The sequence below is a fragment of the Streptomyces sp. NPDC091412 genome, assembly GCF_044756885.1.
In the GTDB taxonomy this organism is placed as follows: Bacteria; Actinomycetota; Actinomycetes; order Streptomycetales; family Streptomycetaceae; genus Streptomyces.
In genome coordinates, this window is the sequence record NZ_JBIVTV010000005.1 from 281441 (window position 1) to 396783 (window position 115343).

General features: G+C 72.4%; 84 protein-coding genes (2 of these 84 running past the window's edge). 35 read left to right on the top strand and 49 right to left on the bottom strand.

Features of this window, described 5'->3' with window-relative positions; translation table 11 throughout:
- The 5 genes from ACIQMV_RS16000 to ACIQMV_RS16020 all read left to right on the top strand — a co-directional run.
- A protein-coding gene (locus tag ACIQMV_RS16000; protein WP_402593228.1) for an amino acid adenylation domain-containing protein crosses the window boundary here: on the top strand, positions 1-2955 show its end. 11301 nt of this gene lie to the left of the window's left edge; 2955 of the gene's 14256 nt are visible here — the last part of the coding sequence; the start codon falls outside the window, past its left edge; the stop codon is at positions 2953-2955.
- Positions 2952-17126, top strand: coding sequence for an amino acid adenylation domain-containing protein (locus ACIQMV_RS16005; RefSeq protein ID WP_402593230.1), 14175 nt, complete (start codon positions 2952-2954; stop codon positions 17124-17126). The genes ACIQMV_RS16000 and ACIQMV_RS16005 overlap by 4 nt, the downstream gene beginning before the upstream one ends.
- Positions 17120-28849: an amino acid adenylation domain-containing protein gene (locus tag ACIQMV_RS16010; protein WP_402593232.1), complete on the top strand. Its 11730-nt coding sequence runs from the start codon at positions 17120-17122 to the stop codon at positions 28847-28849. Before ACIQMV_RS16005 ends, ACIQMV_RS16010 begins: the two co-directional genes overlap by 7 nt.
- 153 nt (positions 28850-29002) lie before the next feature.
- Positions 29003-30274 carry a cytochrome P450 gene (locus ACIQMV_RS16015; RefSeq protein ID WP_402593234.1) on the top strand — a complete coding sequence of 424 codons (1272 nt, stop codon included), beginning with the start codon at positions 29003-29005 and terminating at the stop codon, positions 30272-30274.
- Complete coding sequence (locus ACIQMV_RS16020; RefSeq protein ID WP_376504507.1) at positions 30271-31059, top strand: thioesterase II family protein; 789 nt, start codon at positions 30271-30273, stop codon at positions 31057-31059. The genes ACIQMV_RS16015 and ACIQMV_RS16020 overlap by 4 nt, the downstream gene beginning before the upstream one ends.
- 19 nt (positions 31060-31078) lie before the next feature.
- Here the strand turns inward: ACIQMV_RS16020 and ACIQMV_RS16025 are convergent, their stop codons facing one another.
- On the bottom strand, positions 31079-31612 hold the full coding sequence (locus ACIQMV_RS16025) for a DUF3995 domain-containing protein (RefSeq protein ID WP_402593236.1): 534 nt from the start codon (positions 31610-31612) through the stop codon (positions 31079-31081).
- A 310-nt stretch (positions 31613-31922) separates the two neighbouring features.
- Between ACIQMV_RS16025 and ACIQMV_RS16030 the strand changes: the two genes are divergently transcribed.
- The 6 genes from ACIQMV_RS16030 to ACIQMV_RS16055 all read left to right on the top strand — a co-directional run bounded on the left by ACIQMV_RS16030 (position 31923) and on the right by ACIQMV_RS16055 (position 37493).
- Positions 31923-32897, top strand: coding sequence for an ATP-binding cassette domain-containing protein (locus ACIQMV_RS16030; protein ID WP_402593238.1), 975 nt, complete (start codon positions 31923-31925; stop codon positions 32895-32897).
- Positions 32894-33682: an ABC transporter permease gene (locus tag ACIQMV_RS16035; RefSeq protein WP_141356239.1), complete on the top strand. Its 789-nt coding sequence runs from the start codon at positions 32894-32896 to the stop codon at positions 33680-33682. Before ACIQMV_RS16030 ends, ACIQMV_RS16035 begins: the two co-directional genes overlap by 4 nt.
- Positions 33683-33729: 47 nt before the next feature.
- On the top strand, positions 33730-34881 hold the full coding sequence (locus ACIQMV_RS16040) for a class I SAM-dependent methyltransferase (RefSeq protein WP_141356241.1): 1152 nt from the start codon (positions 33730-33732) through the stop codon (positions 34879-34881).
- 15 nt (positions 34882-34896) lie between these two features.
- The gene (locus tag ACIQMV_RS16045; protein ID WP_141356243.1) at positions 34897-35691 is read left to right on the top strand and encodes an ABC transporter permease; all 795 of its coding nucleotides are present in this window, start codon (positions 34897-34899) and stop codon (positions 35689-35691) included.
- A 177-nt stretch (positions 35692-35868) separates the two neighbouring features.
- On the top strand, positions 35869-36939 hold the full coding sequence (locus tag ACIQMV_RS16050; protein WP_141356245.1) for a MupA/Atu3671 family FMN-dependent luciferase-like monooxygenase: 1071 nt from the start codon (positions 35869-35871) through the stop codon (positions 36937-36939).
- Between the two features lie 86 nt (positions 36940-37025).
- Positions 37026-37493, top strand: a complete 468-nt coding sequence (locus ACIQMV_RS16055; protein WP_141356246.1) for a flavin reductase family protein — start codon at positions 37026-37028, stop codon at positions 37491-37493.
- Positions 37494-38181: 688 nt separating this feature from the next.
- Here ACIQMV_RS16055 and ACIQMV_RS16060 read toward each other — a convergent pair.
- The 4 genes from ACIQMV_RS16060 to ACIQMV_RS16075 form a co-directional block, all read right to left on the bottom strand.
- Complete coding sequence (locus ACIQMV_RS16060; protein WP_402593242.1) at positions 38182-39504, bottom strand: methylaspartate mutase; 1323 nt, start codon at positions 39502-39504, stop codon at positions 38182-38184.
- Positions 39501-40001 (bottom strand): cobalamin B12-binding domain-containing protein, encoded by a 501-nt coding sequence (locus tag ACIQMV_RS16065; protein ID WP_402593244.1) that lies wholly within the window; start codon positions 39999-40001, stop codon positions 39501-39503. Before ACIQMV_RS16065 ends, ACIQMV_RS16060 begins: the two co-directional genes overlap by 4 nt.
- Positions 40002-40116: 115 nt before the next feature.
- Entirely contained in the window at positions 40117-40410 is a 294-nt protein-coding gene (locus ACIQMV_RS16070; protein WP_141356250.1) for a LysR family transcriptional regulator, read from the bottom strand.
- Between the two features lie 302 nt (positions 40411-40712).
- On the bottom strand, positions 40713-41921 hold the full coding sequence (locus ACIQMV_RS16075) for an MBL fold metallo-hydrolase (RefSeq protein ID WP_402593246.1): 1209 nt from the start codon (positions 41919-41921) through the stop codon (positions 40713-40715).
- A 126-nt stretch (positions 41922-42047) separates the two neighbouring features.
- Here ACIQMV_RS16075 and ACIQMV_RS16080 point away from each other — a divergent pair, with 126 nt between their 5' ends.
- Positions 42048-42692 carry a carboxymuconolactone decarboxylase family protein gene (locus ACIQMV_RS16080; protein WP_401782676.1) on the top strand — a complete coding sequence of 215 codons (645 nt, stop codon included), beginning with the start codon at positions 42048-42050 and terminating at the stop codon, positions 42690-42692.
- A 1069-nt stretch (positions 42693-43761) separates the two neighbouring features.
- Here ACIQMV_RS16080 and ACIQMV_RS16085 read toward each other — a convergent pair.
- Both ACIQMV_RS16085 and ACIQMV_RS16090 read right to left on the bottom strand, forming a co-directional pair.
- Complete coding sequence (locus ACIQMV_RS16085) at positions 43762-44547, bottom strand: SGNH/GDSL hydrolase family protein (protein WP_402593521.1); 786 nt, start codon at positions 44545-44547, stop codon at positions 43762-43764.
- Positions 44548-44701: 154 nt separating this feature from the next.
- Positions 44702-46774, bottom strand: coding sequence for an alpha-galactosidase (locus tag ACIQMV_RS16090; RefSeq protein WP_402593249.1), 2073 nt, complete (start codon positions 46772-46774; stop codon positions 44702-44704).
- Between the two features lie 174 nt (positions 46775-46948).
- Between ACIQMV_RS16090 and ACIQMV_RS16095 the strand changes: the two genes are divergently transcribed.
- The gene (locus ACIQMV_RS16095; RefSeq protein WP_402593250.1) at positions 46949-47746 is read left to right on the top strand and encodes a tyrosine-protein phosphatase; all 798 of its coding nucleotides are present in this window, start codon (positions 46949-46951) and stop codon (positions 47744-47746) included.
- A 19-nt stretch (positions 47747-47765) separates the two neighbouring features.
- Here ACIQMV_RS16095 and ACIQMV_RS16100 read toward each other — a convergent pair whose 3' ends face one another.
- The 20 genes from ACIQMV_RS16100 to ACIQMV_RS16195 all read right to left on the bottom strand — a co-directional run bounded on the left by ACIQMV_RS16100 (position 47766) and on the right by ACIQMV_RS16195 (position 68941).
- Positions 47766-47888 (bottom strand): DUF6126 family protein, encoded by a 123-nt coding sequence (locus ACIQMV_RS16100; RefSeq protein ID WP_141356258.1) that lies wholly within the window; start codon positions 47886-47888, stop codon positions 47766-47768.
- A complete protein-coding gene (locus ACIQMV_RS16105; RefSeq protein WP_402593252.1) occupies positions 47885-48508 on the bottom strand; it encodes a helix-turn-helix domain-containing protein in 624 nt (207 codons plus the stop codon). The genes ACIQMV_RS16100 and ACIQMV_RS16105 overlap by 4 nt, the downstream gene beginning before the upstream one ends.
- A 74-nt stretch (positions 48509-48582) precedes the next feature.
- Positions 48583-49965, bottom strand: a complete 1383-nt coding sequence (locus ACIQMV_RS16110; protein ID WP_402593254.1) for an aspartate aminotransferase family protein — start codon at positions 49963-49965, stop codon at positions 48583-48585.
- Entirely contained in the window at positions 49962-51899 is a 1938-nt protein-coding gene (dxs, locus tag ACIQMV_RS16115) for a 1-deoxy-D-xylulose-5-phosphate synthase (RefSeq protein ID WP_398225270.1), read from the bottom strand. Before dxs ends, ACIQMV_RS16110 begins: the two co-directional genes overlap by 4 nt.
- A gap of 30 nt (positions 51900-51929) precedes the next feature.
- Positions 51930-53105, bottom strand: a complete 1176-nt coding sequence (gene ispG / locus ACIQMV_RS16120) for a flavodoxin-dependent (E)-4-hydroxy-3-methylbut-2-enyl-diphosphate synthase (protein WP_402593255.1) — start codon at positions 53103-53105, stop codon at positions 51930-51932.
- 4 nt (positions 53106-53109) lie between these two features.
- The gene (gene hpnH / locus ACIQMV_RS16125) at positions 53110-54132 is read right to left on the bottom strand and encodes an adenosyl-hopene transferase HpnH (RefSeq protein WP_141356268.1); all 1023 of its coding nucleotides are present in this window, start codon (positions 54130-54132) and stop codon (positions 53110-53112) included.
- A 5-nt stretch (positions 54133-54137) separates the two neighbouring features.
- Complete coding sequence (locus tag ACIQMV_RS16130) at positions 54138-54779, bottom strand: 1-hydroxy-2-methyl-2-butenyl 4-diphosphate reductase (RefSeq protein ID WP_402593257.1); 642 nt, start codon at positions 54777-54779, stop codon at positions 54138-54140.
- Complete coding sequence (gene shc, locus ACIQMV_RS16135; RefSeq protein ID WP_402593259.1) at positions 54779-56818, bottom strand: squalene--hopene cyclase; 2040 nt, start codon at positions 56816-56818, stop codon at positions 54779-54781. The genes ACIQMV_RS16130 and shc overlap by 1 nt, the downstream gene beginning before the upstream one ends.
- 119 nt (positions 56819-56937) lie before the next feature.
- Positions 56938-58002 (bottom strand): polyprenyl synthetase family protein, encoded by a 1065-nt coding sequence (locus ACIQMV_RS16140; RefSeq protein ID WP_402593523.1) that lies wholly within the window; start codon positions 58000-58002, stop codon positions 56938-56940.
- 71 nt (positions 58003-58073) lie between these two features.
- Complete coding sequence (gene hpnE / locus ACIQMV_RS16145; RefSeq protein WP_402593260.1) at positions 58074-59504, bottom strand: hydroxysqualene dehydroxylase HpnE; 1431 nt, start codon at positions 59502-59504, stop codon at positions 58074-58076.
- Positions 59501-59641, bottom strand: a complete 141-nt coding sequence (locus ACIQMV_RS16150; RefSeq protein ID WP_373996144.1) for a DUF6380 family protein — start codon at positions 59639-59641, stop codon at positions 59501-59503. Before ACIQMV_RS16150 ends, hpnE begins: the two co-directional genes overlap by 4 nt.
- The gene (hpnD, locus tag ACIQMV_RS16155) at positions 59641-60591 is read right to left on the bottom strand and encodes a presqualene diphosphate synthase HpnD (protein WP_401770272.1); all 951 of its coding nucleotides are present in this window, start codon (positions 60589-60591) and stop codon (positions 59641-59643) included. The genes ACIQMV_RS16150 and hpnD overlap by 1 nt, the downstream gene beginning before the upstream one ends.
- The gene (gene hpnC, locus ACIQMV_RS16160; protein ID WP_402593263.1) at positions 60588-61484 is read right to left on the bottom strand and encodes a squalene synthase HpnC; all 897 of its coding nucleotides are present in this window, start codon (positions 61482-61484) and stop codon (positions 60588-60590) included. The genes hpnD and hpnC overlap by 4 nt, the downstream gene beginning before the upstream one ends.
- 361 nt (positions 61485-61845) lie before the next feature.
- A complete protein-coding gene (locus ACIQMV_RS16165) occupies positions 61846-62628 on the bottom strand; it encodes an ABC transporter ATP-binding protein (RefSeq protein WP_402593525.1) in 783 nt (260 codons plus the stop codon).
- 19 nt (positions 62629-62647) lie between these two features.
- The gene (locus tag ACIQMV_RS16170; protein WP_402593265.1) at positions 62648-63577 is read right to left on the bottom strand and encodes an ABC transporter permease; all 930 of its coding nucleotides are present in this window, start codon (positions 63575-63577) and stop codon (positions 62648-62650) included.
- Positions 63578-63678: 101 nt separating this feature from the next.
- Positions 63679-64524, bottom strand: a complete 846-nt coding sequence (locus ACIQMV_RS16175) for a glycosyltransferase family 2 protein (RefSeq protein ID WP_402593527.1) — start codon at positions 64522-64524, stop codon at positions 63679-63681.
- 53 nt (positions 64525-64577) lie between these two features.
- A complete protein-coding gene (locus tag ACIQMV_RS16180; RefSeq protein ID WP_402593267.1) occupies positions 64578-65357 on the bottom strand; it encodes a CDP-alcohol phosphatidyltransferase family protein in 780 nt (259 codons plus the stop codon).
- Positions 65335-66396 (bottom strand): iron-containing alcohol dehydrogenase family protein, encoded by a 1062-nt coding sequence (locus ACIQMV_RS16185; protein WP_401770277.1) that lies wholly within the window; start codon positions 66394-66396, stop codon positions 65335-65337. The genes ACIQMV_RS16180 and ACIQMV_RS16185 overlap by 23 nt, the downstream gene beginning before the upstream one ends.
- On the bottom strand, positions 66384-67136 hold the full coding sequence (locus ACIQMV_RS16190) for a sugar phosphate nucleotidyltransferase (protein WP_141356289.1): 753 nt from the start codon (positions 67134-67136) through the stop codon (positions 66384-66386). Before ACIQMV_RS16190 ends, ACIQMV_RS16185 begins: the two co-directional genes overlap by 13 nt.
- Positions 67133-68941: a DUF5941 domain-containing protein gene (locus ACIQMV_RS16195; protein WP_402593270.1), complete on the bottom strand. Its 1809-nt coding sequence runs from the start codon at positions 68939-68941 to the stop codon at positions 67133-67135. The genes ACIQMV_RS16190 and ACIQMV_RS16195 overlap by 4 nt, the downstream gene beginning before the upstream one ends.
- A 469-nt stretch (positions 68942-69410) precedes the next feature.
- Between ACIQMV_RS16195 and ACIQMV_RS16200 the strand changes: the two genes are divergently transcribed.
- On the top strand, positions 69411-70349 hold the full coding sequence (locus tag ACIQMV_RS16200) for a cation diffusion facilitator family transporter (RefSeq protein ID WP_141356293.1): 939 nt from the start codon (positions 69411-69413) through the stop codon (positions 70347-70349).
- A gap of 273 nt (positions 70350-70622) precedes the next feature.
- Positions 70623-71213, top strand: a complete 591-nt coding sequence (gene idi, locus ACIQMV_RS16205; protein WP_402593272.1) for an isopentenyl-diphosphate Delta-isomerase — start codon at positions 70623-70625, stop codon at positions 71211-71213.
- An 8-nt stretch (positions 71214-71221) separates the two neighbouring features.
- Here the strand turns inward: idi and ACIQMV_RS16210 are convergent, their stop codons facing one another.
- Entirely contained in the window at positions 71222-71755 is a 534-nt protein-coding gene (locus tag ACIQMV_RS16210; protein WP_402593529.1) for an ATP-binding protein, read from the bottom strand.
- A gap of 451 nt (positions 71756-72206) precedes the next feature.
- Positions 72207-72785: an HdeD family acid-resistance protein gene (locus ACIQMV_RS16215; RefSeq protein ID WP_402593274.1), complete on the bottom strand. Its 579-nt coding sequence runs from the start codon at positions 72783-72785 to the stop codon at positions 72207-72209.
- A 124-nt stretch (positions 72786-72909) separates the two neighbouring features.
- On the opposite strand from ACIQMV_RS16215, the gene ACIQMV_RS16220 reads away from it, so the two are divergent.
- A complete protein-coding gene (locus ACIQMV_RS16220) occupies positions 72910-73656 on the top strand; it encodes an enoyl-CoA hydratase/isomerase family protein (protein ID WP_402593276.1) in 747 nt (248 codons plus the stop codon).
- A gap of 8 nt (positions 73657-73664) precedes the next feature.
- Here ACIQMV_RS16220 and ACIQMV_RS16225 read toward each other — a convergent pair whose 3' ends face one another.
- Positions 73665-74300: a DJ-1/PfpI family protein gene (locus ACIQMV_RS16225; RefSeq protein ID WP_141356301.1), complete on the bottom strand. Its 636-nt coding sequence runs from the start codon at positions 74298-74300 to the stop codon at positions 73665-73667.
- A gap of 20 nt (positions 74301-74320) precedes the next feature.
- On the bottom strand, positions 74321-75283 hold the full coding sequence (locus ACIQMV_RS16230) for a GlxA family transcriptional regulator (protein WP_402593279.1): 963 nt from the start codon (positions 75281-75283) through the stop codon (positions 74321-74323).
- 183 nt (positions 75284-75466) lie between these two features.
- Here ACIQMV_RS16230 and ACIQMV_RS16235 point away from each other — a divergent pair, with 183 nt between their 5' ends.
- Complete coding sequence (locus tag ACIQMV_RS16235; protein WP_402593281.1) at positions 75467-77851, top strand: Tex family protein; 2385 nt, start codon at positions 75467-75469, stop codon at positions 77849-77851.
- A 662-nt stretch (positions 77852-78513) separates the two neighbouring features.
- Here the strand turns inward: ACIQMV_RS16235 and ACIQMV_RS16240 are convergent.
- Complete coding sequence (locus ACIQMV_RS16240) at positions 78514-80154, bottom strand: ABC-F family ATP-binding cassette domain-containing protein (protein ID WP_402593283.1); 1641 nt, start codon at positions 80152-80154, stop codon at positions 78514-78516.
- 36 nt (positions 80155-80190) lie between these two features.
- Complete coding sequence (locus ACIQMV_RS16245; RefSeq protein ID WP_402593285.1) at positions 80191-81222, bottom strand: oxidoreductase; 1032 nt, start codon at positions 81220-81222, stop codon at positions 80191-80193.
- A 90-nt stretch (positions 81223-81312) separates the two neighbouring features.
- Between ACIQMV_RS16245 and ACIQMV_RS16250 the strand changes: the two genes are divergently transcribed.
- Positions 81313-82248: an FAD-dependent oxidoreductase gene (locus ACIQMV_RS16250; RefSeq protein WP_402593531.1), complete on the top strand. Its 936-nt coding sequence runs from the start codon at positions 81313-81315 to the stop codon at positions 82246-82248.
- 150 nt (positions 82249-82398) lie between these two features.
- A complete protein-coding gene (locus tag ACIQMV_RS16255; protein ID WP_402593287.1) occupies positions 82399-83892 on the top strand; it encodes a M1 family metallopeptidase in 1494 nt (497 codons plus the stop codon).
- 42 nt (positions 83893-83934) lie between these two features.
- Here ACIQMV_RS16255 and ACIQMV_RS16260 read toward each other — a convergent pair whose 3' ends face one another.
- Both ACIQMV_RS16260 and ACIQMV_RS16265 read right to left on the bottom strand, forming a co-directional pair.
- On the bottom strand, positions 83935-84417 hold the full coding sequence (locus tag ACIQMV_RS16260; protein WP_402593289.1) for a macro domain-containing protein: 483 nt from the start codon (positions 84415-84417) through the stop codon (positions 83935-83937).
- Between the two features lie 43 nt (positions 84418-84460).
- A complete protein-coding gene (locus tag ACIQMV_RS16265) occupies positions 84461-85924 on the bottom strand; it encodes an amino acid permease (protein WP_402593292.1) in 1464 nt (487 codons plus the stop codon).
- A 239-nt stretch (positions 85925-86163) separates the two neighbouring features.
- Between ACIQMV_RS16265 and ACIQMV_RS16270 the strand changes: the two genes are divergently transcribed.
- The gene (locus tag ACIQMV_RS16270; protein WP_402593294.1) at positions 86164-86916 is read left to right on the top strand and encodes a MerR family transcriptional regulator; all 753 of its coding nucleotides are present in this window, start codon (positions 86164-86166) and stop codon (positions 86914-86916) included.
- 8 nt (positions 86917-86924) lie between these two features.
- Here ACIQMV_RS16270 and ACIQMV_RS16275 read toward each other — a convergent pair whose 3' ends face one another.
- The 3 genes from ACIQMV_RS16275 to ACIQMV_RS16285 all read right to left on the bottom strand — a co-directional run bounded on the left by ACIQMV_RS16275 (position 86925) and on the right by ACIQMV_RS16285 (position 91701).
- Positions 86925-89120: a 3-hydroxyacyl-CoA dehydrogenase NAD-binding domain-containing protein gene (locus ACIQMV_RS16275; protein WP_402593296.1), complete on the bottom strand. Its 2196-nt coding sequence runs from the start codon at positions 89118-89120 to the stop codon at positions 86925-86927.
- 50 nt (positions 89121-89170) lie between these two features.
- Entirely contained in the window at positions 89171-90385 is a 1215-nt protein-coding gene (locus ACIQMV_RS16280; protein WP_141356331.1) for an acetyl-CoA C-acetyltransferase, read from the bottom strand.
- An 89-nt stretch (positions 90386-90474) separates the two neighbouring features.
- The gene (locus ACIQMV_RS16285; RefSeq protein WP_402593297.1) at positions 90475-91701 is read right to left on the bottom strand and encodes a CaiB/BaiF CoA transferase family protein; all 1227 of its coding nucleotides are present in this window, start codon (positions 91699-91701) and stop codon (positions 90475-90477) included.
- Between the two features lie 232 nt (positions 91702-91933).
- On the opposite strand from ACIQMV_RS16285, the gene ACIQMV_RS16290 reads away from it, so the two are divergent.
- Positions 91934-93112 (top strand): trans-acting enoyl reductase family protein, encoded by a 1179-nt coding sequence (locus ACIQMV_RS16290; RefSeq protein WP_141356335.1) that lies wholly within the window; start codon positions 91934-91936, stop codon positions 93110-93112.
- A 29-nt stretch (positions 93113-93141) separates the two neighbouring features.
- On the opposite strand, the gene mmpA is transcribed toward ACIQMV_RS16290, so the two are convergent.
- The 3 genes from mmpA to ACIQMV_RS16305 form a co-directional block, all read right to left on the bottom strand.
- Positions 93142-93288, bottom strand: coding sequence for a morphogenic membrane protein MmpA (gene mmpA / locus ACIQMV_RS16295; protein ID WP_172632784.1), 147 nt, complete (start codon positions 93286-93288; stop codon positions 93142-93144).
- 120 nt (positions 93289-93408) lie between these two features.
- Positions 93409-94110, bottom strand: coding sequence for an endonuclease V (locus ACIQMV_RS16300; RefSeq protein WP_402593300.1), 702 nt, complete (start codon positions 94108-94110; stop codon positions 93409-93411).
- Between the two features lie 91 nt (positions 94111-94201).
- Positions 94202-94528 carry a plasmid stabilization protein gene (locus ACIQMV_RS16305; RefSeq protein ID WP_141356341.1) on the bottom strand — a complete coding sequence of 109 codons (327 nt, stop codon included), beginning with the start codon at positions 94526-94528 and terminating at the stop codon, positions 94202-94204.
- A 240-nt stretch (positions 94529-94768) separates the two neighbouring features.
- Here ACIQMV_RS16305 and ACIQMV_RS16310 point away from each other — a divergent pair, with 240 nt between their 5' ends.
- Positions 94769-95185: an SsgA family sporulation/cell division regulator gene (locus tag ACIQMV_RS16310; protein ID WP_402593302.1), complete on the top strand. Its 417-nt coding sequence runs from the start codon at positions 94769-94771 to the stop codon at positions 95183-95185.
- A 78-nt stretch (positions 95186-95263) separates the two neighbouring features.
- Here ACIQMV_RS16310 and ACIQMV_RS16315 read toward each other — a convergent pair whose 3' ends face one another.
- Positions 95264-95938 carry a GPP34 family phosphoprotein gene (locus ACIQMV_RS16315; protein WP_402593304.1) on the bottom strand — a complete coding sequence of 225 codons (675 nt, stop codon included), beginning with the start codon at positions 95936-95938 and terminating at the stop codon, positions 95264-95266.
- A 310-nt stretch (positions 95939-96248) separates the two neighbouring features.
- On the opposite strand from ACIQMV_RS16315, the gene ACIQMV_RS16320 reads away from it, so the two are divergent.
- The 3 genes from ACIQMV_RS16320 (at position 96249) to ACIQMV_RS16330 (ending at position 99970) form a co-directional block, all read left to right on the top strand.
- Positions 96249-97874, top strand: a complete 1626-nt coding sequence (locus tag ACIQMV_RS16320) for an ABC-F family ATP-binding cassette domain-containing protein (protein WP_402593306.1) — start codon at positions 96249-96251, stop codon at positions 97872-97874.
- Positions 97875-97979: 105 nt separating this feature from the next.
- A complete protein-coding gene (ddaH, locus tag ACIQMV_RS16325) occupies positions 97980-98756 on the top strand; it encodes a dimethylargininase (protein WP_141356349.1) in 777 nt (258 codons plus the stop codon).
- 239 nt (positions 98757-98995) lie between these two features.
- Positions 98996-99970, top strand: coding sequence for an acyl-ACP desaturase (locus tag ACIQMV_RS16330; RefSeq protein WP_402593308.1), 975 nt, complete (start codon positions 98996-98998; stop codon positions 99968-99970).
- Here ACIQMV_RS16330 and ACIQMV_RS16335 read toward each other — a convergent pair whose 3' ends face one another.
- Positions 99971-100237, bottom strand: coding sequence for a WhiB family transcriptional regulator (locus ACIQMV_RS16335; protein WP_402593309.1), 267 nt, complete (start codon positions 100235-100237; stop codon positions 99971-99973).
- 309 nt (positions 100238-100546) lie between these two features.
- A complete protein-coding gene (locus ACIQMV_RS16340) occupies positions 100547-100804 on the bottom strand; it encodes a hypothetical protein (RefSeq protein WP_402593311.1) in 258 nt (85 codons plus the stop codon).
- Positions 100805-100830: 26 nt separating this feature from the next.
- On the opposite strand from ACIQMV_RS16340, the gene ACIQMV_RS16345 reads away from it, so the two are divergent.
- Positions 100831-101622: a VOC family protein gene (locus ACIQMV_RS16345; RefSeq protein WP_141356353.1), complete on the top strand. Its 792-nt coding sequence runs from the start codon at positions 100831-100833 to the stop codon at positions 101620-101622.
- Positions 101623-101646: 24 nt separating this feature from the next.
- Here the strand turns inward: ACIQMV_RS16345 and ACIQMV_RS16350 are convergent, their stop codons facing one another.
- Together ACIQMV_RS16350 and ligD are read right to left on the bottom strand one after the other, a co-directional pair.
- Positions 101647-102723 carry a LacI family DNA-binding transcriptional regulator gene (locus tag ACIQMV_RS16350; RefSeq protein WP_402593313.1) on the bottom strand — a complete coding sequence of 359 codons (1077 nt, stop codon included), beginning with the start codon at positions 102721-102723 and terminating at the stop codon, positions 101647-101649.
- 237 nt (positions 102724-102960) lie between these two features.
- Positions 102961-103986, bottom strand: a complete 1026-nt coding sequence (ligD, locus tag ACIQMV_RS16355) for a non-homologous end-joining DNA ligase (protein ID WP_402593314.1) — start codon at positions 103984-103986, stop codon at positions 102961-102963.
- A gap of 86 nt (positions 103987-104072) precedes the next feature.
- On the opposite strand from ligD, the gene ACIQMV_RS16360 reads away from it, so the two are divergent.
- The gene (locus ACIQMV_RS16360; protein WP_402593316.1) at positions 104073-105143 is read left to right on the top strand and encodes an ATP-dependent DNA ligase; all 1071 of its coding nucleotides are present in this window, start codon (positions 104073-104075) and stop codon (positions 105141-105143) included.
- A 136-nt stretch (positions 105144-105279) separates the two neighbouring features.
- On the opposite strand, the gene ACIQMV_RS16365 is transcribed toward ACIQMV_RS16360, so the two are convergent.
- Positions 105280-106470 (bottom strand): zinc-dependent alcohol dehydrogenase, encoded by a 1191-nt coding sequence (locus tag ACIQMV_RS16365; RefSeq protein WP_402593318.1) that lies wholly within the window; start codon positions 106468-106470, stop codon positions 105280-105282.
- Positions 106471-106686: 216 nt separating this feature from the next.
- Here ACIQMV_RS16365 and ACIQMV_RS16370 point away from each other — a divergent pair, with 216 nt between their 5' ends.
- A complete protein-coding gene (locus tag ACIQMV_RS16370; RefSeq protein WP_402593319.1) occupies positions 106687-107679 on the top strand; it encodes a DUF3048 domain-containing protein in 993 nt (330 codons plus the stop codon).
- 36 nt (positions 107680-107715) lie between these two features.
- On the opposite strand, the gene ACIQMV_RS16375 is transcribed toward ACIQMV_RS16370, so the two are convergent.
- Positions 107716-108180, bottom strand: coding sequence for a MarR family winged helix-turn-helix transcriptional regulator (locus ACIQMV_RS16375; RefSeq protein WP_402593321.1), 465 nt, complete (start codon positions 108178-108180; stop codon positions 107716-107718).
- A gap of 241 nt (positions 108181-108421) precedes the next feature.
- Here ACIQMV_RS16375 and ACIQMV_RS16380 point away from each other — a divergent pair, with 241 nt between their 5' ends.
- From ACIQMV_RS16380 to pcaD, 7 genes are read left to right on the top strand one after another with little or no spacing between them, the layout of a single operon-like run.
- A complete protein-coding gene (locus ACIQMV_RS16380; RefSeq protein WP_402593533.1) occupies positions 108422-109204 on the top strand; it encodes a CoA transferase subunit A in 783 nt (260 codons plus the stop codon).
- Entirely contained in the window at positions 109204-109848 is a 645-nt protein-coding gene (locus ACIQMV_RS16385; protein ID WP_402593323.1) for a CoA transferase subunit B, read from the top strand. The genes ACIQMV_RS16380 and ACIQMV_RS16385 overlap by 1 nt, the downstream gene beginning before the upstream one ends.
- Positions 109845-111047 (top strand): thiolase family protein, encoded by a 1203-nt coding sequence (locus ACIQMV_RS16390; RefSeq protein ID WP_402593325.1) that lies wholly within the window; start codon positions 109845-109847, stop codon positions 111045-111047. The genes ACIQMV_RS16385 and ACIQMV_RS16390 overlap by 4 nt, the downstream gene beginning before the upstream one ends.
- Positions 111048-111055: 8 nt before the next feature.
- On the top strand, positions 111056-111829 hold the full coding sequence (pcaH, locus tag ACIQMV_RS16395) for a protocatechuate 3,4-dioxygenase subunit beta (protein WP_225077764.1): 774 nt from the start codon (positions 111056-111058) through the stop codon (positions 111827-111829).
- Between the two features lie 6 nt (positions 111830-111835).
- Positions 111836-112441, top strand: a complete 606-nt coding sequence (pcaG, locus tag ACIQMV_RS16400) for a protocatechuate 3,4-dioxygenase subunit alpha (RefSeq protein ID WP_402593327.1) — start codon at positions 111836-111838, stop codon at positions 112439-112441.
- On the top strand, positions 112438-113790 hold the full coding sequence (pcaB, locus tag ACIQMV_RS16405; protein WP_402593328.1) for a 3-carboxy-cis,cis-muconate cycloisomerase: 1353 nt from the start codon (positions 112438-112440) through the stop codon (positions 113788-113790). The genes pcaG and pcaB overlap by 4 nt, the downstream gene beginning before the upstream one ends.
- On the top strand, positions 113787-114902 hold the full coding sequence (gene pcaD / locus ACIQMV_RS16410; RefSeq protein ID WP_402593329.1) for a 3-oxoadipate enol-lactonase: 1116 nt from the start codon (positions 113787-113789) through the stop codon (positions 114900-114902). Before pcaB ends, pcaD begins: the two co-directional genes overlap by 4 nt.
- Positions 114903-115160: 258 nt before the next feature.
- Here the strand turns inward: pcaD and ACIQMV_RS16415 are convergent, their stop codons facing one another.
- A protein-coding gene (locus ACIQMV_RS16415; protein WP_402593331.1) for an ATP-binding protein crosses the window boundary here: on the bottom strand, positions 115161-115343 show its end. It continues 2505 nt past the right edge of the window; the window shows 183 of its 2688 coding nt (coding positions 2506-2688); the start codon falls outside the window, past its right edge — the gene reads right to left on this strand; its stop codon occupies positions 115161-115163.

Here is a 115343-nt window from a genome sequence, read left to right on the forward strand (position 1 = left end):
ACGACCTCCGAGCTCGCCCGCGAACTGCCCGTACCGGCAGGGGCGGAGACGGTCGCGGTGGACGACCCGGCGCTCGGGGCACGGATCGCCGCCCTGCCGGACACCGACCTGCCGGGCACGGCGCACGGCGACCACCCGGCCTACGTGATCTACACCTCCGGTTCCACCGGCCGCCCCAAGGGCGTGGTGGTCACCCGCGCGAACATCGCCAACTTCGTGCGGGACATGCGCGAGCGGCTGCCGGTCACCGAGGCGGATGTCCTGGTGGCCGTCACCACCGTCGCCTTCGACATCGCCGGTCTGGAGCTGTACGTGCCCCTGGTCGCCGGGGCCCGGCTCGTGCTCGCCGCCACCGGGCAGGTGCGGGACGTCGACGAACTCGCCAAGCTGATCACCGGCGTGGGCGCCACCGTGGTCCAGGCGACGCCGACGCTGTGGCAGGAGCTGGTGTCCGGGCACCCGGACGCCCTCACCGGACTGCGGGTCCTGGTCGGCGGCGAGGCACTGCCCACCGGACTGGCCGCCCGGCTGCGCGCACTGTCCGCCGGGGTGCGGAACATGTACGGCCCCACCGAGACCACGGTGTGGTCCACCACCGCCGCACTGGACGACCGGCCCGGCGCGCCGGTGATCGGCCGGCCGATCGCGAACACCCGGGTGTACGTGCTGGACGCCCGGCTCGCACCGGTGCCGGCCGGCGTCGCGGGTGACCTGTACCTCGCCGGTGACGGAGTGGCCCGCGGCTACCTGGGCCGTCCCGGGCTGACCGGCGAACGCTTCGTGGCGGACCCGTTCGGCCCGGCCGGTACCCGGATGTACCGCACCGGCGACATCGCCCGGTGGAACACCGCGGGCGAGCTGGAATTCGTCGGACGGGCCGACGACCAGGTCAAGGTGCGCGGCTTCCGCATCGAGCCGGGCGAGATCGAGACCGTCCTCGCCGCTCACCCGGCGCTGGCCCACGCCACCGTGGTGGCCCGGGAGGACGGCGAGGGAGACAAGCGCCTGGTGGCCTACCTGGTCGCGGCTCCCGGCCGGGAGGTGCCGGCCGCGGCCGGGCTGCGGGAGCACGCGGCGCGCGTCCTGCCGGACCACATGGTCCCGGCCGCGTTCGTCGCCCTCGACGCCCTGCCGCTCACCCCGAACGGCAAGGTGGACCGCAAGCTGCTGCCCGCCCCGGACTTCGCCGTGCTGGTCGGCGACGAGCAGCCGCGCACACCGCGCGAGGAAGCGCTGTGCGAGGTGTTCGCCGAGGTACTCGGCCTGCCCTCGGTGGGCATCCGCGACAGCTTCTTCGACCTCGGCGGCGACAGCATCGTCTCGATCCGCCTGGTCGGCCGGGCGCGGGCGAGAGGGCTGCGGATCAAACCCGAGGACGTGTTCGTCCACCGGACCGTCGAAGGACTCGCGTCCGTGGCGGCCGACGTGCCCGACCTCGTCGTCGAGTCACCCGAGGCCGGTATCGGCGGCGTCCCGCTGCCACCGGCCGTGCACGCGCTGCGGGAGCGGGGCGGCCCGGTCCGGGCGTACCACCAGTCGCTGCTGCTGGACGCCCCCGCCGATCTCGGTCTCGACCGGCTGCGCGAGCTGGTGGGCATGCTCACCGACCGGCACGACGCGCTCCGGCTGCTGCTGGGCCGCCATGAAAGCGGCGAGGACGGCGCCCGGTGGAGCCTTCAGGTGCGGCCCCCCGGCACGGTGGACGCCGCCGGCCGGGTGGCCCGCGTGGCGGTCGCCGGACTGGACGCGGACGGGCTGGCCGCCGTGGTGCGCGACCGCACCGGGCCAGCGGCCGGACGTCTCGACCCGGAGACCGGGGACGTCGCCCGGTTCGTCTGGTTCGACGCCGGACCCGGACGGCAGGGCCGGCTGCTGGTGGTGCTGCACCGGCTGGTCGTGGACGCGGTGTCCTGGCACGTCCTGCGCACCGATCTGGCCGCCTGCCGGCGGGTCCTGACCGGAGAGAGCCAGGACGCCCCGCGGCCGGCCGGCACCTCCTACCGCCGTTGGGCGCAGCAACTGGTGGCCGCGGCGCAGGACCCGGAACGCGAGCGCGAACTGGACTGGTGGAGGACGACGCTCAGCACCGCCGAACCCCGGCTCACCGACCGGCCGTCGGCTCCCGGGCCGGACGAGCCCGGTGCCACGGGCACGCTGCACCGCACGCTGCCGGCGCGACGGACCGAACCGCTGCTCGGCCGGGTGCCCGCCGCGTTCCACTGCGATGTGGACGACGTGCTGCTCACCGCGCTGGCGCTGGCCGTCCCGCAGTGGCGGCGCCGGCACCTGCGGGACCACCTCGGCGGCACGAGCGTCCTGGTGGACCTGGAGCGGGACGGGCGCGAACCGTTCGCCGAGGGCCAGGACCTCTCCCGCACCCTGGGCCGGTTCACCACGGCGCACCCGGTACGCCTGGACGCCGGCGCCGTCGACCGGTCCGAGCTGACCGCGGGCGGCGAGGCCGTGGGCAACGCCGTCAAGGCGGTCAAGGAGCAGCTGCGCGCGGTGCCGGACGGCGGTGTCGGCTACGGCATGCTGCGGTATCTCAACCCGCGCACCGCCCCCGTGCTGACCGGACTGCCCCGGCCGGACATCCGCTTCACCCACCTCGGCAGGCTCGACGACGACGCCCCCTCCGAGTGGCCGGTCTCCGCCGGACCCACCGAGCAGGCGCCGGCGCCGGAAGCGGGGCACGCGCTGGAGCTGACCACCTCGGCCGTCGACGGTCCCGAGGGCCCCTGCCTGACCGTGACCTGCTCCTGGCCGAGCGAGCTGTTCGGCGAGGCGGCCGTACGCGAACTGGTCGACGACTGGTTCCGCGCGCTGGAAGCCATCACCACCCGTTCCGAGGCCTCCGGCGCCGGCGGACACACCCCGTCGGACCTCTCCCTGACCGGTCTCGACCAAGGCGACATCGACGTACTGGAAGCTGACGGAAGGTACTTCTCCTCATGACGAAGCCGGGGTTCCAGGACGTCCTTCCGCTCTCGCCCCTCCAGGAAGGCCTGCTCTTCCACACCGTCTACCACGAGCGCTCGCTGGACATCTACACGGCGAGACTCTGCCTCGACCTCGAAGGCGAGCTGGACGCAGGGGCGTTGCGGGAGTCGGTGGCGGGCCTGCTGCGCCGGCACCCCAACCTGCGGGCCGCCTTCCGCTACGAGCGGCTCAGCCGCCCGGTGCAGCTCATCCCGCGCGAAGTTCCCCTGCCCTGGCAGGAGTTCGACCTGCGCGACCTGCCCGAGGAGCAGCAGGCGGCGCGGCTGCGGGAGCTGACCGCGGCCGCGTCGGAGCGCGCCTTCGACCTGGCACGGCCCCCGCTGCTGCACTTCACGCTGATCCACCACGGCGAGCGCGCCCACCGGCTCGTCATGGCGCACCACCACATCCTGCTGGACGGCTGGTCGGTGGGCCGGCTGATGACGGACCTGTTCACGCTCTACGCGGCGGGCGGCGACGAGTCGGCGCTGCCGCCGGTGACGCCGTACCGCGACTACCTCGCCTGGCTGGCCGGGCAGGACCGGCCCGCGGCGGAGGAGGCGTGGCGGACGGTGCTGAGCGGTGTCGAGGGGCCGACGCGTCTGGTGTCCGACGACCGGCTGCGCACCCCGGTCGCGCCCGAGCGCCTGCTGGTGGAGGTTCCTGCCGGGCTGAGCCGCGAGCTGACCGCGACGGCCCGCAGGCACGACCTGACCGTCAACACGGTCTTCCAGGGCGCCTGGGCGCTGGTTCTGAGCCGGCTGACCGGCCGCACCGACGTGGTGTTCGGCGGCACCGTCTCCGGACGTCCGGCGGACATCCCCGGTGTGGAGAGCATCGTCGGCCTGTTCATCAACACCTTGCCGGTGCGGGTGCGGCTCGACCCGTCGGAGCCGGTGGGCGAGATGCTGGCCCGCTTCCAGCGGCAGCAGGCCGGGCTGATGTCCCACCAGCATCTGAACCTGCCCGATGTGCACGCCCTGGCCGGCGCGTCCGGCGAACTGTTCGACACCATCACCGTCACCGAGAACTACCCCTTCGACGAGAAGGGTTTCCGTGAGCTGGCCGGACTGACGATCGTCGGCGCGCACGGCGCGGACGCCAACCACTACCCCCTGAGCGTGGCCGCCCTGCCCGGCGAGACGCTGCGGATCCGTTTCGGCTACCGGCCGGACGTCTTCCGCCCGGCGGACGTGGAGGCGATCGGAGCCCGGCTGGTGCGGGTGCTGGAAGCGGTGGTGCGCGACCCGGACTGCCCCGTCGGCCGACTGGACGTGCTCGCCCCGGAGGAGCGCGAAGAGGTCCTGCTGCGGCGCAACGACACGGGAGGCGAGCGTCCGAGAACCCTGCCGGAGCTGTTCGCGGAGCGGGTCGCCCTGGCGCCGGAGGACCCGGCCGTCGTCTTCGAGAACACCACGCTGTCCTACGCCGAGCTGGACCGCCGCGCCAACCGGCTGGCCCATCACCTCGTCTCCGCCGGAGTCGGGCCCGAGCAGTACGTGGCCCTGGCACTTCCGCGATCCGCGGACCTCGCGGTCGCCGTACTCGCCGTACACAAGGCCGGGGCGGCGTATCTGCCGGTGGACCCCGACTATCCGGCCGAGCGCATCGCCCACATGCTCGACGACGCGCGGCCCGGAGTCGTCCTCACCACCACTGCCGTCGCCGCCGGCCTGCCGGCCGGCGACCGCTCCCTCCTCGCGCTGGACGACCCCGCCACCGCCGCTCGCATCGCCGCCGCCCCCGACGACCGGTCCCCCGCCTCGCGTCTGACGGCCGATCACCCCGCCTATCTCATCTACACCTCCGGATCCACCGGCAGGCCCAAGGGCGTCGTCGTCACCCACCGCGGCATCGCCTCCCTCGTCGCCGCCCAGACCGAACGCTTCGAGGTCGGCCCCGGCAGCCGGGTCCTCCAGTTCGCCTCCCTCAGCTTCGACGCCGCCTTCTGGGAGCTGGTCATGGGCCTGCTCACCGGCGCGACGCTCGTCCTGGCCCCCGCCGAGCGGCTCCGCCCCGGGCAGCCGCTGGCCGACCTCGTCGCCGAGCAGCGCGTCACGCACGCCACCATCCCCCCGGCCGCCCTCGCCGTCCTCGACCGGGGCTCCCTCCCCGAAGGCATCACCCTGGTGGTCGCCGGCGAGGCCACCGCACCCGAACTCGTCGGCCGCTGGTCCGCCGGCCGCCGCATGATCAACGCCTACGGTCCCTCCGAGACCACCGTGTGCGCCACCATGAGCACCCCGCTCGCCGGAGAGGTCGTACCGCCCATCGGCGGCCCGATCACGGGCGCCCGCGTCTACCTCCTCGACTCCGCGCTGCGGCCGGTGCTGCCCGGTGTCCCCGGCGAGCTCTACCTCTCCGGAGCCGGCCTCGCCCGCGGCTACCTCGACCGTCCCGCACTCACCGCCGAACGGTTCGTCGCCAACCCCTTCGAGGGGCCCGGCGCCCGGATGTACCGCACGGGAGACGTCGCCACCTGGGACCAGGACGGCCGGCTCGTCTTCCGGGGACGCGCCGACAGCCAGGTGAAACTGCACGGCTTCCGCATCGAGCCCGGCGAGATCGAGTCGGTGCTGCTGGCCCAGGACGGCATCGCCCAGGCCAGCGTGATCGTCCGCGAGGACCGGCCGGGCGACCACCGGCTGGTCGCCTATCTGGTGCCGGAGGCCGGCACCGCCGCTCCGGGCGTGGCCGACGTGCGCACCGCCGTCTCGAACGCGCTGCCGTCCCACATGGTGCCCGCGGCGTTCATGATGCTCGACGAACTCCCGGTGACGCCCAACGGGAAGCTGGACAAGCGGGCGCTGCCGGCCCCGGACTTCTCCGGGGTGGCCTCCGGCCGCACCCCCCGGACCCCCCAGGAGGAGATCCTGTGCGGGCTGTTCGCGGAGATCCTCGGCGCGTCCGTCGTGGGCATCGACGACAGCTTCTTCGAGCTCGGCGGCCACTCGCTGCTGGCGACCCGGCTGGTCACCCGGATCCGCTCGGTGTTCGGCGTGCGGATCTCGTTGCGCAGCCTGTTCGAGTCGCCGACGGTGGCCGCGCTCGCCCACCTGCTCACCCCCGACGGGCCGGTGGCCCGGAGGATCGAGCCGGTGCCGCGCCCGGACGACGTGCCGCTGTCGCTGCAGCAGACCAGGCTGTGGTTCATCAACCGGTTCGAGGGCCCGAGCCCGGCCTACAACGTGCCGATGGCGGCCCGGCTGACCGGCCCACTGGACGTGGCGGCGCTGCGCGCGGCGCTGGCCGACGTGGCCCGGCGGCACGAGTGCCTGCGCACGGTCTTCCCGGACCGTGACGGCACGCCCTGCCAGGTCGTGGTGGACACCGTCCCCGGACTGCGGGTGACCGACGTCGACCCGGCCGGTCTGGCGGCGGCGCTGGCCGGGGCCGCGAGCGAGGGCTTCGACCTGACCGCCGAGCCGCCGGTACGGGCGCGGCTGCTGCGGCTGGGCGACGAGGAGCACGTGCTGCTGGTGGTGATGCACCACATCGTGATGGACGAGTGGTCGGCCGTGCCCTTCGGCCGCGATCTGTCCGCCGCCTACGGCGCGCGGCGCGACGGCGGTGAGCCGTCGTTCGCACCGCTGCCCGTGCAGTACGCGGACTTCGCCCTGTGGCAGCGCGAGGTGCTCGGCAGCGAGGACGACCCGGACAGCGCGGTCTCGCGGCAACTGGCCTCCTGGCGCGAGACGCTGGCCGGACTGCCGGACGAGCTGAACCTGCCGGTCGACCGGCCGCGTCCCGCGACCCCCTCCTACCGGGGCGGCACGGTCGGCTTCCGGATCAACCGGGAGGTCCACCAGCGCCTGGTCGCGCTCTCCCGCAGCTGCCAGGCCAGCGTGTTCATGACGTTGCAGGCGGGCCTCTCGGTGCTGCTGCACCGCCTGGGCGCCGGAACGGACATCCCGCTCGGCACCCCGATCGCCGGGCGCGGCGACGAGTCGCTGGACGACCTGGTCGGCTTCTTCATCAACACCCTGGTGCTGCGCACCGACCTCTCCGGGGACCCCGACTTCCGTGAGCTGCTCGGCCGGGTGCGGGAGGCCGACCTGGCCGCCTACGCGCACCAGGAGGTGCCGTTCGAGCGGCTGGTCGAGGTGTTGAACCCCGGCCGGTCGATGTCCCGGCACCCGCTGTTCCAGGTGATGCTCACCCTGCACAACAACCCGACCGCGCCGTTCCGGCTGCCGGGAGTGCGGGTCGGCACGCAACGCGTCGACACCGGGGTGTCCAAGTTCGACCTGCTGTTCAGCCTGCGCGAGAGCTACACGGCCGACGGGCGTCCCGGCGGCGTCGAGGGCTTCGTGGAGTACAGCGGAGACCTGTTCGACGAGCCGACCGCCGAGCGGATCGCGGCGTCCTTCGTGCGGGTGCTGGAGGGCGTCGTCGCCGAACCGGCCCGCCCGGTGAGCAAGGTCGACGTACTGGACCCGGTCGCCCGCCACGAACTGCTGGTCACCCGCAACGCCACCGAGCACCAGGTGCCCGCCGCCTCGCTGCCCGCGCTGTTCCAGGCCAAGGTCGCGGAACGCCCGGACGCCCCCGCGCTGGTGTGCGGCGACGAGGAGCTGACCTACGCCGAGCTGAACGCGCGGGCCAACCGGCTCGCCCGGCTGCTGATCGGCCGTGGCATCGGTCCCGAGCACATCGTGGCTCTTGCCCTGCCCCGCTCGGTGGAGCTGATCGTCGGTCTGCTCGCCGTGCTCAAGTCCGGCGCGGGCTATCTGCCGGTCGACCCGGAGTACCCGGCCGAGCGGATCGCCTTCATGCTGGCCGACGCCGCTCCCCGACTGCTGCTGTCCACCACCGGGGTCGCCGGCCGGCTGCCCGCCGGGCCGACACTGGCACTGGACGACCCGGATGTACGGGCCGAACTGGCCGCGCCGGCGGACACCGACCCCGGCGACGACGAACGGACCGGGCCGCTGCTGCCGCAGCACCCCGCCTACCTGATCTACACCTCCGGCTCGACCGGCCGCCCCAAGGGCGTGGTGATGCCCGGCGGCGCGCTGGTCAACCTGATGTCCTGGCACGCCGCGGCCGTCCCCGCCGAACCGGACGCCCGGACCGCCCAGTTCACCGCGATCAGCTTCGACGTCTCGGCCCAGGAGATCCTCTCGGCCCTGCTCGACGGCAGGACACTGGTGGTGCCGGACGAGGAGACCCGGCGCGACCCGGCCAGGTTCGCGGCCTGGCTGCGGGAGCGGCGCATCACCGAGCTGTACGCGCCCACCATGATGCTGGACGCCCTCGGCGAGGCCGTCGCGGAGCACGGCACCGGCCTGCCGGACCTGCGGCACGTCGCGCAGGCCGGGGAGGCGCTGGTGCTGGGCGACCGGGTGCGCGAGCTGTGCGGCGTTTCCCCGGACCGCGTGCTGCACAACCACTACGGCCCGTCCGAGACGCACGTGGTCACCGCGCACACCCTGCCCGCGGACCGGTCGGCCTGGCCCCGGACCGGCGCGCCGATCGGGCGTCCGGTGTGGAACACCCAGGTGTACGTGCTGGACGCGGCCCTGCGGCCGGTGCCGGACGGCGTCGGCGGCGAACTGTACATCGCGGGTGCCCAGTTGGCCCGCGGCTACCACGACCGTCCGGGCCTGACCGCGGAGCGGTTCACGGCCGACCCGTTCGGGCCGCCCGGCGCCCGGATGTACCGCACCGGCGACCTGGTGCGCTGGAACCTCGACGGTGAGCTGGAGTACGCCGGCCGCGCGGACCACCAGGTGAAGATCCGCGGCTTCCGGATCGAGCCGGGCGAGATCGAGGCCGTGCTGCGCACCCACCCCGAGGTGGCGCAGGCCGCCGTGGTGGCCCGGGACGACGGGCGCGGCGGCCGCCGTCTGGTCGGCTACGTGGTGCCGGTGGCCGGCCCGATCGGGCGGGACGCTCTGCGCGCGCATGTCGCGGCCGCGCTGCCGGACCACATGGTGCCCGGGGCGTTCATGCTCATGGACGCGTTCCCGCTGACGCCCAGCGGCAAGCTGGACCGGGTCGCGCTGCCGGTGCCCGAGGCCGAGGCGCCCGAAGGGCGCGCCCCGCGCGGCCCGCGGGAGGAGATCCTCTGCGGCCTGTTCGCCGAGGTGCTCGGTGTCGGCTCGGTCGGCGTCGACGACGACTTCTTCGCCCTCGGCGGCCACTCGCTGCTGGCGACCAGACTGGTCAGCAGGATCCGCGGCACGCTGGGCGTGGAAGTGGCCGTACGGGACGTCTTCGAGTCCCCGACCGTGGCGGGCCTGGCCGGCAGGGCGGCCGGCGCGGCGGGCGCGCGCGCCGCGGTCCGCGCGATGCCCCGCACGGACCTGGTCCCGCTGTCGTTCGCGCAGCGCCGGCTGTGGTTCCTCAACCGTCTCGAGGGCCCGAGCTCCACGTACAACCTGCCGCTGGCCGCCCGGCTGACCGGCCCGCTCGACGTCGAGGCGCTGCGGGCCGCGATCGGTGACGTGGTGGCCCGGCACGAGAGCCTGCGCACCACGTTCCCCGAGACCGACGGCACCCCCCGCCAGTCCATCGCCCCGGTCGGGCAGGCCGCTCCGGCCTTCGTCGTCTCCGAGACCGACGAGGCCGGTCTGGACGCCGCCCTGGAGGAGGCCGCCTTCCGCGGATTCGACCTGGCCGGTGAACTGCCCTTGCGGGCACACCTGTTCCGGCTCGGCCCGGACCGCCATGTGCTGCTGATCGTGATGCACCACATCGCGGGCGACGGTCTGTCCATGGCGCCGATGGCGCGCGACCTGGCCGAGGCGTACGGCGCCCGGCTGGCGGGCCGCGCCCCCGGCTGGGCGCCGCTGCCGGTCCAGTACGCGGACTACACGCTGTGGCAGCGCGAGGTGCTGGGCAGCGAGACCGAGCCGGACAGCGGGATCGCCCGGCAACTGGAGTTCTGGCGGGACACTTTGACCGGGCTGCCGGACGAGCTGCGGCTGCCCGCCGACCGGCCGAGGCCCGCGGTGGCCGGCCACAAGGGCTCCACGGTGCCCTTCGCGGTCCCGGCCGAACTGCACGAGCGGATGGCGCGGTTGGCCCGGCGGACCAGGACCAGCCTGTTCATGGTCGGCCAGGCCGCGCTCACCGCGCTGCTGACCCGGCTGGGCGCGGGCACCGACATCCCGCTGGGCACCCCGGTCGCCGGCCGCGACGACGAGGCGCTGGACGAACTGGTCGGCTTCTTCGTCAACACCCTGGTGCTGCGCACCGACACCGGCGGCGACCCGAGCTTCGCCGCACTCCTCGACCGGGTCCGCGAGAACGACCTCGCCGCCTACGCCCACCAGGAGGTGCCGTTCGAACGGCTGGTGGAGGTGCTCAACCCCGAACGCTCCCTGGGCCGCCATCCGCTCTTCCAGGTGTGGCTGAACCTCCAGAACACCGCCGACGTCGAGATCGGCCTGCCCGGTCTGGAGATCGGCGCGCAGGGCGTCGGCATCGGCGCCGCCAAGTTCGACCTGGCCTTCAGCCTGCGCGAACGCTACGACGAGCAGGGCGGACCGCTGGGCATGACCGGCCTGGTCGAGTACAGCGACGACCTGTTCGACCCGGAGACCGTCTCGCGGATGGCCGACCGGCTGCTGCGCCTGCTGGACGCCGCCTGCGCCGATCCGGACCTGCCGATCAGCCGTCTGGAGGTGCTCTCCCCGGCGGAGCGGCAGCAGGTGCTGTACGACTTCAACGCGACCGCGCACGACGTGCCCCGCGGCACCATCGCGGAGCTGTTCGGCCGTCAGGCCGCCGCCACCCCGGACTCGGTGGCGATCAGCTTCGACGGCACGGAGCTGGGGTACGCGCGACTGGACGCCGAGGCCAACCGCCTCGCGCACCTGCTGGCCGGCAGGGGCGTCGGCCCCGAGGACGTGGTGGCCGTCGCGCTGCCGCGCACGCCGCGGTCGGTGGTCGCACTGCTGGCGGTGCTCAAGGCCGGTGCCGTCCACCTGCCGGTGGACCCGGCCTATCCGGCCGAGCGGATCGCCTTCATGCTCGCCGACGCCGGGCCGGCCGTGCTGCTGACCGAAGGACCGGCCGCCGCCGGGCTGCCCGGCTCCGACGTCCCGCGGGTGCTGCTCGACGACGCCGGTGTGCGCGCCGAACTGGCCGCGCTGCCGGACACCGCGCCGGACAGGGGCCGCACGGCCTCCCCCGCCAACGCCGCCTACATGATCTACACCTCCGGCTCCACCGGCACGCCCAAGGGCGTGGTGGTCCCGCACGAGGGCATCGGCGGCTTCGGTGCGATCCGCGAGCAGTTCGGCCTCGACGCGAGCAGCCGGATGCTCCGGTTCGCCTCCTCCAGCTTCGACGCCGCCATCTGGGAGGTGCTCGCGCCGCTGCTGGTCGGCGGCGTCCTGGTGATGGCCCCCGCCGAGGACCTGGCGGTCGGCGAGCCGCTGGCCGCGCTGCTGGCCCGGGAACGGGTCACGCACGCCAACATTCCGCCGGCCGCGCTCGCGGTGCTGCCACCGGGCGCGCTCCCGGACGGCATGAACGTGATCGTCGCGGGTGAGGCGTCCTCGCCCGACCTGATCGCCCGCTGGGCGGACGGCCGTCGGCTGCTCAACGCCTACGGCCCGACCGAGGCGACCGTGTGCGCCACCGTCAGCGCACCGCTCACCGCGGGCGTCAACCCGCCGATCGGCCGCCCGCTGTGGAACGTGCGGGTGCTGGTCCTCGACGAGGCGCTGCAACCGGTTCCGGTCGGCACGCCCGGCGAGGCGTATCTGGCCGGGGCCGGCCTGGCCCGCGGCTACGCGGGCCGGCCCGGACTGACCGCCGAGCGGTTCACGGCCGACCCGTACGGACCCGCCGGCTCACGGATGTACCGAACCGGCGACCTCGTCCGCCGGCTGCCGGACGGCGACCTGGAGTTCGTCGGCCGCGCCGACGACCAGGTCAAGATCCGCGGTTTCCGGATCGAGCCGGGCGAGATCGAGTCGCTGCTCGCCGCCCACCCCGACGTGGCGCAGGCCGCCGTACTCGCCCGGGAGGACGAGCCGGGCGAGCGGCGCCTGGTCGCCTATGTGGTCGCCGGGGAGGGCCGTACGACGCCCTCGGCGACGGCGCTGCGGGAGCATGTCGCCGCGCGGCTGCCCGAGTACATGGTGCCGTCGGCCTTCGTGGTGCTCCCGGCGCTGCCGTTGACCCCCAACGGGAAGATCGACCGCAGGGCGCTGCCCGCGCCGGAGTCCACCGGTCCGTCCGGTGGCCGTGCCCCGCGCAACGCGACCGAGGCCGGGCTGCGGCGGATCTTCGCCGAGGTGCTCGGCGACGAGGACGTCGACGTCGAGGCGAACTTCTTCGAACTCGGCGGGCACTCCTTGCAGGCGACCAAGCTGGTCAGCCGGATCCGCAGCGAGTTCGCCGCCGAACTGCCGCTGCGCGACTTCTTCGAGAACCCGACCGTGGCCGGACTGGCCGTGCTGGTCGGCGGGGCCGGGGAAGCCCGGCGGACCGTGGTGCCGCGGCAGCGGCCGGAGCACGTCCCGCTGTCGTTCGCACAGCGCCGGCTGTGGTTCCTCAACCGCCTGGAGGGACCCAGCCCGACGTACAACATCCCGCTGTCCATGCGGCTCACCGGCGCCCTCGACGTGGAGGCGTTGCAGGCCGCGATCGGTGACGTGGTGGCCCGGCACGAGAGCCTGCGCACCACGTTCCCCGAGACCGGCGGCACCCCCCGCCAGGAGATCCTGGACCCGGAGGCGGCGACACCCCGGCTGCGGATCGCCGACGTCGCACCGGACGAACTGGACGCCGCGGTCGCCGGGGCCGTCGGCCACGGCTTCGACCTGGCCGCCGAACTGCCGGTGCGGGTGCACCTGTTCACCGTGGGCCGGCGCGACCACGTGCTGGTGTTCCTGGTCCACCACATCTGCTGCGACGGCTGGTCGCTGGGCCCGCTGCTGCGCGACCTGTCCGACGCCTACCGGGCCCGGGCGGCCGGACGGACCCCGCAGTGGACGCCGCTCGCCGTACAGTACGCCGACTACGCCCTCTGGCAGCGCGACGTGCTCGGCAGCGAGGACGACCAGGACTCCCGGCTGGCGGCGGAGTTGGGCTACTGGCGCGAGCAGTTGGCCGGCATGCCGGAGGAACTGGCGCTGCCGACCGACCTGCCGCGCCCGGCCCGGCCCAGCCACCGAGGCGGACTGGTCCGGCTGCGGTTCGAGCCTCCGGCGCACCGTGCGCTGGTCGAGCTGGCGAAGACCGCGGGGGCCAGCCCCTTCATGGTGGTGCAGGCCGCGCTCGCGGCGCTGTTCGACCGGATCGGCGCGGGCAGCGACATCCCGCTGGGGACCACGGTCGCCGGACGCACCGACGACGCCCTGGACGAACTGGTCGGCTTCTTCGTCAACACCCTGGTACTGCGCACCGACACCAGCGGCGACCCGACCTTCCGGGCGCTGGTGGAGCGGGTGCGACAGACCGACGTCGCCGCCTTCGAGAACCAGAACGTGCCCTTCGAACGGCTCGTCGAGGTGTTCTCCCCCAGCCGCTCGATGTCCCGGCACCCGCTGCTCCAGGTGATGCTCAACCTGCTGAACACCCCGCCCGCCGAGCTGAGCCTCGGCGACGACCTGACCATCGCCCAGCAGCCCCACGGCCTGCGAGTGGCCAAGTTCGACCTGGCGTTCAACCTGGCCGAGACGGTGGACGCGGACGGGCGCCCGGACGGCATCGTCGGTGTGGTCGAGTACAGCACCGACCTGTTCACCGAGGGCACCGTCCAGTCGCTGGCGGACCGGCTGGTCGCGCTCCTTGAGCGGCTGCTGGCCGAGCCGGACCGGCCGATCGGGGAGCACGACCTGCTGACCGCCGGCGAGCGGGAGCTGCTGCTCGGCGCCTGGCGCGGCACCGAGCCGGGGGTGCCGGCCGGCACCCTGGCCGAGTTGTTCGAGGCGCAGGCGGCACGCACCCCGCGGGCGACCGCCCTGTGGTGCGAGGGCGAAGCGACCAGCTACGCCGAGCTGAACGAGCGGGCCAACCGGCTGGCCCATGAACTGATCGCCCGCGGGGTCGCCCCGGGCCGGATCGTCGCGGTCGCCGTCCCGCGCTCCCCCCAGCAGGTCACCGCGTTCCTGGCCGTGGCCAAGGCGGGCGCCGTCCACCTGCCGGTCGATCCGGAGTACCCGGCCGAGCGCGTGGCCTTCATGCTCGCGGACGCCGCACCGGCCGCCCTGCTGGCCACCGAGGCCTCACGCGGCCTGCTGCCCTCCGCACCGGCCGTGCCGACCTGGGTCCTGGACGAACCGGGATGCGCCGCCTCGGTGGCCGCGCGTCCGGCGACCGACCCGCCAGGGGCGAGGACCGTGAACAGCCCCGCCTACGTCGTCTACACCTCCGGGTCGACCGGCCGGCCCAAGGGCGTGCTCGTCGGGCACACCGGTCTGGCGTCGTTCGTGCACAGCCACGCCGAACGGCTGGGCCTGGACAGCGACAGCCGGGTGCTCCAGGTGGTGTCGACCAACTTCGACGTGTCGGTCGGCGACCTGGCGATGACCCTGCTGTCCGGGGCCACGCTCGCCCTGCCGGGCCCGGGCCGCGAACTGGTCGGTGAGGGCCTCGCCGACGCCATCGAGGCCGCCGGTGCCACCCATGTGATGCTGCCGGCCCCGGTCCTCGGCACCCTCCCGGAGCGGGACCTGCCCAGCCTGCGCTGCGTCGTCTCCGGCGGCGAGGCGCTCTCACCGGGCCTGCTGGCCCGCTGGTCGGCCGGACGCACCGTCGTCAACGCCTACGGGCCGACCGAGACCACCATCGCCGCCACGCTCAGCGGCCCGCTGTCCGGCGACACGACGCCGCCGATCGGCCGCCCGGTCGCAGGCACCCGTGTGGCGGTGCTCGACGAGCGGCTGCGACCGGTACCGGTGGGCGTCGCGGGCGAGCTCTGCGTCTCCGGTCCCGGAGTGGCGCTGGGCTACCTGGGCCGCTCGGCACTGACCGCGGAGAGATTCGTGGCCGACCCGTTCGGGCCGCCCGGCACCCGGATGTACCGGACCGGCGACCTCGTGCGCTGGAACCGCGACGGTGAGCTGGAGTTCGTCGGACGCTCCGACCAGCAGGTCAAGATCCGCGGCTTCCGGGTCGAACCCGGCGAGATCGAGACCGCCCTGCTCGCCCGGCCCGGACTCGCCCAGGCCGCGGTGGTCGTACGCGAGGACCGGCCCGGCCTCAGACAGCTCGTGGCCTACGTCGTCCCGGAAGCGGGTGCCGAACCGCCGGAGCAGGCCGTGCTGCGCAAGGACGTCGCGGCCGCGCTGCCGGACCACATGGTCCCCGCCGCCTTCGTCGTGCTGGACGCGCTGCCGCTCACCGTGAACGGCAAGCTGGACCGCGCCGCGCTGCCGGCTCCCGAGTTCGGCACCGACGAGCCCGGCCGCGGTCCGGCCACCGAGCGGGAGGCCGCCCTGTGCCGGATCTTCGCCGAACTGCTCGGCCGGGAGACGGTCGGGGCCGACGACGGCTTCTTCGACCTCGGCGGCGACAGCATCGTCTCCATCCAACTGGTCAGCCGGGCCCGGGCGGCTGGGATCGAACTCACGGTGGCGGACGTGTTCGAGCACCGCACCCCCGCGGCGCTCGCCGGGATCGCCGAGGCCGCGACCGAGTCCTTCACCGAGGACGCGGACGCGGGCATCGGAGAGCTGCCGCTGACCCCGATCATGCACTGGTGGCGGGAGCACGGAGGCCCGGTCGACGGCTTCCACCAGGCGATGACGGTCCGGACGCCCGCCGCGCTCGACCTCGCCGGACTGACCGCCGCCGTACAGGCCGTGCTCGACCGGCACGACGCGCTGCGGCTGCGGCTGACCAGGGCCGGCGAGGAGGACTGGCGGATCGAGGTACGCCCCCGTGGCGAGGTGCGCGCCGAACAGCTGGTGCACCGGGTGGACTTCGCGGACGTCGCCGTCTCCGGGGACGCCGAGGCGCAGCGCGCCGTGCTCGTGGAGCACGGCCGGGCGGCCGCGCGGCGGCTGACCCCGGAGTCCGGCTCGCTGGTGCGGGCGGTCTGGTTCGACGCCGGTCCAGGCCGGCCCGGCCTGCTGCTGCTGGCCGTGCACCACCTGGTGGTGGACGGCGTGTCCTGGCGGATCCTGCTGCCGGACCTGGCCACCGCCTGGTCCCAGGTGGCGGCCGGTGAGGAACCGCGCCTCGAAGTGGTGCCCACCTCGCTGCGCACCTGGGCCGGACGGCTGGCGGAGGAGGCCGGGAGCGGGCGCCGGATCGAGGAACTGCCGCTGTGGCGCGCCGCCCTGAGCGGCCCCGACCCGCAACTGGGTGCCCGGCCGCTGGACCGGGAGCGGGACGTGTTCGGCACGGCGCGGAGCGTGCGCCTCACGCTGCCCGCGGACGTGACCGAGCCGCTGCTGACGAGCGTGCCGGCCGCCTTCGACGCCGGGATCAAGGACGTACTCCTGGCCGCCTACACGGTGGCCGTCGCCTCCTGGCGGGCCCGGCGCCGGCCGACCCGGGGCAACGCGGTGCTGGTCGAGATGGAGGGCCACGGCCGCGAGCCGGTGGTCAGAGGCGCCGATCTGGGCCGGACCGTCGGCTGGTTCACCAGTTCCTTCCCGGTGCGCCTCAACCCCGGGCAGGTGGACTGGAACGACTTCTGGGGCGGCGGCGAGGCGGTGGACACCGTGCTCGCCAAGGTGCGCGCCCAGCTCGGCGAACTGCCGGACGGCGGCATCGGCTACGGCCTGCTGCGCTACCTCAACGAGCGCACGGGGCCGCAACTGGCCGCCCTGCGGACGCCGCAGCTCGGGTTCAACTATCTGGGCCGGTTCGCCGCCGGCGGTGGTGACGCCCCGGCCCGGGACTGGAGCCCGCCACCCGGCATGGCCGGGCTGACCGGCGGCGGCGACGCCGCCATGCCCATGGCGCACAGCCTGGACGTCAACGCGCAGACCGAGGACCGTCCGGACGGCCCGCGGCTGGTCGCCGCATGGGCGTGGCCCGACGGGATGTTCGACGAGGCGGACGTACGGGACCTGGCCGAGTCCTGGTTCCGGGCGCTGACGTCCATGGCCGACCGCGCCCGCGCCCTCACGGCGGCACCCGCCCGGTCGGGCACGCCCACCTTGGTCCGGGTGGACCAGCAGGAACTGGACGAGTTCGAGAACGAACTGGACGACGAGGGGTTGTCATGGTGAACCAGTCGCGCATCGAGGATCTCCTGCCCTTGTCGCCCTTGCAGGAAGGGCTGCTGTTCCACTCCCAGTACGCGCAGGACGACGAGACGGCTCTCGACGTCTACACGGTGCAGATCGCGGTGGACCTGGACGGGACACCGGACACCGACCGGCTCCGTGACGCGGCCGCCTGGCTGCTGCGCCGGCACGCCAACCTCCGGGTCGGCTTCCGCCGCCGCAAGAACGGTGATCCGGTGCAGGTGGTGTACCGCAGCGTCGAGCTGCCCTGGTCCGAGGTCGACCTCACCGACGGTCCGGCCGACCGGCTGGATGACCGGCTCGCCGAGCTGATGGCCGCCGACCGGGTGCGCGGATTCGACCTGAGACGTGCGCCGCTGCTGCGCTTCACCCTGATCCGGCTGGGCGAGGACCGCTGCCGGTTCCTGATGACCAACCACCACATCCTGCTCGACGGCTGGTCCGGCCCGCTGCTGATGCGCGAGCTGTTCGCGCTCTACTCCGGCGGCGAGCTGCCGCCGGTGACGCCCTACCGCGACTACCTGTCCTGGCTGGGACGGCAGGACCGGCGGGCCGCCCTCGCCGCCTGGCGCGACGCGCTGGGCGACGTCCGCGAACCCACCCTGGTCGCGCCGGACGCCGACCGCGGCGCGGTGGTGCCGCAGGACCTGCTGGTCACGCTGCCGGAGAAGCTGAGCAGCGGGCTGGCCGAGACGGCCAGGCGCTGCGGCGTCACGCTGAACACCGTGGTGCAGGCGGCCTGGGGCGTTCTGCTGGGCCGGCTGACCGGACGCGACGACGTCGTGTTCGGCGGCACCGTCTCGGGCCGGCCCTCGGCGGTCCCCGGTGTGGAGAACATGGTCGGCTCGTTCATCAACACCCTGCCGGTACGGGTCTCCGCACGGCCGGCCGAGTCCTGGGCGCGGCTGCTGGAACGGCAGCAGCGCCGACAGGTCGACCTGCTCGACCACCACCACCTCACGCTCGCCGACGCCCAGGCGCAGTCCGGGGTGACCGGCGAACTGTTCGACACCCTGGTCGTGTTCGAGAACTATCCGGTGGAGGCCGACGGGCTCGGTGAACTCGCCGAGGGCCTGCGGATCACCGGCGCGGTCGGCCAGGACGCGACCCACTACCCGCTGAGCCTGTTCCCGGCGCCCGGCCGGCGCATGCGGATCCGGCTCGGCTACCGACCGGACCTGTTCGACCGGGAGCGCGCGCAGGGCATCCTGGACGCGCTGGTCGGCATCCTGACCCTGATCCACGCCGACCCCGAGGCACCCGTCGGCCGGGTCCAGGCCCTGTCCCCGGCCGAGCGCCACCGGCTGCTGACGGAGTGGAACGACACCGCGCAGCCCGTGGCCGCCGAGTCCCTGGTCGACGCCTTCCAGCGGAACGCGGCACTCACCCCGGACGCCGTCGCCGTGATCGACGCGGACGGCGAGGTGTCCTACCGGGAGCTCGACGAGCGCGCCAACCGCCTCGCCCGCCATCTCGCGGGCGCGGGCGTCGGACCGGAGTCGTGGGTCGCCGTGGCCCTGCCGCGCGGGAGGGCGCTCCTGACGGCGCTGCTCGCCGTCCTCAAGGCGGGCGGCGCCTACGTCCCATTGGACCCGGAGTACCCGGCCGACCGGATCGGCTACATCCTCGACGACGCACGCCCCTGCGCGCTGCTGACCGACTCCTCGGTGACCGGCCTGCCCGAGGCTCCCGGGGTGCGGCGCGTCGTGCTGGACGGAACCGCCGCCGAAGCCCTGGCCCAACTGCCCGGCACGCCTCTGACCGATGCCGACCTGGCCTCGCCGGTCCATCCGGCCAACCCGGCCTACGCGATCTACACCTCCGGCTCCACCGGCCGTCCCAAGGGCGTCGTGGTCTCCCGCGCCAACATCGCCAACCTGGTCGCCGACATGCGCGGCCGCACGGGGATCAAGGCCGCCGACCGGCTGGTCGCGGTGACCACCGTCGCGTTCGACATCGCCGCGCTGGAGCTGTTCGTGCCGCTGAGCGCGGGCGCCACCGTGGTCATGGCCTCCCGCGACCAGGTGCTGGACCCGCCGGCACTCGGCCGGCTGATCACCGGCACCGGCGCCACGGTCATGCAGGCGACCCCCACACTGTGGCAGGCCCTGGTCTCGGAGCGGCCGAAGGCCGTGACCGGACTGCGGGTCCTGGTCGGCGGCGAACCGGTACCGGCGGCCCTCGCCACCCGGCTGTGCGAGATGGCCGCCGAGGTCACCAACGTCTACGGCCCGACCGAGACCACGGTCTGGTCCACCTCGGCCCGGCTGGGCGGCCGGCCGGGCCTTCCGGCGATCGGCCGGCCCATCGCCAACACCCGGGTCTACGTGCTGGATTCCGCGCTCTCCCCCACCCCGGTCGGTGTCGCGGGCGACCTGTACCTGGCGGGCGACGGCGTGGCCCGCGGTTACGCGGGCCGGGCCGGCCTGACCGCCGAGCGATTCGCGGCCGACCCGTTCGGCGCGCCGGGCTCCCGCATGTACCGCACCGGCGACGTGGCGCGCTGGGCGGACGACGGCCAGCTGGAGTTCGTCGGCCGGGTGGACGACCAGGTGAAGATCCGCGGCTTCCGGGTCGAACCCGGCGAGATCGAGGCGGTGCTGACCGAGCACGAGAACGTCTCCCAGGCCACCGTGGTCGCCCGGCCCGACGAGTCGGGCGAGAACCGCCTCGTCGCCTACCTGGTGCCGGTCTCCGGCCGGACGGTTCCGGCCGGAGACGCGCTGCGCTCCCACGCGGCCGCCCGGCTTCCCGACTACATGCTGCCTGCCGCCTTCGTCCCGCTGGACGCACTCCCGCTGACCCCCAACGGCAAGGTGGACCGCAAGGCGCTGCCTGCCCCCGACTTCGCCGCGCTGGTCACCCGCCAGGGCCCGCGCACCCCTCAGGAGGAGATCCTGTGCGGGCTGTTCGCGGAGATGCTCAACCTGACCTCGGTCGGCGTCCACGACAACTTCTTCGAACTGGGTGGCCACTCGCTGCACGCGACCCGTGTGGTCAGCCGGATCAGATCCGTCTTCGATGTCGAACTGCCGCTGCGGGAGCTGTGGGAGGCACCCACCGTCGCGGAACTGGTCGGCCGCATCGGCGGCGCGGCCGGCGCCCGGGCCACCCTGCGGCCGTGGGAACGGCCGGTGGAGATCCCCCTGTCCTACGCGCAGCGCCGGCTGTGGTTCATGAACCGCTTCGAGCGGACCAGCACCGCCCACAACATCGTCCTCGCGGTGCAGATCAGCGGGCCGCTGGACGTCGACGCGCTGCGCGCCGCCGTACGGGACGTGGTCGCCCGGCACGAGAGCCTGCGCACCGTCTTCCCGGACCGGGACGGCGAGCCGCGTCAGGAGATCCTCTCCCCGGACCACGGCTGCGAGCCGGTTCTGGTCCGCACCACCGCGGCAGACCTGGACACCGCCATCGCGGCGGCGTCCGCGCAGAGCTTCGACCTGGCCGTCGAGACCCCGCTGCGGGTCACCCTGTTCGAGACCGGCCCGGAGTCGCACGTCCTGCTGACCGTGCTGCACCACATCGCCGGCGACGGCTGGTCCCTCGACCCGTTCTCCGCCGACCTGGCCCGCGCCTACACCTCACGGGCCGCCGGCGGGGCGCCCGACTGGCAGCCGCTGCCGGTGCAGTACGCCGACTACACCATGTGGAACTACGAAATCCTGGGCTCCGAGGACGACCAGGACAGCCTGATCCACCAGCAACTCGCCTTCTGGAAGGAGACATTGGCCGGGCTGCCGGACGAGCTGCGCCTGCCCACCGACCGGCCGCGGCCGGCCGAGGCCGACTACCGGGCCGACTCCGTGCTGGTGCACCTCCCGGCCGAGCTGCACCGCGAACTGGCCGCGCTGGCCCGGCAGACCGGCACCACGCTGTTCATGGTGCTCCAGGCGGGCCTGGCCTCGCTGCTGTCGGTGCTGGGCTCGACGTCCGACGTGGTGCTGGGCAGCCCGATCGCCGGCCGTACGGACGACGCGCTGGAGCGGGTCGTCGGCTTCTTCATCAACACGCTGGTGCTGCGCACCGACCTGTCCGGCGACCCGACCTTCACGGAGCTGCTGGGCCGGGTGCGTGAGGCGGATCTCGCGGCCTACGCCCACCAGGACGTGCCGTTCGAGCGGCTGGTCGAGGTGCTCAACCCGGAGCGCTCGCTGGCCCGCCACCCGCTCTTCCAGGTCTCGCTGGCACTGCAGAACACGCCGGAGAGCAGCATGGGCCTCACCGGCCTGGACTGCACCGTACGTCAAGTTCCGGTCAAATCAACCCAGTTCGATCTCTCCCTCAGCTTCAACGAGAGCATCGACCGCGAGGGCGAACTCCAGGGCATCAGCGGCCTCGTGGAGTTCCGCCTCGACCTCTTCGACCGCTCGACCGTCGAGGAGCTGGGTGAGCGGCTGGTGCGCTTCCTGGAAGCCGTGGTCGCCGAACCGGAACTTCCGGTGCGGGCCGTCGACGTGCTCTCGGCGCCCGAGCGGCGGCGGGTGCTGGTGGAGTGGAACGACACGGCGCGTGGTGACGTGGTGCCGGTGACGTTCCCGGAGCTGTTCGGCGCGTCCGTGGAACGGGACCCGGACTCGGTCGCGGTGGTGTGCGGCGAAGAGGCGCTGTCGTACCGGGAGACGGACGAACGGGCCAACCGGCTCGCCCGGATCCTGATCGACGCCGGTGTGGGCCCCGAGCGCCTGGTCGCACTCGTCCTGCCCCGCTCGGTCGAGATGACCGTGTCCCAACTCGCGGTACTCAAGGCCGGCGGCGCCTACCTGCCCATCGACCCCGACTACCCCGCCGAGCGCATCGAGTACATCCTCGGCGACGCGTCCCCCGCACTGATCCTCTCCACCGAACAAACCGCCAAGCGGCTCGCGGACGTGGGCGGCGGACCACGCTGGCTGACCATCGACACCACCCCTGAGCAGACCGACGGCTCTCCGATCAGCGACCAGGACCGAACCGCCCCCCTGCGACCGGACCACCCCGCCTACGTCATCTACACCTCCGGATCCACCGGACGACCCAAGGGCGTAGTGGTCTCCCACCGAGGACTGGCCGCCTTCGCCACCTCCTGCGTCGAACGATTCACCGTCGACGCACGGTCGCGGGTCCTGCTGTTCTCCTCACCCAGCTTCGACGCCTCGGTACTGGAACTGTGCACGGCCATCACCGCCGGTGCAGCCCTCGTCGTCCCGCCCCCCGGCCCCCTCGTCGGCGAAACCCTGGCCGAGGTGCTACAGACGCACCAGGTCACCCACGCCCTCATCCCCCCAGCCGCACTCGCCAGCCTCCCCACCCAAGCAGCCACCGAACTCACCCACTTCCACAACCTGATCGTCGGCGGCGACGCCTGCCCACCCGAACTCGTCACCCAATGGGCACCCGGCCGCCGCATGATCAACGCCTACGGCCCCACCGAAGCCACCGTGGCTGTCTCGATGAGCGCGCCTCTGATCCCCGGCGGGGCCGTACCCATCGGCACCCCGGTCATCAACACCCGCTCCTTCGTCCTCGACGCCTGGCTCCGCCCCGTCCCCGTCGGCGTCGTCGGCGAGCTCTACGTCACCGGCGACGGACTCGCCCGCGGCTACCTCAACCGCCCCGCAATGAGCGCCGAGCGGTTCGTCGCCGCCCCCTTCGGCCGGCCCGGATCGCGGATGTACCGCACCGGCGACGTCGCCCGGTGGGCCTCGGACGGCACCCTGGAGTTCGTCGGACGCGCCGACGAACAGGTCAAGATCCGCGGATTCCGCATCGAACTCGGCGAGATCGAGACCGTACTCACGGAAGACCCCGCCGTAACCCAGGCGGTGGTGAACGCGAGGGAGGACGAAGAGGGCCGCAAGCAGCTCGTCGCCTACCTCGTGCCCGCCGCCGGCTCCGAGATCGACACCGCACGACTGCGGGAACTCGTGAGCGCCACCCTGCCCGATCACATGATGCCCGCCGCGTTCGTCGTGCTCGACGCACTTCCGCTCACCCCGCACGGCAAGCTGGACCGCAAGGCTCTGCCCGCCCCCGAGTTCACCTCCTCACAGGGCAGCCGGGAGCCGCGCGACGAGACCGAGAGGATCCTGTGCGGGCTGTTCGCCGAGGTGCTCGGCCTGTCCGAGGCCGGGATCGACGACAGCTTCTTCGACCTCGGCGGCGACAGCATCGTCTCCATCAAGCTGGTCAGCCGGGCGCGCGCGGCCGGCGTCGAGTTCACCGCGCGGGACGTGTTCGAGCACAAGACCGTCGCCCGTCTCGCGGCTGCCGCCGGCGGCGTCGCAACGTCCTCCGGCAGCCGCGGGGACACCGACGGCGTCGGCTCCGTGCCGCTGCTCCCGATCATCCACTGGATGCGGGAGCGCGGCGGCCCGATCCGGCGCTTCAACCAGACCATGATGGTGGTCGTCCCGGCCGAACTCGGCCTGAAGCGCCTGGAAACCGCCCTCCAGACGGTGCTCGACCACCATGACGCGCTGCGGATGCGGCTGCGTCGCACCGGCGGGCTGATCTGGAACCTGGACATACCGCCCCGCGGGGAACTGCGCGCCGCCGACTGCGTCCACCAGGTGGACATCGCCGGTCTGGGCCGCGAGGAGACCAACGCCCGTATCGGTGAGCACGTCCAGGCGGCCTGGGACCGGCTCGACCCGGAGACCGGCGCGATGGTGCAGGCGGTGTGGTTCGACGCGGGGCCCTCCGCTCCCGGCCGGCTGCTGCTGGTCGTGCACCACCTGGTGGTGGACGGTGTCTCCTGGCGGATCCTGCTGCCCGACCTGGCCCAGGCCTGGGCCGAGGTGGCGGCCGGCCGGACACCGGAACTGGCGCCGGTGGGCACCTCGCTGCGCACCTGGGCCCAGCGGCTGACCGAAGCCGCGCAGGACGCCGAGCGGGTCGGGGAGCTGGAGACCTGGCTGGACGTGCTCGGCGAGTCCGACCCGTTGCTGACCCCCCAACCGCTCGACCCGCGACGGGACATCACCGCGACCGCGCGCACGATGTCGCTGGTCCTGCCCACCGACCTGACCGCGGCGCTGCTCACCACCGTGCCGGCCGCGTTCCACGCCCGGGTCAACGACGTCCTCCTCACCGCGTTCGGCGCGGCGGTGGCGCGGTGGCGGCGGACCCACGGTCGCGGCGACCACACAGGCGTGCTGATCGACCTCGAGGGCCACGGCCGCGAGGAGATCGTCGACGGCGTCGACCTGCACCGCACCGTCGGCTGGCTGACCAGCCTCTTCCCGGTCCGGGTCGACCCGGGCCCGCTGGACTGGAGCGAGTTCTGCGCCGGGGGCCCCTCGGCCGGGCGGGCCCTGAAGGAGGTCAAGGAGCAGCTGCGCAGGCTGCCGGAGAACGGCATCGGGTACGGCCTGCTGCGCTACCTCAACCCGCAGACCAGCATGATGCTGGCGGGCCTGCCCAAGCCGCAGATCGGTTTCAACTACCTGGGCCGGTTCGCCATCGCGGAGGAGACGACGCAGGCCACGCCGGAGGAATGGAGCCCGGCCCCGGAGTCCGGCGGACTCGGCGGTGGCGGCGACACCGACGTACCGCTGAGCCACAGCATCGACCTGAACGCGCAGACCCAGGACCGCGCCGACGGCCCCCGGCTGATCGCCGTCTGGTCCTGGGCGGACGCCCTGTTCACCGAGGAGGAGGTGCGCGAGCTCGCCGAGACCTGGTTCGAGGCGCTCGGCGCTCTGGTCGCCCATGTGGCGCGCCCCTCGGCCGGTGGCCACAGCCCCTCCGACCTCCCACTGGTTCCGCTGACCCAGGCCCAGATCGACATGGTGGAGGCAGCCGACCCGGAAGAGCTCGAAGACGTCCTGCCCCTCACTCCGTTGCAGGAGGGCCTGCTCTTCCACGCCCAGTTCGACGAGAACTCCCCCGACGTCTACAACATCCAGATCGCCGTGGACGTCGAGGGCGGTCTGGACGCCGCCGGGCTCCGGGCGGCCGCGGCCGGGTTGCTGCACCGGCATGCCAACCTGCGGGCCGCGTTCCGGCAGCAGGGCCTGGACCGTCCCGTGCAGGTGGTACGGCGCGGGGTGGAGCTGCCGTGGCGGGAGGTGGACCTCAGCGGACTGGCACCCGAGGAGCGGGACGCCGAGCTGGCCGCGTTCATGGCCGCTGACCGGGTGGACCGGTTCGAGGTGGAACGGCCGCCGCTGTTCCGGTTCACCCTCGTCCAACTGGGCGAGAACCGCTGCCGGTTCGTCCTCACCACGCACCACATCCTGCTGGACGGCTGGTCCGCGCCGCTGGTGATGCGCGATCTGTTCGTGCTGTACGCGGGCGGTGACCTGCCCGCGCCCACTCCCTACCGGGAGTACCTGTCCTGGCTCGGCCGGCAGGACCGCGCGAGCGCGCTCGCCACGTGGCAGCGGGTGCTCGAAGGCGTCAGCGAACCGACGCTGATCGCGCCGGGGGACTCCGGCCGCCGGGCGACCGTGCCGGACGAGCTGCTGTTCCGCGTGCCCGAGGAGCTGACCACCGCGCTGAACGCGGCGGCCCGGCGCTGCGGCGTCACCCTCAACACCGTGGTCCAGGCGGCCTGGGGTGTCCTGCTGGGACGGCTGACCGGACGCGACGACGTCGTCTTCGGCGGCACGGTCTCCGGCCGTCCGCCGGAGATCACGGGTGTCGAGAGCATGGTCGGCCTGTTCATCAACACCCTGCCGGTACGCGTCCGGGTGCGGCCCGGCGAGTCGTGGGCGGAACTGCTGGGCCATCTTCAGAGCCGGCAGACCGAGCTGATGGGCCACCAGTACCTCGGCCTGCCGGACATCCTGCGTGCCCAGGGTGTCGACCAGCTCTTCGACACCCTCACCGTCACCGAGAACTACCCGATGGACACCGGCACGCTCGGCAAGCCCACCGAGGGCCAGCGGATCACCGGCCTGGAGGCGCGGGACGCGAACCACTACCCGATCTCGCTGATCGCCGTTCCGACCAGGGAACTGCTGCTGAAGTTCGAGTACCGGAGCGAGCTGTTCGAGCGCGCCGAGATGGTGCGCTGGATGGACTGGCTGGTCGGGTTGATCGGTCAGTTCGCGGCCGACCCGGACCGGGCCGTCGGCGCCGCGGAGCTGCTGTCCCCCGAGGAACGGCATCGGGTGCTGGTGGAGTGGAACGACACGACGCGCGGCGACGTGCTGCCGGTGACGTTCCCGGAGCTGTTCGGCGCGTCCGTGGAACGGGCCCCGGACGCGGTGGCGGTGGTGTGCGGCGGGGAGTCGCTGTCGTACCGGGAGACGGACGAACGCGCCAACCGGCTCGCCCGCGTCCTGATCGACGCCGGGGTCGGCCCCGAGCACCTGGTGGCACTCCTCCTGCCCCGCTCGGTCGACATGGTCGTGGCCCAACTCGCCGTCCTCAAAGCAGGCGGCGCCTACCTGCCCATCGACCCCGACTACCCGGTGGACCGCATCGAGTACATCCTCAACGACGCGACACCCGCACTGGTCCTCTCCACGAGGGACACCGGTGAGCGACTGGCCGGTGCGGGCGGCGGATCACTCTGGCTGACCATCGACTCCGCCCCGGGCGCGGACGGCGCGGACGGCTCCCCGATCAGCGACCAGGACCGGACAGCCCCCCTGCGACCGGACCACCCCGCCTACGTCATCTACACCTCCGGATCCACCGGACGCCCCAAGGGCGTCATAATCTCCCACCGAGGCCTCGCCGCCTTCGCCACCTCCTGCGTCGAACGCTTCACCGTCGACGCACGGTCGCGGGTCCTGCTGTTCTCCTCACCCAGCTTCGACGCCTCCGTACTCGAACTGTGCATGGCCGTCACCGCCGGAGCCGCCCTCGTCGTCCCGCCCCCCGGCCCCCTCGTCGGCGAAACCCTCGCCGACGCACTGCGCGACCACCGGATCACCCACGCCCTCATCCCCCCAGCCGCACTCGCCAGTCTCCCCACCGAAGCAGCCACCCAACTCACCCACTTCCAGAACCTCATCGTCGGCGGCGACGCCTGCCCACCCGAACTCGTCACCCGCTGGGCACCCCACCGCCGCATGACCAACGCCTACGGCCCCACCGAAGCCACCGTCGCCGCCACCATCAGCACCCCCCTCACCGCCGGCGACCCAGTGCCCATCGGAACCCCCGTCATCAACACCCGCGCCTACGTCCTCGACTCCTGGCTCCGCCCCGTCCCCGCCGGCGTCGCCGGCGAGCTCTACGTCACCGGCGACGGACTCGCCCGCGGCTACCTCAACCGCCCCGCACTCACCACCGAACGCTTCCCCGCCAACCCCTACGGCCCACCCGGAACGCGGATGTACCGCACCGGCGACATCGCCCGCTGGACCCCCCACGGCACCCTGGAGTTCGTCGGACGCGCCGACGAACAAGTCAAGATCCGCGGCTTCCGCATCGAACTCGGCGAGATCGAGACCGTACTCGGCCGGCACGAGACCGTGGGCCAGGCGGTCGTCGTCGTCCGAGAGAACGAGGAGGGCGCGAAGAGCCTGCTCGCCTACGTGGTACCGGCGGACGGTGCGACCGTCGAGGTGCCCCGGCTGCGTGACGCGCTTGCCGCGCGGCTGCCCGACCACATGATGCCCGCCGCGTTCGTCGTGCTCGACGCACTGCCGCTCACCCCACACGGCAAGCTCGACCGCAAGGCCCTGCCCGCACCCGACTTCAGCCCCACGGACTGGACGGGGCCGCGCACGCCGCAGGAGGAGATCCTGTGCGGCCTGTTCGCCGAGGTGCTCGGGCTGGAGACGGTCGGCGTGCACGACAGCTTCTTCGAGGTCGGCGGCGACAGCATCATGTCGATGCGGCTGGTCACCAAGGTCCGCGCCACGTTCGGAGTACGGCTGAGCATCCGCACCATCTTCGAGGCGCCCACCGTCGCGGAGCTGGCCGGCCGGCTCGCGGGTGACACCGAAGGGGACACCCTCGACGTGCTGCTGCCGCTGCGGACCACGGGCGACAGGGCACCCCTGTTCTGCGTGCACCCGGCGGGTGGCCTGAGCTGGGTCTACTCGGGCCTGATGAAGCACATCGGTGCGGACCGCCCGCTCTACGGCATCCAGGCCAGGGGGCTCGCCGATCCGTCGGCGACCCTGCCGCGCAGCATCGAGGAGATGGCGGCGGACTATGTCGCCCAGGTACGCGGCGTCCAGCCGAACGGCCCCTACCACCTGCTCGGCTGGTCGCTGGGCAGTCTGGTGGTCCACGCCATGGCCACCCAACTGCGGGCCGCGGGCGAGGAGGTCGGACTGCTCGCCAATCTCGACCAGTACCCCATCGACCGGGGTGAGCCGGAGCCGGAGCGCCTGCCCGACCAGCAGGACGCACTGCGGATCATGCTGGACTTCGTCGGCCACGACATGGACAGCCTGGGCGACGACCCGCTCGAGTACGCAATGGTGGCCGAAGTGCTGAGGCAGCGTCAGAGCGTGTTCGCCAACCTCGACGAGTCCGCGATCGCCGCACTGGCCAATGTCTTCGCGAACAGCCGCACCCTGATCGGCGGTTTCGAGCCGCAGCCGCTCGACAGCGACGTGCTGGTCCTCGTCGCCGAGCCGGACGAGACGGTGTCCGCCGCGGAACTCGCGGAACGGGCCGAACGCTGGCGGCCGTTCGTCACTGGAAAAATTGAATACAGGGTAGTGCGTTGTACCCACGCGCATATGATGCAGGCGGAACCGGCCGCGGAAATCGGCCGCGTACTCGCCGAAAAGCTCGGGGAAAGCAAGTAGCCGGAGTCCGTATCGACCGAACGGTTCAGGCCCGGGGAAAAGGGAAACCCTTTTCCCCGGGCCTGAACCGGATGTCCCCTCGGTCGAGCACACCGCCGCAATCCCTCACACCGCCGCAATCCCCTTTCGCAGCCCACGACGAATGGTGGAACCATGACTGCGCAAACGATGTCGACACCGGACGACATCTCCACGGTCGATCTGACCGATCCCCGAACCTTCGAGGAGAACGACCTCCGCGAGTACTGGCGCCGGTTGCGCACCACGCGTCCGCTCCACTGGCACCCGCCCACCGGCGACGCACCGGGTTTCTGGGTGATCAGCCGGTACGCGGACGTCATGGCGCTGTACAAGGACAACAAGCGGCTCACCTCCGAACGGGGCAACGTGCTGGTCACACTGCTCGCCGGGGGCGACTCCGCCGCGGGCAAGATGCTCGCCGTCACTGACGGCGCCCAGCACCGCAACCTGCGCAACGTGCTGCTCAAGGCCTTCTCCCCGCAGGCCCTCAAGCCCATCACCGACCGGGTCCGCGCCAACACGACCCGCCTGGTGGTGGAGGCCGTCCGGCGTGGCGAGTGCGACTTCGCCACCGACGTCGCCGAGCACATCCCGATGAACACCATCTCCGACCTGCTCGGAGTGCCCGCCGCGGACCGTGAGTTCCTGCTGAACCTCAACAAGTCCGCGCTCAGTTCGAACGAGGAGGGCCAGTCGGCGACCGACGCCTGGCTCGCCCGCAACGAGATCCTTCTGTACTTCAACGAGCTGGTCGCCGAACGCCGGGCGAAGCCGACCGAGGACGTGATCAGCGTTCTCGCCAACAGCACCGTGAACGGCGAGCCGTTGAGCGAGGAGGTCATCGTCCTCAACTGCTACAGCCTGATCCTCGGCGGCGACGAGACCAGCCGGCTGTCCATGATCGACGCGGTGCGGACCTTCACCCGGCACCCGGACCAGTGGCAGTTGCTCCGCGATCGCGAGGTGACGCTGGAGTCGGCCACCGAGGAGGTGCTGCGCTGGGCGACCCCGGCGATGCACTTCGGCCGGCGCGCGGTCACCGACGTGGAGCTGCACGGCCAGGTGATCGCCGGCGGCGACATCGTCACACTGTGGAACAGCTCGGCCAACCGGGACGAGGAGGTCTTCGCCGACCCGTACGTCTTCGATCTGAACCGGTCGCCCAACAAGCACATCACCTTCGGCTACGGCCCGCACTTCTGCCTCGGCGCGTACCTGGGCCGCGTGGAGGTGAACGCGATGCTGGACGCCCTGCGCACCTACAGCACCGGCTTCGAGGTCTCCGGCGAGCCGCAGCGGATCCACTCCAACTTCCTGACCGGGCTGAGCAGCCTGCCGGTGCGTTTCCAGCCGGACGAGACGGCGCTGGCCGCCCACGAGAGCGGGAACGGAGCGCGTCGGTGAGCGCGTCCGCCGGGGTGAGCCCGTCGAAGTGGCTGCGCTGCTACCGCAAGGTGGCCCGCCCCCGTCTGCGGCTGGTGTGCTTTCCCCATGCGGGCGGCGCGGCCAGCATGTTCCGTGACTGGCCGCAGTGGCTGCCCGACGACATCGAGGTGACCGGGGTGTGCTACCCGGGCCGTCAGGACCGGGTCCTGGAGCCGTGCATCGACGAGATGGGCGCGCTGACCACGCCGATCGCCGACGTGCTCCAGTGTTACGCGGGAGAGAGGCTCGTGCTGTTCGGGCACAGCATGGGTGCCTCCGTCGCCTACGAGGTGGCCCTGCGCCTCAAGCAGCGCACCGGCTCGGCGCCGGGCCGGCTGTTCGTCTCCGGCCAGTTGCCGCCGCACCGCGTGGTGCCCAAGAGCGTGCACCTGGGCGGCGACGACGCGATCGTGGCGGAGGTACGCCGGCTCGGCGACCCCGACGCCGACACGGTGCTGGACGATCCGGACCTGCGGGAGCTGGTACTGCCCGCGATCCGGGCGGACTTCCGGTTGATCGGCACCTACCTCCCGCGCCCGGTCACCCCGCTGGCCACCCCGGTGACCGCGTACGTGGGGAGCGAGGACGAGCAGGTGCCGGTCGAGGGCCTGCGGGAGTGGGCGGCGGTGAGCGCCACCGGCCGCTTCGACCACCGCGTCTACCCCGGCGGCCACTTCTACCTGATGGACGACCCCGAAGCCCTCGTCCGCGACCTGGCCGGCCGTCTGACCGGCCACCTGGCCGCCGCCCGCGTCGCCGGCTGAACCGGCGACGCGGGGGGCGTCAGGAGAGCGCGAAGCGCGCGCCGGCGAGCGAGAGCAGGGCGCCGAACACGTCGATCACCACGATGCCCACGGCCAACGACGTCCACCACTTGCGGCGGCCGCTCCGGGTGCGGATGAACTGCCAGGCGGCCAGGGCCAGCACCACGCCCTGGACCATGAAGCACGGCTCGAACACCAGGAGGTCCTGCACGGCCGAGAGATGGTTCGCCTCGGCCGCCTCAGCCGTGCCGACACCGGGCACGACCGGGAAGTCGACCGCGCCGTGGTGTCCGCTCAGGTACAGGGCCTTGGTGACGAATCCGTAAAGGGCGTGGGAGACGCACACCACCGCCGCGATCCACATCGGCACCAGCAGCACCCAGGCGCGAACTCGGCTCCCCGTCCGGCGATTCAGCGCGAGGACGAAGAGCGCGCCGAACAGCATGAGCGCGCTCACCACCCAGTTGACCGCCTGCACCGCGGACTTGTTGTGGCGCGCCAGGAGCGGCAGTCCCCAGGTGCCGCCCACCGCCCAGTAGACGTGGAGAAGCATGAAGAGCAGTGTGAAAACGAAAGCCAGGTGAACCCAGACCGGCCGGGGCGGCAGCTCGGTGCCCCGATCCCGGCCGGGTGAATTCTCGTCATTTTCGCCTGGAATTAATGTTTCGTGCACCATTCAAATCCTCACCTCGAAGCCGCGAGCACACCGCGGGCACGCTATCACCGGGCGCGAAGGCGCGAACCCCGTGCATATCGGAGTTTTCAATGAGGGGGCCGGTTCCGGCCACGCCGCTGCTAGCGTCGGCGGCGCCGATGCGGCAGCCGTCGCGGTCGGTGAACCCGTAGCGTATGGGGGTGAATGCGTGGACATTGCAATTCGGGCCGAGGGGCTGAGCAAACGTTACGGTGGAAAGCAGGTCAAGGACGCGCTGAACGGTGTCGACCTGTCGGTCCCCGCCGGCACGGTGTTCGGGCTGCTCGGCCCCAACGGCGCCGGGAAGACCACGACCGTGCGCATCCTGGCCACCCTGCTCTCCGCGGACGGCGGCGAGGCGACCGTGGCCGGGTTCGACGTGCGCCGCCAGGCGAAGGAGGTCCGCCGGCGCATCGGGCTGACCGGGCAGTACGCGGCGGTGGACGAGCGGTTGACCGGCCGGGAGAACCTCCGGCTGATCGGCACCCTCTACCACCTCGGCCGGAGCGCCACCCGGGCCAGGGCGGACGAGCTGCTCGAACGGCTCGACCTGACCGAGGCGGCCGGCCGGCCGGTGAAGACCTACTCCGGCGGCATGCGGCGCAGGCTCGACCTCGCCGCCAGCCTGATCGCCGAGCCGCCGGTGCTGTTCCTGGACGAGCCGACCACCGGACTCGACCTGTCCAGCCGGCTGACCCTGTGGGAGGTCATCCGCACCCAGGTGAGCCGCGGTGTCACCGTCCTGCTCACCACCCAGTACCTCGAAGAGGCCGACCAACTCGCCGATCACATCGCGGTGTTGAAGGACGGCGGTGTCGTCGCCGAAGGCACCCCGGACGAGTTGAAGGACCGGGTGGGCGACGACCGGCTGCGGGTCACCGCCTCCTCCTCGGACGACGTCGTCGCTCTCACCAAGGTGCTGAGCCGGTTCGGCGTCGAGGAACCGCTCGTGGACGAGGAGAAGAGGACGGTCTCCGTGCCGATGACCGAAGGCGTCGGCGGCATCGCGACGGTGGCCACCGAACTGGTCCGGGCCGGCATCCCGGTGGCCGACTTCCGGCTCAGCCGTCCCTCGATGGACGAGGTCTTCCTGTCCCTGACCGGCCCCGCGACGCGGCCGGTGACCGAAGGAGCGGCGACGTGAGCGAGTTCCTGAGCGACTGCCTCGCCCTGACGGGCCGTCACCTCAGGCATCTGTCCCGGGTGCCGGAGCGGCTGCTGAGCGTGACGCTGATGCCGGTGATGTACGTGATCGTCTTCGGGTTCCTGTTCGGCAGCGCCATGCGGGTCGAGGGCGGCAACTACCGCGAGTACATCATGGCCGGCATCTTCGCGCAGGTCATGCTGGCCAACCTGCAGACGACCGCGGTCGGCGTGGTCGACGACCTGCGCAACGGCCTGGTCGACCGGTTCCGCTCGCTTCCCATGTCCCGCTACGCCGTACTGATCGGACGCACCGTCTCCGACCTGCTGCTGTCCACGATCGCCATCGTCGTGATGGCCGCGGTCGGCTCCCTGATCGGCTGGCGGGTGCACACCGGCGCCCCGCGCATCCTGGCCGCCTTCGGCATCCTGCTGCTGCTCGGCCTGGGCGCCGCCTGGCTCGGCGCGCTGCTCGGGCTGTCCCTGCGCAACGTCGAGGCGGTCAGCGCGGTGATGTCCATGGTCATGATGCCGCTCACGTTCCTGTCCAGCGCGTTCATCCCGCTCAGCGGGCTGCCCGAATGGCTGCGCGCCATCGCGGTGTGGAACCCGCTGTCGGCGGTGGTCGGGGCACTGCGCCAGCTGTTCGGCAACCCCACCTCCGTCGGGGACACCTCCTTCCCCTCGGTTCACCCGGTCCCCGTCGCCGTGGTCCTCATCGCGGTGATGATCGCGCTGGCCATGCCGCTCGCCGCCCGCAGGTACCAGACCGCGGCGGCCCGGTGAAACCGCTCGCCCGACAAGGCGCCGCCTACCCCCAAAGGAGCACTGCGATGACGCCTGGTGTCACCACGCCCGCTGACTTCGAGGCGGGCGACACACCCGCGCCGGAACTCAACGTCCGTCCGCTCGTGGACACCACACTGCTTCCCGACTGGCGGGGTGCCGGCAAGGTCGTGCACTCCGCGCACCGGGTGTACGAGCATCTGATCTCGCTGTGGGCGCCCGGCGTCATCGAGGCCGCGCACGACCTCGGTGTGTTCGCCGAGTTGAACACCGGGCCGAAGACCGGCGACCAGCTCGCGCGGGCCTGCGCCGCCAACCCGCGGGCGATGCGGGTGCTGATGGACGGCCTGTACGCCTACGACATCGTCGACCGCGTCCCGGCCGAGGACGGCCCCGCGGTCTACCGGATGCCGGAGGAGATGCGCGAATGCCTGCTGCCGGACGGGCTGTTCAGTCTGGTCGGCAAGATCGAGTACGACCGTCAGCTGGCCTGGCACTCCTGGCGCAACCTGGCGGACTCGGTGCGCGGCGACAACCGCGACGAGGCCGGCCGGCTCCAGCTCAACCAGATCACCGAGCACAACTACGAATCCCTGGTGCGCGGCATCAACTTCTGGGCGCCGCCGATCGTCGAGGCGCTGCGCGGCGGGTTCGAGACGCTGGAGTGGCCCACCGACCGGCCCGCCTCCGTGCTGGACATCGGCTGCGGGACCGGCCTGTACAGCCAGTTGCTGCTGCGGGCGTTCCAGCAGTGGCGGGCCACCGGCCTGGAGGCCCCGAGCATCGCCCCGATCGCCATGGCGCAGGCCGAACGGCTCGGCGTCGCCGACCGGTTCGACGTCCAGGTGCGCGACTTCTGGACCGAGAGCTGGGGCCGCGACCACGACCTGCTGGTCTTCGTCAACATCTTCCATCTCCAGACCCCCGAGTCGGCGCAGGAGCTGCTGCGCAAGTCCAAGGAGGCCCTGTCGCGGGACGGCCTGGTCTGCATCGCCGACCACCTGGTCACCGACGAGAAGGACGCCAAGTCGGTCCAGGACCGGTTCGCGATGCTGTTCGCCGCGTCCATGCTGGCCACCGGAGGCGGTGACGCCTTCCTGCTGAACGACTACGACCAGTGGCTGGCCTCGGCCGGACTGCGGCGGGTCGCGGTGCTGGACACCCCGATGCACCGGATCCTGCTCGCCGGGCACGCCTGACCGGCCCGCGGCGACATGGCGGAGTTCCTCGGCGACTTGCGGGCGATCGCCGGCCGGCACCTGTGGCATCTGCTGCGCCTGCCGGAGAAGCTGATCGGGTTCACCGTGATGCCGGTCGCGATGGTGGTCGGCCTCGGGGTCCTGTTCGGCGGCAGCATGCGGGTCCCCGGCGGCGGGCAGTACGGCGCGTACGTGTCGGCGGGCGTGGTCACCTCGCTCGCCGTCTCGACGGTCGCGCTGTCCGCGCTGGGCGTCGTCGACGACCTCCAGAACGGCATGTTCGACCGGCTCCGCTCCCTTCCGGTCGACCGCGCGGCCATCCTCTCCGGACGGATCCTCGTGGACTCGCTGCCCGTCGCGGTGGCGATGGTCAGTGTGGTGCCCGCCGCGTGGATCGCCGGCTGGGCCGTCGGTGTCCGGCCGACGGCGGCGCTGGCCGCGGTGAGCCTGGAACTGCTGCTGGGCCTGGGGTGTTCATGTCTGGGAATCTGTCTGGGGCTCACCTTCCGCAACGCGGAGGCGGTCACCTCGGTCGTACCGGTGTGCCTCCTTCCGGCGACGTTCCTGTCCAACGCGTTCGTGCCCCCGGACGGCCTGCCCGGCTGGCTGCGTCAGGTGGTCGGCTGGAACCCGGTGACCGCGGTGAACAGCACCGTGCGCGACCTGCTCGGCACGGAGGGGACGGCCACCGGCGCCGGTTTCCCGGACCGCCACGCGGCGCCGCTCGCCGTCGTCTTCTGTCTGCTGGTGATCGCCGTGGCCGCTCCGGCGGCGGCGCGTGCCTACGGCCGCGCCGGACCGATGCGGTGAGCCCCAGGGGCGACCGTCCTCGACGGCGCCTCTCAAACCCGGCCACAGAGTTTTCGAACTGACCCGGAGCGGGTGTTTTCCCCCTGACTAGGCTGCGCGTGTCAGGCGGACGGAATCGGGCTCCACTTCCGTTTTCCGCTCGGCCACCCACCGCACGCGCTGATGGCTGGAGGCGCCATGGATTTCGGCCTTTTCTACTTCGCGAACGACAAGGAGGACGCCGGCGACAGATACCGGCTGCTGATCGAGGGAGCCAAGTTCGCCGACACCCACGATTTCGCGTCGGTGTGGACCCCGGAACGTCACTTCCACGCGTTCGGCGGCCTCTATCCGAATCCGGCGGTGACGGGCGCCGCGGTGGCCGCGGTCACGGAAAAGGTCGCGGTGCGGGCCGGCAGTGTGGTGGCCCCGCTGCACCATCCGGTGCGCATCGCCGAGGAATGGTCCGTCGTCGACAACCTGTCCAAGGGAAGGGTCGGCATCGCATTCGCCTCCGGCTGGCACGCCGCCGACTTCGTACTCCGCCCGGAGGGATATCCGACCCGCAGGTCCGGTCTGATCGACTCGGTGCGGGCGATCCGGAGCCTCTGGCGGCAGGAGCCCGCGACGCTCGTCGACGGCGCGGGCGAGAGCGTCGACGTGACGGTCTTCCCGCCCCCGGTCCAGCGGGAGTTGCCGGTCTGGCTGACCAGCGCCGGCAACCCGCAGACGTTCCGCGAGGCGGGCGAGATGGGCGCCGGGGTGCTGACCCACCTGCTGGGCCAGGGTGTCGACGTGCTGGAGAAGCGGATCGGGGAGTACCGGCAGTCCTTCCGCGACCACCACGACGAGACCGAGGGCGACGGACATGTCGCGCTGATGCTGCACACCTTCGTCGGCACGGACCGGGAGAAGGTCAGGCAGACGGTCCGCGAGCCGTTCAGCAAGTACCTGGCCAGCTCCTTCGACCTGGTCATCCACGCCGCCAAGGCGGCGGGCGCGAACGCGGTCGCGCTGGATCTGAACAAGATGAGCCCCACGGACATCGACTTCCTGGTCGGCCAGGCGTTCGACCGCTACTTCGAGACCAGCGGCCTGTTCGGCACGGTCGAGGACGGCCTGCGGATGTGCGAGCGGCTGTACGAGATCGGCGTGGACGAGATCGCCTGTCTGATCGACTTCGGTGTGGAGACCGACGAGGTGCTGGCCGGACTGGCCCATCTCGACCGGCTCAGGCAGGCGTGGCGGGAACGCGAGCAGGCGCGGTGACCGCGCGCGCCGGGGCGCCGGGCGGAACGGCGAAGGGGACGGACGTGGAGCCGGGTCCGGTCGGCGCCGGGGCGTATCGCGCGTTCATGAGTTCCTTCCCGACCGGTGTGTCCGTGGTGACCACGGTCGACGCGGACGGCAGGCCGCGCGGAATGACCTGCTCCTCCCTCTCGAGCGTCAGCCTCGATCCGCCGGTCCTGTCCGTCTGCCTGACGGTCACCAGCCGAACGCTCGGCGCGCTGCGCGCCCACGGCTTCTTCGGGGTGAATCTGCTCGGGGTCCACGCCGGGGGCGTCGCCCGCCTGTTCGCCGACTCTTCGCTCAGCCACTTCGAGCACGTGCCGTGGCAACCGGTCGGCAGCGCCGGACTCCCCCGGCTCGGCGGTGACACCGTCGCGTTCGCCGCCTGCCGGGTGGCCGACGCCAAGGCCGTCGGCGACCATGTCGTCGTATTCGGCGAGGTGTTCGGCACCGACTGCGCCGACGGCACGCCGCTGCTCTACGGCCGCCGGCGGTTCGCCGCCTGGCCCCAAACGGCTCCGGACCCCGCCTGACACGACACAACCCGGCACGCCACACCGGGCACGGGCACGGTCACACCCCGGGGGTCACGTCCGGCACGGGCACTCCCGACAGGGGTCGGCACGCCCGGCACCGGCACACCCTGCGGGATACGCCCGGCGCGGACACGCCCTGCGGGATACGCCCGGCGCGGACACGCCCTGCGGGTCACGCCCGGCGCGGATACGCCCAGCACGGTCACGCCCGGGGTCACGCCCGGCACGGTCACACCCGGGGGTCACGTCGGCACTGAAACGCCCCTCGCGCGGCCACCACGGCACGTCCAGCACGGAACGCCCCGCGGGTCACGCCCGGCACGGAAACGCCCAGCACGGTCGCACCTGGGGTTCACGTCCGGCGCGCACATGCCCTGCGGGTCACGCCCGGCACGGAAACGCCCAGTGGAAAACACCCGGCAGCACCCGCACGCCCGGCAGGGATACTCCCGGCACGGGCAGACCCTGCGGTCACACCCGGCGCGGATACGCCCTGCGGGTCACGCACAGCACCGCACGCCCGGCAGAGGTATGCGCACCCTGCGCGGACGCGCCCCCGGGCGGACGGCGCCGCGGCGCGGACGGGGCGGCATGGCCGGCGTTCCCACCGGGCGCCGCGGACGGCCGACCGGGCCGGGTTCCCGCCTGCCGCCGCAGCCGGCCGACGCCGCCGGCCCCGTCCCCGTCACCTCGGATCTGAGGCCGTCACCGCGGCGGCGGCGCGGTCGTGAACCGCCGCCTCCCGGTCCAACTTGCGCCGCAGATAGGAGAGATCCCCCAGCAGACCCGCCGCGGTCACCTCACGGCCCTGCCCGGTCCGCACCAGACGCGTCAGCGGCAGCGCTCCGATCTCGGCCCAGCACAGCCTGCCCTCCTCGTCCAGTCGGCTGCGCGTACGGCCCCGGTTGTCCGGATGCACGCAGTACGGGATGTCGAGATAGCCGCGTTCGAAGGCCAGCAGCAGCGCGCGAGCGGGATCGGCGTGCAGGTTCAGCACCGCTTCGACGAGCGCCAGCGCTTCCGCGTACGTCTGCGTGTCCGTGTCCGGGGCGGGCACCGGCCGGACCGTCTCGGCCGCCCGCGCCGCGTACTCCAGGGCGGCCACGTTCTCCGCGATGGTGGGGATCCGCCGCGACTCGGCGACGGTCTTGACGATGAGCCGCTCTGAGCCGGTCCGCACCGCCAGTTCGGCGGCCTGGCCGAGCAGCCGGTACGCACCGGGCTCGGTGACCGGGTACGCCCCCATGTAGGCGTAGACGACCACGTGCCAGTCCACGTCGGGCAGCAGCTCGGCGCACAGCCGGCGCAGCGCGAACACGGCCTCGGCGTCCTGGCCGGCGTGCGTCTGCTGGGCATAGCTCACCGAGACGCTGCGGCAGCCGTAGGCGCGGAAGAACAGCGCCTCCAGCACGCTGAGCGCCACCAGCTGGCTGGGCGGGCACAGTTGGCCCATCATGCAGCCGCCGAAGGTCTCCAGGTGCGGTTCGGCGCCCTGGTCACGCAGCCCGGAGAAAAGTTCCGTGCACTGCCGCCAGGCCGCGATCGACTCGGCCAGCGGGGTACGCCCGTAGGGCAGGCAGTAGGACACGGGCCCGCCCTCGGTCGCGTCCAGGCCCAGCGCGATCAGCTTGCGGAAGATGTGCTGGGGCAGGGCGGATCCGTGCCGCACCTGTACAGGGAAGCCGGCGTCCCGGACACCGGCCAGCATCGCCCGGGTCGTGGCGTCGCGGTGGCTGACGATCGGGTAGCCGTTGAGCGGCAGGCCCTCGTGCCGGGCGTGGCGGATCGCGGCCAGATCGCCGACCCTGGTGTAACTGTCCAGGGTCAGTGTGCCGACGGTGTGCCCTTCGGCCGCCTTGGTGGCGGCCAGTCCCGCCCGCATCCGCTCCGGATCACCGAAACCCATCCGCGGCTGCACGACGAGAGCGCCGGCCTGCGCCCGCGCGCGGACGAAGGCGCCGAATCCCGGCTGCGTGTGGGCGGACCGTCTCGGTACCAGGGCCGTCACCGAGGTCTCCCCGCGCTCAGCGCCGGCTGCGGGGCGGGCGGGAGCGAGGCGACGAACGCCGTGAAGTCGGCCGCGTCCGAGGCCTGGTCGGGGAAGACCGCGTCGAAGCCCGCAGCCACCAGGGCCCGCGCGTGCCGGCCCACGTTCTCGTCGGACACCGTGAGCTTGCCGCCGATCACCATGGGCGTGGCGGCCAGTCCCGGGCAGGCGCGCAGCCGGGCGACCGCGCGCAGGCCGTCGGTGCGGCCGTGCCCGTTGACACTGCCGATGACGACCAGCGCCGGATCGATCCGGCGGCATTCGGCGACCAGTACGTCGTCCGGCACGCAGGGCCCGAGGTTGACCACGCGGTAGCCGAGTTCCTCGATGACCAGCTGGAGATAGACCAGGTTCCACGTGTGCGCGTCGCTCGCCAGGCCCGACACCACCACGGTGCCCCGGTCCCCGGGGGCCGGGAACGTGCCCACGCCGACGATTTCCTTTTCCCGCTGTGCCACGGTTCTCCCTTGTGCATACGTGGGCGGCATCGCCCGGTGCTCGATCCGGGGGCCGGTTGCGGCGGCCGGGTCGGCACTCCGGGATCGAGGTGGTCGTGGGGAGCCGGGTCGGGCGTCAGGGCACCAGGCTCGTGACGGCCACGGGCGCTCTGCTGAATTCCATGCATTCTCTCTTGATGTTCTCGATCAGCATCAGAGTCGCGCGCGCCGAGGACAGGATCATCTGTCCTTCTCGGGTCAGAGTGGTGCCGCCTGAATTCCGGGTGAACAGCTTGATACCCAAAGATCGCTCAAGGCATATGATCTGGTAACTTATTGCCGGTTGCGAGTATCCGAGCTTCTTGGCTGCGAGATCCATTCGGCCTATTTCGGCAATCGCGACAAAAGCGCGCAACTCGCGTTCGTGCATAATCGCCTCACAGTTAACAGATTATCAAGTGCCGAAACTTTAACATGCGATTCCTTGGCAGGGTACGGCGCTTGCAGGAAGCTGCCACGGCAGGTGTAAAACTGGATCTGTGGAGCTTTGCCTGGTCAGTGAGGTTTAGGTATTTCAGCCGACTGCGCGGCATGCGACATGCGCTTCCACGCATAGTCGGCATTGCCACGCAGCCGAAGTCGCCGAATTTCTGCATCGAGGTGGAGGAAGGGGACGAACTCGGTCCGGGATTTCTCAGAGATTTCCGGCGAAGAGGTCACCCGGACCCGGCGTCACCGCTCGCCGGCGAGGTCGAGATCGCCCGGGGCGGTCGGCGCGGCCGGGACGGTCGGCGCGGCCTCCGGCCCCCTGGCGCTGCGCCACGGATGGGAGAGGGGCGCGGACACCGGTCGCCACCACGGCTCCGCGGGCACCTTGCCCGCGGGTTCGAAGGGCTCCCCCGGCCGCGGGAGCGCCACTGCCTGTCCCGCCTCCTCGGCGGCGTCCTTCGTCCACTCGCCGGGCTCGGCCCAGGCGTGCGGGGCGAGGGTGAAGGTGCCCCAGTGGATCGGCAGCAGCACGCCGGACGGCGTGTTCCCCTGCAGGTCGAGGTGGGCACGGACCCCTTCCTCGGGCGTCATGTGGATGTCCGGCCAGAACTCGGAGTACGCGCCGATCTGGATCATCGTCGCGTCGAACGGGCCGTGGTCCGCTCCGATCTGACGGAAGCCGTCGAAGTAGCCGGTGTCACCGCTGTGGTAGATCCGGTGCTCCTCGCCCGCGACGGCCCAGGAGGCCCACAGGGTGTGCTGGGTGTTGCGCAGGGCCCGGCCGCAGAAGTGGCGGGCGGGGGTCGCGGTCAGCGTGAGCCCGCCGACCTTGGTGGCCTCGTGCCAGTCCAGTTCGCGCAGGCGGTCGGCGGACACGCCCCAGTGCTCCAGGTGGGCACCGACGCCGAGCGGCACGGCGAAGACGGTGTCCGTGCCGGCCAGCGCCTTGATGGTGGGCAGGTCCAGGTGGTCGTAGTGGTCGTGGGAGATGACGACGACGTCGACCGGGCCGAGCGCGGCCAGCGGCAGCGGCACCGGGTGCAGCCGGCGGGGCCCTGCGAAGGGGAACGGTGAGCAGCGCTCTCCCCACACGGGGTCGAACAGCACCCGCTGCCCGTCGATCTCCGCGAGGACGCTGGAGTGTCCCATCCAGGTCAGCCGCAGACCGGTGGCCGCGGGCTTCGCCAGGTCGGCGAGCGTGGTGGCGTGCATGGGTACGGTGCCGCGCGGGGCGCGGCGCCTGCGCTCGTCCTTGTCGAGGTAGCGCCTCGCGAAGGCCGGCGTCGAGCCGGAGGGCCGGGTCCGGGCGGGACCCCCGGGGTTCTGGAAGACGCCGTCCTTGAAGTGGGGTGATCTGCGGATGCGCGCCATGCGCTCTCCGCTGGGGTCGGCGCCGAAGGCTTCGGGCCGCAGTGCACGGAGCCCCGGGTTCGAAGGACGGAATCCTGCCACGCTACCTCCAGGTGGAGTCGGTCAGGCTTTCCATTATGTCGGGCCCCTCCGACGGCCCGGATGTCACACCGGCGCGCTCCCGTCCGTCGTACCGGTGCAGGCACCCGCGAGGTGCTCACGGAACCGATGCAACTGGAGGTGGCCGCCATGGCCCGCGTCTCGCTCACCCCACCCCGCACCCGCTTGTTCCGCCTCGTCGAGTGGTACAGCAGGCGCGTCTACGGCAAGGTGCTGGACCCCGCCCGGGCGCTCGCGCACAATCCGCGGGTCCTGTGGAGCGATCTGCGGTTCGAGCAGTCGCTGGCCAAGTGGAACAGGCTCGACCCCGATCTGAAGGCGCTCGCCGAGATGGCGTCGGCCGCCGCGATCGGCTGCTCGTGGTGCATGGACTTCGGCTACTGGGTCGCCCGCGAGCACGGGATGGCACCCGAGAAGCTGCACGACGTCCCCGCGTGGCGGGACAGCGACGCCTACACGCCGCTGGAGCGCGACGTCCTCGCGTACGCCGAGGCCATGACGGCCACGCCGCCCACGGTCGACGACGACCTGGCCGCCCGCCTGCGCGACCGACTGGGCGAGCCGGCCCTGGTCGAACTGACGGCGGTGGTCGCGGTCGAGAACCTGCGCTCACGCATGAACTCCGCGCTGGGTCTGACGAGTCAGGGCTTCAAGGACTCCTGCGAGGTCCCGGAATCCGCACGGGCCACGGACAGCGCGCCGACAAGGCACCCCGGTCCCGCCAAGGACGCCGAGGGCCGGGTCTCGCCCTGACCACGCGTGCGGCCCCGACGAGAGCGCCCCGCGCTGCCGGGGCCGAGGACTGAGGGGCGGAACGAGCCTGGACGCCCGGGGCCTCCCGCAGCCACCGGAAGGCAGCCGTCACCGGCCCGGCGCGAAGGGTGGGCGGCAGACGCGTCCGCCGCCCGCATCCCGGAAGCGCCGCCGGACGGGACGGCCGTGGGCCTGGGACGGCGGCCGGGCTCCCGCCCACGGCCGGGCGACGGCCGTCACCGGCTCGGGCGCGGAGAGTGGGTGACGGCTGCCGCGTTCCGCCCTCGGATCCCGGCAGTGCCACCCCGCGTCCCACGGATCCCGGCAGTGCCACCCCGCGTCCCACGGATCCCCGCAGTGCCACCCCGCGTCCCACGGCTTCCCGGAAGGGACGGCCCCGCGGCCGACGGGCTCCCCGCCCCCACGGCCGGGTACGGCCGAACCAGGCGGCCGTCACCGGCCCGACGCACAGGGGCCGGCGGCTGGCGAGCTCCGCGTCCGGGACCCCCGCGGTCCCACCCCGCGTCCCACCACGCTGCCGGACGGAACGGCCACCCAGCCGACGAGCGGCGGCGCGGACTCCCACGCCCGCGGCCAGACGCAGCCGGACGAGGCGGCCGACAGCGGCCCCGACGCGGAGAGTGGGTGATGGCCGGGCGAACCCACCGCCCGGATCCCGGCGGTGCCGCCCCGCGTACGACGGCCCCGCCGGACAGAACGGCCCCGTGACTGACAGCGGCGAGGCGGACTCCCGCACCGGGGCCGGATGCGGCCGGGCACGGCGGCCGTCAGCGGCCCGGAAGCGGAGGAGTGGGTGACGGCCGAGCGAGCCGCCGCCCGGAACCCGGTGATCCCACCCCGCGTACGACCGCCCCACCGGACCCCCACCGGACGAAATGGCCACCCAGCCGACGAACGGCGAGGCGGACCCCCGCGCCAAAGCCGGATGCGGCCCAAGCTCCCGCAAGCGGGGCCGGATGCGGTCCGGGCTCCCGTGAGCGGAGGGGGGCGGACGCGGGTACGTCCAGGCGCCAGGTCCGGGTGCGGGAGGCGTGGGGTCTCTGTGGGTTCAGGCCACCGAAGCGATTCGGGTCCTGATGGCGTCGGGGGACAGGGCGCCCTTGGCTGTCACGTCGTCGCCGGAGGACTCGCCGCGCAGTCGGCGGCCGATCCACGGCACCAGGTACTCGCGCGCCCAGTGCACGTCGTCGCGGCGGACCTCCAGCGTGCCGCGGGGCGGCAGCGGCGGCCAGGGCTGCTCCGGATCGGCCGGGACGTCGAGTCCGAGGACCTGGCCGGCGCGCAGCGCCACGCGCGTGTGCCCGTCGGGCGAGAGGTGCAGGCGGTCGCCGTCCCAGGCGCGGCGGTCCTGGACGGCCTTCAGCGACCACAGGTCGAGCACCGGGCAGCCGTAGCGGTCGGCGATGGCCCGCACATGCCCGTTGTACGTGGCGATCTTGCCGCGCAGGTGCTTGAGCAGGGGCACGCCCCGCGTGTCGAAGCCGGTGGTCACCATGACCGTGCCCGAGACGGCGGCGAGCCTGGAGACCGCGTTCTCGAAGCGCTCGGCCACGTCGTCCGGGTCGGTGCCGGGGCGGATGATGTCGTTGCCGCCGGCACAGAACGAGACCAGGTCGGGGGCGAGTTCGACGGCCCGGGAGACCTGGTCCGCCACGATCTGGTCGAGCAGCTTCCCGCGCACGGCGAGGTTGGTGTACTGGAAGCCGCCCTCGGGCCGCCGGTCGGCGAGCAGGACGGCGAAGCGGTCGGCCCAGCCGACGAACGCCCCGTCGGGGCCGGGGTCGCCGACGCCCTCGGTGAAGCTGTCCCCCACCGCCGCGTACGACCCGATCACTGATCTGCTGTCACTCTTCGAATCGTCTGCCACGTCGGCCCATGATTCACCTTCGAATGTGACCTACGCGACCGTAGGAAGGGGTTGACGGTCGGTGAGAAAAGCCACTTCGGCCGATCGCGCCCGGCGGGAATAACAGGAATACACGGGCCTCTCAGACCCGCCGCAGCCGGACGACCGTCGCGTCGAAGTCGCCCCGCAGCCCGGTGCGCAGCCCGTGGTGCAGCAGCAGGGCACCCCGGTGCACCTCCCCGGTGTCCCCGCTCGCGTACGACGACGCCGGGTCCAGTCCGCGCAGCCGCAGCCCGGGCACGGGCTCGCCGTGGTGCTGCGCCTGGAGCAGGGCGAGGACGACGGTGTCGTCGCCGAGGACGTACTGCACCGCGCTCAGCCCGCCCCGCGGGGCCCGCAGCCGGTACAGGTCGCCGCGCTGGACCACCGGCCGGATCTCCTTGTAGAGGCCGATCCAGTCGCGGGCCTCGGCCAGTTCCTCCTCCGTCCACCGGGTGAGGTCGCCGCCCACTCCGAGCACGCCCGCCATGGCGCTCACGAAGCGGAAGCGCAGCGTGCTGGACCGCCCGTTGAGCATGGTGTTCGGGCTGTCGGTGACCCAGGCGGCCATGACCCGCGCGGGATGGATCTGGCTGAAGCCGTGCTGGATGGCGAGCCGGTCCAGCGGATCGGTGTTGTCGGAGGTCCACACCTGGTCCGTTCGGGACAGGACGCCGAGGTCGATCCGGCCGCCGCCGCCCGAGCAGGACTCGAAGGCGACGCCGGGGTGCGCGGCCCGCAGCCGGTCCAGCAGGGAGTACAGCGCCCGCACATGGTCGGTCCACAGCCGCTGCGGGTACGGCTCACCGGGCCAGCCCGCGTCGGTGAAGCAGCGGTTGAAGTCCCACTTCACATAGTCGATCGGAGCGCTGGAGAGCAGACCGTCCAGCCGCTCCCACAGATGCTCGCGCACGTCCTCGCGCGCGAGGTTGAGGACGAGCTGGTTGCGGAACTCCGTCCGCGTGCGCCCGGGTTGGTGCTGCACCCAGTCGGGGTGCGCGCGGTACAGGTCGCTGTCGGGGTTGACCATCTCCGGCTCGACCCAGATGCCGAACCGCATGCCGAGGCCGTGCACCCGGTCGGCGAGCGGCTTCAGGCCGCCGGGGAACCGGTCGGGGTTGGGCCACCAGTCGCCGAGCCCGGCGCGGTCACTGGTGCGGGCGCCGAACCAGCCGTCGTCCACGACGAACAGTTCCACGCCGATCGCCGCCGCCCGCTGCGCGAGAGCCCCCTGCTGCTCCTCGGAGATGTCGAACCCGGTGGCCTCCCAGGAGTTGTAGAGCACCGGCCGGTCCCGGTCCGCGTCGGGGACGACGTACCGCCGCTGGTAGGCGTGCCAGGCACGGCTCGCGCCGCCGTGTCCGCCGTCGCTCCACAGGCCGGCGAAGACGGGGCTGGTGTACGTCCCTCCGACCGGGAGCATCAGCAGCCCCGAGTCGTCGTGCCCGGCGCCACCGGTGATCTGCACGCGCGCGTCCGGGAGCTGGGCGACCGCGATCCGCCAGGAGCCTGACCAGCCCAGGGCGCAGCCGTAGACCTCGCCGTGCTCCTCGCCGGCGCCGGTGTCCAGGGCGACCCACGGCAGGTGCTGGTGGCCGGTGTGGCCGCGGCGGCTGCCGAGGACCTTCTCGCCGTAGGTGAGGTCGGTGCGCACCAGGCGGGACTCGGCGGCCCAGCGGCCGTGCAGCTGGGACAGCCGCCAGCCCTCGCGGTCGGGCAGGGTCCAGGTGGCGGAGTCGGCGCGCAGCACCTCCACGGCCTCGGGCCCCCGGTTGGCGAGGGTGACCCGGCGCTCGACGACGTCCCCGCGCATCCGGTAGTGGAGTGTGATGTCCAGCCCCGAGTCGTGAAAGAGCAGTCGCAGTTCGTCGCCCTCGGTCCGGTGCGTCCCGAAGGTCCACTCGGTGCCGCGCCGTTCGGCGGTGCACACGGACAGCGCGGGCCGTACGAAGCGGGGGCCGCCCTCGACCGGGTACTCCTCGTGTCCGTCGAGCGGGGACTCGAAGGGCCGGGCGTCCGGCAGCGGGCGGGCGGCCAGGGCCTCGGCGTCGGCGAGGGTGATCCTCGGGCCCCAGTGCAGGTGGAGCAGTTCACCGCGCCCGGTGAGATGGACGGCGTAGCCGCTCGTGGGCCCGGTCAGCAGCCATGTGCGGCCGTCGTCGGCGGTCTCCAGCATGTTCCGTCCCCCACAGGTCCGAACAGGTCCGCGCACGCACCGACATCATCGAGGCGCCCGGGCGCGGGGGCAACGCCCGTGAACAACCCCCGTTGCCCCGGGAAGCCATGTCGTATGGTCGAAGCCGTGCCCGCCGACGCGCCGTGACGGCGGGACCGAAAGGGAGGAGTCCCCGTGACGCAGCAGGTCCCCTCGACCGAACCCGAGCTGGCCGCAGTGCGCAACTTCCGTGATGTGGGCGGGCTGCCGACCGCGGACGGCCGGCGGGTGCGGCACGGGATGCTGTTCCGCAGCGGCCACCTCGCGCACGCGACCGACGAGGACGCGTCCTTCCTCGGTTCCCTGGGCCTGCACACGATCTTCGACTTCCGCAACGCGGCCGACGTCACGTTGGAGGGTCCGGACGTCGAACTGCCGGGCGTGCGCCATGTGAACCTGCCGCTGAGCGACCCGGCGGACGGCGCCGAGTTCTGGAAGATGGTCCGCGACGGAGACCTCGACGAGTTGCGCTCCGTCCTGGACGACGGCAAGGGCGCGCACCGGATGATCGCGTCCTACCGCATGATCATCAAGGAGCGCACCGGCGAGCACTCCCGGGTGCTGCACGCGCTCGCCGAGGACTGTGTCCCGGTCCTGATGCACTGTGCGGCGGGCAAGGACCGCGCGGGCCTGTCGGTCGCCGTGACCCTTCTCGCCCTGGGCGTGGAGCGGGACGCGATCGTCGCCGACTACCTGGAGTCGAACGCCAAGCACCGCCGCTACAAGGTGCACCGCAGCGGTACCTCGGCCGCGGCCTACTCCCCCGAGGTCATGGAACTGCTCAGCCCCCTGTTCGAGGCGCGCGCCGAGTACCTGGCGGCGGCCCTGGAGACCATCGAGGAGACCTGGGGCGGCGTCGACTCCTATCTGGAGCGGGGGCTGCGGCTGGCTCCCGAAACCCGGGAGCGGCTGCGCGAGCGACTGCTGGACTGACGGGCCGTCACGTGGGCCGTCACTTGGAGCCGCCGACCGAGAACAGGAACCAGACGAACCCGGCGAAGAAGTGCCCGACGACGGTGTAGATGACGAGCCGGACCCACAGGGCGCGCGGGAACTTCTCTTCCAGGTTGCTCATGGCATGTCTCCGATGTGGGGGCCCAGGCACAGCGCGGCCGTGGGACTCTGCAACAGGGTGTGGACGAAGAGGAGCTCGACCCCGTCCGGGCTCTCGGCCGCGATGCGGTGCGGGGTCAGCGAGTCGAAGTGCGCGCTGGTGCCCGGCACGAGCAGGTGCGTGGCGTCCCCGAGGCGAAGCCTGAGGTGCCCCTCGAGAACGTACAGCCACTCCTCGCCGGGGTGTACGCGCACGATGTCGCCCTGGGAGCCGTGCGGGACACGGACCCGCAGGGCCTGCATCCCTCGGCCGGACGCGCCGGCCTGCCAGTACGTCCAGCCGCCGGCCCGCGTCGGCTCCATGTCCTCGGCGCGCACGACCGCGTCCCGGTCGGCGACGTTCTCGCCGAGCAGTTCGGAGACGGTCGTACCATAGATGCGGGCGAGCGCGAGCAGCATCGGCAGCGAGGGCTGGCGCTGCCCGGTCTCCAGGCGGGAGAGGTGGGCGGGCGACAGTCCGGCGGCGCGGGCCGCGGCCTCCAGGGTCAGTGCGGCACGGCGGCGCAGCGCACGCAGTTGCGGCGCGACGGCGGGCAGGTCCTCGGCCGGCCCCGCCGAGGGCTGGGACTCTGGAGAGTTCATACCTCCATTCCAGCGTCACTTTGCCCCTAAGGCAAATTCCTTGCCTCAGAGGCAAAGCCCGGGTCCGGCTCCGCTCACCGGTTGGCGACGGCCTGCTTGACCAGCGTCTTTCCGAAGTCCCACATCAGCCCGCCGCCGTGCGCGTCGTCCATCACGGCGGTGAAGGCGTCCACGAACCGGTCGACCTCCGCCTCCCCGATGACCAGCGGCGGGATCAGCTTGATCACCTCCAGGTGATCGCCGGAGACCTGGGTCAGGATACGGTGCCGTTGCAGCAGCGGGACGACCACCATCTGCGCGAACAGTCCCTTGCGGGCCGCCTGGAGCATGGTCCAGCGCCCGCGCAGTTTCAGCGACCTCGGCCGGCCGAACTCGATGCCGATCATCAGGCCCCGGCCGCGCACGTCGGCGAGCAGCTCGTACCGGTCGGTGAGCGCCGCCAGCCGGGACTTGAGCAGCTCGCCCGTGGCCCGCGCGTTGGCCACGATCTGCTCGTTCTCCATCACGGACAGCACGGCCAGCCCCGCCGCCATGGCCTGGGCGTTGGACCCGAAGCTCGCCGAGTGGACCAGCACCCGGTCGATCGAGGAGTAGACCTTCTTGAAGATCCAGTCCCTGCCGAGGGTCGCGCTCACCGGCACATATCCGCCGGACAGGGCCTTGGCCACGCAGACCAGGTCCGGCTCGACCCCGTCCTCGTGCTGGTAGGCGTAGAAATCGCCGGTGCGGCCCAGGCCCGTCTGCACCTCGTCGGCGATGAGCAGCGCCTTGTGCCGGCGCAGCAGCTCCTGCGCGGCGCGCAGCCAGCCGGGCGGGGCCTCGTGCACGCCCTTGCCCTGGATCGGCTCGACGATCAGGGCGGCCACGTCGCCCTTCTTCAGCTCCCGCTCGAGCGCGTCGAGGTCGCCGAGCGGGACGGCGGTGTCGGGCAGCAGCGGGGCGAACCCGTCCCGGAAGCCCTCCTCGCCGTTGACGGACAGCGAGCCGGCGGTCAGGCCGTGGAAGGAGTGCTCGCAGTACAGGATCCGCGGCCTGCCGGTGGCGCGGCGGGCGAACTTCAGCGCGGTCTCCACCGCCTCCGTGCCGCTGTTGCCGAAGAACACCCGGTCCAGGTGCGGGCTGTGCGCGAGCAGCCGCTCGGCCAGCAGCCCGGGCAGCGGCTGGCAGTCGAAGCGGGTGAGGTCGGCGAGCTGGGCGTCCAGCACGTCGTGCAGCGCCTTGCGGACGACGGGGTGATGGCGGCCCAGGCCCATCACCCCGAAGCCGGAGAGCATGTCCAGGTAGTCGTCGCCCTCCGCGTCCCAGAAGTACGCGCCCTCGGCCCGCTCGTAGACCTTGTCGAAGCCGATGGTGTGCAGCATGCGCGGCAGTTGGTGGTTGAGGTGCCTGGTGTGCAGCTCGTAACGCTCGGCGCCGCGCTCGGACAGCAGGGCGCCGAGGTCGAACTCCGTGGTCATTCGGTTGTCTCCTTGACTGCCATGACGGCCCCGGCGCCCTCCTGCGCCGGGATCGTCCCGGCCTGCTCCCGCACGGCCAGGCTCGCGCCGATCCGTCCGGCGACCTCGACCGGGGTGAGCCCGATGTCGGCCAGTACCTCCCCGCGCTTGGCGTGCGCGAGGAACTGTTCCGGGATTCCGAACCTCCGTACCGGTACGTCGACCTCGGCGTCACCGAGGGCCAGGGCGACCGCGGCGCCGACACCGGCCGCACGGCTGTTGTCCTCGACCACGGCCACCAGCCGGTGCCCGGCGGCCAGGCCCGGCAGCGCCGGATCGACGGGCTTGACCCAGCGCGGGTCGACGACGGTGCAGCCGATGCCCCGCGCCTGGAGCAGTTCGGCGGCCTGGAGGCACACGGGCGCCATCACGCCGACGGCGACCAGCAGCACGTCGGACCGCTCCGCCCGGTGCAGCACGTCCATGCCGCCGACGCGGCCCGTGGCCTCGATCCGCGGGCCGGCCGACTCCTTGGGGAAACGGACCAGGGTCGGCGCGTCGTCGACGGCGACGGCCTCGCGCAGCTGGGCCCGCAGCTGGTCGGCGTCACGCGGCGCGGCGATCCTGAGGCCGGGTACGACCTGGAGTACGGACATGTCCCACATGCCGTTGTGGGAGGGCCCGTCGACGCCGGTCACTCCGGCCCGGTCCAGGACGAAGGTGACCCCGCAGCGGTGCAGGGCCACGTCCATCAGGAGCTGGTCGAAGGCGCGGTTGAGGAAGGTGGCGTAGACGGCGACGACCGGGTGCAGACCGCCGGTGGCGAGCCCCGCGGCCGAGACGACCGCGTGCTGCTCGGCGATGCCCACGTCCCACACCCGGTCCGGGAAGCGCTCGGCGAACTTGCCGAGGCCCACCGGGTGCAGCATGGCTGCGGTGATCGCCACGACGTCTTCCCGCTCCTCGCCGATCCTCACGATCTCGTCGCCGAACACGGAGGTCCAGGACGGCCCGCCGGCGGGGGTGAGGGGCTCGCAGGTGAGCGGGTCCATCACGCCCACGGTGTGGAAGTGGTCCTCCTCGTGGGCGAGGGCGGGTTCGTAGCCGCGGCCCTTCTCGGTGAGGCAGTGGACCAGGACGGGGCCGTGGAAGCGTTTGGCCCGGCGCAGCGCCGACTCGACGGCCTTGATGTCGTGTCCGTCGATCGGGCCGAGGTACTTCAGCCCCAGGTCCTCGAACATGCCCTGCGGTGCGAACGCGTCCTTGAAGCCCTTCTTCGCGCCGTGCAGCGACTCGTAGAGGGTGTTGCCGACGACCGGGGTGCGCTGGAGGACGTCCTTGCCCCAGGCGAGGACCTTCTCGTATCCGTCGGTGGTGCGCAGGGTGGCCAGATGGTTGGCGAGGCCGCCGATGGTCGGCGCGTAGGACCGCTCGTTGTCGTTGACGACGATGATCAGCGGCCGGTCCCTGGCGGCCGCGATGTTGTTCAGCGCCTCCCAGGCCATGCCGCCGGTCAGCGCGCCGTCCCCGATGACGGCGACGACGTGTCCCTTCTCGCCCTGCACCTGGCGGGCCTTGGCGAGTCCGTCGGCCCAGCCGAGCGCCGTGGAGGCGTGGCTGTTCTCGATGACGTCGTGCTCGGACTCCTCCCGTGCCGGGTAGCCGGACAGCCCTCCCTTGCCGCGCAGCTTGGAGAAATCCTGACGTCCTGTCAGAAGCTTGTGCACATAACTCTGGTGACCGGTGTCCCACAGGATCCGGTCGACCGGCGACTCGAAGACCCGGTGCAGTGCGACGGTGAGTTCCACCACGCCCAGGTTGGGCCCGAGGTGGCCGCCGGTCCTGGCGACCGCTTGCACCAGGAACTCGCGTATCTCGTCGGACAGTTCACCCAGTTCCGCCTCGGACAGCGCCTTCAGGTCGCGTGGTCCCCGGATGCTCTCCAGAATGGTCACGCTGGGCCCCCTCTCGGTCCGTGCCGTACTTCAACCCACTGTGACTGTCGGTGTCCCCGTGCCGGTGCGGCCGCCGGACGCGGCGTCGTCGTTCCCCATCTGCTCGGCGATCTTCATGGCCTCCTCGATCAGGGTCTCCACGATCTTCGACTCCGGAACGGTCTTGATGACCTGCCCCTTGACGAAGATCTGCCCCTTGCCGTTGCCGGAGGCGACCCCGAGGTCGGCCTCACGGGCCTCACCGGGACCGTTGACGACACAGCCCATGACCGCGACGCGCAACGGCACCTCCATACCGGTCAGACCCGCCGTGACCTCCTCGGCCAGCTTGTACACATCGACCTGGGCCCGGCCGCAGGACGGACAGGAGACGATCTCCAGACCACGCTGCCGCAGATTCAGCGACTCCAGAATCTGGATACCGACCTTGACCTCCTCGACCGGCGGCGCGGACAGCGACACCCGGATGGTGTCGCCGATGCCCTCGGAGAGCAGCGCACCGAAGGCGACAGCCGACTTGATCGTGCCCTGGAAGGCCGGACCGGCCTCGGTCACGCCGAGGTGGAGCGGGTAATCGCACTGGGCGGCGAGCTGCCGGTACGCCTCGATCATCACGACCGGGTCGTTGTGCTTGACCGAGATCTTGATGTCCCGGAAGTCGTGCTCCTCGAACAGGGACGCCTCCCACAGCGCCGACTCCACCAGCGCCTCCGGAGTCGCCTTCCCGTACTTCTGCAGCAGCCGCCGGTCCAAAGAACCCGCGTTCACCCCGATACGGATCGGCGTGCCGTGGTCCTTCGCCGCCCTGGCGATCTCCCTCACCTTGTCGTCGAACTGCTTGATGTTGCCCGGATTCACCCGCACCGCCGCACAGCCCGCCTCGATCGCCGCGAACACGTACTTCGGCTGGAAGTGAATGTCCGCGATCACCGGGATCTGCGACTTCCGCGCGATCGTCGCCAACGCGTCCGCGTCGTCCTGCGTCGGACACGCCACCCGCACGATCTGACAACCCGAAGCCGTCAGCTCCGCGATCTGCTGCAAGGTGGCGCCGACATCCGACGTACGCGTCGTCGTCATCGACTGCACCGACACCGGCGCGTCCCCGCCCACCGCCACGGAACCGACCTGGATCTGCCGGCTCTTGCGGCGCTCGGCGATCGGTCGGGCCGGTACCTCGGGGACGCCCAGGGGAATGGCCGTCATGGCGTCAGTCCCGGTTTCCGGAGACCGTCTCGCGCATGGCGCGCAGGGACTCCTTCAGCGATCCCATGGTGGCCAGCACGGCGGTGGGCTCGTAGCCGCAGTGCGCCATGCAGTTGGCGCACCGCGGGTCCTTGCCCCGGCCGTACTTGTCCCAGTCGGTGTCCTCGATGAGTTCCCGGTACGTCGGCACGTACCCGTCGCTCATCAGGTAGCAGGGGCGCTGCCACCCGAACAGCGAGTAGTTCGGGATCGCCCACGCGGTGCACGGGAAGTCGACCTTGCCCTCGAGGAAGTCGAGGAACAACGGCGAGTGGTTGAGCCGCCAGCGGCGCCGGTTGCCGCCCGCGAAGGCCTTCCTGAACAGCTCCCGGGTCTGCTCCACGCCCAGGAAGTGCTCCTGGTCGGGCGCCTTCTCGTAGGCGTAGGCGGGCGAGATCATCATCTCGTCGACCTTGAGGTCGTCGTTGAGGAAGTTGAGCACCTCGACGACGGTCTGCGGGGTGTCGGTGTTGAAGAAGGTGGAGTTGGTGGTCACCCGGAAGCCGCGCCGCTTGGCCTCCTTGATGGCCTCCACCGCCTCGTCGAACACGCCCTCCTTCGCCACCGACTCGTCGTGCCGCTCCCGCAGCCCGTCGATGTGCACCGCGAAGGCGAAGTAGGGGGACGGCTTGAACTTGTCCATCTTCTTGCGCATCAGCAGCGCGTTGGTGCACAGGAAGACGTACTTCCGCTTGGCCACCAGCTGCCGTACGATCTCGTCGATCTGCGGGTGCATCAGGGGCTCGCCGCCCGCGATGGACACCATTGGCGCACCCGACTCCAGTACCGCGCCCACCGCCTGGGCGACGGGCATGCGCTGCTTGAGCACTCCGGCCGGGTGCTGGATCTTGCCGCAGCCCTCGCACTTGAGGTTGCAGGCGAAGAGCGGCTCAAGCTCGACGATCAGCGGGAACTTGTCCCGCTTGCGCAGCTTCTGTTCGGCCAAGTATGTGGCGACTTTGACGGACTGGCGCAGCGGCATGGCCATCTGGCTCACCTCCTGGGGAGCAGCACGTTACGGTGCCATTCGAAAAAAGTCGGCAGGACGGAACGAAGAACGCGGAAGGCTGATATTCCACCGCGGACCGTACCGATACGGACGAGTTCATGCTCTGGAGCGTCCACGACCACCCGCACGGCCGCAACAGGGCGCACGCCCGAGCGCACGGCGCTCAGTAGCGTGGCCGCCGACTCCATGTCGACCGCGATCGCCCCGGTGGCGCGCAGATCGGACCGCTCGGGTCCGCGCACGACGTGGTCGGAGCCGGTCAGCGGCCCGGTGTGCACGGTGCGCCCGGGCAGGGTGCGGGTGAGTTCCTTGACGAGCAGTTCGGTGCCGACGCAGGGGACGGTGCCACGCGGGTCCCGGGTCTCCTCGGCGACGACGAGGTCACCGGGGTGCATGCCCGGGGCGAGTCCCGCGCAGAAGCCCGTGGCGAGCACCGCGGCCCGGTCCAGCGGCGGGCCGGCGAGGACCCGGGTGACGGAGCGTTCCGCCGCCTTGGGTCCCATGCCCGTCCGCAGGACGGTGACCGGCCCGTCGGTCCCGCCGCGGTCACCGGCGCGCAGGGCGAGACGCTCGATGCCGAGCGCGCAGGCGATCAGCAGCGGAGCCGGTCCGGGCCGTGTGCTCATCAGCCCCCCTTGACCTCGGCGCCGGGCCGCTCGGCGAGGGGATCGGTGGTGGGGAGACGGCCGGCGAAGGGCTCGCCGTGCACGTACCGGCCGAGCGCGGTGAGCGGGAAGACCTGCCGGTACAGGTGGTAGTTGATGGAGAAGTCCCACGGGAAGCCGGTGCCGGTGAAGTACGGCTCGTCCCAGGAGCCGTCCTCCCGCTGGGTGGCCGCGAGCCACTCGACGCCGCGCTCGACGGCCTTGGAGTCCTTCTCCCCCGCCGCGAGCAGGGCGAGCAGGGCCCAGGCGGTCTGCGAGGCGGTGGAGGCGCCCTTGCCGCTCCACTCCTCGACGTACTGGTAGGAGCGCAGGTCCTCGCCCCAGCCGCCGTCGTCGTTCTGCACGCTCTCCAGCCAGGTCACCGCGCGGCGGACGGCCGGGTGGGAGCCGGGCAGGCCGGCGGCCGTCAAGGCGGGTACGACGGACCCTGTGCCGTAGAGGAAGTTGACGCCCCAGCGGCCGAACCACGAGCCGTCAGGCTCCTGTTCGGCCAGCAGCCACTCGATGCCACGCCGGGTGCGCGGGTCGTGGGTCATGCCCTCGGCGGCGAGCATCTCCACGACGTGCGCGGTGACGTCCGCCGACGGCGGGTCGATCACCTCGCCGAAGTCGCAGAACGGCAGCCGGTTGGGAAAGGGGCTGGTGTTGTCGACGTCGAAGGCTCCCCAGGCGCCGTTCTTCGACTGCATCCCGAGGTTCCAGCGCACCCCGCGCCCGATGGCGTTGTCCATCCGCTCCGGGTCGTGGTGCCTGACCCGGCGCAGGGCCAGGACGACCTCGGCGGTGTCGTCGATGTCGGGGTAGTTGTCGTTGTGGAACTCGAACGCCCAGCCGCCTGGCGGCAGTCCGGGACGGCGCACCGACCAGTCGCCGGGCCGGACGATCTGCTCGCCCAGCATCCAGTCGGCGGCCTTGACCAACTGGGGGTGGTCGGAGGGCAGTCCGGCGTCGGCGAGCGCGATGGTGGCCAGGCAGGTGTCCCACACCGGCGACTGGCAGGCCTCGATCATGCGGGCGCCGTCCTCGCGCCGCACGGCGTAACGGTCCAGCGATTCGAGGCCCGCCCGCATCACCGGGTGTTCGAGGTCGTAGCCGAGCAGGTACAGGGCGATGACTGAGTACACGGCCGGCGGCTGGATGCCGCCCCAGCAGCCGTCGTTCTCCTGGCGCTCGATGATCCAGCGGGCGGCCGACTTCATGGCCGCCTCGCGCACTCTGCGCACGGCGACGGAACGGTAGCCGCGCACCACCATGTCGAGCCGCTGGAACAGGCCGTCCCAGGTCCTGGCCGGGGCGAGCGCCCGCGGCGGACGGGGACTGCCGGGGCCGGTGTGCAGCTCGTCGAGCGGGAACGGGGCCGGACGCACCGGGCGCTTGGCCGAGACGATGGTCAGGGGGACGATCGTCTGCCGCGCCCAGCACCCGAAGTTGTAGATGTTGAGCGGGAACCACTTGGGGAACCAGATGAGCTCGGGCGGCAGTTCGGGCAGGTCCTCCCACTTCCACCAGCCGAACAGGGCCAGCCAGATCCGGGTGAAGACGCGGGAGGCCGCGATGCCGCCCTGTGCGCGGATCCAGGCGGAGGCCCGGGCCATGTGGGGCTCGTCCGGCGCGTCGCCGGCCAGCCGGAGGGCGACGTAGGCCTCGATGGTGGTGGAGAGTTCGCCCGGGCCGCCGTAGAAGGTGGCCCAGGTGCCGTCCTCGCGCTGCTCACCGCGGATGAACAGCGCGGCGGCCCGGGTGGTGTCCTCTTCCAGGATGCCCAGGAACTGGCGCAGCAGCAGGTCCTCGGCGTCCATGGTGACGTTCGTCTCGAGGTCGCCCTTCCACCAGCCCTCGGCGTCCTGCTGGGCGAGCAGGAAGTCGGTGGCCCGCCTGACGGCGGCTGCGGCGGCTTCTTGTACCCCGGCCGCCTCGGGGGTGCTGAGTACGGTTTCACTGGCCGCGGCAGCGCGGGACGGCAGTGTCGCCCCGGTGCTTCCGTCGGTCGTCGCTGTCATGGCTTCCCCTTCGTGCAGTCGTGCAAGTCGTGCTGCTGTGGGTCCGCCGTCGGCCGGTGCCTGAAACCTCCTTGCTGCACCGGCCGGCGACTACGCGAGGCTGGTTCGACCGATAGTGATCATCTCTTTCGTACGACGACGAAGTCGGCGAGTGCCGTGAAGGCGGCCCGTACCTGCTCGGGCATGCCGACGGCGTCGAGGGCTTCGATGGCGATGGTGTGCTGACGGCGCGCCTCCTCGGCCGTCCACTCCCGGCCGCCCGCCTCCTCGATGAGGGCGGCGCGGGCCGCGAACTCCTCCTCGGAGAAGTTCGCGAAGTCGCTGCTCTTGGCGTCGGCGGCGAGGATCTCGCCGAGCCGCTCGGAGGCCGGGCCGCCCGCCGCGAGCGCGGCCACGACCGGCAGGGACTTCTTGCGCTGGCGCAGATCGCTCCAGGTCTGCTTGCCGGTGGCGTCCGGGTCGCCCCAGATGCCGAGGAGGTCGTCGACGGCCTGGAAGGCCAGACCGAGGTGGTACCCGTACTTCTCCAGCGCGTCGGCCGTGCGGTCGTCCGCGCCGCCGAGGACCGCGCCGACGGAGGAGGCGCAGGCGAGCAGGGCACCGGTCTTGTTGCCCTCCATCTCCAGGCACTCCGCGACGCTGACCCGGTCGCGGTGCTCGTAGGAGATGTCCTGCGCCTGACCGTCGATCAGCGCGCGGGTGGCGGTGGTCAGCCGGCGGGCGGCACGGCCGGCCTCGACCGTGCCGAGCTCCAGCAGCACCTCGTTGGCCAGGGCGAACAGCGCGTCGCCGACCAGGATGGCCTGGGCGGGGCCGTGCACCTTCCAGACCGTGTCGCGGTGGCGGCGCTGTTCGTCGCCGTCCATCAGGTCGTCGTGCAGCAGGGAGAAGTTGTGGACGAGCTCCACGGCGACCGCGCCGGGCACACCGGCCTCGGGCGCGGCCCCGGCGACCTCGGCGGAGAGCACGGCCAGGGCGGGGCGAACGGCCTTGCCGCCGTCCCCGCGTGCCGGGTTGCCCTCGACGTCGATCCAGCCGAAGTGGTAGGCGGCGACGGTGTCCATGGGGGGCGCCAGGCGGTCGACGGCCGCCCGCAGCACCGGCGTGGCCAGGGTCCGGCCGCGCTCCAACAGCGCGGTCACGTCCACCGCAGTCCTCCGAGCGGCCGTCGAGGCCGGGGGCACAGTGGGCACAGTCTCTCCTCTTGTTGCGGTGCCGGAGGTGCGGGGGCCCGCCGCGGGCTGCTGATCGAACGTCATGCCGCCGCCTCCTCGATGGCGAAGAGACGGCTCGGGCGGGGCCGGCCCAGGGCGCTCAGCGCGGCCTCGGCCGCCTTCACACCGCTGCGGACCGCACTCTCCATGGTCGCGGGCCACCCTGTGGCGGTCCACGCTCCGGCCAGGTACAGGCCGGGGGCCTTGGTGCGGGCGCCGGGCCGCAGCCGTCCGACGCCGGGGGCCGGGGCGAACGTCGCCGTGCGCTCCCGGGTCACGAAGAAGTCCTTCACCTCGGCACCGCGCGCACGGGGCAGCAGCCGCCTCAGTTCGGGCAGATAGCGCTCGCGCAGCACGGCGACCGGCGCGTCGATCTCGTCCTGCGCCACCGACTGGGACACCGCGAGGTACTGACCGTGCTTCAGGCCGGCCGCCTCGGTGCGGTCGAAGACCCACTGCACGGGCGTGCCGATGGCCGCGAAGAACGGCGCGTTCAGCACCGTGCGGTCAAAGACGACATGGGCGTTGAGGATGGGCGCGGTGCCGATCCTGAGCAGCCGGTCCGGCGCGTCCAGGGCGCCGGCCGGCAGCAGGCCGTGCGCCTCGCGCTGCGGTACGGCGAGGACGACCGCGTCCGCGACCAGGCTCTCGCCGCCAACCTGAACGTTCCAGCTCCCGTTTCCGTTGAGGGAGACGGAGGTGACGCGTGTTCGGACCTCGGTACGCACGCCCGCGGAGTCGAGCGCCCTGCGGGCCAGCCGGTCGTGCAGTTCGCCCAGCGGGACGCGGGCCCAGCCAATGTCGGCCGCGCCCGGGTCGGACAGCAGTCCGGTCTTGAACACCATCGCGGCGAGCCCCAGCGAGGAGTCGCCCGCGACCGCGTTGAGCGTGGCGACCCCGACCAGGTCCCACAGCGCCTCGACGGCACGCGCCGACTGGCCGTGCTCGGCCAGCCAGCTGCCGAAGTCCTGTGCGTCCAGGGTCGGATCGGTGAGGTCGAGTCCCTTGAGCGCGAGCGCGGCGCGGCCCACCCGGACCCGCTCGGCCAGCGAGAGGTGCGGGTAGGTGGCGAGGCTGCGCCCCAGGTGCAGGGGTACGGGCAGCGCGTCGCGCCGCAGTGTGCCGAGCCGCCGGCCCTCGGGTCTCGCGGCGTCGACGACGGGCACCTCCAGCCGGTCCTGCAACGGGGCGAGCGCGGCGCCGCCGATCCGGTCGAGGAACCACCGGTAGGCGGTGCAGCAGCGCAGGTACACGTGCTGTCCGTTGTCGATGGTGAGGTCGCCGCGCTGGAAGGAGAAGGCGAGCCCGCCCAGGCGGGGTCTGCCCTCCAGCAGCGTCACGCGCATTCCGGCGTCGGCGAGCGCGAGCGCGGCGGTGAGGCCGGCCAGGCCGCCGCCGACCACCACGGCGTGCCGTCCGGCCGGTCCCGAGGCGTCCGTGAGCGGTCCGTCCCGCCGTGTGCCGTCGGTCATCGTGCGCCCTCCCCTGTGCGTCCGCCGCGGTGAGCGGGTGCCTCGCCGGCGACCGTTGCCGTCAGGGACGCCGCCCGGCATCGGAGGGTTGCCCGCCGCTTCCCGCCGGTGACCTCACCGTGCGGTGACATCGCCATCAGGCACGCCTCCTGACGGTCTGCCGGGACACGTACCGGGCGTCGAGGCCGGACAGGCCGCGCACGGCGACGTACGCCTTCTCGTGTCCGGGCAGCGAGACCCGGCCGCGCAGCACGGCCTCCGGCTCGCGCTCGATACGGTCGAGCAGGCGGCGGTAGATGCCGGCCATGGCGGCGACGCACGCGCCGCTGCGCCGGTCCAGCAGGGGCAGCAGCCGGTAGCCCTCGGCGAACAGGGCGCGGGCCCGCCGCACCTCGAAGTGCACCAGGCCCGCGAAGTCGGAGCCCTCCGGCGGCGTCGGCCCGTGGAACCCGGCCGAGCAGCCGAACTTGGCGAGGTCGTCGGCGGGCAGGTAGGTGCGGCCGCCCTCGGCGTCCTCGCGGACGTCTCTGAGGATGTTGGTCAGCTGCAGCGCGAGCCCGAGCGTGTCGGCGTACTCGGGAGCGCGTTCGGCGCCGCGCGCCCCCGGTTCGGTGCCGAACACGCCGAGGGAGAGCCGCCCGATGGCCCCGGCCACACAACGGCAGTACGCCTTCAGGTCCTCCCAGGTCTCGTACGTCTCGCCGCGGACGTCCATCAGGACGCCGTCGATGAGTTCGTCCAGGCCGCCGAGCGGGATCGGGAAGACCCGGGCGGCGTGGCTGAGGGCCACGGCCACCGGGTCGGTGTCGTCGTCCTCGACCGCGCCGTCGCGGACCCGGCCGAGCAGCGCCCGGGTGTCCTCCAGACGGGTGATCTTCACGTCGTGAGCCAGCGTTCCGTCGCCGATGTCGTCGACACGTCGGGAGAACGCGTACAGCGCCGACATCGCCCGCCGTTTGGCCGTCGGCAGCAGTCTGATGCCGTAGGCGAAGTTGCGGGCCTGCTGTCCGGTGACGGCCTCGCAGTAGCTGTAGGCGGCGAGTACCGGCGCGGACACGTGCTGTTCCGGCTCCACGGCCCGGATCACCCCTCTCCTCGCAGAGTCACGCCCACCTCACGCAGCAACCGGGTCTTGCCGGGCTTGGGCGGGCCGGGAAGTACGTCGTATTCGGCGGCGGCGATCGCGTGGACCGCCGCCCTTCCCCCCGCCACGAACCCCGCGAGCAGCAGTTTCAACCTGCCGTGGACGCTACCCACCAGGGGGGCGCCTTCATTCAGCAGACCGCGGGCGCGTTCCGCTTCGTACGCGACCAGTGCGCGCACCGATGCGCCCGCGGTGGGCGCGGCGAGATCCGACTCCTGCACGTGGAAACGTTTCATGTCGGCGGCGGGAAGATAGATGCGGTCACGTCCGAGGTCCTCCTTGACGTCCTGGAGGTGCTCGACGATCTGCAGGGCGGTGCAGACGGCGTCGGAACGGCGGATCCGCTCGGGGGTCGAGGTGCCGGTGACGGCGAGGACGAGGCGGCCGACGGGGTTGGCGGACAGTTCGCAGTAGGCGAGGAGGTCGTCGTAGGTCTCGTACCGCGCGACGAGCTGGTCCTGGCGGTTGGCGGCGATCAGGCCGAGGAACGGCTCGGGGGTCAGCGATCTGCGGCGCACGGTGGGCTGGAGCCGGCGCAGCAGGGGGTGGCGCGGGGTGCCGTCGAAGACCCTGCGCAGATCGGCCTCGAAGGCGTCGAGGAGGACCAGGCGGTCCTCGGCCTCGCCGGGCGACACGCCGAGCAGCCGGGCGTCCGCGCCGCCGGGGGTCAGGTCGCCGTCGCCGATGTCGTCGACGAGGCGGGCGAAGCCGTAGACGGCCATCAGATCGACGCGCCAGGCTCTGGGCAGGAAGAACGGTGCCACGGGGAAGTTCTCACCCGCGGCCTTGTCGAGGGTGGCGCGCTCGGGGTCGCGCGCCGTCGGCGTTCGCGTCATCGTCCACTGCCCGGTACGGGGACGGCACCTGCTGCGTTGAGCTGGGGAGTTTCCGTCGCCATTGCCGTCACATCTCCCGTTCTACACTGCCGACCCAAGACACACTATTTCGGACACGCCGCCCGGCCGTCCGCGGGGCGGCGTCGGCGGAGGGTGTCGCGCATTATCTCCCCACTTGCCGCTTTCCGGGACCGGTACAGCTTACGTTGTACAACGCGGCGAGCCGCGCGGGGGGTGCCCCGCACATCACAACAACACACCAATTGGTGTCAAGATTCCTCAGGACGGCGCGAGTTGACACATCCTTTGCGGACGAGGGGCCCCACCGGACGCGTTCCGGCGGGGCCCTGGCGCCTGCGGGCTACTTGCCCGTGAACTTCTCGTACTCCTTGAGCACCTCTTCGGTGCGGCCGTCCATGCGCAGTTCGCCACGCTCCAGCCACAGCACCCGGTCGCAGGTGTCGCGGATCGACTTGTTGTTGTGGCTGACCAGGAACACCGTGCCGGCCTCCTTGCGCAGCTCCCGGATACGCGCTTCGGACCGCGTCTGGAACCTGCGGTCGCCGGTGGCCAGCGCCTCGTCGATCATGAGGACGTCGTGGTCCTTGGCGGCGGCGATGGAGAAGCGCAGCCGGGCCGCCATGCCGGAGGAGTACGTGCGCATCGGCAGGGTGATGAAGTCGCCCTTCTCGTTGATGCCGGAGAAGTCGACGATCCCCTGGTAGCGCTCCTTGATCTGCTCGCGCGACATGCCCATGGCCAGTCCGCCCAGGATGACGTTGCGCTCGCCCGTGAGGTCGTTCATCAGCGCCGCGTTCACACCGAGCAGCGAGGGCTGGCCGTCGGTGTAGACCCGGCCCTTCTCGGCGGGCAGCAGGCCGGCGATGGCGCGCAGCAGCGTGGACTTGCCGGAGCCGTTGGAGCCGATCAGGCCGATCGCCTCGCCGCGGTAGGCGACGAAGGAGACGCCCTTGACGGCGTGCACCTTGCGCACGCCCCGCGCCGCGTCGTCGGAGCCCCGCTTGAGGATGCGGCTGAGCGCGGCGGTGGCGCTGCCCTTGCCGGACTTGGCGCCGTTGACGCGGTAGACGATGTGGAGCTCGTCCGCGATCACGGTGGGCACGTGCGGCCCGCTGTCGCGCATGTCCTGGTGGTGGTCCCGGTCAGCCACGGCCGTACCTCTCCTCAGCCTTCCAGAAGTACACGAAGCCGCCGACGAAGGCGAGCACGGCCCAGCCGAGGGCGCCGGCCCAGACGTGTGGCGGCAGATGCGAGGAGTCGTAGCCGTCGATCAGCGCGAACCGGATCAGGTCCATGTAGATGGCGGCGGGGTTGACCTGCATCAGCCGGATGATCCACTCCGGTTTCCCCGCGAGCATGCCGCTGAGGGAGAACATCACGCCCGACGCGTACATCCAGGTCCGCGTGACGAACGGCATGAGCTGGGCGAGGTCGGGGGTCTTGGCGCCCAGCCGGGCCATGATCAGCGCCAGCCCGGTGTTGAACAGGAACTGCAGCGCAAGCGCCGGCAGGATCAGCAGCCAGGACAGGCCCGGGTAGCTGCCGAAGGCGATGACCACCAGGAACAGCACGATCATCGAGTACAGCAGCTGTTGGAGCTGCTGGAGCGCGAACGAGATCGGCAGGGAGGCGCGCGGGAAGTGCAGCGCGCGCACCAGCCCGAGGTTGCCGGAGATGGCGCGGACGCCGGCCATGACCGAGGTCTGGGTGAAGGTGAACACGAACACCCCGGTCACCAGGAACGGGATGTACGTCTTCTTGTCCAGGCCCCGGGTGGCGTGGATGAGAACGCCGAAGATGAAGTAGTACACCGCGGCGTTCAGCAGCGGCGTCGCCACCTGCCAGAGCTGGCCGAGCTTGGCCTGGCTGTACTGGGCGGTCAGCTTCGCCTGGGAGAAGGCCAGGATGAAGTGGCGCCGCCCCCACAACTGCCGGACGTACGCCCCGAGCGGGGGCCGGGCGCCGCTGACGGACAGCCCGTACTTGTCGGCAAGCTGGGCCGGGGTAAGACCCTCGTCGGGCGACGGAGCCGCGCCGAGGGCGACGCCGCCGTCATGCGTTGTCTCACTCACTAGTGGAAACTTTCGTCTTCGAGATGCGCTGCCAGTGCGGATGTACGGCCGTGGCTCGAGCACGGGCCTGGTGGCGCCGCGTACTCGGGGGAACGATCTTGTCAGATGACCGGCGGCCGGCCCAGTCGGGTGAGTCGCCACACCGTACGCCACTTCATGGGCCGGCGCGGCCCACAGGGTGTGGCCCAGCCCTCCCGGAAGCCGCCGAACCAGGCCTTCAGGGCCGGACGCGACGGGCGGCGGGCGAGGGTGAGCAGCAGCCACACCCCGAGGTAGACCGGGACGAGGAGCACCGGGAGGTTGCGGCGGGCCAGCCAGACCCGGTTGCGGGCGACCATGCGGTGGTAGACCGCGTGCCGCGAAGGCGCGGTCGTCGGGTGGTACAGCACCATGTCGGACCGGTAGTCGATCATCCAGCCCGCGTCGAGGGCCCGCCATGCCAGGTCGGTTTCCTCGTGCGCGTAGAAGAATTCGTCCGGCAGGCCGCCGACTTCCGCGAAGACCTTGGTGCGGACGGCGTTCGCGCCGCCCAGGAAGGTGGTGACCCGGGAGGAGCGCATCGGGTCGGCGGCGCGCAGCCGCGGCACGTGGCGGCGCTGGGTGACGCCGGTGTCGGGGTCGGCGATGCGGAAGCTGACGATGCCGAGCCGGTCGTCGGCGGCGAAGGCCCGGCGGCACAGCTCGGCGGTGTCGTTCCGGGCGAGCAGGCCGTCGTCGTCGAGGAACAGCAGGATGTCGACGTCGCCGCCGGCCGGTCCGAAGGCCTCGATGCCGACGTTGCGGCCGCCGGGGATGCCGAGGTTCTCCGGCAGCTCGACGGTCCGGACGCCTTCGGGGACGTCCGGGACGGGCGAGCCGTTGCCGACGACCACCACCTCGACCCGGTCGCCGTCCTGCTTGGCGACCGAGTCGAGCAGGGCCCGCAGCTCCTCGGGCCGGTTGCCCATGGTGATGATGACGGCGCCGACCTTGAGCGGAGTGTTCGCAGAGGTCACGCCGCTCACCTCAGCCTGCTGGAGACGAGGATGGACACCAGGTGCAGCAGGGTCTGGAGCAGCGCGATACCGGCGAGCACGGCCGTGCCGAGCCGGGTGAAGAACAGGTCGCCCCTGATCGTGTCGGCGATCGCGAGGACCAGGATCAGCAGGGACGCCTCGATCCCGAGGATCAGCCGGTGGAACTTGAGCGCCGCGGCGGCCCTGCGGGCCAGCGCCATGCCCGACGAGCGCGGTTCGGCCGCGCTCTCCTGGACCGGCGGCAGCCCGCCCTGGTGGCGGGCCACTCCGACGAGGTCGGTCTCGGCCTTGATCAGGATCGCGCCGAGAGCGGCCAGGGTCCCGAGGAAGGCCCACAGCCAGTCGACGCGCCCGGGACCCCACAGGTCGGCGGCGCGCAGCCCGAGCCCGACCAGGACGGCGGCGTCGGTGAGATAGGCCCCGACCCGGTCCAGGTAGACCCCGCCCAGCGAGAACTGCTGCTTCCAGCGGGCGATCTCGCCGTCGACGCAGTCCAGCAGCAGGTACAGCTGGACCATCAGCACACCGAGCACGGCGCCCGCGATCCCCGGCACCAGCAGGGCCGGGGCCGCGAGGACGCCGCAGACGGTCATCAGGTACGTGAGCTGGTTGGGCGTGACCCTGGTGCCCACCAGGTAGCGGTCCACCCGCAGGGACACCTCGCGCATGTAGAGGCGTCCCGCCCAGTGCTCTCCGCTGCGCCGGTCCTTCACCCCTGCCGGATGGACGACCGGTCTCAGTTCAGCTACCGATGGCCTTGACATAGTCGGCGTAGATGTCCTTGATCTGGTCGGTCTTGAGGTCGAGGTGTTCGAGGATCGTGTAGCGGCCGGGCCGGGTCTCCGGGGCGAACTCGACGACCCGGACGAACTCGTCCACCGTGAAGCCGATGTCCTTGGGCAGTACCGGCAGCCCGTGCCGGCGCAGCACCTCGGCCATGCCGGCCGATTCCTCGTGGGCTCCGCGCAGGTACATCGCGAAGGCCGCGCCGAGCCCGCACTGCTCACCGTGGCTCGCGGCCCGCTTCGGGAACAGCAGGTCGAAGCCGTGGTTGATCTCGTGGCAGGCGCCGGAGGCGGGCCGCGAGTCGCCCGAGATCGACATGGCGATCCCGGTGAGGACCAGGGCCTCGGCGAGCACCTGGAGGAAGTCGTTGTCGCCGATGTCGCCCGGGTGCCGCAGCACCGCCTCGCCCGCCTGGCGGGCCATGGCCGCGGCCAGGCCGTCGATCTTCTCGCCGGTGACGCGGTGGGACAGCTCCCAGTCCGCGATGGCGGAGATGTTGGAGACGGCGTCGCCGATGCCGGAGCGCACGAAACGCGGCGGGGCGTCGCGGATCACGTCCAGGTCGATGAGGACGGCGATCGGGTTCGGCACACCGTACGAGCCGCGGCCCGCGTCGTTGTCGAGGGTGGCGACCGGGGAGCACAGGCCGTCGTGCGAGAGGTTCGTGGGCACGGCGACCAGGGGCAGGCCGACGCGCGCCGCGGCGAACTTGGCGCAGTCGATGATCTTGCCGCCGCCCAGGCCCACCACCGCGTCGTAGCGGCCTGCCTTCATCTCGCCGGCCAGCCGGATGGCGTCGTCGAGGGTTCCGCCGCCGACCTCGTACCAGGTGGCGCCGGGCAGCGAGGGGGCGATCCGCTCGCGCAGCCGGGCGCCGGAGCCGTTGCTGACGGCGACGGCGAGCCTGCCGGAGTGCGAGACGCGCTCGTCGGCGAGCACACTCGCCAGGTCGTCGAGGGCACCGCGGCGGATTTCCACCACCACCGGCGACGGGATGAGCCGGCTCAGTACAGGCACGCGATCCCCCGGCCCTTGGCGAGGTCGTCGTGGTTGTCGATCTCGACCCACTTGACGTCGCCGATCGGCGCCACGTCGATCGTGAAGCCGCGGTTGACGAGCTCCTGGTAGCCGTCCTCGTAGTACAGCTGCGGGTCCCGCTCGAAGGTGACCTTCAGCGCGTCGGCCAGCTCGGGGGCGGCGTCGCCCTCGATGAGGGTGACGCCGATGTACTCGCCGGTCGCCTCGGCCGGGTCCATCAGCTTGGTGATCCTCCGGACGCCCTTGTCGGGGTCGACGACGACCTTCATCTCCTCGTCGGCCAGCGACTTCACCGTGTCCAGGGCAAGGATGATCTTCTTGCCGTCACCGCGGGCGGCGAGCAGGGTCTTCTCGACGGAGACCGGGTGCACGGTGTCGCCGTTGGCGAGGATCACGCCGTCCTTGAGGGCGTCACGGCCGCACCACAGGGAGTAGGCGTTGTTCCACTCCTCGGCCTTGTCGTTGTCGATCAGGGTGAGCTTCAGGCCGTACTTCCGCTCCAGGGCCGCCTTGCGCTCGTACACGGCCTCCTTGCGGTAGCCGACGATGATCGCGGCCTCCGTCAGGCCGACCTCGGCGAAGTTGCCGAGGGTGAGGTCCAGGACCGTGGGGCCGTCCTCCGCGCCGTCGGGCCCCACCGGCACCAGCGCCTTGGGCAGGGTGTCGGTGTAGGGGCGCAGGCGCCGTCCGGCGCCGGCCGCCAGCACGAGGCCGATCATGCGGGTTCTCCTTCGTCGTGTACTGCGGGCGCACCCCTCAGATGAGAGGCCACCCAGAAACGGATGCTCTCGGTGAGCACCAGCAGGGCGACGGCCACGGCGAGGACCGTGAGCGCGACCTGGAATTGCGAGGCGGTGAGCACCGCGGCCAGCACGGTGACGAGCAGCGTGCGCCCCTCCTGCCCTCCGAGGGCGCGCACCAGCCAGACCGGCGGCGCTCCGGCGTTGCCGCGGATGCGGTACACCGTGTCGTAGTGATGGTAGGCGACGGCCGCCACCAGGCCGAAAGCCGCAGGAAGGGCTCCGTTCACCTCCGCTCTGGCCGCCAGCACCAGCACGGTGCCGTATTCGGCGGCGCGGAACAGCGGGGGGACGAGCCAGTCGAGGGGGCCCTTGAGGGGCTGGGAGAGGGCCAGACCCGAGAAGACGGCGTAGAAGGTGGCGCCCACGCAAAGCAGCCGGCTGTCGCCGGAGTACAGGGCCCCGGCGAGGAACGCCACACCGGCCAGGGCGCGCAGCAGCGGGAAGTCGAGGTACCAGCGCGCGTTGGGATCGCGCAGCCTGGCGACGAGAGCCGCGATCGGCCCGTTGTCCGCGAGGTCCGCCAGCGCCTGCGCCGCCCGGTCGGTGCGCCGCGCCTTGCGCGTCACGGACCGCAGCACACGGCCCGCCGTGGTGTACGTCGCCGCGAGGGCGCAGCCGGCGAGCAGGACGTAGAACGTGATCCTGGGGGTCGTGACCGCCGTCAGGACCGCGATCATCGCCCAGCGCTCGCCGATGGGCAGAACGATCATCCGGCGTACCCAGACCGTCCAGCCGACGCTGTCCAGCTTGTCGGAGAGCGCGGCGGTGGGGCTGGTGTTGGCGGTGGCGTCGTGGTTGGCCTCGTTGAAGGAGAAGTCGACCACGTGCCGGCAGGTCTGGAGAATCATCGCGCCCAGGGCCAGAGCCCAGACGTCGTCGCCGCCGCGGGCGGCACCCAGCGCGAGGCCGGCGTAGTAGGCGTACTCCTTCGCCCGGTCGAAGGTGGCGTCCAGCCAGGCGCCGAGGGTGGAGTACTGAAGCGAGTAGCGGGCCAGTTGGCCGTCGGCGCAGTCCAGCACGAACGAGGCGATGAGCAGCACGCCGGCGGCGACGAAACCGCCGCGGGTGCCGGTGGCGGCGCAGCTCGCGGCTATGAGCGCGGTGAGCAGGGAGGCCGTGGTGACCTGGTTGGGGGTCAGGCCGCGGCGGGCGCACCAGCGGGCGACGTAGCGCGAGTACGGGCTGATGAGGAAGGTGGTGAAGAAGCCGTCGCGGGCCTTGACGGCCGACTTCAGGCGGACGGTCTCGTCGTCGACGGCGGCCACGGCCTGCCGTGCCTCGTTGCGGGTCTGGGGGTCCTCGGGTACGGCGGCGACGAGAGTGCCGAGCACGGGGCGGTGCACCTCGGAGCCGTCGGCGTCCAGGGCTTCGGAGATCCGGTCGGCGAGGCCGGCGACGGCGACCGCGGTGTCGCCGCCGGCGGAGTTCTCGCGGGCCATCGCGCGGGTCAGCGCCTGGCGGCCGGCCGGGCGGGCGGTCACCGCGCCGGGGACGGCGGCGAGCGGGAAGCGGGGGTCGGTCAGGCCCAGACGCAGCGCGTGCAGATGGCCGACGAACCGGGCGTCGACGATGGCGACCCGCTGGTCACCGGGCACCTGGGCGAGCACCGTCTCGGCGTCGGTGCCGTCGGATGCGACCCGCACGTCGAATCCGAGGGACCGCAGATCGCCCTCGATCGACGATCCGGGGACCGGCTGACCGGTCAGGATGGCGGTCGACAACGAACTCACTCCCTGGGGGCCGACGCGCCCGCGCCGGTCATGTGCATATAGGGGCACCGCCTGCCTGTGGCACCCGGGCGGCATGTCGGCAGAGGCTATCGGATGGCCGGAAGCCCGCGTTCACCGCCCGTTCACCGGTCTGATCGACGTGGTCTGCCGCAGCCTTCGCCGCGATCATCATGGGCGATCCGGCCGCCGGGCCACAAACTCCGCACCAGATCGGGCATTCCTCACATCCGACTCCGGCATGGATGGGACGGCCACGACATGACCGATCACCAGACGGCCTCCTTCGGCGTCCGGGGCCGGCTGCCGCACCATGGCGCCCGACCCGTCCGCGCACCCTGACCTGCGGTTCGTTTACGCAGGTCAGGGCACATGACAACGGTGTTCAGTGCCGCGTTGCCCCATACCCCCCACCCGTAGTTCACTGTGATCCGGGACGCAATACGGAAAGGGCGGTCATCCCATGGGGGCCGGTCACGACCACGGGCACACGCACGGCGTAGGAGCAGGCGGCACGGCGGGCGCAGCGCACCGCGGCACGCTGCGCATCGCGCTGTCGATCACGCTCACCGTGATGGTGGTGGAGATCGTCGGCGGCATGCTCGCCGACTCGCTGGCGCTGGTCGCTGACGCCGCCCACATGGCCACCGACGCCCTCGGTCTCGGTATGGCGCTGCTGGCCATCCACTTCGCCAACCGCCCGCCGAGCCGGAACCGCACCTTCGGCTTCGCCCGCGCGGAGATCCTCGCCGCGCTCGCCAACTGCCTGCTGCTCCTCGGCGTCGGCAGCTATGTGCTCTACGAGGCGATCCAGCGGTTCCTCACCCCGACTCCCACCCATGGCGGGCTGATGATCGTGTTCGGCGGGATCGGCCTGGTGGCGAACTCGATCTCCCTCATGCTCCTGATGCGCGGCCAGAAGGAGAGCCTGAACGTGCGCGGTGCCTTCCTGGAGGTGGCCGCGGACGCGCTCGGCTCGGTGGCCGTCATGCTCTCGGCGACGGTGATCCTGCTCACCGGCTGGCAGGCCGCCGACCCCGTCGCCTCCCTCCTCATCGGCCTGCTGATCGTGCCGCGCACCTTCCGGCTGCTGCGCGAGACGCTCGACGTACTGCTGGAGGCTGCCCCGAAGAACGTCGACATGGAAGAGGTGCGGGAGCACATCCTGGCACTGGACGGCGTGGAGGACGTGCACGACCTGCACGCCTGGACGATCACCTCGGGTCTGCCGGTGCTCTCCGCGCACGTGGTCGTCCGGTCCGACGCGCTCAGCGCCACCGGCCACGAGAAGCTGCTGCACGAGCTCCAGGGCTGCCTCGGGGACCACTTCGACGTGGAGCACTGCACCTTCCAGCTGGAGCCGAGCGGGCACGCGGAGCACGAGGCCCGGCTGTGCCACTGAGGGGACACTCCCCGCGCTCCTGACCGCAGAGGGCGCCCGGCGCGCACGGCGCCCGTGCCGGTACACGGAGGCGCGGTGTGCGCCCGTGTCCTCTCCGCGGGGGCGCCCGGACGGTTCCGGGCCTGCCCGTCCGGGCACGATCACCTACGGTGCCCGGCCCGTGACAGTCGCGGCCCACGGTGCCTCGCGGGACATGCGGAGTGCCGGGAAGTGCCGGGAGTGCCGGTTTCGTACGGCAGACTTGGGACTCGAGGACCGAAGTGAAGGATGGGTATGCCGACCACACCTGCCACCGCGAAGCACAGCTCGTCGAACGGCGCCGCGGACGCGATCTTGCTGGAACTGGTCGACGAGGACGGCGTGACGATCGGCACCGCGGAGAAGCTCTCCGCCCACCAGCCACCGGGACGCCTGCACCGCGCCTTCTCCGTATTCCTGTTCGACAACCGCGGCAGGCTGCTGCTCCAGCAGCGGGCGCTGGGCAAGTACCACTCCCCCGGCGTGTGGTCCAACAGCTGCTGCGGTCACCCCTACCCCGGCGAGGCGCCCATGGCGGCGGCGGCCCGGCGTACGTACGAGGAGCTGGGGATCTCCCCGTCGCTGCTCGCCGAGGCGGGCACGGTCCGCTACCACCACCCGGACCCGGACTCGGGCCTGGTGGAGCAGGAGTACAACCACCTCTTCGTCGGCCTGGTGCAGTCCCCGCTGCGGCCCGACCCGGAGGAGGTCGGCGCCACGGCGTTCGTGACGCCCGCCGAGCTGACGGAGCGGCACGCGCGGGACACCTTCTCCGTCTGGTTCCCGACCGTGCTGGACGCGGCCCGTCCCGCGATCAGGGAACTGACGGGGCCCGCCGGCTGGTGAGCCGGGCCTCAGGGGTGCTGTTCCGGCTGGTGCGCGGGTTTGAGCGGCAGGGCGGCCCAGATCACCTTGCCGCCGCTCGCGGTGTGCTCGACGTCGCAGACCCCGCCGGCCTCCCGCGCGATCTCACGGACCAGGAGCAGCCCGCGCCCGCCGGTCCGCCCGTGGTCGGTCTCCAGGGCGGTCGGGCGGTAGGGGTGGTTGTCCTCCACGGACACCCGCACCCACTCGGCGCCGACCGCGACCTCCACGGCGAGCATCGGCGACAGCAGTGCCGCGTGCCGTACGGCGTTCGTGACCAGCTCGGACACGATCAGCAGCAGCCCGTGGACCAGGTCGTCCGAGACCGGGACGCCCTGGCGCAGCAGCAGGTCCCGGACCGCGTGCCGGGCCTGCGGGACCGAGGCGTCGACGGCGGGCGCGGTGAACCGCCAGACTCCCTCGTACGGCAGCGGATCCGGGGGTACGTCGTGGGGTACGTCGTGGAGGGGTGCCCCCGCGCCGCCCTCCGGGCGTGAGCCGTACCCGCGCCCGTGGTTGTCCATCGTCCGGTCGCCACCCTCGCGCTCGATTGTCACCACACGTCGAGTGTTGGTAACGCACCGCTCTCAGCCCAAGGACTGAACACAAGTCAGCGTGTTTCAAGCGCCTTGTGACCGTTGGCGTACGAATCCGTCACGCCAGGGATCGGTCCTGTCCCGTCCCCGCCGACATCGCGAACTTTTCGGGTTGTACGGTCCACGTGCCCCCGCGCACGGACCGCCAGGACGGCTAGTGCTGTGACCGGAAAGGTTCACCGGCTCGCGACGCCCGGCACGGCACTCCCCCAGCCTTCGGCCGGGGGTACCCCCACGCCGCGTTGTCGCATCACCCGAGTACCTCCAGTACGCGGGCAATGCTCCGCCTTGCGAGGCTCCCCCACTGCCTGAACGGCGTGGGAGGTGCCCCCAGCACCGGACGCCGTGAGCTTCCCGGCAAACCTTCCCGGCCACAGCACTAGGCCGTCCGGTCGGAGACCATGCCGACGATGCGGCGGCCGCCGAAGCCGGTCGCGATCAGGCCGAGGCCGTCGAAGAGGAGGGCGAGGGAGAAGAACGCGCCGATGACGTACTGGCTGCTGCTCGGCCAGGAGGCCAGCACCATGACGCCCAGCAGCAGGTAGAAGGCGCCCAGCAGCAGCGTCCAGCCGAACTGGGGGCCGCGCACCACGACGCTGCCGACCACCCGGAACAGGCCGCCGGTCAGGAACAGCAGGGCCGCGAACATGGTGAGCGCGGCGGCGGTCGCGTGCGGATGGCCGATGACCACCACGCCCGCCGCGATGTTCAGGGCGGCCACGATGACACCGAGCCAGAAGAAGTTCGAGCCGCGCGCCTGGACCGCGTGCAGCAGCCCGACCAGCCCGCCGATCAGCAGCAGCCAGCCGAACAGCAGCATGGAGGTGAGCGTCACGGCGGCCGTGTAGACGAGCCCGACGAGTCCGGCGACCACCAGAAGCACCCCCAGTCCGGCGAGCCAGCCGAAATCGCGGCGCATCCTCGCCGTCTCGCTGCGGGGCTTGGTGAACCTGGCCATCGGCGCCTCCTCAAAGCCGCACGATCCCCCCGGTCTCCACCCTTTGTTCCGTTTTCTGCCGTGTCGTAACTGTCCCCCACCCCTTCTTGATCAAACGCTCGGCCGGGCGGATAGCATCCGGCGCATGGAGCCGCAGTTGCTGCACGACGTCACCGACGCGGTGGCCACCGTCGTGGTCCACCACCCGGCCAAGCGCAACGCGATGACCGCCGCGATGTGGCGGGCGCTGCCACCGCTCCTGGACGGCCTCGCGGCCGATCCGGACGTCCGGGCGCTGGTGCTGACGGGGTCGGGCGCGACGTTCTGCGCCGGCGCCGACATCTCCACGCTGCGCGACTCGCCGCGGGAGGCGCAGCGCCTGGCGGGGCGGGCCGAGGAGGCGCTCGCCGCGTTCCCCAAGCCGACGCTGGCGGCGGTGCGCGGGTACTGCGTGGGCGGTGGCGCCCAGCTCGCGGCGGCCTGCGACCTGCGGTTCGCCGAGGCGGGCGCGCTGTTCGGGGTGACGCCGGCCAAGCTGGGCATCGTCTACCCCGCCTCCTCCACCCGCCGTCTGGTCTCCCTGGTGGGCCCGGCGACCGCCAAGTACCTGCTCTTCTCGGGCGAGTTGATCGACGCGGAGCGCGCGCTGCGCACCGGCCTGGTCGACGAGGTGCTGCCCGAGGGCGAACTCGCCAAGCGGATCACGGAGTTCACCAGGATCCTCACCGCGCGCTCGCAGCTGACGCAGGCCGCGGCGAAGGAGTTCGCGGACGGCCGCACGGACCGCGACGCCCACTGGGCCGAGCAGGCACACGCGAGCGACGACACCGCGGAGGGGGTCACCGCGTTCCTGGAACGCCGGACCCCCCGGTTCACCTGGAGCGTGCGGTAGGCGGCCGCCTACGTCAGCGTGAAGCGGCTGTTGGCGCGGAACTCCTCGACGAGGTGCGCGGGCGCCTTCTCCGGGGATCCGGCGTCGTAGGGCGGCTGCGGGTCGTACTCGGTCAGCAGCTGGACGGCCTGGGCGTGTTCGTCGCCGGCGATCCGGCCGAGCAGCGTCAGGCCCATGTCGATGCCCGAGGAGACGCCGGCGGCCGTGACGTACTTGCCGTCGAAGACGACCCGCTCCCCCGTGGGCTCGGCGCCGAAGCGCCTCAGCTGGTCGAGGGCCAGCCAGTGCGAGGTGGCGCGGCGGCCGTCCAGGAGCCCGGCGGCGGCGAGCAGCAGTGAGCCGGTGCACACGGAGGTGGTCCAGGTGCTGGTGGCGTCGGCGGTGCGCAGCCAGTCCAGCAGGGTCTCGTTCTCCATCTGAGCCGACTGGCCGGGGCCGCCCGGGACGACGACGATGCCGGGGTCCGTGACCTCGTCCAGGGTCCGGTCGGCGGTGAGCGCGAGGTGCCCGGTCTCGGTGCGGACGGGTCCGGTCCGTTCGGCGACGAAGACGGTCCGCGCGCCCGGAAGCCTGCCGAGGGTCTCGTACGGGCCCACGGCGTCCAGGGCGGTGAAGCGGTCGAAGAGGACGATGGCGATCTGCACGGATTTCCCTCCGGTGGGTGTCAGGTGGTGGCGGGAGCGGGGCGGAACCGCCGCCGGTACTCGGCCGGGGCGGCGCCCAGCACCTTGACGAACGCGCGCCGCATGGCCTCCGGCGTGCCGTAGCCGCTGGCGCGGGAGATCTCCTCGACGCCGTCGGCGGTGTCCTCCAGGAGCCGGCGGGCGTGTTCGAGGCGGACCCGGTCGACGTAGCGGCCGGGGGTCGTGCCGGTCTCCGCCCGGAACGCGCGGGCGAAGTGGCGCGGCGAGAGGCGGGCACGGGCGGCGAGCGCCTCGACGGACAGGTCGTCCGCCGGATGCTCGGTGATCCACTGCTGTACGTCCCGCAGGGGCTCGCGCCGGGCCGTCTGCGCGGCGAGCTGGGCGCTGAACTGGGCCTGGTTGCCGGGCCGGCGCAGGAAGACCACCAGGTGGCGGGCGACGCTCAGCGCGACGTCACGGCCGAGGTCCTCCTCGACGAGCGCGAGGGTCAGGTCGATGCCGCAGGTCACGCCGGCCGAGGTCGCCACGTCCCCGTCGCGCACGTAGACCGGGTCGGCGTGGACGTCGACGGCGGGGTGGTCGCGGGCGAGCTTGGCGCAGTACGCCCAGTGGGTCGTGGCCCGGCGGCCGTCCAGCAGGCCCGCCTCGGCCAGCAGGATCGCGCCGGTGCACACCGAGACCAGGCGCGCGGCACCCGGCCCGTGCGCGCGGACCCAGTCGACCAGCCGCGGGTCCGGCCGGCGGGTGCCCTCCCCGCCGGGCACGAGCAGCGTGTGCGGCGCGGGCGCCTCGGCGAGCGGCGAGTCCGGTACCAGGGTCAGGCCGCTGGAGCTGCGTACGGGACCGCCGTCCAGGGAGGCCGTGTGGATGCGGTACGCCCCTGGTGCGTGCCGGTCGGCACCGGCGAAGACCTCCACGGGGCCGGTGACGTCGAGGCTCTGGACGCCGTCGAAGAGGACGACGAGAACGGTTCGCTGCGCCATGCGACCGATTCTTCGCCGGCCGGAGGAGGGCCGCAATGACGGGTTTCCCACCTTTCCCGCCATGCCCGGCCCCGTCTCCGCCGGTACGGGTGCGCCTCGCCGGGTGGCGCCCTGCGGCCCGGTTGTCGGCGGGGCCTGCCACAATTGCGGCGCACACCGGAGTGGAGAAGGCGGTACGGGATCGTGACGACACCCCTCACAGCGTCCATCGAGGGCAGGATCGCCGAGGAGCTCGGCGTACGGGAGCGGCAGGTCAAGGCCGCCGTGGAGCTGCTGGACGGCGGTTCGACGGTGCCCTTCATCGCCCGCTACCGCAAGGAAGCGACCGAGATGCTCGACGACGCGCAACTGCGCACGCTCGAGGAGCGGCTGCGCTATCTGCGGGAACTGGAGGAGCGGCGGACGGCGATCCTGGAATCGGTGCGCGAGCAGGGCAAGCTCACCGAGGAACTGGAGGCGCAGATCCGCGGCGCCGAGACCAAGGCGCGGCTGGAGGACGTGTACCTGCCGTACAAGCCGAAGCGGCGGACCAAGGCGCAGATCGCCCGGGAGGCGGGCCTGGAGCCGCTGGCCGAGGGCCTGCTCGGCGACCCGGGCGTGGAGCCGCTCGCGGCGGCCGCCGCCTTCGTCGACGCGGACAAGGGCGTCGCCGATCCGCAGGCGGCCCTGGACGGCGCGCGGGCGATCCTCACCGAGCGGTTCTCGGAGGACGCCGACCTGATCGGCGAGCTGCGCGAGCGCATGTGGGTGCGCGGGCGGCTGGCCGCCAAGGTGCGGGAGGGCAAGGAGGAGGCGGGCGCCAAGTTCGCCGACTACTTCGACTTCGCCGAGCCGTTCACCGAGCTGCCCTCGCACCGGATCCTGGCGATGCTGCGGGGCGAGAAGGAGGAGGTCCTGGACCTCGTCCTGGAGCCGGAGGAGCCGGTGGACGGCCCCTCCTCGTACGAGGGGATGGTGGCCCACCGGTTCGGGATCGCCGACCGCGGCCGGCCCGCCGACAAGTGGCTCCAGGACACGGTCCGCTGGGCCTGGCGCACCCGGATCCTCGTCCACCTGGGCATCGACCTGCGCCTGCGGCTGCGCACGGCCGCGGAGGACGAGGCGGTGAACGTGTTCGCGGCCAACCTGCGCGACCTGCTGCTCGCCGCGCCGGCCGGCACCCGCTCGACCCTCGGCCTGGACCCCGGGTTCCGTACGGGTGTGAAGGTCGCCGTGGTCGACGCGACCGGCAAGGTCGTCGCCACCGACGTCGTCCACCCGCACGTTCCGGCCAACAGGTGGGACGAGGCCGTCGCCAAGCTGGCCCGGCTGGCCAAGGAGCACGCGGTCGAACTGATCGCGATCGGCAACGGCACGGCGTCCCGGGAGACCGACAAGCTGGCCGCCGACGTCATCACCAGGCACCCGGAGCTGAAGCTCACCAAGGTGATGGTGTCGGAGGCGGGCGCGTCCGTGTACTCCGCGTCGGCGTACGCCTCGCGGGAACTGCCCGACATGGACGTCTCCCTGCGCGGCGCGGTCTCCATCGCCCGCCGGCTCCAGGACCCCCTGGCCGAACTGGTCAAGATCGACCCCAAGTCGATCGGTGTCGGTCAGTACCAGCACGACCTGTCCGAGGTGAAGCTGTCCCGCTCCCTGGACGCGGTGGTCGAGGACTGTGTGAACGGCGTCGGCGTGGACGTGAACACCGCGTCCGTACCGCTGCTCGCGCGCGTCTCCGGCGTCACCTCGGGACTCGCCGAGAACATCGTGGCGCACCGGGACGCCAACGGGCCGTTCACGTCGCGGGCACAGCTGAAGAACGTCTCGCGGCTCGGTCCGAAGGCCTACGAGCAGTGCGCGGGCTTCCTGCGGATCCGCGGCGGCGACGACCCGCTGGACACCTCCAGCGTGCACCCCGAGTCCTACCCCGTGGTCCGCCGGATGGTGAAGACCACGGGCCAGGAGGTCGCCTCGCTCGTCGGCAACTCCGGGGTGCTGCGCTCGCTCAGGGCGGCCGACTTCGTGGACGACACGTTCGGTCTGCCGACGGTGACCGACATCCTGCGTGAGCTGGAGAAGCCGGGGCGTGACCCGCGGCCCGCGTTCAGGACGGCCACCTTCAAGGAGGGCGTCGAGAAGATCTCCGACCTGGCGTCCGGGATGGTCCTGGAGGGCGTGGTGACGAACGTGGCGGCGTTCGGCGCGTTCGTCGACGTCGGCGTCCACCAGGACGGTCTGGTGCACGTCTCGGCGATGTCGAAGCAGTTCGTGAAGGATCCGCGGGACGTCGTCAAGCCCGGTGACATCGTCAAGGTGAAGGTGCTGGACGTCGACATCCCGCGCAAGCGGATCTCGCTGACGCTGCGTCTGGACGACGAGGCGGCGGCGCAGGACCGCCAGGCTCAGGGCGACGGCGGCGAGCGCCGCCGGCGCGGCGGGCGCCCGCCGCAGCAGCGCCAGGGCCGCGGTGGCGGTGGCAGCGGTGGCGGCGGCGGCTCGCGCCAGGCACCCCCGCCCGCCAACAGCGCGATGGCCGACGCCCTGCGCCGCGCGGGCCTCCTCGACCCGAAAAACGCCCGCCGCTGACCCACCCGCCCCCGGACTCGCACCACCGTCGGTGGGCGGGTCCGGGGGCGAGCCTGCCGAACCGGCCGGTGACGGTCGGCGGTTGACGACCGCTACGGATGGACCGCCGACCGGACGTTACGGGCCCGCCGATGACCGGCCGGTCACGGCGGGTCACGGACGGGCCGGTGGCTGCGAGCAGTCGACCGGCCGGCGGCTGCCGGTAGTTGGCCGGGCCGGGCCGGGTGGGCCCGTTGGCCGCCCGTAGCAGCGCCGGACCGTCGACGGGGCGGCAGTGGCCACCCCGTTGGCCCGGCTCGTGGCGGCGGGGCGGTGCGGCCGGTGCCGGCGGGGGCGTTATCGCGGCGGGTGCTGGCCCGGGGGGAGTTCGGTGTGCGGGCGTGGGGTCGCGCCCGGGGGCGGCGGGCCTGGCTGGAAGGCGGCGTTGGGCCGCCCTGTTCGCATCACGTCCTCGAGTTGCCTGTGTATGGCCGTGGCCGCGTCCCGTACGCGTGCGGGCACGTCGCCTCGCTCGGCTACGAGCTGGTGATAAATGGGGGCGTCTTGGAACATGGGTGACCATGCCTTCCGATCTGCGGTTTCGTTCCGGTGGGCAACGGTGACCGAGTGTAAGACCCCGCGTCGGAGCGTTCACCGCGGGTCCCGCCAGGGCGGCACAAGGCCTAGCGTTCCGTCACTTTGCCCGCGGCGACCTCCAGTCGGCGGGTGACGCGTACGGCGTCGAGCATGCGGCGGTCGTGGGTGACCAGCAGCAGGGTGCCCTGGTAGGAGTCCAGGGCCGATTCCAGTTGCTCGATGGCCGGCAGGTCCAGGTGGTTGGTGGGCTCGTCCAGGACCAGGAGGTTGACGCCCCTGCCCTGGAGGAGAGCGAGCGCGGCCCGGGTGCGCTCGCCCGGGGAGAGCGTCGCGGCGGGACGCGTCACATGGTCCGACTTCAGGCCGAACTTGGCGAGCAGCGTGCGCGCCTCCACCGGTTCGGTGTCCGGCACCGCCGCGCAGAAGACGTCCAGCAGGGCCTCGGGGCCGTGGAAGAGGCGGCGGGCCTGGTCGACCTCACCGACCAGCACACCGGAGCCCAGGGCCGCGTGCCCGGCGTCCACCGGGATCCGCCCCAGCAGTGCGCCCAGCAGTGTCGACTTGCCCGCGCCGTTGGCGCCCGTGACCGCCACCCGGTCCGCCCAGTCGATCTGGAGGGACACCGGGCCGAGTACGAAGCCGCCGCGGCGCACCTCCGCGTCCCGGAGCGTGGTGACGACCGCGCCCGACCTCGGGGCCGACGCGATCTCCATGCGCAGCTCCCACTCCTTGCGCGGCTCCTCGACGACCTCCAGGCGCTCGATCATGCGCTGGGTCTGGCGGGCCTTCGCGGCCTGCTTCTCACTGGCCTCGCTGCGGAACTTGCGGCCGATCTTGTCGTTGTCACCGCCCGCCTTGCGCCGGGCGTTCTTCACGCCCTTGTCCATCCAGGCGCGCTGCGTCTGGGCGCGGTCCTGGAGGGCGGCCCGCTTGTCGGCGTACTCCTCGTAGTCCTCGCGGGCGTGCCGACGGGCCACCTCCCGCTCCTCCAGATAGGCCGCGTAGCCGCCGCCGTAGAGGTTGATCCGCCGCTGGGCGAGGTCGAGTTCGAGGACCTTGGTGACGGTGCGGGTGAGGAACTCGCGGTCGTGGCTGACGACGACGGTCCCGGCGCGCAGCCCGGTCACGAACCGCTCCAGGCGTTCCAGGCCGGCCAGGTCGAGGTCGTTGGTCGGCTCGTCGAGCAGGAAGACGTCGTAGCGGGACAGCAGCAGCGAGGCCAGTCCCGCGCGGGCCGCCTGGCCGCCCGAGAGGGACGTCATGGGCTGGTCGAGGCCGACGGCCAGGCCGAGTGAGTCGGCGACCTCCTCGGCGCGTTCGTCGAGGTCGGCGCCGCCGAGGCCGAGCCACCGCTCCAGGCTGGTCGCGTACGCGTCGTCCGCGCCCGGCGCTCCCTCGACGAGGGCCTGCGTGGCCTCGTCCATGGCCCGCTGGGCCCCGGCCACCCCGGTGCGCCGGGCCAGGAACTCCCGTACGGTCTCCCCGGGCCTCCGCTCCGGCTCCTGGGGAAGGTGCCCGACGCTCGCCGCCGGCGGGGACAGGGTGACCTCGCCCTGTTCCGGGGTGCTCAGCCCGGCGAGCATCCTGAGCAGCGTGGACTTGCCCGCGCCGTTGGCGCCGACCAGCCCGATCACGTCCCCGGGCGCGACGACGAGGTCCAGTCCGGCGAACAGCGCGCGGTCGCCGTGCCCGGCGGTGAGGTTCTTGGCAACGAGGGTGGCAGTCATCAGAGGACCGATCCTAATGGCCGTGCCCCGGCGCGCTCAGTGCGCCACCTCCGCAACCAGCACGCCCCCCGCCGTCCGCGCCACCACGAAGGACCTGCCCTTCACCTCCCCGGCGTCCAGCGCGAGCCGGTGCCGGCCCGGCTCCAGGACGCCGTCGAAGACCTCCTGGGTATGGCTGCGATGGAACCGGTCGAGGCGGTGGACGGTGAGCCGGACCCGGCAGGCGGAGGTGACCTCGACGTCCACCGCGCCGGGCGCGGCCGCCAGCCGGGTGAGCCGGCGCCGCTCCACGGGACCGCGGTCCAGGGCCTGTTCGACCTGGGCGACCAGGAGCGGCACGATCGGGACCGGCCCGTCGACGTGGGCCACATCGGCCCCCGCGCGCTCGAAGGCGCCCCGGACGGCGGCGCGTTCGGCCGGGCCCACCGCCGGGCCGAAGACGACGGCACCGTACTGGAGCAGTTCGCCGGCGTGGACGTGGAGCGCGTCGCGGGTGATGTCGGCGCCGATGCCGATGGCGCGCAGGGCGGCGGCGAGTCTGGCGAGGACGGCGACCCGGGCCCCGACGAGCAGCACCCGGCGGCGAGGCGCGGGGCCACCGCCGTCCAGCAGCGCGCCAAGTGCCGCGCGGTACTCGGCGCCGGCGAAACGGAACGGGCCGATGCCGTGGTAGCCGTCCCGTTCCAGGTCGGCGTGTTCGTCCGTCTGCCAGGCGAAGTCCCGCCAGACGTAGTCCGCGTCGTCCGCGCCGGTCCTCTCGATGACGGCGGTGACCGCGCCGCAGGCCAGGTCCTCGCACTCGGGGCAGCCGTAGATGAGGTACCGGCCGCCCGGCAGCGGCGCCTCGCTGTCCAGCAGCAGGCCGCGCACCTGGGCGGCGAGGATGGCGGGCGGGATGTCGGAGGCGAGCGGGGAGACCGCGTCCAGGTCGGCGAGCCGGAACAGCAGGGGCCGTCCGTCCACGACGAAGTCCACGAAGTCCCGGTGGAGCTGGTGACCGCCGTCGGCGAGGATCTCCCCGGGACGCGTCGCCGGGGCCAGGCCGAAGGTCGTGTACTCGGCAGGCATGCCGTGAGTATTCCCGGCCCGGGGGCGAGGTGAGCACGGAGTGCGCCTTCCGCTACCGTGCGCCGCGTGGACAGTGGGCCGGGTATCGAGGTGGTGGTGGTCGGCGGCGGCGTCATCGGACTGACGACGGCCGTCGTGCTGGCCGAGCGCGGCCGGCGGGTACGGGTGTGGACGCGTGAGCCGCCCGAGCGGACGACGTCGGCGGTCGCCGGGGCGCTGTGGTGGCCGTACCGGATCGAGCCGGAGTCGCTCGTCGGGGAGTGGTCGCTCGAATCCCTGGCGGTGTACGGGGAGTTGGCCGGGCGTTCCGACGAGACGGGCGTACGCCTGGTCGAGGGCGTGCACGGCGGGACGCGGCTCGACTCGCTGGGGCCGTGGGCGGCGCGGGTGCCCGGCCTGCGCCCGGCGCACGCCGGGGAGTGGGCGGCGGGCACGGCGCTGTGGGCGCGGCTTCCGCTGATCGACATGCCGGCTCATCTGGCGTGGCTGCGGGAGCGGTTGACCGCGGCGGGCGGCATCGTGGAGGAACGGGAAGTGACGGATCTGGCGGCGGTCGGCGCCCCGGTCGTCGTGAACTGCACCGGCCTCGGCGCCCGTGCGCTCGTCCCCGATCCCGCGATGCGTCCCGTGCGCGGTCAGCTCGTCGTCGTGGAGAACCCGGGGATCGCGACGTGGCTGACGTCCGTCGACCCCGCCTCGGATTCCCCCACCTACGTCTTCCCGCAGCCGGGCCGGCTCCTCCTCGGCGGCACGGCCGAGGAGGACGACTGGTCGCTGACGCCCGATCCGGCGGTGGCCGAGCGGATCGTCGAGCGGTGTGCGGCCCTCCGGCCGGAGATCGCCGGGGCGCGGGTGCTGGAGCACCGGGTCGGGCTGCGGCCGACCCGGCACGCGGTACGGCTGGAGCGCGAGGAACTGCCGGACGGGCGGGTGCTGGTGCACAACTACGGGCACGGCGGGGCCGGGGTCACCGTGGCCTGGGGCTGTGCGCGCCGGGCGGCCGCGCTGGCGTACCCGGCCGCCTGAGCGGGTTGGGGCGGGAAAGGCCCCTGAGCATGTTTCACCCATGACGGCCGAATGGCGATCGTGTGACGGGGGTGGGCATGGACACGCCCGCGACCACCGGGACTCAATAGGCTCCGAACGAACCTCGTGCCCCTATGACTTGGAGCTGACGTGCACCGCAGAATGATCGCGCCGGGCGCACTGGCGGCGGCCACCCTGCTGCTGGCGATCCCGGCATCGGCCGCGAGCCACTCCCCCGGCGCGCCGGGCATCGGCGACCCCTACTACCCGTACTACGGCAACGGCGGATACGACGTCTCCCACTACGACCTCAGGCTGAAGTACCAGCCGGCCACGGACGAGCTGGAGGGCACGGCGACGATCGAGGCGCGGACCACGCAGGACCTGTCCAGCTTCGACCTGGACTTCCTGCTGGACGTCAGCGAGGTGCGGGTCAACGGCGCGACGGCCGCCTTCGCCGCCTCCGGTCAGCACGAACTGGTGGTCACCCCGAAGAAGCCGCTGGCCAGGAACACGCCGATCACCGTGGTGGTCCGCTACAGCGGGGTGCCGTCCACGAAGAGCGCGTACGGCTTCACCACCTGGCACCGCACCCCGGACGGCGGGATCGCAGCGGACGAGCCGGAGGCGGCCTGGTGGTGGTTCCCGAGCAACGACCACCCGAGTGACAAGGCCACCTATGACGTGTCGGTGGCCGTGCCGGACGGCACGCAGGCGATCTCCAACGGCACCCTCCAGTCGACCGCCTCGCAGCTCGGCTGGACCCGGTACAACTGGCGCCAGAACAAGCCGCAGGCCACGTATCTGGCCACGCTCGCGATCGGGAAGTTCGACATCACGACGGGCACGTCGGAGGGCGGCGTCCCCGTCCTCAACGCCTACAGCAGGGACCTCGGCGACAACGCGGGGGCGGCGCGCGCGAGCGTCGAGCGCACCGGGGAGATCGTCGACTGGCTGAGCGGCTATTTCGGGCCGTATCCGTTCAGCTCGGCCGGCGGCTATGTGCCGAACACGACGACCGGGTACGCGCTGGAGACCCAGACCCGGGTGTACTACAGCCCGAGGCAGTTCGCCAACGGCTCCAACACGTCCGTCGTCGTGCACGAGCTGGCCCACCAGTGGTACGGCGACAGCGTGTCGCTCAAGGGCTGGAAGGACATCTGGATCAACGAGGGCTTCGCGCGCTACGCCCAGTGGCTGTGGTCCGAGCACGAGGGGGAGGGCACCGCGCAGGAGCTGGCGGACTGGGTCTACGCCTCGCACCCCGCCGACGACCCCTTCTGGACGGTCGCGCCGGGCGACCCGGGTCCGGACGACCAGTTCGACATCGCGGTCTACGACCGGGGCGCGCTCGCCGTCCAGGCGCTGCGCAACGAGATCGGCGACAAGGCGTTCTTCGCCCTCCTGAAGGGCTGGCCGAAGAAGCACGCGTACGGCAACGCCTCCGTGGCCGACTTCCAGGAGTACGCCGAGAAGATCTCCGGCAAGCCGCTCGCGGCCCTCTTCGACACGTGGCTGTTCCAGCCGTCCAAGCCGGCCGCCCCGGCCGCGCGCGCGGCGTCCCTGGCGACGACGCCGGCGGCTCCCGAGCAGCCGAGGTCGTGGAAGAAGATCGAGGCGACGAACGACGTGCACACGAGGTGACCCACGGCCGGGCGGCAGGGACGGACCCCGGGCCGCCCGGCCTCACCCCTCGTGGTCGTACACCGTCACCGCGATCCCCCGGCGCACCAGCCGCTTGTCGATCAGCGGCTCGATCCGGTCCCAGGTGCCGCCGGCCAGGCCGCAGCCGATCCGGGGCATGTGGACGGACGCGTCGAGCTCGGCCGCACGGACCGCGAGCCGGTCCAGTGCGGTGTCGATCGCCTCGTACCGCACGGGCGCGACGGCCTCGCCTCTGCGCCGGATGCCACGTTGGCCGATCATGTTGGCCACCCACACATCCGGCTCCACCCGGACGAGCTGGACGGCGCCGAGGCCGAAGTCGTTGTCCGCACGGTCCCGGTACCAGGCCCGGTAGGCGGCCTCCGGCTCCGGCCGGCGCCGGGAGAGGGCCTGGACGAAGCCCCTCCCCCAGGCGCCGATGTCGTTGCAGACGTGGGCCATCACCTTCACGCCCTCGGCCGAGGGCTCGGTGGCGTCACCCCGGATGTACGTGATCTCCGGCATGACGCCACCGTACGGGGTGGCACCGACAGCGGGGTGGGGGCCGCTACTCCGTGATTTCGGAGAGCTCCCGGTCGGCCGTCCGGGAGACGCGGCGGCGGACGCCGAACCAGCCGGCGACCAGGAGGAGGGCGATCAGCGGGATCAGCAGGAGGGTCTTGCGGCCCACCTCGGGGTCGTTCCACATCATGCCGAGGCAGCCGACGAAGAACGCGATCGTGGCGATCTCGGTGACCGGGCTGCCGGGAAGGCGGAAGTGCGGGCGGGTGAGCAGGCCGGCCTTGGCGCGGCGGACGAAGACCAGGTGGCAGATCATGATCGTCACCCAGGTGCTGACGATGCCGAGGGAGGCGACGTTCAGCACGATCTCGAAGGCCTGGCTGGGCATGAGGTAGTTCAGGCCGACGCCGAGCACACAGACCGCGCAGGTCAGGAGGATGCCGCCGTAGGGGACCCGGGTGCGGCTCATCACCCCGGTGAACTTCGGAGCGGAGCCCGCCGCGGCCATGGAGCGCAGGATGCGGCCGGTGGTGTACAGGCCGGAGTTCAGCGACGACATGGCGGCCGTGAGGACGACGAGGTTCATGACGTCACCGGCCGCCGGGACGCCGATCCTCGACAGGACGGTGACGAAGGGGCTCTCCCCGGCCGAGTAGACCGAACCGGGCAGCAGCAGGGCGAGCAGGATGACCGAGCCGACGTAGAACAGGCCCACGCGCCACATGATCGAGTTCACCGCGCGCGGGATGATCTTCTCCGGCTCGGCGGTCTCACCGGCGGCGACACCGATCATCTCCAGGGCGGAGTAGGCGAAGATCACGCCCTGCATGACGAGGACGACCGGCATCACGCCGTGCGGGAAGAACCCGCCGTGGTCGGTGATCGAGCTCAGGCCCGGGGTCCTGCCGCCGACGTCGTGCTGCGTGGCCAGCAGGAAGATGCCGATCAGCATGAAGCCGACCAGGGTGGCGACCTTGATGATCGCGAACCAGAACTCCATCTCGCCGAAGATCTTCACCGAGATCAGGTTGATGGCGAGGACCACGGCGAGGGCGATCAGCGCGAGCACCCACTGCGGAACGGACGTGAACATGCTCCAGTAGTGCGTGTAGAGCGCGATCGCCGTGATGTCGGCGATACCGGTCGTCGACCAGTTCAGGAAGTACATCCAGCCGGCGACGTAGGCGCCCTTCTCACCGAGGAACTCACGCGCGTACGACACGAAGGAGCCGGACGAGGGCCGGTACAGGACCAGCTCGCCTAGGGCACGGACGACGAAGAACGCGAAGATGCCGCACACGAGGTAGGCCAGCGCGAGGGCGGGGCCCGCGTTGTGCAGGCGACCGCCCGCTCCCAGGAAGAGTCCGGTGCCGATCGCCCCACCGATGGCGATCATGTTGACGTGGCGGTGCTTGAGGTCCTTGCTGTATCCGGCGTCGCCCGCGTCAGCGGGCGTCCCGGTCGCCTGGTGGGAGGCGACCTGTGCCGTGGGCACGGCGTCCTTGCTCAAGGGTGGTTCCACTTTCTGGTGCCCGGGCGCCTGCGCCCGGGTGTCCGTACGTGATCCGGCCCGCACCACCCATGTCGCGGCACAGACCAGAAGGGCAGCTTCCCCGGCTGTCGATTCCCCTGCGATGGCGTACGTCACAGAGCGGGACTTCTCACACGCGTCATTCACTCATCGGTCACCAGCCGTACATCGGCAGGTCAGGGCTTTCACAGCATCGGTGGGACAGCGATACTGCTGCGATGACGACCGACGCCGACGAGCCGACCCTCACGATCGACGAGCTGGCCGCGCGGGCCGGCGTCACGGTGCGCACGGTCCGCTTCTACAGCGGCCGGGGCCTGCTGCCGCCGCCGGTGATCGGTCCGCGCCGGGTGGGCCGCTACGGCCGGGAGCACCTGGCGCGCCTGGCGCTGATCGAGGAGATGCAGCTGCGGGGCATGACGCTCGCCGCGATCGAGCGCCATCTGCGCCAGCTGCCGCCGGACCTCACCCCGCACGACCTGGCCATCCACCGCGCGGTGGTCGCGTCCTGGGCGCCGGACACCGTGGAGTCGCTGTCCCGGCGGGAGCTGGAGCGCCGGGCCGGCCGGCCGATCGGCGAGGAGGACGTCGAGCGGCTGGCCGCGATGAACGTCGTCGAGGCCGACGGCGAGTCCTTCCGCGTCGACTCCGGTCTGCTGCGGCTCGGCGTGGAACTCCTGGACGTACCCCTGTCCCAGGAGACGATCCTCGCCGCCCGTACGGTGCTGACCGAGCACGCGCGTACGGCCGCCCACGAGCTGTCGAAGCTGCTGCGTGACGCCGTCGCCGAACGCGACACCCGGGATGTGAAGTCCCTGTCCGCCCATATGCACCCCCTGGTGGTGCAGGCCCTGCTCACCACCTTCCAGCGCTCGCTGAAGGAGGAGCTGCGGGAGTGGCTGGACACGGCCGGGCGGGAAGGCCCCCGGGAAGCGGATCCCCGGGGGCCTCAGGAGCCGCCGTCCGGCTGAGCGGCCCGTCAGCGCGCGTCGGTGAAGGACTCCCCCTTCTCCGCCTTCGCCACCAGCAGCGCCGGCGGGGTGAACCGCTCGCCGTAGCGCTCGGCGAGTTCCCGCGCGCGTCCCACGAAGCCGGGCAGACCGGCCCCTGCCCCGGCGCCGCCGTCGTAGCCGTTGATGTACTGCAGCACCCCGCCGGTCCAGCCGGGGAAGCCGATGCCGAGGACCGAGCCGATGTTGGCGTCGGCGACGGAGGTCAGGACGCCCTCCTCCAGGAGCCTGACCGTGTCGAGCGCCTCGGCGAAGAGCATGCGCTCCTGCATGTCCCGGAACGGGATCTCGTACCCCGGTGTCGTGAAGTGCTCACGCAGACCCGGCCACAGTCCGGCGCGAGCGCCGTCCTCGCCGTAGTCGTAGAAGCCGGCGCCGCCGCCGCGGCCCGTGCGGCCGAACTCGTCGACCATGCGGTCGACGATCGCGTCCGCGGGGTGCGGGGTCCAGGTGCCGCCCGCCTCCTCCACCGCCCGCCGCGACTCGGCCCGGATCTTCCGGGGCAGGGTGAGGGTCAGCTCGTCCATCAGGGACAGCACCTTGGCCGGGTAGCCCGCCTGGGCCGCCGCCTGTTCCACCGACGCGGGCTCGATGCCCTCGCCGACCATCGCCACGCCCTCGTTGATGAACTGGCCGATGACCCGGGAGGTGAAGAAGCCGCGCGAGTCGTTGACGACGATCGGGGTCTTGTTGATCTGCCGGACCAGGTCGAAGGCGCGGGCCAGCGCCTCGTCGCCGGTGCGCTCGCCCTTGATGATCTCGACCAGGGGCATCTTGTCCACGGGTGAGAAGAAGTGCAGCCCGATGAAGTCGGCCTGGCGCTCCACGCCTTCGGCGAGCAGGGTGATCGGCAGGGTGGAGGTGTTGGAGCACAGCAGCGCGTCCGGCGCGACGACCTGCTCGATCTCCTGGAACACCTTGTGCTTGAGCGCCGGGTCCTCGAAGACGGCCTCGATCACGGCGTCGCAGCCCGCGAGGTCGGCGACCTCCGCGGTGGGCGTGATGCGGGCGAGCACCGCGTCCGCCTTCTCCTGGCTGGTACGGCCCTTGGCGACGGCCTTGGCGCACAGCTTCTCCGAGTAGCCCTTGCCCTTGGCGGCGGCCTCCGGGGACACGTCCTTCAGGACGACCTCGATGCCCGCGCGGGCGCACGCGTAGGCGATGCCCGCGCCCATCATCCCGGCGCCGAGGACGGCCACCTTGCGGACCTGGCGGGGTTCGACGCCCTGGGGCCGGCTGGCGCCGGAGTTGACGGCCTGGAGGTCGAAGAAGAACGCCTGGATCATGTTCTTCGAGGTCTGCCCCGCGGCCAGTTCGACGAAGTAGCGGGCCTCGATGACCTGGGCGGTCTCGAAGTCGACCTGGGCACCCTCGACGGCGGCGGCCAGGATGTTGCGCGGGGCCGGGTAGGGGGCGCCGTTCGTCTGCTTGCGCAGACTGGCCGGGAAGGCGGGCAGGTTGGCGGCGAACTTCGGGTTCGCCGGGGTGCCGCCCGGGATGCGGTAGCCGGGTTTGTCCCAGGGCTGGCCGGACTCGGGGTTGGCGTCGATGAAGGCGCGGGCCTTGGCCAGCAACTCCTCCTGGGAAGTGGCCACTTCGTCGACGAGCCCGTTCTCCTGGGCGCGCCGCGCGTTGTACTGGGTGCCCTGGAGCAGCACCTTGAGCAGGGCGTCGGTGATGCCCAGCAGCCGTACGGTGCGGACCACCCCGCCGCCGCCGGGGAGCAGGCCGAGGGTCACCTCGGGGCAGCCGATCCTCGTACCGGGGGTGTCGAGCGCGATCCGGTGGTGGCAGGCCAGGGCGAGTTCGTAACCGCCGCCCAGGGCCGCGCCGTTGATCGCGGCGACGACGGGCTTGCCCAGGGTCTCGATACGGCGCAGGTTCCGCTTGAGCGCGAGGCCGCCGTCGAACAGCTCCTGGGCGGTGTCCGGGGTGACCCGGATCAGGTCGCGCAGGTCGCCGCCCGCGAAGAAGGTCTTCTTCGCGGAGGTGAGGATGATGCCGCGGACGGACTCCCGCTCCGTCTCCAGCCGGTCGGCGACGGCGGCGAGGGAGTCACGGAACGCCTGGTTCATCGTGTTCGCGGACTGGTTGGGGTCGTCGAGGACGAGGGTGACGACGCCGGTGTCGTCCTGCTCCCAGCGGATGGTGGTGCTCTCGGTCATGTCGGGGTCTCCGTTGAAGTCTGGGTTCTGAGGGCGCCGCTGGGGGCGGGTCAGACGCGCTCGACGATCGTGGCGATGCCCATGCCGCCGCCGACGCAGAGGGTCGCGAGGCCGTAGCGCTTGTCCTGGCGCTCCAGTTCGTCGACGAGGGTGCCGAGGATCATCGCGCCGGTCGCGCCGAGCGGGTGGCCCAGCGCGATGGCGCCGCCGTTGACGTTGACCTTGTCCAGGGACAGGCCCATGTCCTTCACGAAGCGCAGCACGACCGCCGCGAACGCCTCGTTGATCTCGACGAGGTCGATGTCGTCGATGGTCAGGCCGGCCCTGGCGAGTGCCTTGCGGGTGGCGGGAGCGGGCCCGGTGAGCATGATGGTGGGCTCGGAGCCGGAGACGGCGGCGGAGACGATCCGCGCGCGGGGGGTGAGTCCGTACCGCTCGCCGACCTCGCGGGAGCCGATGGCGACGAGCGAGGCGCCGTCGACGATGCCGGAGGAGTTGCCCGCGTGGTGGACGTGGTCGATCTTCTCCACCCAGTGGTACTTCTGCAGGGCGACGGCGTCGAAGCCGCCCAGCTCGCCGATGTCCGCGAAGGACGGCTTGAGCGCCGCCAGCGAGTCGGCGGTGGTGCCGGGGCGCGGATGCTCGTCGTGGTCGAGGACGACGAGCCCGTTGCGGTCCCTGACCGGGACGACGGAGCGGTCGAAGCGGCCCTCCTTCCAGGCGGTGACCGCGCGCTCCTGGGACAGGGCCGCGTACTCGTCGACGTCCCGCCGGGAGAAGCCCTCGATGGTGGCGATCAGGTCGGCGCCGATGCCCTGCGGTACGAAGTTGACGGCGAGGTTGGTCATCGGGTCGTTGAACCAGGCGCCGCCGTCGGAGGCCATCGGCACCCGGGACATCGACTCGACACCGCCCGCGAGGACCAGGTCCTCCCAGCCGGAGCGCACCTTGGCGGCGGCCAGGTTGACGGCCTCCAGGCCGGAGGCGCAGAAGCGGTTCTCCTGTACACCGGCCACCGTGTCCGGCAGTCCCGCGGCGATGGCGGCGATCCGGGCGATGTCGGAGCCCTGGTCGCCGATCGGGCCGACGACGCCGAGCACGATGTCGTCGACGGCGGCCGGGTCGAGTCCGGGGAAGCGGTCGCGGATCTCGTGGATGAGGCCGACGACCAGGTCGATGGGCTTCGTGCCGTGCAGGGCGCCGTTGGCCTTGCCGCGCCCGCGGGGGGTGCGGATCGCGTCGTACACGTACGCTTCGGTGCTCACTGACAAGCCTTTCGACGAGGGTGGTGTCCTGGGGACGGTTGGGAGGACCCGGGGGCGGGTCGGGGGAGCGTGTCGCGGTCGTGGGTCCGTCAGGAGCCGTCCTCCCCCTCATCTGCCGTCCCGTCCGTCCGGGCCGTCCCGGCCGTCCTAGCCGTCCTGGCCGTCCTGGCCTCCCCGTCCTTGCCGACCTCCAGGAGTGCGGGCAGGTCCCAGTCGCGGGCCACGGTTGCCGTGCCGTCGCCGGGCTGGGCGGGGCCGGTGCGGACGGCGGTGGGGGTGGCGGAGAAGCGGGGCGCGGGGGCGGGCTGGGTGAGGCCGGAGTGCTCCGTGAAGGTGCCGCGGGCGGCGAGGTGCGGGTGGTGCGGGGCCTCGCGCAGCGACAGCACGGGGGCCACGCAGGCGTCCGAGCCCTCGAAGACCGCGGTCCACTCCTGCTGGGTGCGGGACTTGAAGCGGGCGGCGACCGCCTCGCGCAGTTCCCCCCAGCGAGTGTGGTCGGTACGGGCCCCGGCGTGCTCCGCCAGGCCGAGCAGTCCGGTGAACTCGTCGTAGAACCGCTGCTCCAGGGCGCCGACCGCCATGTACCGGCCGTCCGCGGTCTCGTAGGTGCCGTAGTAAGGGCAGCCGCCGTCCAGGAGGTTGGCCCCGCGGCGGTCCTGCCAGACGCCGGCGGCGAGCATGCCGTGGATCATCGCGGAGAGGTGGGCGGTGCCGTCGACGATCGAGGCGTCCACGACCTGTCCGGTGCCGGTCGCGCGCGCGTGGTGCAGGGCGGCGAGGACGCCGGCCACGAGATAGAGGGAGCCGCCGGCGTAGTCGCCGAGCAGGTTGGCGGGAACGGCCGGGGGCGCGTCCGGTTCGCCGATCATGCCGAGGGTGCCGGTCACGGCGATGTAGGCGATGTCGTGTCCCGCGCGCGGGGCGAGCGGTCCGTCCTGGCCCCATCCGGTCATCCGGCCGTAGACCAGCCGCGGGTTGCGGGCGTGGCAGGCCCCGGGGCCGACGCCGAGGCGCTCGGCGACGCCGGGGCGGTAGCCCTCGATGAAAATGTCGGCGCGGGCGGCGAGGTCGAGGACGCGGGCGGGGCCGCCCGGGGACTTGAGGTCGACGACCACCGAGCGCTTGTTGCGGTTGGTGATGTCGTGGGCGGGGTCGATGCCGAGTCCGGTGCCGCCGGGGCGGTCCACCCGGACGACGTCGGCGCCCAGGTCGGCCAGCAGCATCGCGGCGAACGGGCCGGGGCCGATGCCGGCCAGTTCGACCACGCGCACACCGGTCAGCGGGCCGTGCGGCCCCGCCGCCTCTGCCGTTGCCATCCGGTCCCCTCACTGTGACACAACCGATGTAACACCGATGATGCTAAGAACGTGTTCCAGCGGATACAAGCCCTCGGCGAGCAAGCGCTTAGCCGAGGCGTACCCGCTGGCCTCGTGGCCGTATCCCGCACCGTCGCGCCTTCACCTGCCGGGCCCTCGCCGCCGGACCGCGCACCCCTCACGCTAGCCTCGGCCACGGACCGCGGCGCGGGCTGCGAGAGCGAGGGGTGTCATGAGCAGGCTGAGGAACTCCGACCGTCCGTACGACATCGTCCTCTTCGGAGCCACCGGCTTCGTGGGGGCGCTCACCGCCGAGTACCTCGCCGCGCACGCCCCCGAGGGGCTGCGCTGGGCCATCGCCGGACGCGGTGAGGAGCGGCTCCGGGAACTGCGCGAGCGACTGCCCTCGGGTGCGTCCGTCGGAGTGCTGCGCGCGGACGCGGCCGACCCGGACTCCCTGCGCGACCTCGCCCGGCAGGCCCGCGTGCTGGCCACGACCGTGGGCCCGTACGCGGCCGTGGGCGAGGAACTCGTCGCCGCCTGCGCCGACAGCGGCACGGACTACCTGGACCTGTGCGGCGAGCCCGAGTTCGTGGACCTGGTGTACGTCCGGCACGACGCACGCGCGCGCGAGACCGGGGCGCGCCTGGTGCACGCCTGCGGCTTCGACTCCGTCCCGCCCGACCTGGGCGTGTACTTCACCGTCCGGCAGCTGCCGGAGGGCGTACCGCTGACCGTGGACGGATACGTCCGGGCGGACGCCGCCTTCTCGGGTGGGACCCTCGCGTCGGCGCTCAGCCAGTTCGCCCGTCCCCTGCGGATCCGGGCCGCCGCGCGGGACCGGGCGCGGCACGAGCCGCGGCTGCTGGGGCGGCGGGCGGTCACGCCGACGGGCGCGCCGCGGTTCGCCGGGGAGGTGGGTGCCTGGGCGGTGCCGCTGCCGACCATCGACCCGCAGATCGTGCGGCGTTCCGCGCGCGTGCTGGAACGTTACGGCCCGGACTTCCGCTACCGCCACTACGCGGCCGTACGGCACCTGCCGGTCGCCGTGGGCGGTGCCGCCGCCCTCGGCGCGGTCATGGCCGCCGCCCAACTGCCGCCCGCCCGGCGCTGGTTGTCCGGACGGCTGCAGCCCGGTGAGGGGCCGAGCGCGGAGAAGCGGGCCAGGAGCTGGTTCTCGGTGCGGTTCGTGGGCGAGGGCGGCGGACGGCGGGTGTTCACCGAGGTGGCGGGCGGCGACCCGGGGTACGGCGAGACGGCGAAGATGTTCGCCGAGTCGGCGCTCGCTCTGGCGCTCGACGACCTCCCGCGGACGGCGGGCCAGGTCACCACGGCGGTGGCCATGGGCGACGCCCTTATCGACCGCCTGCGCCGGGCGGGCATCACTTTCCGGATCGCGACGAGCCGCTAGTGCTGTGACCGGAGCACGGCGGCACCGGACTACAGCGACCAGTCGGCCACGGTCCAGATCATCCCGGCTATCCAGCCGAGCGCGGCCAGTACGGCCAGGATCAGGGTGGCGTTCACGGCACGCTCGACGGGGCGGGCCGGGTCGGCGAGGGGCTTGTGGGAACGGTGCGTCGTCATGCGCCCCAGCCTGCCCACAGGCCCCGGTGGGCACATCCGTACGGATACTCAGACGGCGTACTCAGAACCGGGCCTCGGAGCCGGACCCCGGAGCCGGACACGCGTGCCCGGACAGCACACCTAGGCCCTGTCCGCCGTCGCCTCCCGGAGGGCGCGGCGGCACAGGGCGTCGGCGCGGCGGGTCGTCTCCGGGAGGCGGTAGTCCGGGGTGAGGGCGAGGGTGTGCGCGCAGGCGTTGTCCAGGCTCACCCGGTGGCCGACGGAGACGAAGACCGGCTTGACGCCGTCCCGGGTGCGCAGGGCCCGGCCGACCTCGTCGGCGCCGGCGAGCAGCGGGGAGGCACTGCCGCGCGGGGTGTCCGGATCCTCGTGGGTGAAGGTGAACGGGTTCTTGGCGACGCCGATCGTCGGAAGCCCGGTCAGCACACCGAGGTGGCTCGCCAGTCCGAAGCGCCGGGGGTGGGCCAGGCCGTAGCCGTCGCAGACGACCAGGCCGGGTGGGCAGGGCAGGGCGTCCAGCGCGGCGAGCACGGTGGGGATCTCACGGAAGGCCAGCAGCCCCGGTACGTACGGGAAGGAGATCCGCCCGACGGCGGTGGCCTCGGCGACGACGCGCAAGGTGGCCGCGTCCAGGACGACGGCCGCCGCCGCGACGAGGTCCCGCTCGTCGTCGTAGGCCACGTCGACTCCCGTGACGTGGCCCGTACCGGGCGGCGGGCCCGGCTCGTCGCGCACCACCCGTTCACGCAACTCGTCCTGGACGGCGCGGGCCTGCTCCTCGGTGGAGGGCCAGCCCGCGGGAATGCGTACGGTCGTCGTCATGATGGGCCGAGCGTACGGCCATCGGGGACGGCACGGCGGGGCGGGCCCGCGTTCCTGACCGGAGGCGGGCCCGCCCGGCTGGGCGCCTGGGTCAGCCTCTGCCCAGGGCCTGCCGCAGCTGCTGCTTGTTCATGTCCGAGCGGCCGTGGATGTTGCGCCGCTTGGCCTCCTCGTAGAGCTGGTCGTAGGTGGGCCCCTCGGAGCCCCGGCCCGAACGCTGCCCGCCCCGTCTGCCGGAGGACAGGTCCTGGGTGGAGATGCGGCCGGCGGTCTTCGACTCGCCGCTGCGGGCACGCTCCTTGTTCACCGTGCGCGCGGCGATCTCCCTGGCGCGTTCGGTGCTCTCCCCCCGGTCCTGCGCGCTCTGCTTGATGTGCTCGTACTGGCGCTCGCGCTTGGAACTGGAACCGCGTGGCATGCCGTTCACTTCCTCTCTGTGCAAGGAACGGATACCCGCAATTCTGGATCGGTTCGCCATATCGGGCGATATCCAGTCCTCCAGTCGAGCGACGCGACAGCCGTGTCACGTCCGTGCATGAACGCGGTGACGGAGGTCACTCGCTCCTCGTGTGCACGGATCGGCGGCTTCCGTCGTCTCTTCCAGTGCCCGGCCTCATCCGCCCGGAGGTTCGTCCAGCCGTCACAAGGGAGCAAGGCCATGTCCACCGACATCGAGCAGTTCGTGGAGGCGCGCCTGGTCTCCGCCACGCCACGGATGCCCAGCATTCCCGCCACGCTGCACTACGACCGGCGGGACCCGTTCGCCGTCCGTATGACCTTCCCGGCCCCGGCCACCCTCGAAGGCGTGGACGTCTGCTGGCTCTTCGCCCGTGATCTGCTGGCGGCCGGTCTGCGGGAGCCCGAGGGCGACGGCGACGTACGGGTGCGGCCGTACGGGTTCGACCGCACCGTGCTGGAGTTCCACGCCCCCGAGGGCACGGCGGTGGTGCACGTCCACAGCGGTGAGATACGGCGCTTCCTGGAGGCCACGAGCGAGCTGGTGCCGCTCGGCCTGGAACACCTCCAGTGCGACCTGGACCACGGTCTGGCGGAGCTGATGCGGGACGCCTGCTGACGGCTCCACCCGGTCCCGGGCCAACACCGCGGGGACGGGGCGCCCGAGGACGACGGCCCGGGACCCGGACGGTCCCGGTCAGCCGCTCGCCGCGGCGGCGGAGGCCGCGGTGGTCGCCATGACCACGGCCGCGCTCACCTCGCGCATCACCCGGCGCAGCGCGGGGGCCGCGGCTCCGCTGCGCTCGGTCAGCTCCTCGATGCGCTGCCGGTGGCCCTTACGGTCCTTGGCGGGCACCAGGGTGCGCAGTTCGGCGGCGGCCGCGAGGGCGACGACGGCCGCGTCGCGTTCGGAGACCTCCGCGGCCGGCAGCGGGCCCTCCAGCACCCGGCGTGCCTCCTCCCGCAGCGCGTCCACGACGGCGACGCGCTCCAGGGCGTGGTCCACGGACGGGAGAACACCGAGGACCCGGCGCCGCTCGGCGCGCAGGAACCCTTCGGCGGTCAGCTGCTCCCGCACGGCGTCGAGGGTGGTCCGGGCGTGCAGTGTCACCCAGGCCTTCCAGCGGCGGGGCCGGGACTCCCGGACGAGTTCGAGCAGCCCGTCGAGCACCGGGTCCCCGGTGTCGGCGTCCAGGCCGGCGGGTACGGCGACACCGTCGTCGTCGACGAGCAGCCCGCGCTGGGCCAGCTCGGTCAGGGCGCCGGCCCGGACCAGGAGGTGCAGTTGGGCGGTGCCGGTGATCCTCAGCCGCTTGGTGTCCCAGGCCAGCAGGTAGAGCCGGGCGGGCAGCGAGAGCGAACCGTCGGGCACGGGGGCCTCCTTCCGGGGGCTCGGGCCCACCCATTATTTCGTTGACAGGTGTCCCGGCCCCTCCTACCGTTTGCAGCGGTCCTGTTGCCGTCGATTGGAGAAGGACGTTGCTCGTCTGAGGTCCTGAGGCACCGCGTCGCACCGGTCAGGTGTGTACGTGGCGCGCGACCTCGGCGTCCGAGCCGTCCCCAAGGAAATCCGGCCCAGGGCTCTTCTCATGCCCCGTGCCCCCCGTTCCACACGGTGACCTCGCCCTGCGGTGTCTCACACGCGTCTGTCCCTGACCGCACCCAGCAATCGCGAGGCGTCCATGTCCTCATCCATCACCTGTACCTCCCTCTCCTTCGCCTGGTCCGACGGCAGCCCCGTCTTCACCGGCCTCGACATCACCTTCGGACCCGGCAGGACGGGCCTGGTCGGCGTCAACGGCTCGGGAAAGTCCACCCTGTTGAAGCTGATCGCCGGCGAGCTCGGGCCGGCCGACGGTGCCGTCCGCGTCGCCGGCGAGGTGGGACACCTTCCGCAGAACGTCACGCTCGACACCGCGCTGCGGGTCGACGAGGCGCTCGGCATCGCCGCGCAGCGGGCCGCGCTGCACGCCATCGAGGCCGGAGACGTCTCCGAGGAGCACTTCGAGACGGTCGGCGACGACTGGGGCGTGGAGGAACGCGCCCTCGCGACCCTCGGCGAGCTCGGGCTCGGCCGCATCGACCTGGACCGCACCATCGGCGAGGTCTCGGGCGGCGAGTCGGTGCTGCTGCGGCTGGCCGCGCTGCTGCTGCGCCGGCCGGACGTGCTGCTGCTGGACGAGCCGACCAACAACCTCGACCTGTACGCGCGCCGCCGGCTGTACGCGGCCGTCGAGTCCTGGCCGGGCGTGCTGGTCGTGGTCAGCCACGACCGCGAACTCCTGGAACTGGTCGACCAGATCGCCGACCTCGGCTCCGGCCGGGTCACCTGGTACGGCGGGAACTTCTCGGCGTACGAGGAGGCTCTCGCCCTGGAGCAGGAGGCGGCCGAGCGCATGGTGCGCGTCGCCGAGGCCGACCTGCGCAAGCAGCAGCGGGAACTGGCCGACGCCCAGGTCAAGCTGGCCCGGCGCAAGCGGTACGGCCAGAAGATGTGGGACCAGAAGCGCGAGCCGAAGATCGTCATGGGTGCTCGCAAGCGCGCGGCGCAGGAGTCCGCGGGCAAGCACCGCATCATGCACGAGGAGCGGCTCGCCGAGGCCAGGGAACGGCTCGACGAGGCGGTGGATGCGGTGCGGGACGACGACGAGATCCGCGTCGACCTGCCGCACACGGCCGTACCGCCGGGCCGTACCGTGCTCACCCTGCGGGATCTGGAACTGGCGTACGGCGCGCGCGTGGACGGAGGTCTCGACCTGCGCGGTCCCGAGCGGGTCGCGCTGATCGGGCGCAACGGGGCGGGCAAGACGACGCTGCTGCGCACCGTCGCCGGGGAGCTGCCGCCGCTGTCGGGCGAGGTGACCGCTCATGTGCCGGCCCGGTTCCTGCCGCAGCGGCTGGACATCCTCGACGGCGAACTGAGTGTGGCCGAGAACGTGGCCCGTCTCGCGCCGGGCGCCACCAACAACCGGATCCGGGCCCGGCTGGCCCGCTTCCTGTTCCGGGGCGCCCGCGCCGACCAGCTTGCGGCGACGCTGTCCGGCGGCGAACGCTTCCGGGCCGCGCTGGCCGCGCTGCTGCTGGCGGAGCCCGCGCCGCAGTTGCTGATGCTCGACGAGCCGACCAACAACCTGGACATGGCGAGCGTGCACCGGCTGACGACGGCCCTGGAGTCCTACGAGGGTGCCCTGATCGTGGCCAGCCACGACCTGCCGTTCCTGGAGTCCCTCGGCATCACCCGCTGGCTCCTGCTGGAGGAAGGAGAACTGCGGGAGACCACCTGGGAATCCGTCGTGGGTCCCGCATAGGGCCCGGCGGGCTTTTGTCGGGGCCGACGCTTGTCGCATGATGGCGGCCCGGTGCGGTCACGGCCGCACCGGGAAACGCCCACGCGTAGACACGAAAGGCGCCTCGTGCCCAGCAAGAAGGCCCTCGTCCGCCACCCCGGTCCGCGGCTCGCCGAAGGGCTGGTGACGCATGTCGAGCGGGAGGAGGTCGACGTCGAACTGGCGGTGCGGCAGTGGGAGACGTACGTCGAGGCGCTGCGCGGCCACGGCTGGGAGACGGTCGAGGTCGAACCGGCCGACGACTGCCCCGACGCGGTGTTCGTGGAGGACACCGTCGTCGTCTACCGGAACGTCGCCCTGATCACCCGTCCGGGCGCCCCGTCCCGGCGTGGCGAGACCGCCGGGGTGGAGCAGGCCGTGGCCCGTCTGGGCTGCTCGGTGAACTGGGTCTGGGAGCCGGGCACGCTGGACGGCGGGGACGTGCTCAAGGTCGGGGACACGGTCTACGTCGGCCGTGGCGGGCGCACCAACGCGGTCGGCGTGCAGCAGCTGCGGGCCGTGTTCGAGCCGCTCGGGGCGCGGGTCGTGACCGTACCGGTGAGCAAGGTGCTGCATCTGAAGTCGGCGGTGACGGCGCTGCCCGACGGGACGGTCATCGGGCACATCCCGAAGGTGGACACGCCGTCGCTGTACCCGCGTTTCCTGCCGGTGCCGGAGGAGTCCGGCAGCCATGTGGTGCTGCTCGGCGGCGACAGGCTGCTGATGGCGGCGAGCGCGCCGAAGACGGCGGAACTGCTGGGCGACCTCGGCTTCGAGCCGGTGGTGGTGGACATCGGCGAGTTCGAGAAGCTCGAAGGCTGTGTGACGTGCCTCTCGGTGCGACTGCGGGAGTTGTACGCCTGACGAGGCGGGCGGCGTCTCGTCCAGCCCCTGGACCTGCGATCCTGGGACGCCTCTGGGCGTCCGTCAACTCCTTTGCGGCACCCTTCTGATCAGCCACCTTTACGACGAACTTAACCTACGGATTCGTAACCTACGGATTCGTAGCCTACGATCCCGTAGGTTCCCGTGCACCGCTCGCCGGGCTCGTTCCGTTCGGCCCTGCCCGCCCCCGCTTCCCCGCGCGTCCCCCTGGAGTTTCCGTGACCCTCACCTCCCCTCACCTCGGCAGCCCGTCCACGTGGACCGACGCGCGGCTGCTGTACGCGCTGGAGGAAGTGGTCGAGAAGGAGCTGAACCGGCATCTGACGGTCGCCAAGGACTGGATGCCGCACGAGTACGTGCCCTGGAGCGACGGCCGCAACTTCCCCGGTCTCTTCGAGGACGGCGAGGCCTGGGACAAGGAGCAGTCCAAGGTCACGGATGTCGGCCGGATCGCCCTGGTGGTCAACCTGCTGACCGAGGACAACCTCCCGAGCTACCACCACGAGATCGCCACCCTGTTCGGCCGGGACGGCGCCTGGGGCACGTGGGTGCACCGCTGGACGGCCGAGGAGGGCCGGCACGGCATCGTGATGCGCGACTACCTGCTCGCCTCGCGCGCGGTCGACCCGGACAAGCTGGAGCAGTTCCGGATGGCGCACATGAGCGAGGGCTTCGAGTCGGACAACCGGCACTCGATGCTGCACTCGGTCGCGTACGTCGCCTTCCAGGAGCTCGCCACGCGCATCTCGCACCGCAACACCGGGCACCAGTCCGGCGATCCGGTCTGCGACCGCATGCTGACGCGCATCGCGACGGACGAGAACCTGCACATGGTCTTCTACCGCAACCTGCTCAAGGCGGCCTTCGAGATCGCGCCCGACCTGACCATGCAGGCGGTACGGGACGTGGTGGTCAACTTCCGCATGCCCGGCCACGGCATCCCCGGCTTCGAGCGGGCGGCGGCGCAGATGGCCATCGGCGAGGTCTACAACCTGCGCATCCACCACGACGACGTGCTCCAGCCGGTGCTGCGTTTCCTGAAGATCATGGAGATCGACGGCCTCGGCCCCGAGGGCTCGCAGGCGCAGGAGGAGCTGGGCCTGTTCATGGGCGGGCTGGACGCGGAGGCGGCGAAGTTCGACGAGCGGCTCGCGGCGCGCAAGGCGCGGATGGCGGCGCGGGCCGGCGCCTGATCAGCCGCTCGCGCACGGGGCGGACCGCCCGGTCCGCCCGAGGGCCTGCCGTTCCTTCTCGGAGAGGCCGCCCCAGACGCCGAAGCGTTCGTCGTTCGCGAGGGCGTACTCCAGGCAGGCCGAGCGCATCTCGCACATCCCGCAGATGCGCTTCGCCTCACGCACCGAGCTGCCCGGCTCGGGAAAGAAGAAGTCGGCCCCGGTCTGCGCGCACAGGGCCCGGTCCTGCCAGGCGATGCCGGCCGGGGTGGTCGTCTCGAAGTGCATGAACGGGATCGTGCCGGTCGACGCGAAACATTCGATCAACACCGACTCAACGCGCCCCCCACGGCCACTCGCCGCCCCGATGATGGCCTCACGACCACCCGCACCGCACGGCGGCGCGCGGATGGCCCCGAAAAGCACGAGGCGCCTCCCCGCGTGACGGAAACAACGACCACCGTGCCAACCACCGCTGCCGGGCGACGACCGCGGCGGACCGACCACCGCGGCCAGGTGACCGCCGTCATCGGGGTGACGGCAGCGGCCGAGTGAACGCCACCAACGGGGCCGGCCACCGAGGCCGGGTGAGCGCCGTCAGCAGCACGACCGCAGCCGGCGGGTGAACGTCTCGGCGGAGGGCGACCGCCGCTGCCGGGCGACCACCGCCAGCGAGTCCACCGCCGCGGCCCGGGTGAACGCCGCCACCGGGCCGGCCAGCGCGACCAAGTGACCGCCGTCAGCGGAGCGACCGCGGCGGGTGGTCGAGCAGCATGACCAGGGCGGCGGCGCCGGGGGCGTCGTGTTGCGGCGGCGGTTGTCGGTGGGCGGTGACAGACTCGGCAGTGCAGACAACCGGGCACCTTCGAAGGAGGGCATGGATGCTCACCACCCGTTTCGTCAACGGCGCTCCGAACTGGATCGACGTCGGCACCCCCGACATCGACGGCGCCGGCTCCTTCTACGGCGCTCTCTTCGGCTGGCGGTTCCAGTCGGCCGGGCCGCAGGCCGGTGGCTACGGCTTCTTCCAGCTCGGCGGCAGGACGGTGGCCGGCGGGATGCAGACCACGCCGGAGCAGGGGCCGCCCTCCTGGACCGTGTACTTCCAGAGCGCCGACGCGGCGGCGACCGCCAAGGCCGCCGAGGAGGCGCACGGCACCGTGCTGGTCCAGCCCATGGATGTGATGGGCGAGGGGCACATGGCGGTCCTCGCCGACAAGGCGGGCGTGCCGTTCGGCCTCTGGCAGCCGGGGCGGATCAAGGGCGTGGACATGGCCGGCGAGGCGGGCTCGCTGTGCTGGGTCGAGCTGTACACGGCGGACATCGCCGCGGCGGCCGCGTTCTACCACAAGGTGCTGGGTCTGGAGACCTCCGCGGTGCCCTTCCCCGGCGGCACCTACACGTGTGTGAACCCCGCCGAGGGCGGCGAGGACGCCATGTTCGGCGGCATCGTGGCCCTCGCCGACGACCCTACCGAGGCGAAGACGGGCGCGTACTGGCTGCCGTACTTCGAGGTCCCGGACACGGACGCGACGGTGGCCAGGGCCGAGGAGCTGGGCGGCACGGTCCGGGTGCCCGCCACTGACGTGACGGGCGTCGGCCGTATCGCCAGGCTCGCCGACCCCTACGGCGCCCGCTTCGCGGTGATCAGGAGCACCCCGCCGCAGACGTGAGCCGCCCCGGCGGCCCGGCGGGGCTCACGCGGACGCGCGCCGTACGAGTGTCGTCGGCAGGATGACGCTGCGCGGCGTGCCGCCCACCCCGGCCTCGGCGCCCTGTCCGTCGAGGCCGCGCAGCAGGAGGCGGGCCATCAGCCGGCCCATCTCCTCGATGTCCTGACGCACGGTCGTCAGCGGCGGCTCGGTCTGCTCGGCCACGGGCAGCATGTCGTCGAAGCCGACCACGGCGACGTCGTCGGGGACCCGCAGCCCGCGCTCGCGCAGCACGCGCAGGGCACCGGAGGCCGTGAGGTCGTTCGCGGCGAACACCGCGTCCAGGTCGGGGCAGCGGTCGAGGAGTTCGCGCATGGCGCGCTCGCCGCCGGCCGGGGTGAAGTCGCTCTCCACGATCAGCCGGGGGTCGGCGTCGACCATCACGTCCCGGAATCCGTCGAGCCGGTCCACCGCCGAGGTCTGGTCGAGGGCGCCGGTGATGTGCCCGATCCTGGTCCGGCCGAGGCCGACCAGATGCCGTACGGCCTCCCGCGCCCCGCCCCGGTTGTCGCTGTCGACGTAGACGACCGCGGGGTTCCCGGCCGTCCACGCGGAGTCCGCGGCGCCGGGGCCGGTGTCGTCGCTCCAGCCGGGCCGCCCGCCGAACACGGTCGGCACCCCGGCGCGCCGGATCAGCCCCGGCAGCGGGTCGTCGAGGTGCAGCGAGAACACGAGCGCGCCGTCGACGTGACCGCCGGCGAGGTAGCGCCCGACCCTGGCGTGGTCGTCGCGCCCCTCCGTCAGCAGCAGGACGAGCTGCGAGTCGTGGGCCGTCAGCTCCTTGCTGATGCCCCGCAGCTGCAGCGCGAAGAAGGGGTCGGCGAAGACCCTGGTCTCCGGTTCGGCGACGACGACGGCGACGGCGTCGTGGCGCTTGGTCACCAGGCTGCGGGCGGCCTGGTTCGGCACGTACCCGAGTTCCTCCACGGCCCGCCGCACGCGCTCGGCCAGCGGCTCCCTCACCCCGTCGCCGCCGTTCACCACCCGGGACACGGTGGCCCGCGACACCCCCGCCCGCGCGGCCACGGCCTCCAACGTGGGACGCGACGCTGTCTTGGTCACTTCTGCGCTCCTCACCGGCGGTTGCGGATCAGGATAGCCGCGCCCGGACCCCGCCGTGAGAGCGCTCTCGACCCGAACCCCGCCTCCCACCAGGAGTGTCCGTGCACTCAGCCCGCGCACTCAGCCCGCGCACTCAGCCCGCCCACTCGGCCCGCGCACTCGGCCCGCCCACTCGGCCCGCGCACTCGGCCCGCCCACTCGGCCCGCGCACTCGGCCCGCGCACTCGGCCGGCGGACTCAGCCGGTGGCCGGGCCCTCCTTCTTCGCCCGGCTCGGCTGGACGCGCTTCGGCTCGCCCGGCATCTTCGGGTACTCGGGCGGGTAGGGCAGATCGCCGAGGCCGTGGTCGCGTTCGTCCTGGGCGGCGAGTTCCAGCAGCGCTTCCAGGGAGAAGGCGTGGTCGTCCATGTCGGCGTGCACGTCGCCGACTTCGGCGAACCGGGACGGCATGGTGGCCACGTCGAAGTCCTGGGGCCGGACGGCGTCGACCTCCTCCCAGCGCAGGGGCGCCGAGACGGGGGCGTGGGGGCGGGGGCGCACGGAGTAGGCGGAGGCGATGGTGCGGTCGCGGGCCGTCTGGTTGTAGTCCAGGAAGATGCGGGCGCCGCGCTCCTCCTTCCACCACTTGATCGTCACGTGCTCGGGCATCCGGCGTTCCATCTCCCGGCCCACGGCGATCGCGGCACGCCGTACCTGCGTGAAGGTCCAGCGCGGCTGGATCGGCACGAACACGTGCAGCCCGCGGCCGCCGGAGGTCTTGGGCCAGCCGCGCAGGCCCCCGAACTCCTCCAGCACGGAACGCAGTTCGTGGGCGGCGCGCACGGCGTCGGCGAAGTCGGTGCCGGGCTGGGGGTCGAGGTCGATGCGCAGTTCGTCGGGGTGGTCGACGTCGTCCCGGCGTACCGGCCAGGGGTGGAAGGTGAGCGTGCCGTACTGGGCGGCCCACACCACGGCGGCCTCCTCGGTGGGGCACATCTCGTCGGCGCTGCGGCCGCTGGGGAAGGTGATGTGGGCGGTGGGGATCCACGCGGGCATGCCCTTGGGCGCCCGCTTCTGGAAGAACCACTCGCCGGTGATGCCGTCCGGGTAGCGCTCCAGGGTGGTGGGGCGGTCGCGCAGGGCGCGCAGGATGCCGGGGGCGACGGCCTGGTAGTACCGGGCGATGTCCAGCTTGGTGAACCCCCGCTCGGGAAAGAACACCTTGCCCGGGCTGGACAGCCGTACGGTCCGCCCGCCCACCTCCAGCTCCACCGCATCGCCCATGCGAGCCACGGTAGGGGCAGCGCGCGGACCTCGCACACCGGGCGAGCACGCGCGCGGGCGCGCGGAATCGAGCGCAGAATCTAGGCATGGACCTGCCGGTGATGCCCCCCGTGAAGCCCATGCTCGCCAAGTCGGTGGCGAGGATCCCGCCGGACATGCAGTACGAGGCGAAGTGGGACGGGTTCCGGGCGATCGTGTTCCGCGACGGCGCCGAGGTCGAGCTCGGCAGCCGTACGGGAAAGCCGCTGACCAGGTACTTTCCCGAGCTGGTGGAGGCGCTGAAGGAACGGCTGCCCGAGCGGTGCGTGCTGGACGGGGAGATCGTGATCGCGCGGGAGGGCCGGCTGGACTTCGACGCGCTGACCGAGCGGATCCACCCGGCCGACTCCAGGGTGCGGATGCTGGCCGAGCGGACCCCGTCCTCCTTCGTGGCCTTCGACCTGCTCGCCCTGGACGGCGAGTCCCTGCTGGACGTGCCGCTGTCCGACCGCCGCGCGTTGCTGGTCCGGGCGCTGGCGGGGGTCACCGCCCCGGTGCACGTGGCACCCGCCACGACCGACATCGAGGTGGCCCGGCGCTGGTTCGAGCAGTACGAGGGGGCCGGCCTGGACGGTGTCGTCGCCAAGCCGCCGGGGCTGCGCTATCTCCAGGACGAGCGGGCCATGTTCAAGGTCAAGCACGAGCGCACGGCGGACGTGGTGGTCGCCGGGTACCGCCACCACAAGAGCGGCCCCGTCGTCGGCTCGCTGCTGCTCGGCCTGTACGACGACCGGGGCACCCTGCAACACGTGGGCGTGTCCGCCGCGTTCCCGATGAAGCGGCGCGCCGAGCTGATCGAGGAGCTGGAGCCGCAGCGGATGGACGACGTCGCCGGGCACCCGTGGGCGGCCTGGTCGGACGAGACGGCCCACGAGGCGGCCCGGCTGCCCGGCGCGCCCAGCCGCTGGTCGGGGAAGAAGGACCTGTCCTGGGTGCCGCTGCGGCCGGAGCGGGTGGCCGAGGTGGCCTACGACCACATGGAGAACGGGGCGCGGTTCCGGCACACGGCCCGCTTCCGCCGCTGGCGCCCGGACCGCGCGCCGGAGAGCTGCACCTACGCCCAGTTGGAGGAGCCGGTCCGCTACGACCTGGCGGAGGTCTTCGGCTCCCGCCCCTGAGCCCGCCGGCCCCGAGCCCGTGCGCGGCGGTCCGTGCGCGGGCCGCCCGCGCTCTCGGCCGCACGGCGACCTTGACGGACTCACGGCCGCATGACGACCTTGACGGACTCACGGCCGCACCACGACCTTGACGGACTCACGGCCGCATGACGACCTTGACGGCCCCTTCCTGCTTGCGCTGGAACATCTCGTACGCGTGCGGGGCGTCCGACAGCGGCAGCCGGTGCGTGGCGAAGTCGTCGACGCCGAGCGGGTCCTCGTCCGTCAGGTAGGGCATGATCTCGTCGGTCCAGCGGCGGACGTTGGCCTGGCCCATGCGCATCTGGATCTGCTTGTCGAAGAGCGTGATCATCGGCATGGGGTCGGCCGTGCCGCCGTAGACGCCGCTCAGGGAGAGTGTGCCGCCGCGGCGCACCAGTTCGATGGCGGCGTGCAGGGCGGCGAGCCGGTCCACGCTGAAGCGTTCCGCGAGCGGTCCGCCCAGCGCGTGCGGCAGCACCGTCGTGGCCTGCTGGACGAGACGGGCGGCCGCGCTGCCGTGCGCCTCGGTACCGACCGCGTCGATCACGGCGTCGGGCCCGCGTCCCTCCGTCTCGTCGCGGATCGCCGCGACCAGTTCCTTCTCGTGGTCGAAGCCGCGCAGGTCGTACGTCTCCACGCCGCGCCGGCGCGCCCTGACCAGCCGTTCCGGGACCAGGTCCACGCCGAACACCCGCTCGGCGCCGCGTGCCTTGGCGATCCGGCACGCCATGTCGCCGATGGGGCCGAGACCGAGTACGGCCACGCTCCCGCCGCGCGGCACGTCGGCGTAGGCGACCGCCTGCCAGGCGGTCGGCAGCACGTCCGAGAGGTAGAGGAACCGGTCGTCGGGCGGGCCCTCGGGGAGCTTGATCGGTCCGAACTGGGCCTGCGGGACGCGCAGGTACTCGGCCTGGGCGCCCGGCACCGCGCCGTACAGGCGGGTGTAGCCGAACAGGGCGGCGCCCATGCCCTCGCTGGTGACCTGGGTGGTCTCGCACTGGGTCGTCAGGCCCGCGGAGCACATGAAGCAGTGGCCGCAGGAGATCTGGAACGGCACGACCACCCGGTCGCCGGGCTTCAGGTTCGGCACCCCGGCGCCGACCTCCTCCACGATGCCCATGGGCTCGTGGCCGAGGATGTCGCCCGGTGTCATGAACGGCGTGAGCACCTCGTAGAGGTGCAGATCGGAGCCGCACAGGCCGGTCGAGGTGATCCGGACGACGGCGTCCGTCGGCTCCTGGATCTTCGGGTCGGGGACCTCGTCCACCCGAACGTCGCGCTTGCCCTGCCACGTCACTGCCTTCATCGCGGCGCGCTCCCTCCGTCGTTCTGCCTCTCCTGTGCCGCGCCCGGGTACCCGGGGCCCACCCCGCCGAACCGCCGGCCGGCTCATTGGGCCGATCGGCGGCCTGGTCCCGCTCGATCAGAACCGGGCGGGTATGGCCACCGATGAGCGGATAAACACACAGTCAGAAGACAGAGGTACGGAGACGGGGGCTGAACGGTGGACTTGGGACGAAGCGTGCGCGTGCGGTGCGCCGCCTCTGCGGTGGCGCTGCTGGCCGCCCTGGCGACGGCCACCCTGGCGGCGGGCTGCACGGCGCGGCACGGCACCGTCGACGACGGGCACGACGGAAAGGGAGACACCCCCAGGCCGGTGCAGGAGCTGCCGCAGACCCCGGCACCGAGTCCGGAGCACGCGGGCCCCGTCCTCGCCGTCAAGATCGACAACGTGGGAGCGGCCCGCCCCCAGACCGGTCTGGACGCCGCCGACATCGTGTACGCGGAGCAGGTCGAGGGCGGGCTGAGCCGGCTGATGGCGGTCTACGCCACCCGGCTGCCCCCGGTCGTCGGGCCGGTGCGCAGCGCGCGCGAGTCCGACCTCGAACTGCTGCGCCAGTTCGACCGTCCCACGCTCGCCTTCTCCGGCGCCCAGAAGAAACTCCTGCCGCTGATCAAGGCCGCCCCGCTGACCCCCGGAACACCCGACAACAAGCCCGACGCGTACTTCCGGGGCACCGCCAAACCGGCCCCGCACAACCTCTACCTGCGCCCCGACAAGCTCCTCGGCTCGACTCCGGGAGCGGACGCGCTGACCACCGGCTTCCACTACGGCCCGGCACCCGCGGGCGGCCGCGCCGAGACCTCGCGCACGGTCCGCTACCCGGCGGCCCGCTTCACCTTCACCTGGTCCGCGGGGCGGCACGGCTGGAAGGTGGCGATGGACGGCCGCCGGACCGTCACGACCGACGGGCGGCAGGTGGTGCCCGCGACGGTCGTGGTGCAGCACGTGAAGGTGCGCACGTCGGATCTGCACGACGTGCTCGGCAACTACACCCCGTACACCGAGACCGTCGGTTCGGGGAAGGCCGAGGTGCTGCGCGACGGGCGGGTGTACGACGCCACCTGGAAGCGCCCGAGCGCGGCCGGCGGCACGCGGTTCACGGCCGCCGACGGCACGGACGTGAACTTCGACCGGGGCCAGGTCTGGGTGGTCTTCACCCCGGCCCGGTGACGTGCGGGCGGTGAGCGGCGACGGCGGCGGACGCGGTCAGGGCCGCGCGGCGAGCGGTTCCGCCGGATGGCGCAGTCCCTCGGCCGCGTCCGCGACCCGCCGGATGAGGTCGAAGAAGAGGGCCTGCTCGTCGGCGCTGAGCGGCCCCAGGAAGACCTGGTTCATCCGGGCCGTCCGCACGGTGAGCTTCCGGTGGGTGCGCTCCCCCTCCCCGGTCAGGCGCAGCAGGAAGCGGCGGCCGTCCTGCGGGTCACGCACCTTGTCGAGCAGCCCGCGGCGGCCGAGGCGGCTGATCACCTCGGCGATGGTGGACCGGTCGAGACCCACCCGCTCCCCCACCGTGCGCTGGTCGAGCCCCGGCTCGGCGACGAGCACGTTCAGGACCGCGAACTGCGGCGAGGTGATCTCCTCGGAGACCATCGTGTTCCACAGCAGGTAGTGCGCCTGCTGCAGCCGCCGGGCCAGATGCCCGGGGTGGGTCGAGAGGTCCACCGCGCCCATGTGCGCTCCTCGCGTCGGTCCGTCGTGCCGTCTGTGGCCTTCTGTAGGTGCACTGAACGATACCGCCGACGGGCCACCCGTCCACCACGGGTTCTCCGACACCTCGACCATCCTGCTCATCCTGGTCAGAACGGTATTGACTGCGCACGCCCCGAGTGGCAGCGTGAGGGGACCCACAAAATAGTCAGTGCCCTGACTATTTGCGGTTGCTGGATGCTCGGCAGAGATGAGGCTTGATTCGATGGACAAGGTGGTCGCCACAGCCGTGGAGGCGGTGGCCGACGTATCGGACGGCGCGTCGCTCGCGGTGGGCGGTTTCGGGCTGAGCGGTGTGCCGAACGTGCTCATCCAGGCGCTGTACGAGCGCGGGGTGGGCGGGCTGTCGGTGGTGTCGAACAACTGCGGTGCGATGGAGTCGGGTCTGGCGGTCCTGCTGGCGGCGGGACGGATCGCGCGGGTGACGGGCTCCTACATCGGTGCCAACAAGGAGTTCGCGCGGCAGTATCTGGCCGGTGAGCTGGAGGTGGAGATGATCCCGCAGGGCACGCTGGCCGAGCGGCTGCGGGCCGGCGGGGCCGGGATCCCCGCCTTCTACACCCCGGCGGGTGTGGGCACCCAGGTCGCGGAGGGGGGTCTGCCGTGGCGGTACGACGGCGAGGGCGGCGTGGCCCTGGCGTCGCCGCCGAAGGAGGTCCGCGAGTTCGACGGCACCCAGTACGTGCTGGAACGCGGGATCCGTACCGACTTCGCGCTGGTGCGTGCGGCGAAGGGCGACCGGCACGGGAACCTGGTGTTCAACAAGTCCTCCCGGAACTTCAACCCGCTGGCCGCCATGGCGGGCCGGGTGACCGTCGCGGAGGTCGAGGAACTCGTCGAGCCGGGTGAGATCGATCCGGACGCGGTGCACCTGCCGGGCATCTTCGTCCAGCGCGTGGTGGCGCTGACCGAGGAGCAGGCGGCGGACAAGAAGATCGAACAGCGCACGATTTCGGCGCCTTCGGCCCGAGGAACGGTGAGCAGCTGATGGCCTGGAGCCGTGAGGAGATGGCCGCCCGTGCCGCGGGGGAACTGCGGGACGGCCAGTACGTCAACCTGGGCATCGGTCTGCCCACGCTGATCCCGAACTACCTGCCCGACGGCGTGGAGGTGATCCTGGAGTCGGAGAACGGCATCCTGGGCACCGGCCCCTACCCCACCGAGGACCAGGTCGACCCCGACCTGATCAACGCGGGCAAGGAGACCGTCACGGTCCTGCCCGGCGCCTCGTTCTTCGACTCGGCGCTGTCGTTCTCGATGATCCGCGGCGGGCACATCGACGTCGCCGTGCTGGGCGCCATGCAGGTCTCCGCCGGCGGTGACCTGGCCAACTGGGCCATCCCGGGCAAGATGATCACCGGGATCGGCGGGGCGATGGACCTCGTCCACGGCGCCCGCACGGTCATCGTGGTGATGACCCACACCGCCAAGGACGGCTCCCCGAAGATCCTCGAACACTGCGCGCTGCCCCTGACCGGCAAGGCGTGCGTCAACCGGATCATCACCGACCTCGCCGTCCTGGACGTCACCGACGACGGACTCGTCCTGGTCGAGACCGCCCCCGGCGTCGACGTCGACGAGGTCGTCGCCCGGACCGACGCCAAGCTGACCGTCGCAAAGGACCTGCTGTGAAGACCGTCTACCTCGTCGACGCGGTACGCACCCCGATCGGCCGCTACAACGGGGCCCTGGCGAGCGTCCGCCCGGACGACCTCGCCGCCCACGCGATCCGTGAACTCATGGCTCGTACTCCCGGCCTGGACCCGGTCCGGATCGACGACGTCTACTTCGGCAACGCCAACGGCGCGGGCGAGGAGAACCGCAACGTCGCCCGTATGGCCGGCCTGCTGGCCGGGCTGCCGACCTCCGTGCCCGGCGTGACCGTGAACCGGCTGTGCGCCTCCGGCCTGGAGGCGGTGATCCAGGCCGCCCGCGCCATCGCGCTGGGCGACGCCTCCGTCGCCGTGGCCGGCGGTGTGGAGTCCATGACCCGCGCCCCCTACGTACTGCCCAAGCCGGACCGGGCGTTCCCGGCCGGACACGCCGAGATGTACTCGACCACCCTGGGCTGGCGCATGGTCAACCCCAGGATGGAACCGCAGTGGACCGTCCCGCTCGGCGAGTCGGCCGAACTCATCGCCGAGAAACACAAGATCAGTCGAGAGCAGCAGGACGAGTTCGCGCTCGCCTCCCACCAGAAGGCGGCCAGGGCACAGGCCGAGGGCCTGTTCGACCCCGAGCTGGCCCCCGTGCCGGTCCCCCGCCGCAAGGGCGACCCGGTCGTCCTCGCCGCCGACGAGTCCGTACGCCCGGACACGTCCCTGGCGGCGATGGCCAAGCTCAAGCCGTCGTTCCGCACCGAGAACGGCACGGTGACCGCGGGCAACGCCTCCCCTCTGAACGACGGCGCCGCCGCCCTGCTGCTCACCGACGAGGAGGGTCTGAAGGCCACCGGCCGTGAACCCCTGGCCCGGATCTCCGCCGGCGGTGTGAGCGCCACCGACCCGCACTACTTCGGCCTCGCCCCCGTCGAAGCCGTCAACCGCGCGCTGGCCAAGGCCGGCCGGACCTTCGCCGACCTCGACACCCTCGAACTCAACGAGGCGTTCGCGGCCCAGGTTCTCGGATGCGTCGCGGAGTGGCCCGAGTTCGACCCCGACATCCTCAACCCCCAGGGCGGGGCCATCGCCCTGGGCCACCCGCTCGGCGCCTCCGGCGCCCGTCTCGCCGGCACCGTCGCCCACCAACTCGCCCGCAAGGGCAGGGGAGTCGGCGTCGCCACCCTCTGCATCGGCGTCGGCCAGGGCCTCGCCCTCGTCCTCGAACGCTAGGAAACCCCATGGCTCTCACTCAGCACGACATCGACCAGGAGATCGCGGCCGAGCACGCCGCGTACGAGAAGCGCGTCGCCGACGGCGCGCCGGTCGAGCACCAGCCGCGCCGCGACTACGCGCCGTACCGCTCCTCGGTGCTGCGCCACCCCAAGCAGCCGCTGGTCGCCATCGACGCCGCCAAGGACCCGGAACTGGTCGAGCTGTCCTCGCCCGCGTTCGGCGAGCGGGACATCACCGGGATCGACAACGACCTCACCCGCCAGCACACGGGGGAGCCGATCGGCGAGCGGATCACCGTCTCCGGGCGGCTGCTCGACCGCGACGGGCGGCCCGTGCGCGGCCAGCTCGTCGAGATCTGGCAGGCCAACTCCGCGGGCCGCTACGCCCACCAGCGCGAGCAGCACGACGCCCCGCTGGACCCCAACTTCACCGGCGTCGGCCGCACGCTGACCGACACGGACGGCTTCTACCGGTTCACCACGATCCAGCCGGGCCCGTACCCGTGGCGCAACCACGTCAACGCCTGGCGTCCGGCCCACATCCACTTCTCGGTCTTCGGCACGGCGTTCACGCAGCGGCTCGTGACACAGATGTACTTCCCGAACGACCCTCTGTTCCCGTACGACCCGATCCTCCAGTCCGTGACGGACGACGCGGCCCGGCAGCGGCTGGTCGCCACCTACGACCACAGCCTGTCGGTGCCGGAGTTCTCGCTCGGCTACCACTGGGACATCGTGCTGGACGGCCCGCACGCCACCTGGATCGAAGAAGGACGCTGACCTGCCATGACGAAGATCGACACGAGCAGCCCCGAGAACGTGCTGCCCACTCCGTCGCACACGGTGGGCCCCTTCTACGGCTACGCGCTGCCCTTCCGCGGCGGCGAGGAGATCGCGCCCCTGGGGCACCCTGACACGGTCACGGTGCACGGATACGTGTACGACGGCGAGGGGCGGCCCCTGCCGGACGCCCTGGTGGAGGTGTGGGGGCCCGACCCGGACGGCAACCTGCCGGCCGTGGACGGCTCGATGCGGCGCGACCCGGCCTCCGGCGACCACCTCGGCCGCAACGGGGTGGAGTTCACCGGCTTCGGCCGCATCCAGACCGACGTCGACGGCCACTGGTACGCGCGGACACTGCGGCCCGGCGCGCGCGGACGGAACGCCCCCTACCTCAGCGTGTGCGTGTTCGCCCGCGGGCTGCTCGTGCACCTGTTCACCCGGATCTACCTGCCCGGTGACGAGGCCGCGCTGGCCGCCGACCCGCTGCTCGCCCAGGTGGACGAGGAGCGGCGCGGCACGCTGATCGCCGCGCGGGAGGACGGTGGGGCATACCGTTTCGACATCCGCCTTCAGGGCGAGGGCGAGACGGTCTTCCTGGAGTTCCGGTGACACCACCTGCCGCTGATCCCGCCGCCGTCGGTCTCGACGTCGGTCTGCTCGGTCCTGGCTGGGCCGGCTCCCCCGCCGCGTCCGCGACGAGCGACTCCGCCTATCTGCGGGCCCTGCTCGACGCGGAGGCGGCGCTCACCCGGGCCCAGGCCGCGCTGGGCCTCGTCCCGGGCCGGGCGGCCGAGGCGGTGACCCGAGCGGCCGATCCGGGCCGCTTCGACGTGCGGGCGCTCGCGGAGCGCGCCCGCGGCGGCGGAAACCCGGTCATCCCGCTGGTCGCCGACCTCACCGAGGCCGTGGGCGAGGAGTACGGCCCCTGTGTCCACCGGGGCGCGACCAGCCAGGACATCATGGACACGGCGACGATGCTGGTCGCCGTGCGCACCCTGGACCTGGTCCTCGCCGACCTGGCCCGCACCGAGCAGGCGCTGGCCCGGACGGCCGCCGAGCACCGTGACACGACGATGCCGGGCCGGACGCTGACCCAGCACGCCGTGCCGACGACGTTCGGCCTGAAGGCGGCCGGGTGGCGGTCGCTGGTGCTGGACGCCCGGGACCGCCTGACCCGGGTGCGGGATTCCCTGCCCGTCCAACTCGGCGGCGCGGCGGGGACCTTGGCGGCCTTCGCCGCGTACGGCGCCGAGGACCCGACCGCGCTCGTCACCGCGTACGCCCGTGAACTGGGCCTGTGCGAGCCGTTGTTGCCCTGGCACACTCTGCGCACCCCGGTCGCCGACCTCGCGGGGTGCCTCGCCTTCACCGCCGGGGCGCTGGGCAAGATCGCCGTGGACGTGCTGGGCCTGACCCGCACGGAGACCGCCGAACTCGCCGAGGGCAGTGGCGGCGGTTCCTCCGCCATGCCGCACAAGGCGAACCCCGTGCGGTCCACGCTGATCGCGGCCACCGCCCGGCGCGCGCCGCACCTCGCGGCCACCCTCTACGGGTCGCTGGCGGCGCAGGACGAACGGCCGCCCGGCGCCTGGCACGCCGAGTGGGAGCCGCTGCGGGAGCTGCTGCGGCTCGTCGGCGGCGCGGCCCGCGACGCCGCGGAGCTGACCGAGGGGCTGCGGGTGGACGCGGACGCGATGCGCGCCCATCTCGGGCTGACCCACGGGCTGATCGTCTCCGAGCGGCTGTCGGCCGAGCTGGCCCCGCTGCTCGGCCGCGCCCGGGCGAAGGAGTTGCTCACCGAACTCGCCCGGCGCACCTACACCGAGAACCGGAACCTCGGCGAACTCCTGTCAGAACAGCCCGAGTTGAAGGACGTGGATCTGGGCGAGCTCACCGACCCGGCCCATTACACCGGCGCCGCCGGAACTCTCACCGACCGTGCCCTGGAGCGACGTTGACCCTGCACCACCTTCTCGAAGGCCCCGCCTCCGCTCCCCCGCTGCTGCTCGGGCCGTCCCTCGGCACGTCGTACGCGCTGTGGGACAAGGTCGCGCCCGAGTTGGCGATCTCCCACCGGGTGGTCCGCTGGGACCTGCCCGGGCACGGGGGTTCGCCGGCCGGGCTGATCGGGTCCGGCGCCACCGTCGGCGACCTCGCCGGCCTGGTGCTGGCGCTCGCCGACTCGCTCGGCATCGAACGGTTCGCGTACGCCGGGGTGTCGCTGGGCGGTGCGGTGGGTCTGCACCTCGCCGTGCACCACCCCGAACGTGTCGACTCGCTCGCCGTGCTCTGCTCCTCGGCCCACTTCAACGGCGCCAAGGCGTGGCAGGAGCGGGCCGAGCGGGTCCGGCGGGACGGGCTGGACTGGCTGGCCGAGAGCGCCGACGCCCGGTGGTTCGCCGGTGACTTCACCGTGCCGGAGCTGGTCCGGGACCACCGGGAGGCCGACCCGGAGGCGTACGCCGCCTGCTGCGACGCGCTGGCCGCCTTCGACCTGACCGACCTGCTGCCTCGGATCGGCGCGCGCACACTGCTCGTCGCGGGCCGCGAGGACCCGGCCACCCCGCCCGCGCATCTGCGGCAGATCGCCGACGCGGTGCCCGGCTCGGCGCTGGTGGAGATCCCCGGCGCCTCGCACCTGGCGCCCGCGCAGTGCCCCGAGGCGGTCCTGGCGGCGCTGCGCACCCACCTCGACGGTGCTCCCCGGCGGGGCATGGAGGTGCGCCGCGAGGTGCTCGGCGACGCGCACGTCGACCGGGCACAGGCCCGGCAGACCCCGTTCACGGCCCGCTTCCAGGACTTCATCTCCCGCTACGCCTGGGGCGAGATCTGGACCGACCCGACGCTGAGCCGCCGCGAGCGCAGCCTGATCACCCTGACGGCGCTGATCGCACACGGCCACTACGACGAACTGGCCATGCACGTACGGGCGGCCCGCCGCAACGGGCTCACCCCCGAGGAGATCGGCGCGGCGCTGCTCCAGAGCGCCGTGTACTGCGGCGTCCCGGCGGCGAACTCGGCGTTCGCGGTGGCCCAGCGGGTGCTGGCGGAGGAATCCGGGGAGGGGTGACGAGGCGTGACCCGGCGGGCCGCGGCACCGTCGGCGGGCCGCCCCGCCGTCCGCCGACGCCGGCGCGGACATCGGCGGCAGCGGGCCGACTCCCGAGTGCCGGCTCCCGGGTGTGAGCCGGCGCCCGTCCGGCGCATCGAGTCGCGGGTCGGCGACCGTCACCGTCGGCCCGGGTGCGCGAGGTCCGGTGCGTGCGCCCGCAGGACGCGGACGGGCGTACCCGACCCCGGGCACGCGGCATGGTCCGCCGGACGGGCACTACGACGGGGCCTGGCCCGGTCCGTGTTCCGACTCCAGCAGTCGCGCCGCCTGCTCCGCCAGGCCGTCCGCTCCGCACGAGCGCGCCAGTGCCAGGCCCCGGCCCAGCTCGGCGGCCGAGCGCGAGACGATGCCGAACTCGACGCGGGCGGCGGCGTGTTCGTACTGGCAGGGGGAGGCCTC

Excerpts from the sequence above, each read along its gene's own strand:
- ACIQMV_RS16005 (WP_402593230.1), top strand. The coding sequence starts at position 2,952 with ATGACGAAGCCGGGGTTCCAGGACGTCCTTCCGCTCTCGCCCCTCCAG.
- ACIQMV_RS16010 (WP_402593232.1), top strand. The coding sequence starts at position 17,120 with ATGGTGAACCAGTCGCGCATCGAGGATCTCCTGCCCTTGTCGCCCTTG.
- ACIQMV_RS16015 (WP_402593234.1), top strand. The coding sequence starts at position 29,003 with ATGACTGCGCAAACGATGTCGACACCGGACGACATCTCCACGGTCGAT.
- ACIQMV_RS16025 (WP_402593236.1), bottom strand. The coding sequence starts at position 31,612 with ATGCTTCTCCACGTCTACTGGGCGGTGGGCGGCACCTGGGGACTGCCG.
- ACIQMV_RS16040 (WP_141356241.1), top strand. The coding sequence starts at position 33,730 with ATGACGCCTGGTGTCACCACGCCCGCTGACTTCGAGGCGGGCGACACA.
- ACIQMV_RS16045 (WP_141356243.1), top strand. The coding sequence starts at position 34,897 with ATGGCGGAGTTCCTCGGCGACTTGCGGGCGATCGCCGGCCGGCACCTG.
- ACIQMV_RS16050 (WP_141356245.1), top strand. The coding sequence starts at position 35,869 with ATGGATTTCGGCCTTTTCTACTTCGCGAACGACAAGGAGGACGCCGGC.
- ACIQMV_RS16055 (WP_141356246.1), top strand. The coding sequence starts at position 37,026 with ATGAGTTCCTTCCCGACCGGTGTGTCCGTGGTGACCACGGTCGACGCG.
- ACIQMV_RS16070 (WP_141356250.1), bottom strand. The coding sequence starts at position 40,410 with ATGCACGAACGCGAGTTGCGCGCTTTTGTCGCGATTGCCGAAATAGGC.
- ACIQMV_RS16080 (WP_401782676.1), top strand. The coding sequence starts at position 42,048 with ATGCAACTGGAGGTGGCCGCCATGGCCCGCGTCTCGCTCACCCCACCC.
- ACIQMV_RS16090 (WP_402593249.1), bottom strand. The coding sequence starts at position 46,774 with ATGCTGGAGACCGCCGACGACGGCCGCACATGGCTGCTGACCGGGCCC.
- ACIQMV_RS16100 (WP_141356258.1), bottom strand. The coding sequence starts at position 47,888 with ATGAGCAACCTGGAAGAGAAGTTCCCGCGCGCCCTGTGGGTCCGGCTC.
- ACIQMV_RS16105 (WP_402593252.1), bottom strand. The coding sequence starts at position 48,508 with ATGAACTCTCCAGAGTCCCAGCCCTCGGCGGGGCCGGCCGAGGACCTG.
- ACIQMV_RS16110 (WP_402593254.1), bottom strand. The coding sequence starts at position 49,965 with ATGACCACGGAGTTCGACCTCGGCGCCCTGCTGTCCGAGCGCGGCGCC.
- ispG (WP_402593255.1), bottom strand. The coding sequence starts at position 53,105 with ATGACGGCCATTCCCCTGGGCGTCCCCGAGGTACCGGCCCGACCGATC.
- hpnH (WP_141356268.1), bottom strand. The coding sequence starts at position 54,132 with ATGGCCATGCCGCTGCGCCAGTCCGTCAAAGTCGCCACATACTTGGCC.
- ACIQMV_RS16130 (WP_402593257.1), bottom strand. The coding sequence starts at position 54,779 with ATGAGCACACGGCCCGGACCGGCTCCGCTGCTGATCGCCTGCGCGCTC.
- shc (WP_402593259.1), bottom strand. The coding sequence starts at position 56,818 with ATGACAGCGACGACCGACGGAAGCACCGGGGCGACACTGCCGTCCCGC.
- hpnE (WP_402593260.1), bottom strand. The coding sequence starts at position 59,504 with ATGACCGACGGCACACGGCGGGACGGACCGCTCACGGACGCCTCGGGA.
- ACIQMV_RS16150 (WP_373996144.1), bottom strand. The coding sequence starts at position 59,641 with ATGGCGATGTCACCGCACGGTGAGGTCACCGGCGGGAAGCGGCGGGCA.
- hpnC (WP_402593263.1), bottom strand. The coding sequence starts at position 61,484 with ATGACGCGAACGCCGACGGCGCGCGACCCCGAGCGCGCCACCCTCGAC.
- ACIQMV_RS16165 (WP_402593525.1), bottom strand. The coding sequence starts at position 62,628 with ATGCGCGACAGCGGGCCGCACGTGCCCACCGTGATCGCGGACGAGCTC.
- ACIQMV_RS16175 (WP_402593527.1), bottom strand. The coding sequence starts at position 64,524 with ATGGGCAACCGGCCCGAGGAGCTGCGGGCCCTGCTCGACTCGGTCGCC.
- ACIQMV_RS16180 (WP_402593267.1), bottom strand. The coding sequence starts at position 65,357 with ATGTCAAGGCCATCGGTAGCTGAACTGAGACCGGTCGTCCATCCGGCA.
- ACIQMV_RS16190 (WP_141356289.1), bottom strand. The coding sequence starts at position 67,136 with ATGATCGGCCTCGTGCTGGCGGCCGGCGCCGGACGGCGCCTGCGCCCC.
- ACIQMV_RS16200 (WP_141356293.1), top strand. The coding sequence starts at position 69,411 with ATGGGGGCCGGTCACGACCACGGGCACACGCACGGCGTAGGAGCAGGC.
- idi (WP_402593272.1), top strand. The coding sequence starts at position 70,623 with ATGCCGACCACACCTGCCACCGCGAAGCACAGCTCGTCGAACGGCGCC.
- ACIQMV_RS16210 (WP_402593529.1), bottom strand. The coding sequence starts at position 71,755 with ATGGACAACCACGGGCGCGGGTACGGCTCACGCCCGGAGGGCGGCGCG.
- ACIQMV_RS16215 (WP_402593274.1), bottom strand. The coding sequence starts at position 72,785 with ATGGCCAGGTTCACCAAGCCCCGCAGCGAGACGGCGAGGATGCGCCGC.
- ACIQMV_RS16220 (WP_402593276.1), top strand. The coding sequence starts at position 72,910 with ATGGAGCCGCAGTTGCTGCACGACGTCACCGACGCGGTGGCCACCGTC.
- ACIQMV_RS16230 (WP_402593279.1), bottom strand. The coding sequence starts at position 75,283 with ATGGCGCAGCGAACCGTTCTCGTCGTCCTCTTCGACGGCGTCCAGAGC.
- ACIQMV_RS16240 (WP_402593283.1), bottom strand. The coding sequence starts at position 80,154 with ATGACTGCCACCCTCGTTGCCAAGAACCTCACCGCCGGGCACGGCGAC.
- ACIQMV_RS16245 (WP_402593285.1), bottom strand. The coding sequence starts at position 81,222 with ATGCCTGCCGAGTACACGACCTTCGGCCTGGCCCCGGCGACGCGTCCC.
- ACIQMV_RS16260 (WP_402593289.1), bottom strand. The coding sequence starts at position 84,417 with ATGCCGGAGATCACGTACATCCGGGGTGACGCCACCGAGCCCTCGGCC.
- ACIQMV_RS16270 (WP_402593294.1), top strand. The coding sequence starts at position 86,164 with ATGACGACCGACGCCGACGAGCCGACCCTCACGATCGACGAGCTGGCC.
- ACIQMV_RS16275 (WP_402593296.1), bottom strand. The coding sequence starts at position 89,120 with ATGACCGAGAGCACCACCATCCGCTGGGAGCAGGACGACACCGGCGTC.
- ACIQMV_RS16285 (WP_402593297.1), bottom strand. The coding sequence starts at position 91,701 with ATGGCAACGGCAGAGGCGGCGGGGCCGCACGGCCCGCTGACCGGTGTG.
- ACIQMV_RS16290 (WP_141356335.1), top strand. The coding sequence starts at position 91,934 with ATGAGCAGGCTGAGGAACTCCGACCGTCCGTACGACATCGTCCTCTTC.
- mmpA (WP_172632784.1), bottom strand. The coding sequence starts at position 93,288 with ATGACGACGCACCGTTCCCACAAGCCCCTCGCCGACCCGGCCCGCCCC.
- ACIQMV_RS16300 (WP_402593300.1), bottom strand. The coding sequence starts at position 94,110 with ATGACGACGACCGTACGCATTCCCGCGGGCTGGCCCTCCACCGAGGAG.
- ACIQMV_RS16305 (WP_141356341.1), bottom strand. The coding sequence starts at position 94,528 with ATGCCACGCGGTTCCAGTTCCAAGCGCGAGCGCCAGTACGAGCACATC.
- ACIQMV_RS16310 (WP_402593302.1), top strand. The coding sequence starts at position 94,769 with ATGTCCACCGACATCGAGCAGTTCGTGGAGGCGCGCCTGGTCTCCGCC.
- ACIQMV_RS16320 (WP_402593306.1), top strand. The coding sequence starts at position 96,249 with ATGTCCTCATCCATCACCTGTACCTCCCTCTCCTTCGCCTGGTCCGAC.
- ACIQMV_RS16335 (WP_402593309.1), bottom strand. The coding sequence starts at position 100,237 with ATGCACTTCGAGACGACCACCCCGGCCGGCATCGCCTGGCAGGACCGG.
- ACIQMV_RS16345 (WP_141356353.1), top strand. The coding sequence starts at position 100,831 with ATGCTCACCACCCGTTTCGTCAACGGCGCTCCGAACTGGATCGACGTC.
- ligD (WP_402593314.1), bottom strand. The coding sequence starts at position 103,986 with ATGGGCGATGCGGTGGAGCTGGAGGTGGGCGGGCGGACCGTACGGCTG.
- ACIQMV_RS16360 (WP_402593316.1), top strand. The coding sequence starts at position 104,073 with ATGGACCTGCCGGTGATGCCCCCCGTGAAGCCCATGCTCGCCAAGTCG.
- ACIQMV_RS16365 (WP_402593318.1), bottom strand. The coding sequence starts at position 106,470 with ATGAAGGCAGTGACGTGGCAGGGCAAGCGCGACGTTCGGGTGGACGAG.
- ACIQMV_RS16375 (WP_402593321.1), bottom strand. The coding sequence starts at position 108,180 with ATGGGCGCGGTGGACCTCTCGACCCACCCCGGGCATCTGGCCCGGCGG.
- ACIQMV_RS16380 (WP_402593533.1), top strand. The coding sequence starts at position 108,422 with ATGGACAAGGTGGTCGCCACAGCCGTGGAGGCGGTGGCCGACGTATCG.
- ACIQMV_RS16385 (WP_402593323.1), top strand. The coding sequence starts at position 109,204 with ATGGCCTGGAGCCGTGAGGAGATGGCCGCCCGTGCCGCGGGGGAACTG.
- pcaH (WP_225077764.1), top strand. The coding sequence starts at position 111,056 with ATGGCTCTCACTCAGCACGACATCGACCAGGAGATCGCGGCCGAGCAC.
- pcaG (WP_402593327.1), top strand. The coding sequence starts at position 111,836 with ATGACGAAGATCGACACGAGCAGCCCCGAGAACGTGCTGCCCACTCCG.